This window comes from Photobacterium sp. (assembly GCF_033720175.1).
Classification (GTDB): domain Bacteria; phylum Pseudomonadota; class Gammaproteobacteria; order Enterobacterales; family Vibrionaceae; genus Photobacterium.
The window spans coordinates 1-100,289 of record NZ_JAWWDA010000016.1; the positions used below are offsets into that span (position 1 = coordinate 1).

92 protein-coding genes, 2 tRNA genes and 3 riboswitches are annotated in these 100,289 nt (G+C 49.3%); of the genes, 63 read left to right on the forward strand and 31 right to left on the reverse strand.

Going from position 1 to position 100,289, the window contains the following annotated elements; all coding sequences use genetic code 11:
* Window positions 1-64 precede the first annotated feature (64 nt).
* From R3289_RS16425 to thiH, 9 genes are all read left to right on the forward strand, one after another.
* Window positions 65-141: transfer RNA gene (locus R3289_RS16425), tRNA-Asp, on the forward strand.
* A gap of 37 nt (window positions 142-178) precedes the next feature.
* Window positions 179-255 (forward strand) — tRNA-Trp (locus tag R3289_RS16430).
* A gap of 156 nt (window positions 256-411) precedes the next feature.
* Window positions 412-476, forward strand: a riboswitch (Fluoride riboswitch).
* Between the two features lie 74 nt (window positions 477-550).
* Window positions 551-1,921, forward strand: a complete 1,371-nt coding sequence (locus R3289_RS16435; protein ID WP_318926774.1) for a voltage-gated chloride channel family protein — start codon at window positions 551-553, stop codon at window positions 1,919-1,921.
* A gap of 103 nt (window positions 1,922-2,024) precedes the next feature.
* Window positions 2,025-2,122: riboswitch (TPP riboswitch) on the forward strand.
* Window positions 2,123-2,263: 141 nt separating this feature from the next.
* Window positions 2,264-4,186, forward strand: a complete 1,923-nt coding sequence (gene thiC, locus R3289_RS16440; RefSeq protein WP_318926775.1) for a phosphomethylpyrimidine synthase ThiC — start codon at window positions 2,264-2,266, stop codon at window positions 4,184-4,186.
* Entirely contained in the window at window positions 4,186-5,433 is a 1,248-nt protein-coding gene (thiE, locus tag R3289_RS16445) for a thiamine phosphate synthase (RefSeq protein WP_318926776.1), read from the forward strand. The genes thiC and thiE overlap by 1 nt, the downstream gene beginning before the upstream one ends.
* Complete coding sequence (locus R3289_RS16450; RefSeq protein WP_318926859.1) at window positions 5,423-6,217, forward strand: HesA/MoeB/ThiF family protein; 795 nt, start codon at window positions 5,423-5,425, stop codon at window positions 6,215-6,217. Before thiE ends, R3289_RS16450 begins: the two co-directional genes overlap by 11 nt.
* Window positions 6,204-6,440, forward strand: a complete 237-nt coding sequence (thiS, locus tag R3289_RS16455; RefSeq protein ID WP_318926777.1) for a sulfur carrier protein ThiS — start codon at window positions 6,204-6,206, stop codon at window positions 6,438-6,440. The genes R3289_RS16450 and thiS overlap by 14 nt, the downstream gene beginning before the upstream one ends.
* Window positions 6,441-7,211, forward strand: a complete 771-nt coding sequence (locus R3289_RS16460; protein WP_318926778.1) for a thiazole synthase — start codon at window positions 6,441-6,443, stop codon at window positions 7,209-7,211.
* Window positions 7,212-7,221: 10 nt separating this feature from the next.
* Window positions 7,222-8,334, forward strand: a complete 1,113-nt coding sequence (gene thiH / locus R3289_RS16465; RefSeq protein WP_318926779.1) for a 2-iminoacetate synthase ThiH — start codon at window positions 7,222-7,224, stop codon at window positions 8,332-8,334.
* A gap of 106 nt (window positions 8,335-8,440) precedes the next feature.
* On the opposite strand, the gene R3289_RS16470 is transcribed toward thiH, so the two are convergent.
* Together R3289_RS16470 and R3289_RS16475 are read right to left on the reverse strand one after the other, a co-directional pair.
* The gene (locus tag R3289_RS16470; protein WP_318926780.1) at window positions 8,441-10,228 is read right to left on the reverse strand and encodes an aminopeptidase P family protein; all 1,788 of its coding nucleotides are present in this window, start codon (window positions 10,226-10,228) and stop codon (window positions 8,441-8,443) included.
* A 156-nt stretch (window positions 10,229-10,384) separates the two neighbouring features.
* Window positions 10,385-11,332, reverse strand: a complete 948-nt coding sequence (locus R3289_RS16475) for a LysR substrate-binding domain-containing protein (protein WP_318926781.1) — start codon at window positions 11,330-11,332, stop codon at window positions 10,385-10,387.
* Between the two features lie 116 nt (window positions 11,333-11,448).
* Between R3289_RS16475 and R3289_RS16480 the strand changes: the two genes are divergently transcribed.
* Window positions 11,449-12,672, forward strand: coding sequence for a multidrug effflux MFS transporter (locus R3289_RS16480; protein WP_318926782.1), 1,224 nt, complete (start codon window positions 11,449-11,451; stop codon window positions 12,670-12,672).
* A 159-nt stretch (window positions 12,673-12,831) separates the two neighbouring features.
* Here R3289_RS16480 and R3289_RS16485 read toward each other — a convergent pair whose 3' ends face one another.
* Complete coding sequence (locus tag R3289_RS16485; RefSeq protein ID WP_318926783.1) at window positions 12,832-13,731, reverse strand: DMT family transporter; 900 nt, start codon at window positions 13,729-13,731, stop codon at window positions 12,832-12,834.
* Window positions 13,732-14,040: 309 nt separating this feature from the next.
* Between R3289_RS16485 and rmuC the strand changes: the two genes are divergently transcribed.
* The 9 genes from rmuC to hemB all read left to right on the forward strand — a co-directional run bounded on the left by rmuC (window position 14,041) and on the right by hemB (window position 22,172).
* Complete coding sequence (rmuC, locus tag R3289_RS16490) at window positions 14,041-15,576, forward strand: DNA recombination protein RmuC (protein ID WP_318926860.1); 1,536 nt, start codon at window positions 14,041-14,043, stop codon at window positions 15,574-15,576.
* Window positions 15,577-15,648: 72 nt separating this feature from the next.
* A complete protein-coding gene (gene ubiE / locus R3289_RS16495) occupies window positions 15,649-16,404 on the forward strand; it encodes a bifunctional demethylmenaquinone methyltransferase/2-methoxy-6-polyprenyl-1,4-benzoquinol methylase UbiE (protein WP_318926784.1) in 756 nt (251 codons plus the stop codon).
* 7 nt (window positions 16,405-16,411) lie between these two features.
* Entirely contained in the window at window positions 16,412-17,014 is a 603-nt protein-coding gene (locus R3289_RS16500) for an SCP2 domain-containing protein (protein WP_318926785.1), read from the forward strand.
* Between the two features lie 6 nt (window positions 17,015-17,020).
* Entirely contained in the window at window positions 17,021-18,658 is a 1,638-nt protein-coding gene (gene ubiB, locus R3289_RS16505; protein ID WP_318926786.1) for a ubiquinone biosynthesis regulatory protein kinase UbiB, read from the forward strand.
* 86 nt (window positions 18,659-18,744) lie between these two features.
* Window positions 18,745-18,996, forward strand: a complete 252-nt coding sequence (gene tatA / locus R3289_RS16510; RefSeq protein ID WP_318926787.1) for a Sec-independent protein translocase subunit TatA — start codon at window positions 18,745-18,747, stop codon at window positions 18,994-18,996.
* 3 nt (window positions 18,997-18,999) lie between these two features.
* Window positions 19,000-19,338, forward strand: coding sequence for a Sec-independent protein translocase protein TatB (tatB, locus tag R3289_RS16515; protein WP_318926788.1), 339 nt, complete (start codon window positions 19,000-19,002; stop codon window positions 19,336-19,338).
* Between the two features lie 11 nt (window positions 19,339-19,349).
* A complete protein-coding gene (tatC, locus tag R3289_RS16520) occupies window positions 19,350-20,102 on the forward strand; it encodes a Sec-independent protein translocase subunit TatC (RefSeq protein ID WP_318926789.1) in 753 nt (250 codons plus the stop codon).
* A gap of 167 nt (window positions 20,103-20,269) precedes the next feature.
* Window positions 20,270-21,067, forward strand: a complete 798-nt coding sequence (gene tatD, locus R3289_RS16525; RefSeq protein ID WP_318926790.1) for a 3'-5' ssDNA/RNA exonuclease TatD — start codon at window positions 20,270-20,272, stop codon at window positions 21,065-21,067.
* A gap of 55 nt (window positions 21,068-21,122) precedes the next feature.
* Window positions 21,123-22,172, forward strand: coding sequence for a porphobilinogen synthase (hemB, locus tag R3289_RS16530; RefSeq protein WP_318926791.1), 1,050 nt, complete (start codon window positions 21,123-21,125; stop codon window positions 22,170-22,172).
* Between the two features lie 54 nt (window positions 22,173-22,226).
* Here hemB and asnC read toward each other — a convergent pair whose 3' ends face one another.
* Window positions 22,227-22,688, reverse strand: coding sequence for a transcriptional regulator AsnC (asnC, locus tag R3289_RS16535; RefSeq protein WP_318926792.1), 462 nt, complete (start codon window positions 22,686-22,688; stop codon window positions 22,227-22,229).
* Between the two features lie 155 nt (window positions 22,689-22,843).
* Here asnC and R3289_RS16540 point away from each other — a divergent pair, with 155 nt between their 5' ends.
* The 3 genes from R3289_RS16540 to R3289_RS16550 all read left to right on the forward strand — a co-directional run bounded on the left by R3289_RS16540 (window position 22,844) and on the right by R3289_RS16550 (window position 26,571).
* On the forward strand, window positions 22,844-25,237 hold the full coding sequence (locus R3289_RS16540; protein ID WP_318926793.1) for a putative bifunctional diguanylate cyclase/phosphodiesterase: 2,394 nt from the start codon (window positions 22,844-22,846) through the stop codon (window positions 25,235-25,237).
* 90 nt (window positions 25,238-25,327) lie between these two features.
* A complete protein-coding gene (locus tag R3289_RS16545; protein ID WP_318926794.1) occupies window positions 25,328-26,113 on the forward strand; it encodes a class I SAM-dependent methyltransferase in 786 nt (261 codons plus the stop codon).
* A gap of 47 nt (window positions 26,114-26,160) precedes the next feature.
* Entirely contained in the window at window positions 26,161-26,571 is a 411-nt protein-coding gene (locus tag R3289_RS16550; RefSeq protein WP_318926795.1) for a hypothetical protein, read from the forward strand.
* A 335-nt stretch (window positions 26,572-26,906) separates the two neighbouring features.
* Here R3289_RS16550 and R3289_RS16555 read toward each other — a convergent pair whose 3' ends face one another.
* From R3289_RS16555 to hemC, 4 genes are read right to left on the reverse strand one after another with little or no spacing between them, the layout of a single operon-like run.
* A complete protein-coding gene (locus tag R3289_RS16555) occupies window positions 26,907-28,094 on the reverse strand; it encodes a heme biosynthesis HemY N-terminal domain-containing protein (protein ID WP_318926796.1) in 1,188 nt (395 codons plus the stop codon).
* Entirely contained in the window at window positions 28,091-29,329 is a 1,239-nt protein-coding gene (hemX, locus tag R3289_RS16560; protein WP_318926797.1) for a uroporphyrinogen-III C-methyltransferase, read from the reverse strand. Before hemX ends, R3289_RS16555 begins: the two co-directional genes overlap by 4 nt.
* A gap of 4 nt (window positions 29,330-29,333) precedes the next feature.
* Window positions 29,334-30,089, reverse strand: a complete 756-nt coding sequence (locus R3289_RS16565; protein ID WP_318926798.1) for a uroporphyrinogen-III synthase — start codon at window positions 30,087-30,089, stop codon at window positions 29,334-29,336.
* Window positions 30,089-31,021 (reverse strand): hydroxymethylbilane synthase, encoded by a 933-nt coding sequence (gene hemC, locus R3289_RS16570; RefSeq protein WP_318926799.1) that lies wholly within the window; start codon window positions 31,019-31,021, stop codon window positions 30,089-30,091. The genes R3289_RS16565 and hemC overlap by 1 nt, the downstream gene beginning before the upstream one ends.
* Before the next feature lie 393 nt (window positions 31,022-31,414).
* Here hemC and R3289_RS16575 point away from each other — a divergent pair, with 393 nt between their 5' ends.
* Window positions 31,415-33,979, forward strand: coding sequence for a class I adenylate cyclase (locus R3289_RS16575; RefSeq protein WP_318926800.1), 2,565 nt, complete (start codon window positions 31,415-31,417; stop codon window positions 33,977-33,979).
* 66 nt (window positions 33,980-34,045) lie between these two features.
* Here R3289_RS16575 and cyaY read toward each other — a convergent pair whose 3' ends face one another.
* Window positions 34,046-34,357, reverse strand: coding sequence for an iron donor protein CyaY (gene cyaY / locus R3289_RS16580; protein ID WP_318926801.1), 312 nt, complete (start codon window positions 34,355-34,357; stop codon window positions 34,046-34,048).
* A 77-nt stretch (window positions 34,358-34,434) separates the two neighbouring features.
* On the opposite strand from cyaY, the gene lptM reads away from it, so the two are divergent.
* The 6 genes from lptM to yigB all read left to right on the forward strand — a co-directional run bounded on the left by lptM (window position 34,435) and on the right by yigB (window position 39,129).
* Window positions 34,435-34,551: an LPS translocon maturation chaperone LptM gene (gene lptM, locus R3289_RS16585; RefSeq protein WP_318926802.1), complete on the forward strand. Its 117-nt coding sequence runs from the start codon at window positions 34,435-34,437 to the stop codon at window positions 34,549-34,551.
* A 121-nt stretch (window positions 34,552-34,672) separates the two neighbouring features.
* A complete protein-coding gene (gene lysA / locus R3289_RS16590) occupies window positions 34,673-35,923 on the forward strand; it encodes a diaminopimelate decarboxylase (protein WP_318926803.1) in 1,251 nt (416 codons plus the stop codon).
* 34 nt (window positions 35,924-35,957) lie between these two features.
* Entirely contained in the window at window positions 35,958-36,788 is an 831-nt protein-coding gene (gene dapF, locus R3289_RS16595; RefSeq protein ID WP_318926804.1) for a diaminopimelate epimerase, read from the forward strand.
* A complete protein-coding gene (locus R3289_RS16600; RefSeq protein ID WP_318926805.1) occupies window positions 36,785-37,486 on the forward strand; it encodes a DUF484 family protein in 702 nt (233 codons plus the stop codon). Before dapF ends, R3289_RS16600 begins: the two co-directional genes overlap by 4 nt.
* A complete protein-coding gene (gene xerC, locus R3289_RS16605; RefSeq protein WP_318926806.1) occupies window positions 37,483-38,397 on the forward strand; it encodes a tyrosine recombinase XerC in 915 nt (304 codons plus the stop codon). The genes R3289_RS16600 and xerC overlap by 4 nt, the downstream gene beginning before the upstream one ends.
* A 15-nt stretch (window positions 38,398-38,412) precedes the next feature.
* The gene (gene yigB, locus R3289_RS16610) at window positions 38,413-39,129 is read left to right on the forward strand and encodes a 5-amino-6-(5-phospho-D-ribitylamino)uracil phosphatase YigB (RefSeq protein ID WP_318926807.1); all 717 of its coding nucleotides are present in this window, start codon (window positions 38,413-38,415) and stop codon (window positions 39,127-39,129) included.
* A 101-nt stretch (window positions 39,130-39,230) separates the two neighbouring features.
* Here the strand turns inward: yigB and R3289_RS16615 are convergent, their stop codons facing one another.
* The 4 genes from R3289_RS16615 to R3289_RS16630 are packed head-to-tail and all read right to left on the reverse strand — an operon-like array spanning window position 39,231 to window position 41,605.
* Entirely contained in the window at window positions 39,231-39,671 is a 441-nt protein-coding gene (locus tag R3289_RS16615; protein WP_318926808.1) for a DoxX family protein, read from the reverse strand.
* Complete coding sequence (locus R3289_RS16620; protein ID WP_318926809.1) at window positions 39,671-40,504, reverse strand: DNA-binding domain-containing protein; 834 nt, start codon at window positions 40,502-40,504, stop codon at window positions 39,671-39,673. Before R3289_RS16620 ends, R3289_RS16615 begins: the two co-directional genes overlap by 1 nt.
* Window positions 40,482-41,342: a DUF692 domain-containing protein gene (locus R3289_RS16625; protein WP_318926810.1), complete on the reverse strand. Its 861-nt coding sequence runs from the start codon at window positions 41,340-41,342 to the stop codon at window positions 40,482-40,484. The genes R3289_RS16620 and R3289_RS16625 overlap by 23 nt, the downstream gene beginning before the upstream one ends.
* Window positions 41,342-41,605 (reverse strand): DUF2282 domain-containing protein, encoded by a 264-nt coding sequence (locus R3289_RS16630; RefSeq protein WP_318926811.1) that lies wholly within the window; start codon window positions 41,603-41,605, stop codon window positions 41,342-41,344. The genes R3289_RS16625 and R3289_RS16630 overlap by 1 nt, the downstream gene beginning before the upstream one ends.
* A 334-nt stretch (window positions 41,606-41,939) precedes the next feature.
* Here R3289_RS16630 and uvrD point away from each other — a divergent pair, with 334 nt between their 5' ends.
* Window positions 41,940-44,111 carry a DNA helicase II gene (gene uvrD, locus R3289_RS16635; RefSeq protein ID WP_318926812.1) on the forward strand — a complete coding sequence of 724 codons (2,172 nt, stop codon included), beginning with the start codon at window positions 41,940-41,942 and terminating at the stop codon, window positions 44,109-44,111.
* A 104-nt stretch (window positions 44,112-44,215) separates the two neighbouring features.
* Here the strand turns inward: uvrD and R3289_RS16640 are convergent, their stop codons facing one another.
* From R3289_RS16640 to rarD, 3 genes are all read right to left on the reverse strand, one after another.
* On the reverse strand, window positions 44,216-44,872 hold the full coding sequence (locus R3289_RS16640; protein WP_318926813.1) for a LysE family translocator: 657 nt from the start codon (window positions 44,870-44,872) through the stop codon (window positions 44,216-44,218).
* A gap of 128 nt (window positions 44,873-45,000) precedes the next feature.
* Window positions 45,001-45,795, reverse strand: coding sequence for an AraC family transcriptional regulator (locus R3289_RS16645; RefSeq protein ID WP_318926814.1), 795 nt, complete (start codon window positions 45,793-45,795; stop codon window positions 45,001-45,003).
* A gap of 106 nt (window positions 45,796-45,901) precedes the next feature.
* Window positions 45,902-46,813, reverse strand: a complete 912-nt coding sequence (gene rarD, locus R3289_RS16650; RefSeq protein ID WP_318926815.1) for an EamA family transporter RarD — start codon at window positions 46,811-46,813, stop codon at window positions 45,902-45,904.
* A 260-nt stretch (window positions 46,814-47,073) separates the two neighbouring features.
* On the opposite strand from rarD, the gene recQ reads away from it, so the two are divergent.
* The 3 genes from recQ (at window position 47,074) to R3289_RS16665 (ending at window position 50,117) form a co-directional block, all read left to right on the forward strand.
* A complete protein-coding gene (gene recQ / locus R3289_RS16655) occupies window positions 47,074-48,921 on the forward strand; it encodes an ATP-dependent DNA helicase RecQ (protein ID WP_318926816.1) in 1,848 nt (615 codons plus the stop codon).
* Window positions 48,922-48,956: 35 nt separating this feature from the next.
* Window positions 48,957-49,268 carry a DUF3630 family protein gene (locus R3289_RS16660; protein WP_318926817.1) on the forward strand — a complete coding sequence of 104 codons (312 nt, stop codon included), beginning with the start codon at window positions 48,957-48,959 and terminating at the stop codon, window positions 49,266-49,268.
* A 153-nt stretch (window positions 49,269-49,421) separates the two neighbouring features.
* On the forward strand, window positions 49,422-50,117 hold the full coding sequence (locus R3289_RS16665; protein WP_318926818.1) for a 7-cyano-7-deazaguanine/7-aminomethyl-7-deazaguanine transporter: 696 nt from the start codon (window positions 49,422-49,424) through the stop codon (window positions 50,115-50,117).
* A gap of 284 nt (window positions 50,118-50,401) precedes the next feature.
* Here the strand turns inward: R3289_RS16665 and elbB are convergent, their stop codons facing one another.
* Window positions 50,402-51,052, reverse strand: coding sequence for an isoprenoid biosynthesis glyoxalase ElbB (gene elbB / locus R3289_RS16670; protein ID WP_318926819.1), 651 nt, complete (start codon window positions 51,050-51,052; stop codon window positions 50,402-50,404).
* A 389-nt stretch (window positions 51,053-51,441) separates the two neighbouring features.
* Between elbB and polA the strand changes: the two genes are divergently transcribed.
* Complete coding sequence (polA, locus tag R3289_RS16675) at window positions 51,442-54,213, forward strand: DNA polymerase I (protein WP_318926820.1); 2,772 nt, start codon at window positions 51,442-51,444, stop codon at window positions 54,211-54,213.
* 998 nt (window positions 54,214-55,211) lie between these two features.
* Here the strand turns inward: polA and yihA are convergent.
* Window positions 55,212-55,895 (reverse strand): ribosome biogenesis GTP-binding protein YihA/YsxC, encoded by a 684-nt coding sequence (gene yihA / locus R3289_RS16680; RefSeq protein ID WP_318926821.1) that lies wholly within the window; start codon window positions 55,893-55,895, stop codon window positions 55,212-55,214.
* Between the two features lie 157 nt (window positions 55,896-56,052).
* Between yihA and R3289_RS16685 the strand changes: the two genes are divergently transcribed.
* From R3289_RS16685 to hemN, 5 genes are all read left to right on the forward strand, one after another.
* A complete protein-coding gene (locus tag R3289_RS16685) occupies window positions 56,053-56,670 on the forward strand; it encodes a c-type cytochrome (RefSeq protein ID WP_318926822.1) in 618 nt (205 codons plus the stop codon).
* A 739-nt stretch (window positions 56,671-57,409) separates the two neighbouring features.
* Window positions 57,410-58,051: a class I SAM-dependent methyltransferase gene (locus R3289_RS16690; protein ID WP_318926861.1), complete on the forward strand. Its 642-nt coding sequence runs from the start codon at window positions 57,410-57,412 to the stop codon at window positions 58,049-58,051.
* Window positions 58,051-58,593 carry a Der GTPase-activating protein YihI gene (gene yihI, locus R3289_RS16695; protein ID WP_318926823.1) on the forward strand — a complete coding sequence of 181 codons (543 nt, stop codon included), beginning with the start codon at window positions 58,051-58,053 and terminating at the stop codon, window positions 58,591-58,593. The genes R3289_RS16690 and yihI overlap by 1 nt, the downstream gene beginning before the upstream one ends.
* A gap of 3 nt (window positions 58,594-58,596) precedes the next feature.
* On the forward strand, window positions 58,597-59,091 hold the full coding sequence (locus tag R3289_RS16700; RefSeq protein ID WP_318926824.1) for a DUF2489 domain-containing protein: 495 nt from the start codon (window positions 58,597-58,599) through the stop codon (window positions 59,089-59,091).
* 154 nt (window positions 59,092-59,245) lie between these two features.
* Window positions 59,246-60,619, forward strand: a complete 1,374-nt coding sequence (gene hemN / locus R3289_RS16705) for an oxygen-independent coproporphyrinogen III oxidase (protein ID WP_318926825.1) — start codon at window positions 59,246-59,248, stop codon at window positions 60,617-60,619.
* Window positions 60,620-60,727: 108 nt separating this feature from the next.
* Here hemN and add read toward each other — a convergent pair whose 3' ends face one another.
* From add to glnA, 5 genes are all read right to left on the reverse strand, one after another.
* Complete coding sequence (gene add / locus R3289_RS16710) at window positions 60,728-61,729, reverse strand: adenosine deaminase (protein WP_318926826.1); 1,002 nt, start codon at window positions 61,727-61,729, stop codon at window positions 60,728-60,730.
* Between the two features lie 225 nt (window positions 61,730-61,954).
* Entirely contained in the window at window positions 61,955-63,370 is a 1,416-nt protein-coding gene (gene glnG / locus R3289_RS16715; protein ID WP_318926827.1) for a nitrogen regulation protein NR(I), read from the reverse strand.
* 59 nt (window positions 63,371-63,429) lie between these two features.
* On the reverse strand, window positions 63,430-64,488 hold the full coding sequence (glnL, locus tag R3289_RS16720; RefSeq protein WP_413466714.1) for a nitrogen regulation protein NR(II): 1,059 nt from the start codon (window positions 64,486-64,488) through the stop codon (window positions 63,430-63,432).
* 137 nt (window positions 64,489-64,625) lie between these two features.
* Window positions 64,626-65,180 (reverse strand): DUF4124 domain-containing protein, encoded by a 555-nt coding sequence (locus R3289_RS16725; protein WP_318926829.1) that lies wholly within the window; start codon window positions 65,178-65,180, stop codon window positions 64,626-64,628.
* A gap of 111 nt (window positions 65,181-65,291) precedes the next feature.
* Window positions 65,292-66,701 carry a glutamate--ammonia ligase gene (glnA, locus tag R3289_RS16730; protein WP_318926830.1) on the reverse strand — a complete coding sequence of 470 codons (1,410 nt, stop codon included), beginning with the start codon at window positions 66,699-66,701 and terminating at the stop codon, window positions 65,292-65,294.
* 574 nt (window positions 66,702-67,275) lie between these two features.
* On the opposite strand from glnA, the gene typA reads away from it, so the two are divergent.
* Entirely contained in the window at window positions 67,276-69,105 is a 1,830-nt protein-coding gene (gene typA, locus R3289_RS16735) for a translational GTPase TypA (protein WP_318926831.1), read from the forward strand.
* A gap of 121 nt (window positions 69,106-69,226) precedes the next feature.
* Window positions 69,227-69,760, forward strand: coding sequence for an AAA family ATPase (locus R3289_RS16740; RefSeq protein ID WP_318926832.1), 534 nt, complete (start codon window positions 69,227-69,229; stop codon window positions 69,758-69,760).
* A gap of 4 nt (window positions 69,761-69,764) precedes the next feature.
* Here the strand turns inward: R3289_RS16740 and R3289_RS16745 are convergent, their stop codons facing one another.
* The gene (locus R3289_RS16745) at window positions 69,765-70,406 is read right to left on the reverse strand and encodes a DUF2959 domain-containing protein (RefSeq protein WP_318926833.1); all 642 of its coding nucleotides are present in this window, start codon (window positions 70,404-70,406) and stop codon (window positions 69,765-69,767) included.
* A gap of 110 nt (window positions 70,407-70,516) precedes the next feature.
* On the opposite strand from R3289_RS16745, the gene R3289_RS16750 reads away from it, so the two are divergent.
* The 3 genes from R3289_RS16750 (at window position 70,517) to R3289_RS16760 (ending at window position 72,959) form a co-directional block, all read left to right on the forward strand.
* Window positions 70,517-71,482 (forward strand): virulence factor BrkB family protein, encoded by a 966-nt coding sequence (locus R3289_RS16750; RefSeq protein ID WP_318926834.1) that lies wholly within the window; start codon window positions 70,517-70,519, stop codon window positions 71,480-71,482.
* The gene (gene dtd / locus R3289_RS16755) at window positions 71,479-71,916 is read left to right on the forward strand and encodes a D-aminoacyl-tRNA deacylase (protein WP_318926835.1); all 438 of its coding nucleotides are present in this window, start codon (window positions 71,479-71,481) and stop codon (window positions 71,914-71,916) included. Before R3289_RS16750 ends, dtd begins: the two co-directional genes overlap by 4 nt.
* A 122-nt stretch (window positions 71,917-72,038) precedes the next feature.
* The gene (locus R3289_RS16760; RefSeq protein ID WP_318926836.1) at window positions 72,039-72,959 is read left to right on the forward strand and encodes a bifunctional GNAT family N-acetyltransferase/hotdog fold thioesterase; all 921 of its coding nucleotides are present in this window, start codon (window positions 72,039-72,041) and stop codon (window positions 72,957-72,959) included.
* On the opposite strand, the gene R3289_RS16765 is transcribed toward R3289_RS16760, so the two are convergent.
* The 4 genes from R3289_RS16765 to hslR form a co-directional block, all read right to left on the reverse strand.
* Window positions 72,914-74,959: an AsmA family protein gene (locus R3289_RS16765; protein ID WP_318926837.1), complete on the reverse strand. Its 2,046-nt coding sequence runs from the start codon at window positions 74,957-74,959 to the stop codon at window positions 72,914-72,916. The genes R3289_RS16760 and R3289_RS16765 overlap by 46 nt on opposite strands.
* 257 nt (window positions 74,960-75,216) lie before the next feature.
* Window positions 75,217-76,848: a phosphoenolpyruvate carboxykinase (ATP) gene (gene pckA, locus R3289_RS16770; RefSeq protein WP_318926838.1), complete on the reverse strand. Its 1,632-nt coding sequence runs from the start codon at window positions 76,846-76,848 to the stop codon at window positions 75,217-75,219.
* 320 nt (window positions 76,849-77,168) lie between these two features.
* Window positions 77,169-78,047, reverse strand: coding sequence for an Hsp33 family molecular chaperone HslO (hslO, locus tag R3289_RS16775; RefSeq protein WP_318926839.1), 879 nt, complete (start codon window positions 78,045-78,047; stop codon window positions 77,169-77,171).
* A 20-nt stretch (window positions 78,048-78,067) separates the two neighbouring features.
* Entirely contained in the window at window positions 78,068-78,475 is a 408-nt protein-coding gene (gene hslR, locus R3289_RS16780) for a ribosome-associated heat shock protein Hsp15 (RefSeq protein ID WP_318926840.1), read from the reverse strand.
* A gap of 295 nt (window positions 78,476-78,770) precedes the next feature.
* Between hslR and gspC the strand changes: the two genes are divergently transcribed.
* The 14 genes from gspC (at window position 78,771) to cysQ (ending at window position 91,535) form a co-directional block, all read left to right on the forward strand.
* Complete coding sequence (gene gspC / locus R3289_RS16785) at window positions 78,771-79,664, forward strand: type II secretion system protein GspC (RefSeq protein WP_318926841.1); 894 nt, start codon at window positions 78,771-78,773, stop codon at window positions 79,662-79,664.
* 41 nt (window positions 79,665-79,705) lie between these two features.
* Window positions 79,706-81,727 (forward strand): type II secretion system secretin GspD, encoded by a 2,022-nt coding sequence (gene gspD, locus R3289_RS16790; protein ID WP_413466715.1) that lies wholly within the window; start codon window positions 79,706-79,708, stop codon window positions 81,725-81,727.
* Window positions 81,727-83,229 (forward strand): type II secretion system ATPase GspE, encoded by a 1,503-nt coding sequence (gspE, locus tag R3289_RS16795; protein ID WP_318926842.1) that lies wholly within the window; start codon window positions 81,727-81,729, stop codon window positions 83,227-83,229. Before gspD ends, gspE begins: the two co-directional genes overlap by 1 nt.
* Complete coding sequence (gspF, locus tag R3289_RS16800) at window positions 83,229-84,449, forward strand: type II secretion system inner membrane protein GspF (protein WP_318926843.1); 1,221 nt, start codon at window positions 83,229-83,231, stop codon at window positions 84,447-84,449. Before gspE ends, gspF begins: the two co-directional genes overlap by 1 nt.
* A gap of 23 nt (window positions 84,450-84,472) precedes the next feature.
* Complete coding sequence (gene gspG, locus R3289_RS16805; protein ID WP_318926844.1) at window positions 84,473-84,907, forward strand: type II secretion system major pseudopilin GspG; 435 nt, start codon at window positions 84,473-84,475, stop codon at window positions 84,905-84,907.
* Window positions 84,908-84,925: 18 nt separating this feature from the next.
* Window positions 84,926-85,507 (forward strand): type II secretion system minor pseudopilin GspH, encoded by a 582-nt coding sequence (gene gspH / locus R3289_RS16810; RefSeq protein WP_318926845.1) that lies wholly within the window; start codon window positions 84,926-84,928, stop codon window positions 85,505-85,507.
* On the forward strand, window positions 85,504-85,863 hold the full coding sequence (gene gspI, locus R3289_RS16815) for a type II secretion system minor pseudopilin GspI (RefSeq protein ID WP_318926846.1): 360 nt from the start codon (window positions 85,504-85,506) through the stop codon (window positions 85,861-85,863). Before gspH ends, gspI begins: the two co-directional genes overlap by 4 nt.
* Window positions 85,850-86,524 carry a type II secretion system minor pseudopilin GspJ gene (gene gspJ, locus R3289_RS16820; RefSeq protein ID WP_318926847.1) on the forward strand — a complete coding sequence of 225 codons (675 nt, stop codon included), beginning with the start codon at window positions 85,850-85,852 and terminating at the stop codon, window positions 86,522-86,524. The genes gspI and gspJ overlap by 14 nt, the downstream gene beginning before the upstream one ends.
* Complete coding sequence (gspK, locus tag R3289_RS16825; protein ID WP_318926848.1) at window positions 86,524-87,531, forward strand: type II secretion system minor pseudopilin GspK; 1,008 nt, start codon at window positions 86,524-86,526, stop codon at window positions 87,529-87,531. The genes gspJ and gspK overlap by 1 nt, the downstream gene beginning before the upstream one ends.
* Complete coding sequence (gene gspL / locus R3289_RS16830; protein WP_318926849.1) at window positions 87,500-88,774, forward strand: type II secretion system protein GspL; 1,275 nt, start codon at window positions 87,500-87,502, stop codon at window positions 88,772-88,774. Before gspK ends, gspL begins: the two co-directional genes overlap by 32 nt.
* Window positions 88,771-89,247, forward strand: a complete 477-nt coding sequence (locus tag R3289_RS16835) for a type II secretion system protein M (protein WP_318926850.1) — start codon at window positions 88,771-88,773, stop codon at window positions 89,245-89,247. Before gspL ends, R3289_RS16835 begins: the two co-directional genes overlap by 4 nt.
* Before the next feature lie 2 nt (window positions 89,248-89,249).
* Window positions 89,250-90,008, forward strand: a complete 759-nt coding sequence (locus R3289_RS16840) for a type II secretion system protein N (protein ID WP_318926851.1) — start codon at window positions 89,250-89,252, stop codon at window positions 90,006-90,008.
* A 132-nt stretch (window positions 90,009-90,140) separates the two neighbouring features.
* Complete coding sequence (gene nudE, locus R3289_RS16845) at window positions 90,141-90,692, forward strand: ADP compounds hydrolase NudE (RefSeq protein WP_318926852.1); 552 nt, start codon at window positions 90,141-90,143, stop codon at window positions 90,690-90,692.
* Window positions 90,693-90,701: 9 nt separating this feature from the next.
* Window positions 90,702-91,535 (forward strand): 3'(2'),5'-bisphosphate nucleotidase CysQ, encoded by an 834-nt coding sequence (cysQ, locus tag R3289_RS16850; RefSeq protein WP_318926853.1) that lies wholly within the window; start codon window positions 90,702-90,704, stop codon window positions 91,533-91,535.
* A 92-nt stretch (window positions 91,536-91,627) separates the two neighbouring features.
* On the opposite strand, the gene sthA is transcribed toward cysQ, so the two are convergent.
* Window positions 91,628-93,037, reverse strand: coding sequence for a Si-specific NAD(P)(+) transhydrogenase (sthA, locus tag R3289_RS16855; protein ID WP_318926854.1), 1,410 nt, complete (start codon window positions 93,035-93,037; stop codon window positions 91,628-91,630).
* A gap of 345 nt (window positions 93,038-93,382) precedes the next feature.
* Here sthA and fabR point away from each other — a divergent pair, with 345 nt between their 5' ends.
* Window positions 93,383-94,015: an HTH-type transcriptional repressor FabR gene (fabR, locus tag R3289_RS16860; protein ID WP_107284686.1), complete on the forward strand. Its 633-nt coding sequence runs from the start codon at window positions 93,383-93,385 to the stop codon at window positions 94,013-94,015.
* A 22-nt stretch (window positions 94,016-94,037) separates the two neighbouring features.
* Window positions 94,038-94,412: a YijD family membrane protein gene (locus R3289_RS16865; RefSeq protein ID WP_318926855.1), complete on the forward strand. Its 375-nt coding sequence runs from the start codon at window positions 94,038-94,040 to the stop codon at window positions 94,410-94,412.
* Window positions 94,413-94,505: 93 nt separating this feature from the next.
* On the opposite strand, the gene trmA is transcribed toward R3289_RS16865, so the two are convergent.
* Window positions 94,506-95,612, reverse strand: coding sequence for a tRNA (uridine(54)-C5)-methyltransferase TrmA (trmA, locus tag R3289_RS16870; protein WP_318926856.1), 1,107 nt, complete (start codon window positions 95,610-95,612; stop codon window positions 94,506-94,508).
* 148 nt (window positions 95,613-95,760) lie between these two features.
* Window positions 95,761-95,988, forward strand: a riboswitch (cobalamin riboswitch).
* Between the two features lie 36 nt (window positions 95,989-96,024).
* Here trmA and btuB point away from each other — a divergent pair.
* From btuB to murI, 3 genes are all read left to right on the forward strand, one after another.
* On the forward strand, window positions 96,025-97,857 hold the full coding sequence (gene btuB / locus R3289_RS16875) for a TonB-dependent vitamin B12 receptor (protein WP_318926857.1): 1,833 nt from the start codon (window positions 96,025-96,027) through the stop codon (window positions 97,855-97,857).
* Between the two features lie 48 nt (window positions 97,858-97,905).
* Window positions 97,906-98,565: an ATPase gene (locus R3289_RS16880; RefSeq protein ID WP_318926858.1), complete on the forward strand. Its 660-nt coding sequence runs from the start codon at window positions 97,906-97,908 to the stop codon at window positions 98,563-98,565.
* Window positions 98,566-98,652: 87 nt separating this feature from the next.
* The gene (gene murI / locus R3289_RS16885) at window positions 98,653-99,444 is read left to right on the forward strand and encodes a glutamate racemase (protein WP_318926863.1); all 792 of its coding nucleotides are present in this window, start codon (window positions 98,653-98,655) and stop codon (window positions 99,442-99,444) included.
* Here the strand turns inward: murI and R3289_RS16890 are convergent.
* The gene (locus R3289_RS16890) at window positions 99,413-99,871 is read right to left on the reverse strand and encodes an RNA-binding protein (protein WP_318926864.1); all 459 of its coding nucleotides are present in this window, start codon (window positions 99,869-99,871) and stop codon (window positions 99,413-99,415) included. The genes murI and R3289_RS16890 overlap by 32 nt on opposite strands.
* Between the last annotated feature and the right edge of the window lie 418 nt (window positions 99,872-100,289).

Sequence of the window (100,289 nt, forward strand, 5' to 3'; positions counted from 1 at the left end):
GTCTCCCCATGTGAGAGTAGGTCATCGCCAGGCGCCCAATTGCTTTATGCTGAATAGACACTGCGGAGTGGTAGTTCAGTTGGTTAGAATACCGGCCTGTCACGCCGGGGGTCGCGGGTTCGAGTCCCGTCCACTCCGCCATTTATTTAGAGTCGTATGCTCTTTAAACTTATACGATAGGGGTGTAGCTCCAACTGGCAGAGCAGCGGATTCCAAATCCGCGTGTTGGGAGTTCGAATCTCTCCACCCCTGCCATTTTAGAAAGCCTCAGCAGAAATGCTGAGGCTTTTTTTGTATCTGATGTTTGGGGAAATTAACGGTTTTATGTCAACCCAAAGGCGAAAAGTGTATTTTGAACTTGTTGCTGTAGCTGATTACCGTTAGCATGCCTTTATTGTCACTGGTACCATGCTTGTGACGGGGGACGGAATTTCACCTTTAACCGCTCTTGTCGAGATGATGACTCCTGCTGTGGTTGGATTGCTCTCTATGGCAGGGCTATTGCTATGTTACCTATCCTAAGATATAAACCTGATATAGATAGGCTGGTATGGCTCATCCTCTAAGCGAAAATCCCAAAATTTTTGTCCATATTCTCAAGTGGACACTACTTATTATTCCTGTCGCAGTCATTGTTGGTTCACTCAATGCTTTCTTTCTCTGGATCTTGAGTTGGGCTACCACGACTCGAATCGACAATTCCTGGTTGATTTACTTATTACCCCTTGCCGGTATTGTGATTGTTTATTGTTATCGAAATTTTGGGAAAAACTCAGAAGGTGGTAATAACCTCATCATGGATGAAATCCATGAACCAGGAGCAGGTATTCCTACAAGAATGGGACCTCTGGTATTGATTACGACGGTGATCACTCATTTATTTGGGGGATCTGCGGGTCGGGAAGGTACGGCCGTTCAGATTGGCGGAGCAACAACGCATTGGCTGGCCCGAGTCTTTAAACTCAATGAATCTGACACTCGCTTGATCCTTATTGCAGGGGTGGCTGCAGGATTTGGTGCGGTATTCGGCACGCCATTAACCGGTGCAATCTTTGCGCTGGAAGTACTGGCTATCGGCCGCTTGAAGTTTGACGCGATTATTCCTGCCCTTTTTGCCGCTATTCTTGCCGATCTGGTGTGTAGTGCATGGGGAGCGCATCATACTCATTATCGGATTGACTTTTTAGAGACCATTACCTTGTTTGAGCAAGCGGTAAAAGTGGATATCTTTCTGATCGGAAAAATCATTTTAGCTTCGATAGCATTTGGTTTGGCTGGATACCTGTTTGGTGAGTTGACCCATGCCTTTAAAGATATCTTTAAAGCAACCCTGAAAAATCCATATCTTATTGTGGTGGTTGGGGGGCTGATCGTTATCGGTACTGTTCAGTTGATTGGCCATTATGATTATATCGGTCTCGGGGTCTATTCGAACCGAGAGGGTGGCGTCAGTATTCTCAGCGCATTCAATGAGGGTGGTGCTGAATGGTACAGCTGGTTGCTTAAGCTGTTACTGACAGCCATTACTTTGGCTGCTGGCTATAAAGGTGGGGAGGTGACTCCACTGTTCTTTGTTGGTGCCACATTAGGAAACACCATGGCCTGGGTAATGGGTGCGCCAGTTGATCTATTTGCCGCACTTGGCTTTTTGGCTGTATTTGCTGCGGCAACCAATACCCCGCTTGCCTGTACCATTATGGGCGTCGAGTTGTTTGGTGCAGACTATATGTTGTACTTTGCGATTGCCTGTTTTACAGCTTACTATTTTAGTGGTCATACTGGCATTTATTCCTCTCAACGGGTTGCTGTACCTAAGTTATTTGACTTAAAAGGTGCACCAAAAATCACCCATAAGTTAGGTGAGTTGCGTGAAACGCATTCATCTCTGCTAAAAGCAATAGTTAAAAAACACTCCGAATAATCGTAAGGCCGTACCATTGTGCGGCCTTAATTATTTTCACATGAGTTCGTCATTTTTTTTGTTTTGCCCTTGCTGTGATTTATTCCCTTCCCTATACTCTTTTCGAAACTTGTCGGAGTGCCAAATGGCTGAGACCGTATTACGGGATCCGTTGAACCTGATCAGGCTAATACCTGCGAAGGGAACAAGAGAATTCTTCTGCCTAGCTGCATTGATAGATACAACACATATTAATGCACAACTAGCGCACCGGATGATGCTGCACAGCCTTTGTGTACGCCTCTTGTTTACGCGCCAATCCGCCAAGCAATTTCCCCTATATCGATATTTTAGGAATTTGCTATGTCGAATCGCAAACAAGCGAGACTGGAAGCTAAACAATTTATAGATTCACTTACTGCTCAACCTTTTCCTAATTCCCGGAAGATTTATGTGCAAGGTAGCCGAGCTGATATTCAGGTGCCCATGCGCGAGATTGCTCTGTCTGCCAGCCTGGTTGGTGGAACGAAGAAAGATCCTATTCTTGAGCCCAACGAACCTATCCGTGTCTATGACACCTCCGGTTTTTATACCGATCCCAAGCAGCCTGTAAATATTTACGTTGGCTTAAATAAAATTCGTTCAGGCTGGATAGATGAGCGTGGTGACACTGAACAGTTAGGTGAGTTAAGTTCGAAATATACCAAAGAACGCTTATCTGACGATACACTGGACGATCTTCGTTTTTCCCAGCAAATACCCCCTCGTCGTGCCAAGCAAGGGCTATGTGTCACCCAGTTGCACTATGCACGAAAAGGCATTGTGACACCTGAGATGGAATACATTGCCATTCGTGAAAATATGGGGCGTGTCGAGTATCAAGATGGAGTGCTGAACCAACAGCACCCCGGCATTAGTTTTGGTGCCAACCTGCCTGCTGAAATTACGCCTGAGTTTGTGCGCCAGGAAGTGGCTGAAGGTCGTGCCATTATTCCTGCCAACATTAACCATCCTGAATCTGAACCGATGATCATTGGTCGTAACTTTCTGGTGAAAGTGAATGCCAATATTGGCAACTCCGCCGTCAGCTCTTCCATTGAAGAAGAAGTTGAAAAGCTAGTGTGGTCAACCCGCTGGGGCGGCGATACCGTGATGGATCTCTCTACCGGTCGTAATATTCATGAAACCCGTGAGTGGATCATCCGTAACAGTCCTGTGCCAATTGGTACGGTACCTATGTATCAGGCATTGGAAAAAGTGAATGGTATTGCTGAGAACCTGAACTGGGAAGTCTTCCGCGATACCTTGTTGGAACAAGCCGAGCAAGGGGTTGATTACTTCACAATTCATGCTGGTGTGTTGCTTCGTTATGTGCCGATGACGGCTAAACGAGTGACCGGCATTGTGTCACGTGGTGGCTCGATCATGGCGAAATGGTGTTTAGCACATCATGAAGAAAGCTTCCTCTATGTCCACTTCCGTGAAATCTGTGAAATCTGTGCGCAATACGATATTGCCCTTTCTTTAGGTGATGGCTTGCGTCCGGGCTCTGTTGCCGATGCGAATGATGAAGCGCAGTTTAGTGAGCTACGTACACTGGGTGAACTGACGAAAATTGCCTGGGAATATGATGTCCAGGTGATGATTGAAGGCCCGGGCCATGTCCCAATGCATATGATCAAAGAAAACATGGAAGAGCAGCTGAAGCATTGCCATGAAGCCCCTTTTTATACATTGGGTCCGCTCACGACAGATATCGCACCAGGTTATGATCATATTACCTCGGGAATTGGTGCTGCGGTCATTGGTTGGTATGGTTGCGCTATGCTGTGTTATGTCACTCCGAAAGAACACCTTGGTTTACCGAATAAAGACGACGTAAAAGTGGGTCTGATCACGTACAAGTTATGTGCGCATGCGGCAGACTTGGCTAAAGGCCATCCTGGTGCACAAGTCCGAGACAACGCTTTGTCAAAAGCGCGTTTTGAATTCCGCTGGGAAGATCAATTTAACCTGGGTTTAGATCCTGATACTGCTCGTGCATATCATGACGAAACCCTGCCTCAGGAATCGGGAAAAGTTGCGCATTTTTGCTCTATGTGCGGGCCTAAATTCTGTTCGATGAAGATCTCTCAGGAAGTACGTGATTACGCCAAAGGTCTTGAACAGGATGACGAGTTAGCGATCAAATTATTGAATGATCCATTGGCAGGCATGCAGCAAAAATCCGATGAGTTCCGTTCCCGAGGTAGTGAGTTATACCACCCTGCCCAAGAGGATAGTTAATGAGCTCTTTATGTTTACCCGATAGTTTAACACCGTTGCTAATGCATGTAGAACCGCTGCTGGCCACTGCTGATCAGTATCAGCTGGGTGAGTCTGTCAGTGTCAAGTTGAGCGATTCGGGTGCTGTAGAGATTCAAATGGAAGGGCGTCAGTTCAGTCTGGTATTTAATCAGGCTGATGCTGCTGTCGATGGCTACAGAGTGCTGGATCAGTGGTTAGCCCCTTATCCGACGTTGAGTGAGATGCAGCATAAGGTTGAGCTCGACCCGTCATTAGTGGTGTGTGACTTCCCTACGGATAAGGGCTGCGTTGATATCTGGCATCATAACGGTGAAGCTCGTGCGCTCTATTGTCACCATGCCGGCGCCAGTGATCCTCAGCGTGCAATGTTACTAACCGCCCTGGCGCTCGATTATCCGTTGGAAGATGCAGTGACTTTGGCGCGCGCGCATGCTCGAGGTTATCAGGAATCGAATCCCGATGGTTATGGTGAGATTAGCTGGCCAATGCGCCGTGAGTTGTTTCCCCGTCCATTAACGGCTAATCATCCGGAAATCGCCGAGTTAGGCTGGCGCAGCAAAGAAGTGGCGGTTGCTCCTTTTGCCGCGACGGATCCAAGTCAGTTGGCACTGTATCCGGTTGTCGATTCGGCAGAATGGGTAGAACGCTTACTCAAGTTGGATGTGAAAACCACCCAGCTGCGAATTAAAGATTCGCAATCGTCTGAGCTTGAAGATCAAATCCAGCGAATTGTTACCTTGGGCAATACTTATCATGCTCAGGTTTTTGTTAATGACTACTGGCAGTTGGCAATTAAGCATCACGCTTATGGCGTTCACCTTGGCCAGGAAGATTTAGATACTGCCGATCTGAGCGCGATTCAGCAGGCAGGCTTGCGACTTGGTATATCGACTCATGGCTATTTTGAGATCCTGCGAGCCGTGGAGTTTTCGCCGAGTTATATCGCACTGGGTCATATTTATCCTACCACGACCAAAGAGATGCCATCCAAGCCGCAAGGCCTGAATCGTCTGGCGCTGTATCAAAAATTGCTTGGCGATGCGTTCCCGACTGTGGCGATTGGCGGCATTGATTTATCTCGTGCGGAAAAAGTATGGCGTACCGGGGTCAGTAGTGTGGCTGTGGTCCGCGCAGTGACTCAGGCCGATGATAAAAAAGCGGCGATTGAGGCATTTAATCAATTATTGATCCGCCATGCTACAGGGGAACCGCTGGATGCTGAGTGAGCGGGAATTTGTACGCTACAGCCGTCAGATTATGTTGCCGGAAATCGGTGAACAAGGTCAGCAGTTATTGGCTCGTTCTCAGATTTTGTTAGTGGGAGCCGGAGGGCTGGGCTCTTCGGCGGCACTGTATCTGGCGGGAGCTGGCGTGGGAAATATGGTGATCGCCGATGACGACGAAGTCGACAGCTCAAACCTGCAGCGTCAGGTGATTTATCGCGATGCCCATCAAGGACAAAGCAAAGCCAAAATAGCGGCAGAGCAGATCCTGGCGCTTAACCCGCATATACGGGTGCGTGCAGTACAAGCCCGGTTAGCCAGTCAGCGTCTGGCGATGGAAGTGGATCTGGCTGACGTTATTTTAGATTGCAGCGACAACCTGCCTACTCGATATGCGGTGAATCGGGCCTGTTTTTCTGCGGGTAAGCCTCTGATCTCAGGCGCAGCCATTCGCTGGCAAGGGCAGTTGATGGCATTTGATTTCAGGCACAAACAAGGGCCGTGTTATCACTGCCTGTTCCCTGCGCAATCCGATGCACCACCAGAGCCACAGAATTGCAGCCATTCAGGTATTGCCGGTCCGATTGTCGGCATGATGGGAACGATGCAGGCACTGGAAACGATTAAGTGTATTACCGGGGCGGGACAAGTCGCCTTTGCTTCGTTGCAGCAATTTGACGGTCTGACAATGGCCTGGCAACGATTTAACCTTACCCGGGATAAGCAGTGTCCTGTTTGTCGTCCGGGTAGTGATAAAAGAGAGCAGGATTCTAATGACAACCAATAACCCGATACTGAATGACGTGAAGATCCCGATCTGGGTGAATGATAAGCCGGTAGATTGCTCATCAGAGCAAAGTCTTACAGCGTTGCTGACGACTCTGGAAATGCCACTGAAAGCCACTGCACTCGCTTTAAACGACGAGATCGTTGCACGCAGTGAATGGGACAGCACACGATTAAGTGCTGGTGATCGAATTGCTTTGTTTCAAGCCATTGCCGGAGGTTAAATGCTAACTATTGCGGATAAAACATTTGCTTCACGTCTTTTTACCGGCACCGGTAAATATGCCAATAGTCAGACAATGGCTGATTCTATCATTATCTCTGAATCTGAGTTAGTGACGATGGCGCTGAAGCGGGTCGACATTGATAACCGTGACGATGATATTCTGGCTCCGTTGATCAAAGCGGGCGTGAATTTACTGCCGAACACCTCAGGAGCAAAAAATGCCCAAGAGGCCATTTTTGCCGCCAAGCTTGCCCGTGAAGCGCTGGGAACCAATTGGCTGAAACTGGAGATTCATCCGGACCCCAAGTATTTAATGCCGGATCCGATTGAAACACTGATAGCGGCAGAGCAACTGGTACGAGATGGCTTTATCGTTCTGCCATATTGCCATGCCGATCCGGTGTTATGTAAGCGCCTGGAAGAAGTGGGTTGTGCCGCGGTGATGCCGTTAGGTGCACCGATTGGTTCCAACAAAGGGCTGGTTTCGCGTGATTTTCTTGAAATTATCATCGATCAGGCCCGGGTGCCGGTGATTGTTGATGCGGGGATCGGTGCTCCCTCCCATGCAGCCGAAGCGATGGAGATGGGTGCTGATGCGGTTCTGGTGAATACCGCAATTGCTGCCGCTGCCGATCCGGTTGCGATGGGCAAAGCCTTCAAGCTTGCCGTTGAAAGTGGGCGGTTGGCTTATGAAGCGGGCTTGGCGGGTACGGTTAATCATGCGATAGCTTCAAGCCCTTTAACGGCTTTCTTAGATCAAAGCGCATAAGGGGAGCCGCATGAGCTATGTTGATGTCTGGAAGCAGCTTGATTGGGATGATGTGCGCTTATCTATCTACAGTAAAACGGCGGCAGATGTAGAGCGAGCGTTACGTAAATCTAAACGTGATCTGGACGATTTCAAAGCACTTATTTCACCGGCGGCCGAACCGTACCTCGAGCAGATGGCACAACAATCGGCGGCATTAACGCGGAAGCGTTTCGGTCATACAATATCGTTTTATGTCCCGCTGTATTTGTCGAATTTGTGTGCGAATGCCTGTACCTATTGCGGCTTTTCGATGGAGAATCGGATCAAGCGGCGTACCTTGGCTATCGAAGAGATCGAGCTTGAGTGCCAGGCAATCAAGGCAATGAACTTTGACAGTGTGCTGTTGGTAACGGGTGAGCATGAGCGCAAAGTGGGAATGGAATACTTCCGTAAAACGGTACCGACGATAAAACAGCAGTTCAGTTATTTGGCGATGGAAGTACAGCCGCTGGAACAACATGAATATGCCGAGCTGAAAACCTTAGGCTTAGATGCGGTGATGGTGTATCAGGAAACCTACAGCGCCCCAACCTATGTCAAGCACCATTTGCGTGGTAATAAGATGGATTTTGAATATCGGCTGGCCACCCCAGATCGCCTGGCAAAAGCGGGGATAGATAAAATCGGTATTGGGGCTTTGATTGGTTTGGAAGAATGGAGGACTGATTGTTTCTTTGCGGCCAGCCATCTCGATTATCTTGAGCGTACGTATTGGCAAACGCGTTACTCGATTTCTTTTCCGCGCTTACGGCCCTGTGAAGGCGGTTTACAACCGAAATCGGTAATGAGTGATCGCCAATTGGTTCAGCTGATTTGTGCTTATCGGATGTTTAATCCGCACGTGGAGTTATCACTGTCGACCCGGGAATCCCCCGAATTTCGAGATAATGTGCTGCCTTTAGGCGTGACCAGCATGTCGGCCGGGTCGAAAACACAACCTGGCGGATATGCCAGTGATGAGCCGGAGCTAGAGCAGTTCTCTATCAGTGATGATCGTTCGGTGGCAGACGTTGCGGCGGCAGTGAAGCAACACGGATTTGAAGTGGTGTGGAAGGACTGGCACCATGCCTATTCCGGCTGAAAAGTGACTATTTGGGTTGAAATAAAAACTCCCGCGCTCGAGAAGAGGGCGGGAGTTTTATGTTTTAGGTACCTGACGCATTGAAGTCAGGTCGTCATTTCTGGTGTTAGCGTTTAAGTGGTGCTGTTGCCTGCGCTAACCACGCCAAATCATCTCCTTCCAGTGACGGGCTGATCACGGTGAAGACGGTGCGGTGATAATTGTTGAGCCATGCCAGTTCAATATCGTCAAGCAGGCTAAGGTCAATCAGGCGACGATCGATCGGAGCACGGGTCAGGGATTCAAAGCCCATCACGGTCATATCACCTTGCGTTGCCACTTCTACTACCAGCTCCAGGTTTTCGATACGGATCCCGAAGGCGTCAGCACGGTAGTAACCCGGCTCATTAGACAGCACCATGCCCGGAAGCAGTGCGGTTGGGTTGTATACTTTCGCAATGCGTTGCGGACCTTCATGCACGCTCAAGAAATGCCCCACCCCGTGACCGGTGCCATGGTCGTAGTCGAAGCCATGCGCCCACAGGTGCTGGCGAGCAAGTGCATCAAGTTGTGAGCCGGTTGTACCTTTCGGAAAACGTGCCGAAGCAAGAGCAATATGCCCCTTCAGTACCAGTGTAAACGCCTGTTTTACTTCATCGCCGGGCTGACCGATGGCAATGGTGCGGGTGATATCCGTTGTGCCGTCCGGATACTGGCCGCCTGAATCGACCAGATAGACATTATCCATTTCCAGCGTGCTCGGCTCTGGCTGGTTTAAGTGATTGTAGTGGCACATTGCCGCATTGCCGCCGGCAGCAGAAATGGTATCAAAACTCACATCACTGCAGCTGGTATCCTGGACGCGGAACTGCCATAACGTGTCAGATAGTGTGCCTTCATCGAGTAAATTACCCGCTGCTACCTGCGAATCAACCCATGCCAGGAACTTAGACACAGCCACACCATCACGGATGTGACACGCTTTCATCCCGGCAACTTCGGTTGGATTTTTGGCGGCTTTCGGTAGTGAGCAAGGATCAGCGGCTTCGATAATATTGGCTCCCGCAGCACGTAAGACCTGATCAGCCCAAGCGTTACTCGTTGCCGGATCAACCAGAACGTGCTTGCCGCTCAGTGCTTGTAAACCGGCTTCTAAGACATCTGGCTGATGGGTACGGACACCTTCGCCCACATGCCCTGAAAATTCAGCTGGCAGACGAGCAGGGTCGATATAAAAATCGACGCTGGCATCGGCATGGATAATAGCGGTCGAGAGCAATACCGGCAGGCTTGGTACGTCACTGCCACGGATATTCAGTAACCAGGCAATACTGTCTACCTGAGTCAGTAATGCCGCTTCGGCTTTCTGTTTTATCAGCTCTGCGGCAATTTTATTGCGCTTGTCATGGCTGCTCTGGCCGACAAAGTCCAGGCCCATCAATTTGGCATCAGACAGTGTCGCCGCCGGGCGGTCATGCCATAGCGTATCGATTGGATTCGCATCAATACAGACCAGCTCTAATACTCCGGCAAGGCTTTCTGTTGTGCGTGTTAGCCATGCGCCGCTGTGCAGGCGGGCATCAACGGCCACTTTGCTGCCAACGGCAAGGTTATCCAGGGTCCACTGAACCGGTGGCTCTTCAATCAGATGGCGATATTCAAAGACTTCCCCCGGGACTTGTTTACGAACCTGCACCACATAGCGGCCATCAACAAAGACAGCGGCGTTGTCGCGGGTGATCACCGCCATACCGGCAGAGCCGGTAAAGCCTGTCGCCCAGAGCAGACGTTCGTTGTGAGCGGGGATGTACTCGCCCAGATATTCATCTTCATGAGGAATGAGCAATGCGTCGAGCTGATTGTCAGTCAGCCATTGGCGAATTTGCTCAACACGTTGTGAGATAACTGCTTGCATGTTTTGAGGTTCCTTGTGTATGCCACCGTCCGTGTGACGGAATGAATGCCAACCTGAATAAGTCAAGACAAGGTCGGTATCACCGAGACTTATTGCCATGCACTGAGTTGTTCAGGCTGATCACATTACGGTATCGCTTTTGCTGGCTGGCTGCAATTAAGAGGCGGATAAATCACCACAGCGGCTGATTATTATTTGACGTAACCAGCTATGTCCCGGATCTTTTTCCTGGTGCTGATGCCAGAATAACGTATAAGCCATAGCAGGCAGCTCGAACGGTAAAGGCACGACCACCAAGTCGAGCTGGGCGGCAATATAGTTGGCAAAATGACTGGGAGCGGTAAACACCAGATCGGTGTGGGTACAGAGGCTGGCCGCACTATTGAAGTCTGGCACATATATCGCGATGTCTCTTTTCAGGCCGAGATCCGCCAGCTTGTAATCGAGTAACCAGCGATCACTACCGTCACAGCGCACCTGTATATGGCGCTGGCGCAGGTAATTATCCTGATCCCATCGCTGGTCTAAGAGCGGATGATCCTTACGTACAATGCAGCGCTGGGTATCCCGGTGGAGTTCCTGCCACACGATATCTTTGGGCGGCATTAAGGTGAGCATGGCATCTTTGGGATTGAGATCTTTGCCGGTCACGCCGAAATCAACTTCCCCGCGTTGCAGTTTGCTGAAGGTACTGGGATCCCAAGACTGGGTATCTAAAATGATATTAGGGCCTTTAGTGAAAACTTCGCTGAGAAATTGCGGCAGTAATAGCGGGTAAGCACTTTCCACTAAAGCCATTTTGAAATGGCGATCACTGCTTTGTGGCATAAATTCGATCGGTGCCGCCAGTTGTTCGATATCCCGCAGCAGTTGTTCTAAGAGCGGTAACAGGGCTTGTGCCCGTGGTGTCGGCTTGAGGCCGTGGGATGAGCGGAGAAACAGGGGATCATGAAACTGTTCACGCAGACGCGTCAGGCTTTTGCTGACCGCCGACTGGCTCAGATGCAACCGCTTGGCGGCGAGGGTGACACTGCATTCTTCTAGCAGTACATGAAGACAAACCAGTAGATTGAGATCAAGCCGGGCAAGCTTTTCAAATGACACGGTGCACCTCTGCTAACAGTGATATTCCAAAGTGGAAATTCTGGTTTGAATATAAACCATTTCTATTCATATCACTAAAGCCTTAGACTGCCGCTGTCATTTAATAGGAAAGTCACATGCAACCAGAAACATCAGCAGTCAGTCAGCAGACTGCCGCAACAGGAACAAGATTAGTCGCCTTAATGGTGGTCCTTGTTTTATTCAGCCCGCTTGCTATCGATATTTATCTGCCAGCGCTTCCTGCGATGGCGGAGACATTTGCGGTCGATATAACCCGGGTGCAAGATACCGTTACCTGGTTCATGTTCAGTCTTGGCTTGGGCCAGCTGCTAGCCGGCCCGCTGGCAGATCGTTTGGGCCGACGTCCGATTGCTTTGGGTGGTGTAACCATTTATGCCCTGAGTGCAGCGATGGCGTACTGGGCAAAAACATTGGATTTATTGCTGGTGGCGCGTCTGCTGCAGGGCTTGGGTGCCTGTGCAACGTCGGTCGCCGCCTTTGCTGCTGTGCGTGACAGTTTCGGTCCGGAACGCAGCGGCCGTATGATCAGCTACCTCAATGGTGCAATTTGCTTTATCCCGGCCTTGGCTCCGATCTTAGGTTCATGGTTAACCTATGAGTTTGGCTGGCGGTCTAATTTCAGTTTCATGGCAGGTTTTGCGCTGGTCGCGGGTAGCTTCATTGCTCTTTGTTTTAAAGAAACCCGACCGGCAGACACCAATACTGATGGTGCAATGATCAGCCTGGATCGTTACATGTCAGTGCTGCGTGAGCCGACATTTTTGTTCCACGCCACGCTTTGCATGCTGTCAATGGCGGTGGTCCTGGCTTTTGTCACATCAGCGCCGGTCTGGCTGATGATCGAGTTGGGTCTGGATATGGGGCAGTTTACCCTATGGTTCGGAGTCAATGCGACATTGAACATCCTGGCTTGTATGATCGCACCAAAATACATGGATAAATTCGGTACCCGCCAAACATTGAGCACTGGCTTGATTTTACTCGTTATCTCCGGTGCTGCGATGCTGGCATTCAGCAGTATTTCGCAAGCCTGGGCCTTTATGGTTCCCATTTTCATGTGCTCATTTGGCTTTGCATTTGTACTGGGCTCATCGGCGGGTAAGGCGCTGGCACCTTTCGGTGACCGTGCCGGGACTGCCGCAGCCTTGCTTGGCCTGTTTCAGATGAGCGGGGCCGGCATGATGGTAAGTCTGACTCAGCGGTTGGATCTTACCCCGCCCATGCTGCTGACCTTCCAGATGTGGTTACTGATCCCAGGACTGTTGATTCTATGGTCGAAGCTGGGTCATCGGTGGCATGGCGCAGTGCCTGCCCGTTAACAAAATTTATAACTAGACGCCTTTTATCCCTAGAGGCGCTGGGTCTCGACAACCCTGCTATTCGTTTAGCCTGTCACATCAGTGACAGGCTTTTTTTATAACCATTCATCGGATTGCTCATTAACGAAATAGCGGCAAGCGGAACAGTTATAAAAGGAGCTAAGCGACAGGGCTACTTTTTGTCATTTTACCTTTCCATTGCTGGATTAGCAGGCCGCAGACGATCAGGACTAAACCCACTAACGTTGAGGGGTGGATCTCTTCGCCAATAATTGTGGCCAGCAGCAGCAGGGAAATGAACGGCGAGATAAAAATGAGATTACTGATGCGTGCAGTATTGTTAGTCAGGCGCAGCGCATTCAGCCACAGCACGAAAGTGATCCCCATTTCGAACAGACCGACATAGCTTACGGCTAACCAGCCTTGCCATGGCACGGAGTCCCAGCTACCGGAATAAAAGCTCAGGCCGATGGAGAATGGCAGCGAAAGCAAAAAGCCCAGCAAGACACCTAACACCGGATCGGCTTGGTTCTTCGTATTTAAGATCCAGTACATCGCCCATAGCAGGGTCGAAAACAGTGCCAGTGCGACGCCCAGAGGGTTGTCAAACTGCAACGCCACCACATCCCCTTTCGTCGCGATAATGACCACCCCCAGGTAGCCGCATGCGCAGGCAATCCAGTCCTGTCGACGGATTTTCTGACCTAAGAAAATCGCGGCCATCAAGGTCAGCGTGATGGCCCAGCTGTAATTAAGTGGCTGAGCCTGAGAGGCCGGCAGCAGCTCATAGGCTTTAAACAACACCAGGTAATAGGCAAATGGGTTAATGAGGCCAAGCGCCAGGTAATAGAGCGGGCGAGCCGCAAACGTACGACCTAACAGATGCAGTTTACCTTGCCAGAAAGCGATAAGGGTTAGCATGACAGCCGACACAATACTGGCGGCGACCATCATCTGGATGGGAGTGAAATAGTCCAGGGTGATCTTAAAGGCGGTCGCTACCGTCGACCAAAGCAGAACTGCAGCTAATCCATACCCAAGCGCATGACGTTCGTTCATTGTTTACCCATTAATAAGCCGTGAAGCCTCCCGCTCACCACGAGTCGGGCCGCAACAACAGCATGTAAAAAGAAGTCAGATATTCATCATAAAGAGCGCTAGTCTATTCGATTGTTTTTCGCACGACCAGCGCACAGGAGGCGATGCTGTGACGATCAGCCCAATCATGATGGACAATTCTGCCGGCGGGTTATCAAGGGCTCCTGATGGGTCGATAATCACTGGACATTCATCCAGTATCCACTTAGCCTTTGAACTCGTAATTTCTACTTTTTCCGGTTTAAAAATATTTCAGGTTTAACAATAATGATGACTGAATGGCTTAGCGGTGGTGCTTTGGTTGCATTCGCCACCCTTTCAGGAGCAACGATTGCCAGTGTGATCACTGGATTGTGGATGAGAGGGCGTTTGCAGCAGCAAGCCCAATTATTTCAGCAGCAGATTGAGTCCGATAGGCGGTTGGCGCAAAGCCGTGAACAACAATTGCAAGAGGTCCTGGCGGAACGTAACCAGGATCTTGATGGCCTGGATATCGAGCGTGACCGTCTGACCGGTGAACTGCGCCAGATGCATGCGCGTCTGGCTGCCGCATTAGAGAAAATGCGTTATTTTGAAACGCTGAAGACAGAAAAACAGTACCTGACCGAGCAACTGGAAAACGCCCGTTCAGCTAATGCCGGGTTAGAAGCCGACTTACGCGAACAGCATGCTCGCCATGTTGAAGAGCAAAAAGCGGGGGAAGAAAAAATAGCGCTGCTGGAAAACGCAGAGGAACGCTTACGGGTGCAGTTTGAAAGCTTAGCCAACCGTCTGTTTGAACAGAAGACCCGAACCGTGGATGAACAGAACAAATTGAGTCTGGAAAGCTTGCTAAACCCGTTGAAGGAACAGCTTGACGGGTTCAAAAAACAAGTTACCGACAGTTTCAGCCAGGAAGCCCGCGAACGGCATACTCTGGTGCATGAAATTAATAACCTTAAGCAGCTCAATGAACAGATGGCACTGGAAGCGGTCAACCTGACCCAGGCACTCAAGGGCGATAATAAAGCACAGGGTAACTGGGGAGAGGTGGTGTTGGCCCGGGTGCTGAGCGAATCAGGGTTGCGCGAAGGCCATGAATATCAGACTCAGGTGAATCTGGACAATGGCGCCGGGAAGCGTTATCAGCCTGATGTGGTAGTGCATTTACCGCAAGAAAAAGACGTGGTGGTTGACGCCAAAATGTCACTGGTGGCTTATGAGCGTTTCTTTAATGCCGAGACGGCGGCCGAGCGTGATCTGGCGATGGGGGATCATGTCGCCTCTGTCCGTGCTCATCTTCGCGGCTTAAGTCGCAAAGATTACCATCAGCTGCATGGGGTACAGAGTCTTGACTATGTCCTGATGTTTATTCCGGTTGAGCCGGCCTTTCAGGCAGCAATAGCCGCTGACCCGAGCCTGATCCGCGATGCCATGGATCTCAATATCATGCTGGTCAGCCCGACCACCTTGCTGGTTGCCCTAAGGACGATCAATAACCTATGGCGTAATGAAAAACAAAACCAGAACGCCAAGGAGATCGCAGATCGGGCCAGCAAGCTGTATGACAAATTACGCTTGTTTGTTGCTGACATGGAAGCGGTGGGGGGCTCCTTGGAAAAAGCCAGCCAGAGCTATCAGGGCGCTATGAATAAGCTCAGTACCGGACGGGGAAATATGATCCGCCAGGCTGAGGGTTTTAAGCTGCTAGGAGTGGAAGTCAAGCGCGATATCAGTCCGGGGCTGGTTGAAAAAGCCGAGGCCGTGCTGAGCGAACGAAAGGACGTTGAGCGTCAGGAGTGCGTTGCCGCAAATGATTTGCCGTAGTGCTTTGAGCAAACCGTGACCATCAAGTACACTAAGCAAGTTGTTTACACATATAAACATGACGGATATAGCATGACGGATATCACACAAGATACGACCCATTTTGGCTATCGTACCGTAGCCAAGGAAGATAAAGCGAACCTGGTCGCGGAAGTTTTTCATTCTGTAGCCGCGAAATACGACATCATGAACGACATGATGTCGCTGGGCATTCACCGGGTATGGAAGCGCTTTACCATTGATTGCAGTGGGGTTCGCAGTGGTCAGCGCGTGCTTGATTTGGGCGGCGGTACGGGTGATTTAACCGCGAAGTTTTCTCGTATTGTGGGTGAGGATGGCCAGGTCGTTCTGGCTGATATTAACAATTCGATGCTGAAAGTGGGCCGTAGCAAGCTTCGTGATAGCGGCATTGTCGGGAATGTCGCCTACGTGCAGGCTAATGCCGAAGAGTTGCCTTTCCCCGATGATTACTTTGATTGCATTACGATCAGCTTCTGTCTACGTAACGTTACCGATAAAGATAAAGCGCTGCGTTCGATGTTCCGGGTCTTAAAACCGGGCGGCCGGCTGTTAGTGCTAGAGTTTTCAAAGCCGATTCTGGAGCCGTTATCCAAATTGTATGATGCCTACTCTTTCCACTTGCTGCCAAAAATGGGCGAAATCATTGCCAACGATGGTGACAGTTATCGCTATCTGGCTGAGTCTATCCGCATGCACCCGGATCAGGAAACGCTGAAAGGGATGATGGAAGACGTAGGCTTCGAGCAAACCACTTACCACAACCTGACGGGTGGTATTGTGGCGTTGCACCGCGGTTTTAAGTTCTGAGGACGCTATGTCATTTGATGCCTTTGTCACTGGCGCGGTCGAAACCTCGCTGAATAAACTGTTAAAAGACGATCCAGACAGCCTGCGTCGTCTTGCTCGCTTGCGCGGTAAAGTGATCAGCGTAACCATCAATGAATTTGGCAAAAAGCTGATTTTCATTTTCAGTCAGCAGATCGATGTACTGGCCGCTTATGAAGGCGATGTGGATTGTCAGTTAGCGCTGAATCTGAGTGTGCTGCCTGAGCTACGCCGGAAAGCCAACCTTACCCGGTTAATTAAAGCCGATAAACTGGCGGTGGAGGGTGATATTCAACTGGCACAACAGTTTTCCACTTTACTCAGTGGCTTGAAGCCTGATTTCGAAGAAAAACTGTCGCATTACACCGGTGATATTGTTGCTCACACTGTCGTGGACGGGGCTAAATCCGGGATACGTTTTATTCAGCGCGGGGTCGAGCGTTGCCAGCGTGATTTGGCAGAAGTGATCACCGAGGAATGGAAATTGGTACCCCAGGCATTAGAAGTCGCCTATTTTGCCGATCAAGTCGACGACTTGAAATCTGATTGTGCGCGTCTTGAAGCACGATTTAATCAGCTGCTAGAGCAATAACCGGCCATGATAACTCTCTCTGATTGTAAACGTCTGTATCAAATCACCGAAGTCCAGCTTCGCTACGGTCTTGATGATTTATTGCCTGACGACCCCCGGATTAAAGTGCCGAAGATGGCACGCAAATCGTTGTTCTGGATTAAAAACCAGCATTCAGAAAAGCCATTGGGCGAGCGCCTGCGTCTGGCGCTGCAGGAGCTCGGGCCGGTCTGGATAAAGTTTGGTCAGATGATGTCGACCCGGCGGGATCTGTTTCCACCACATATCGCCGATCAGCTTGCCTTGCTTCAGGATCAGGTTGCTCCCTTTGACGGTAAGCTGGCCAAAACACACATGGAGCAGGCACTTGGAGGCTCGCTGGAAACCTGGTTTGATCATTTTGATGAAACCCCGCTGGCGTCGGCATCGATTGCCCAGGTACATACGGCAACGTTAAAAGAAAACGGCCGTGAAATTGTCCTGAAAGTGATCCGTCCTGATATCTTGCCGGTGATTAAGGCCGATATCAGGCTGATGTACCGCATGGCCCGCACCGTATCGCGCTTTTTGCCGGAGGCGCGTCGGTTACGCCCGGTTGAAGTGGTGCGTGAATATGAAAAAACGCTGCTCGATGAGCTGGATATGATGCGAGAGGCGGCGAATAGCATTCAGCTGAGGCGCAACTTTGAAGACAGCGATATGCTTTATGTGCCTGAGATGTTTACCGATTACAGCAGCAAAAACCTGCTGGTAATGGAACGCATTTATGGTATTCCTGTTTCTGATGTGGAAACGCTGAAAGCGAACGGCACTGACATGAAATTATTGTCAGAAAATGCGGTCACCGTTTTCTTTACCCAGGTGTTCCGTGATAGCTTCTTTCATGCAGATATGCACCCGGGGAATATTTTTGTTTCTTATGATAATCCGGCCAGCCCGCAGTGGATCGCTTTGGACTGTGGTATTGTCGGCACCCTGAACCGGGAAGACAAGCGCTACCTGGCTGAAAACCTGCTGGCATTCTTTCACCGCGACTACCGTAAAGTGGCTGAATTGCACGTCGATTCAGGCTGGGTACCGCAAGATACCAATGTCGACGAGTTTGAAGTTGCCATACGTACCGTCTGTGAGCCTATTTTTGAGAAGCCGCTGTGCGAGATATCTTTCGGTCACGTACTGCTGAATTTGTTTAATACCGCCCGCCGCTTCAATATGGAAGTGCAGCCACAGTTGGTATTGCTGCAGAAAACGCTACTGTACGTTGAAGGGCTGGGTCGTCAGCTGTATCCGCAGCTCGATCTGTGGGATACCGCGAAGCCATTCCTGGAGGACTGGATGTCGCGCCAGGTCGGGCCACAAGCTATCGTGGAAGCGATAAAGAATAAGACCCCGTACTGGGCAGAAAAGTTACCTGAATTACCCGAATTACTGTACGACAGTTTGCGCCAGGGCAAGGCAATGAACCAACGTATCGATAAACTTTATGATAATTTCATGGAGAGTCGGCGTTACCAGGGCCTTGCAAGGTTCTATTTAGGTATTGGCGCGACTCTGGTGGTATGTTCTGCCATACTTTTTAGTAATCACATTGACACTATCCCGGCGGTCTCTGCCGTTACAGGGGTCACGTTTTGGTTACTCGGGTGGCGTGCTTGTCGCAAATAGCGGTTAAGGTATACTCCTGAACATTATTTATTTGTTATTAACTAAATTATTAGTCAATAACCACAAAGAGCTGAGGTAAAACAAGCATGGGTGGTATCAGTATCTGGCAATTGCTAATTATTGCACTGATCATTGTTCTTTTGTTCGGAACTAAGAAACTTCGTAGCCTGGGTGGTGATCTGGGCTCGGCGGTGAAAGGGTTTAAAAAAGCGATAGGCGATGACGAGACGGCTGCAAAAAAAGACAGTACCGACGCTGACTTCGATCAGAAGACACTGTCTGATGAGCAGAAAGGCGATCCGGTTCAGAAGAACCAAAAAGACAAAGAGCAGGTTTAACGCGTGTTTGATATCGGGTTCTGGGAGTTAATACTGATCTCGGTGGTGGGATTAGTAGTACTGGGGCCGGAGCGTCTTCCCGTCGCGATCCGTACGGTTTCGCAATGGGTCGGCGCTGCTCGTAACATGGCAAACTCGGTGAAGGATGAATTGTCGCAGGAACTGAAAATTCAGGAGCTGCAAGACAACCTGAAAAAAGCCGAGCAAATGGGGATGAAGGATTTATCACCTGAACTGCGTGATTCTGTGGCAGAGCTGAAAAAAGCCGCCGCAGATGTGCAGCGTCCCTATGCTGAGAAAAGCGAGCAAACCTCAGCAACAACTTCTCAAAAGCAGGAATAAAATACATCACTATGTCGACAGTCGAAGATACGCAACCGCTATTTAGCCATTTGATTGAGCTGCGGAACCGGTTATTGCGTTCTATTTTGAGTGTAATCGTGGTTTTTCTTGGTTTGGTTTGGTTTGCGAATGACATTTATGTTTTCTTGTCTGCGCCTTTGGTAGAACGTCTACCGGAAGGGGCAACCATGATTGCAACCGATGTGGCATCACCTTTCTTTACGCCAATAAAACTTACCCTGGTTACCTCGGTGTTTGTTGCTGTACCAATGATTTTGTATCAGGTCTGGGGCTTTATTGCGCCGGGGCTCTACAAGCATGAGCGTAAGCTGATCATGCCACTGCTGTTTTCCAGCTCTTTGCTGTTTTACGGCGGTGTGTCATTTGCGTATTTTGTCGTATTTCCTTTGGTGTTTGGTTTTTTTACCAATATCGCGCCGGAAGGTGTGCAGGTCGCGACAGATATTGCCAGTTATCTCGACTTCGTGCTGGCGCTGTTTATGGCGTTTGGCATTGCCTTTGAGATCCCTGTCGCCATCATCTTGTTATGCTGGACGGGGGCAACTGACCCGGAAAGCCTAAGACAAAAGCGTCCTTACATTGTGGTGGCTGCTTTTGTGGTGGGGATGATGCTGACACCGCCTGACATTATCTCGCAGACGTTGCTGGCGATACCAATGTGCCTATTGTTTGAAGTGGGCCTGTTCTTCTCGCGGTTTTATGTTCGCAGCGAAGAAGAGCACGCCGATCAGCATGAAGAATAATGGCCTGCCAGAGCAGTGATATCTTGTGATAAAAAAACCGGCCGAGAGCCGGTTTTTGTTTATAAAGCTGCTATCCATATGTCGGCTCTTGACCGAAACTGCGGTGAGTTGAATCGCGATGAATGGTAAGGCGTTGCAGAGTAATCTGAAAAAACGGATGAAGTAAGATGATTGATATTGGCGTTAACCTGACCAACAGCCGATTTGATAAAGACCGTGCCGAGGTCATCTCGCGTGCTCAGGCCGCAGGCGTCAAAGGGTTGGTCCTGACCGGGACCAGCATTGAAGAAAGCCTGCAGGCACAGGTGATGGCGCAGCAGTGGCCACGGTATTGCTACAGTACGGCAGGGGTTCACCCCCATGATGCGAAAACGGTCTCGGATTTATCTCTGCCGCCGATCCGGGCGTTAGCATTAACCCCGCAAGTGGTCGCAATCGGTGAGTGCGGGCTGGATTTTAATCGTGATTTTTCCCCTCGGCTGCAGCAGGAAGCCGTATTTGAAGCGCAGCTGGCGCTAGCTGCAGAATTGAAGATGCCGATCTTTATGCATTGCCGTGATGCTCATGAACGTTTTATGGCGATATTAAAGCCGTGGCGAGACAAGTTACCTGCCGCGGTACTGCACTGCTTCACCGGTAGCGAACAAGAGCTGAAAGAGTGCCTGGCGCTGGATCTGCATATTGGGATCACGGGCTGGGTATGTGATGAGCGCCGTGGCACCGAGCTCCGTGACATTATCCGCCTCATCCCCGATGACCGCCTGATGATTGAAACGGATTGTCCTTATTTATTGCCTCGTGACTATCGGCCTAAGCCGAAATCAAGCCGCAATGAGCCTCGGTATCTGCCTCATATTGCCCGCGTAATTGCACAGTGCCGGGGGCAGGAAGCCTCTGATGTAATGCTAAATTCTTGTGCTACATCGCAGGCATTTTTTGGAATTGGATCACCCGAACCACAGTGACGGTGGTATTATCGAATCATTGAAAAAGTGAATTAACTCATACAAGGAGTATGCAGTGTCTGTATCTATCCAGGGCGCGTTTCCGGCACGCCGTATGCGTCGTATGCGTAAGCATGACTTTAGCCGCCGTTTAATGGCAGAGAACCAGATTTCTGTTAATGATCTGATTTATCCGATGTTTATTCTGATGGGTAAAAACCGTCGTGAAACCGTTGAATCCATGCCGGGTATCGAGCGCCTGTCTATCGACCTGATGCTGCAGGAAGCACAATACCTGTCCAAGCTCGGTGTACCGGCGATTGCCCTGTTCCCGGTGGTTTCCCAAGATGCCAAGAGTATCGGTGCCGATGAAGCCTACAACCCCGAAGGTCTGGTACAGCGTGCTGTACGTTTGCTGAAAGAGAATGTGCCGCAAATAGGGGTGATCACCGATGTAGCGTTAGACCCGTTCACCATTCATGGTCAGGACGGCATTATTGATGAAAGCGGTTATGTCATAAATGACGTCACGACCGAGGTATTGATTAAGCAGGCATTGTCACATGCCGAAGCAGGGGCTGATGTGGTGGCACCCTCTGACATGATGGATGGCCGGATCGGTGCGATCCGTGAAGCACTGGAAGAGGCGGGTTACATTCACACCCAGATCATGGCGTATTCGGCGAAATATGCCTCGAATTACTATGGCCCGTTCCGTGATGCGGTCGGATCGGCAGGCAACCTGAAGGGAGGGGATAAGAAAACCTACCAGATGGATCCGGCTAACAGTGATGAAGCATTGCACGAAGTGGCGATGGACGTCAGTGAGGGGGCGGATATGGTGATGGTGAAACCAGGAATGCCCTATCTAGATGTCGTACGCAGGGTGAAGACAGAACTTCAAGTCCCGACTTTTGCGTATCAGGTTTCCGGTGAGTATGCGATGCATATGGCCGCGATTCAGAACGGCTGGCTGAAAGAGCGCGAGACCGTGATGGAATCGCTGATGTGCTTTAAGCGTGCCGGTGCAGACGGCATTCTGACTTATTTTGCAAAATCAGTTGCCCAGTGGCTGGCCGAAGATGCGGCTGCCCGTAAGGCTGACGCCGACGCTTGTACTGAATAAATTGGTACTCGCCGGCTGAGCCATCACAGAGGCGGGAATAATCATTCTCGCCTTCTATGGCTTTACATTGCGGTTGATCGGATTTTGCAATGAAATCAGGGTTTCCGTTGATTGTACTTCATCAATCGCCTGCAGTTTGTCGATCAGTACATATTGCAACTCTTCAATAGAATGGCACATCAGTTTCACAAAAATATTGTAAGCCCCGGTGGTGTAATAGGCTTCGACCACCTCGTCCAGTTCATTCAGTTTGGCGAGGGCAGAGTGGTAGTCACGGGCGGCGTTAAGGTTAATGCCGATAAAGCAGCAAACGTCGTAACCAAGCAGTTTAGGATTCACAACCACCTCTGTGCCGGTGATGATTTTTGATGCGCGCATTTTTTCGACCCGGACATGCACTGTGGCCGGGCTGACATTGAAACGTTTGGCCATTTCCGCATAAGGGATCCGGGCGTCATTCATTAGGGCGTTGAGAATATCGCGGTCTAAGTCATCAATGCGTGGTGGCTGGGTCATGGTTTTGCTTAATCCATTGTTTATACATAACTGCTCATATCTTATACTGAGCACGATTTGTAAAGATAACAAAAAAGTAGACTTGTTAGCACTGTTAACCTTGATAGGTTCAAGTTATTTCAAAATCCTAATAAACAGGACACGCTGAACGTTTTATGCGATTTATATTTTTATTGCTATTAGGATTGTTCGTTACGCCATCTTTCGCCTTTCCTCAAAACTCCTTAATTACTCATCGCGGAGAAGATTACGACAATGTGATTGCCGCGAGCGACGATCATGCTTTGTGGCAAGTGGAACAGCCTGCTGGCCAGATCGGTGATACCCCGGTGACCATTGGTGGCACGAATGATGACAAGGCCAAGAGCTGGATGGAGCGCAACCACCAAGAATTTCGTGCGCTCAGTGTGGCGATTATTGTCATGGGAACCATTATCATCTTGCTGGTGTTAATGATCCGCCGGCAACGCAAAAGTGAGCAGCAACTACAACAAAGTCAGGCTCTGTTTGAAGGAGTGTTCGATCAGAGCTTTCAGTACATCGGTATTTTAGATGGCAACGGGGTGCTGGTTTCCGGAAACCTGGCGCTGCAGAGCCTGTTAGGGCGCAATATCATTAAGTATGATCGGCCATTGTGGCATTGGCGTTGCTGGGGGAAGGATGTCGCCGTTCGGCTTAACCAGGCTTTTCTGTCGGCCCAGCAAGGTCAGATTGTTCGTTTTGAAGCCCAGGTCCACAGTACTGATGACGGTAAGCGGATGCTTGATCTGTCGATAAAGAGCATGCCTGCCACAATCGGGGACAGCGGGCAGATGTTGCTGGAGGCCAGGGATGTCACTTCCCGCCAGCTGATGGCAGAGAAGCTGCGTGAACGAGAAGTGAGTTACAGCTTACTGTATGAGCAGCAGCCCGTCATTCTGCTGGCCATTGACAGCCAGGCGCGGATCCAGTCGGTCAACCAGTTTGCGGCGGATCTGCTGGGTTACCCCAAGCGCGACTTATTAGGCCATAAAGTCACTGACTTTTATCTCGATGCTGAACCGCTGCCACAACAGTTTATTGCTAGCGCCCAGGCCTGTGATGATCAGATGGTCTGGCGTCGCCAGCTGCGCTATAAGTGTGCCGATGGAGAGTCGGTCTGGATCCGTGAAACGATTCGCCACACCCAGTCAAAAGTGCAATTACTGCTGGTGGGAGAAGATATTACCTCAACGAGAGAGCTTGAGGCGAAGCTCAAGTATCAGGCTTGTCATGACTACCTGACCGATCTGTTTAACCGCAATTATTTCGAAACGGAGCTGGAAGAAGGATTGACGGAGGTGCGGGACAGCGGTGTGCGCCACGCAATGTTCTACATCGATCTCGATCAGTTCAAGGTGATTAATGATACCGCGGGCCATGAGGCGGGCGATGAAGCGTTGAAGCAAGTGGCATTATTGCTTCAGGGCATTACGCCAGAGAAAGCCACTTTAGCCCGCTTAGGCGGTGATGAGTTTGCCATTATTCTCCGCCACTGCAGTCCCGATGAAGCCGTTAAATTTGGCTATGATATCCTCCTCCTACTCGAAGAGGCTGAGTTTTTCTGGCAAAACACCCGATTCAGCTTGAGTTGCTCGCTGGGGATCCGCTTGATTGATGAGACGGCAGGATCACCGCAGCAGGTACATGCCCAGGCTGATACGGCTTGTTATGCGGCGAAAGACGAAGGACGAAACCGCCTTCACCTTTATCACCCTGATGATAAAGAGTTAAAGCGCCGCGAGCTGGAGATGCAATATGTCAATCATATTCACAAGGCGTTAGCGGAAAAACGTTTTGAACTTTATGCCCAGCAGATTGCGCCTATGGCGAGTGGTTCGAAAAAGCAGCATTATGAGATCCTGGTCAGAATGCGTAACAGTGATGGCTCTATGGTCTCTCCGGGCCTGTTCATACCCGCCGCTGAGCGTTATAACCTGGCGCATTTAATTGATCGTTATGTGGTACAGGAAGTGATTGCGTGGCTGAGGGCGAATCCTGATGCGGTCGCGCAGCTCGAACTGTGTGCGATAAACCTTTCCGGGCAGTCGATGGGCAACCGTGATTTTGTGAACTTCCTGATTGAAAAGATCCGCACATCGGGCCTGCCAACCGAGAAACTGTGTCTGGAAATAACCGAAACAGCGGCAATTGGTAATATGAGCGAAGCGATCCAGCTCTTTACCCAATTGAAAGCACTCGGATGCCAGATCTCTCTGGACGACTTTGGATCGGGCTTATCCTCGTTTGGTTATCTTAAGCGCATGCCGGTCGATATCATTAAAATTGATGGTATGTTTGTCCGTGATATCGCTGACGATGAAATGGATTTTGCCATGGTGAAAGCGATAAATGAGCTGGCAAAAAAAATGGGTAAAAAGACGGTCGCGGAGTTTGTTGAAAACGAAGCGATTTTAACCCGGCTTCAGAGCCTGGGGGTCGATTATGCGCAGGGATACTATTTTGGCAAACCGAAGCCGCTGGCGGAACTGGTAGCGGAATTGAGCCAAGCCGAGCTGACGGTGGTATAATCGCGCGCCTCATATTCAAGGGCATCGTTATCGGGCTGTTAGTGATGTTGATATGGGGAGGAGTTTGTCTTTTTTGAACCGGAGAGTGCTGTGCAAATAGCCTTAATTTGTGAAGTCCCAGAACGTCAACATGAACTGGATGCATTAGCGCACCGCTGGGGGCTGGCTCATGACGAAAACAGTATTTTTGCGTTGGTTTTGACCGAGCAGCATTTAGAGCTACGCAAACGTGATGAACCTAAATTGGGGGCTGTCTATGTTGATCTGGCTGGTGGAGCTGTGGCTCACCGACGTAAGTTTGGTGGCGGACGCGGTCAGGCAATTGCCAAAGCTATAGGGTTAAAAGGCGGGGTGATGCCAAGAGTGCTGGATGCAACGGCAGGCTTAGGCAGAGATGCGTTTGTCCTGGCTTCATTAGGGTGCAAGGTGCAAATGGTCGAACGCCATCCGGTTGTGGCGGCACTGCTGGATGATGGCCTTGCCCGGGCCAAAAATGATCCGGAAATTGGTGGTTGGATTGGTGAGCGGATGGCCTTGATCCATGCGTCAAGCCATGATGCATTGCTCAAGCTGGCACAAGACCCTGATTTTATTGCTCCGGATGTGGTATATCTCGATCCCATGTATCCGCACAAGAAAAAATCGGCACTGGTGAAAAAAGAAATGCGGGTGTTTCAGACTCTGGTGGGCGCTGATGATGATGCCGATAGCCTGTTCGCCCCCGCAATGGCGCTGGCAACAAAACGTGTGGTGGTGAAACGTCCCGATTATGCGGGCTTTCTCGCTCAGGTGAAGCCGTCGACGGCGATTGAAACCAAGAAAAATCGCTTCGATGTCTATGTTAAAGCGGCAATGAAGTCATCCCTGTCGGGATAAATTAACCATAATAAGAATGATGAGCTTGATGACTGCGGGGAGCATAAATGGCGAAGTCGTTATGTAAATATCGTCGGGTTGAAATTGCCGCCCAAATCGCTGCCATCACACGTATTGTCAGTGACCCGGAGTATATCTGTAGTAGCTGTGCTCGTGCGGCCAGTGATAAAGCATATCTCTGTAAACCCAGTGCTATATCCGTAAATAGGGGGCAACCGGCGAACGTGACCTCAGTCAAAAACGCGGCAGAGGCCGATCCGATCCTACCGATTCAATCACTGGTGCCAGTGAAGCCGAATGCCGTTGAGGGGCAAGAGCTGGATCATAAAAAGACCAGGAAGCTGAAGAAATTAGCGAAGAAAAAAGCCAAAAAGCTCAAGCAAGCCGCGAAGGCACTAAAGCGTTATCAGACCGCGCTGGAAAAAGCCGGTGTTGAGTTGAGTCTAAAAGATGGCTGAATAAAAACGCCTCCGCGAACGGAGGCGTTTTAACATCTCGGGCATTAAGATTCTTTGATAAGAACCGCTGTCATCAGACAAGTGATCACAGATACAACAATGCCAGAAACGATTAACCAAGGAAGCATATCCATAACAAGTTTTCCAACGGTTAGCGATTAGAAAGACCATTGAATAACTTTTATATCCTGCTGGCAATGGGATGGATATAAGTTGAAATGGCTGTTAACTGTTTGAAACAAATTAACGGTTTTTGCTACATAAAGTATTATTTAATGGGATAAAAAAACGCCCGGACGGGCGTTTTTATTGCAGTAGGGAATATTACTAGAAGGCTATATTTTAGCTGGAAGCGCTAAGGTTAATGCCTGACGTGAAACATCTGCCGCAGCTTGGTTATCATGGAGCTTGTCCAGCACCTCAACCAGGCGGGCGTAGTCGGAGACATTTTGATCCAGTTCGATAGCTTGCTCTAAATGTGTTTTCGCCTCTTCCCACTTTTGCTCGCGGATGAATAGCTGGCCCAGCGCGCTGTGAGTCGCAGCATTTTTGCTGTCATAGCGTAGCAGATCTTGCAGGCGGACAATGGCAGGGTGGTAATCCGGCAGATCCAGCTCCGGTACTAACCGGATTAAGCGTTCATCACTCTGCTTTTTCAGTGCGTCACGCAGTACGGTATAGGCTTCGGTGTCGGCGTTGCGGTTGATCATTTGCTTGATAAAGCAGGTAATCAGTTCAGGGCGTTGTTTCGCTTTACGGTTCAGGCTATTCCAGTGAGCCATTAAGCCATCGCTGCCGCTATGCTGGCCAATATGGGCCATCAGGCCGCATTCCGCTTGCAGGCTCAATTCTGCGGCTTCCTGACCGGTAAGTACCCCCGACTTTTCCAGTTGCGGAAGTAGTGCCAGCAAGGGTTGCCAGTCTTCCAGTTTCAGGTAGCAATCTTTTAGTAGCGCAAGCAGAATAGGATTACGGCCGTTTTCACGCTTGATGTCTTGCAGGGTTGCCACTGCTTGCTCGTACTGTTGCTGGCGATATTGCAGTTTGGCACGTGTCAGGGCAACGGCCAGACTCTGATCATCGAGTTCTGCGGCTTGCTGAAGGTATTCGTCGCGCAGTGTTGTATTCCCCTGGCCTTGAGCGGCTTCTGCCGCCGCCAGGTAATTCAGTAGCGGTGTCTCGCTGTGCTTAATGGCTTTAACAACCAGTTTCTCTGCCTGTTTCCAGTCACCTTCAATGACTTTCATTAAGCCACTAGAGGTTTGTGCCCGAGCTTTACGGGCTTTGCGGCCACGGAACCAGCCACGGGTTGAGCTGCTGACGGACAAGACCCGCTTGATGACCGTTTCAAGCAGGAAGAATCCCCCAAACAGTACCAGGACTAATAAAAACAAGGTGGTCAAGCTCATTTCCAGTGTCTGATTGGCAACGGAAATCAACACGTAGCCCTGGTTTCCTGCCAACATGGGGCCGGCAACAATCCCGGCAATTAGAGCGGCAACCAGCAATAAGAGTTTGATCATGCCGGATCCTCCTCGGTGCTAAGCGGTTTTACCTGGCTGCGCAGGCGTTCACTGATCACGTCGGTGATAAGGATTTGTGATTTCAGCTTGTCCGGGTAGCTGGCTTCAATATTTTCTTTGGCCAGCAGATCCAGTACGTTAATGAAGCTCTGGGTTGCTGGCTCGTCAAGGTTGTAGAACTGCTCGGCCCACTCTTTCGCCATCAACAGTGATTTGCTGTATAGCTCGCCTTGCTCGCGGTAAACCGAGCGGATTGCCGTTTCCAGCTTAGATTTGATGTTTTCCTGCAGATAAAAATCTTGTTTCGGCGATAGCAGCGGGATCACACTACCGTCACGGTGGCGGTAAGTGATGAAGTGATCGCTGAAATTTTTAAGCGACGTCATCAGGTTATCTTTCCAGTCATCCACGGATGTGGATACCGTCTCTTCTTTGACCGCTTCAGCTTCCGGTATAATGGCGTTCGCAAGAGGCAGGTTGGCGACTTGTTCCTGCAGGCTGGCCAGGCGTAGTACCAGACCGTCGCGGTCAATACGGGCAATCGCCTTCAGCGCGGTGATGTCGTCATTCATGGCCTGGCGTACGGAGGTCAGGCTCGGATCATTCAGCTCTGCGATACGGTGATCGGCAGACTCCAGTAAAATCGTGGCGCTGACAGCATCGTGTTCTAGCCACAATTTACGCCCGGCCATTTTAATCAGGTAGTCGGCTTCGGCTAACAGCCAGTCGTTAGGTCGACGGCCTTTCATTTCAGCTAATGCCAGTTGCAGACCCGTGATTGATTTGTCTTGCTGGGCAATGGTCACTTGGGTACGCTGCAGGCTTTGGTCAACCTGTTCCAGCGTTTTTTTCTGGTTTTCGCTCAGGCGAGTCTGGATACCTGTCAGCTGCTCTTGTAGCGCGATAATTCTCGCTTCCTGCGCCACACTTTGCTGATGGCCGTGGTAATAAAGGCCCGCTCCCAGAGCAATCACTAGCGCAATGGCAATGGCGCCGGTCTTGCTGCCGTTTTTCTTTTCTGCCGCTGGTTTTGGTGGCGTTGCGGTTGAAGTGCTCGCCTTTGAAGAAGCTGTTGAGGTGGTTTTTTTCGCCTCAGTTTTAGCCGCTTCTTTCGGGGCTGAAGAGTCAGGTGATTGTGCTTTCGCACTTGAACGACCTGGTTCGTTTGTGTTGTTTGACGCTGCTGATAGGTTGTTATCCGCAGCGTTTTCATTATTGGTTTTTTTGTCAGTCATCCGATTATCCCATCGTGCCTATCTTACTCAGGAACGTGAATAGTGCGGTATTAGCGGCACTGCCCACGGTGGAAATTTTCTCAAAACCAAGCTCTTTAGCTTGATCGGCGATACGTTGGCTTGGTACGAAAAGGTGGCATTGAAGAAACCAAGCCAAGTCTTGCTCTGGTATCAGGCCTGATAACTGCGTCAGTTGTTCACCACTGGTAACGACCAGGGCTGATACTTGCAGCGCTTGCCATGTTTGGCACAGGCTTTCTCCTTCTAACGCCAGCCAACAACGCTGGTAGGTTTCACAATAACTTACTGTTGCGTTGCGCTGGACCAGCGTCTGGTAGATCAGATCACGTCCGCCATTGCCCCGTAAAATCACGATCTGACGACCGCTGACCTGCTTGAGTTCCGGCAGTGCGAGCAGACCTTCACTATCACAACGCGTCGGTGGCGTGATCACCCTCTGACGGGTTGCAGTCGCCAGCGCAGCGGCGGTTTTATGCCCAACAGCCATATAATGCACGTTTTTTGGCCAGCTGGCACCTTGTGACATCAAGTAATTGTGGGCCAAATTAACGGCATGATCACTGACGGCAATCAGAAAATCATCAGTTTTCAGCATATTTAGCTGAGAAATGAGGACAGGAAGCTCTCTTCCTGCCTCGATTGTGAGTAGGGGCTGGGCAATAGCATTGATCCCCGCGGCATTTAGCTGTCGGGTAAGCTCATGGCATTCTGGTGCCGGGCGGGTGATCAATATGGTCATTAAGCGTTGCCGTAAAGTTTATCCAGGATCTCTTTGGCACCATCAGCAAGCAGTTTGTCAGCCAGTTGAGTCCCTAGTTTTTCTGCATCCGCTGCCGGCCCCGTGACTTCACCGCAAACAATCTTGCTGCCGTCAGGCTCCCCGACCAGCGCACGTAACCAGATCTGATCGCCCTGCAGCTCAGAGTAACTGCCGATGGGCACCTGGCATCCCCCTTGCAAGCGATTGTTCATTGCGCGCTCGCAGAGTACCCGGGTGGCGGTGTCACTATGGTTGAGTGAATCAAGCAGGCTACGAACACGTTGATCGTCAAGACGGCACTCAATACCCACGGCCCCCTGGCCTACTGCGGGCAGGCTGACTTCCGGGGCAATGGCTGCGCGAATGCGATCTTCCATTTTTAAACGCATCAGCCCGGCGCAGGCAAGGATAATGGCGTCATACTCGCCGTCATCCAGCTTACGCAGGCGAGTATTTACGTTGCCGCGCAGATCTTTAATCACCAGATCTGGGCGCTGGGCACGTAACTGGCACTGGCGACGGAGGCTGGATGTACCGACAATGGCACCGGCCGGTAATTCATCAATGCTGTGGTAATGGTTCGACACAAAGGCATCACGCGGGTCTTCCCGTTCGCAGATGGTGACCAGTCCCAGACCTTCAGGAAAATCAACCGGCACATCTTTCATTGAATGCACGGCGATATCGGCGCGACCTTCGAGCATTGCCACTTCCAGCTCTTTTACAAACAGACCTTTGCCGCCAACTTTGGCCAGGGGAGTATCCAGGATCACGTCACCTTTGGTGACCATGGGCACCAGTTCAACGACTAAGCCGGGATGTGCCTGTTCCAGCGCCTCTTGTACAAATTCAGCTTGCCACATGGCCAGCGGGCTTTTGCGGGTCGCAATGCGGATCGGTTTATCGGTCATAGAATAAGGTCCATAAATAAGCTTTCTTTTTGTTAATCCTACCACTCCTGCGCTGCGATGATAATTCACTTGTTATCGTCAGTGCGGTGAAGCGGTATTGTCTTGAATTGTAATGTAATTAATGTGATACTTCTCACATTAGTTTTATGTGATAGAGTTGTTGCAATATCGTAACTGGCGGTTTGACCAGATTGTACTAGCTTGAGGGTAGGACTAGGGAAGGACCTCAGCAGTAGAACTGCTATTCATCACCCGTCATAAATCCGCATGAACTTTACGGGCAATGCAAGAAGTGTTACATTGATCACGTTTTTGCTCCCGTGTAGAACAATAACTACACTGATAATGATAGGTTTGGGCCGCTTTGACGCTGGCTGCTCTTGGAAGAGTAATTTGCATAATTATATCAAGACGCTAAAAAATAGACTGGATGCACATAATCAGCTTCGTATTGATCGTGCTCTCGCTGCAATGAATACGCAGTCTGGTCAGGTGTTTGAGCTGGCTTCTGTCTTACTTCATTACAATCATCCGGCGATACCTGGCTACCTTGATCAAGAGGTCCCTCAGGGAATTGCGGCATTTGCCATTTCGGATCAGCAGCAGCAGTTTATCGACAGCTGCGGGCTAACGGCACAATGCACTATCACCCAACCGCAATGGACTGACTCCCAGTGCCCGATAACGGGCCTTTATGCCATGGGCAGCACCTCATCATTAGGGCAAAGCCTGACCAGCGATCTCGATATCTGGGTCTGTATCCGTACCGATCTTTCTGCCGAAGACCGTGAGGCGCTGGAGAGTAAATGTTCGTTAGTCTCCGAATGGGCGATGGCTCAGGGTGTTGAAGCAAACTTTTTCCTGATCGATGAAAATCGCTTCCGCGATAACTTTTCTGACGCCATGACCGGTGATAACTGTGGTTCAAGTCAGCACTTGCTGCTGCTTGACGAGTTTTACCGTTCTGCAGTGCACTTAGCCGGTCAGCGATTGCTGTGGTTTATGGTGCCGCCGGAAATGGAAGAGTGTTACGACGAATATGTTGAATTTCTGGATTCGGCCGGACATATTCGTCGTGATGAGTGGATCGATTTCGGCGGCTTAACCCGTATTCCTGCTGAAGAGTATTTCGGTTCCAGTTTATGGCAGCTGTATAAAAGTATCGATTCGCCGTATAAATCGGTGCTCAAGGCGATCTTGCTGGAAGCCTATTCGTGGGAATACCCGCATACCCAATTGTTGAGTATAGATGGTAAACGCCGTTTCTTCTCGGAAGAGCAGACTGAGTATTCCATGGATGCTTATTACCTGATGCTGGAAAAGGTGACCCGTTACCTGGAGCGAATTAACGATCACCGCCGGCTGGATTTGGTGCGTCGTTGTTTCTATCTCAAAACCCATGAAAAGCTGACCCGTGCACCGTCATCGGGTTCCGTGCCATGGCGTCGGCGGGTGCTCGAGCAGCTAACGACCGAGTGGCAGTGGTCGCCGGAAGTCTTGTCTGAGCTGGATAATCGCCGTAACTGGAAAGTGGGGCAGGTAAAACGGGCGCACAACGAACTGCTTGATGCGTTGATGCTGAGTTACCGTAACCTGATCCGCTTTGCCCGCCGTAATAACATCACCTCTGCGATTAGCCCGGAAGATATCAGTATTCTGGCCCGTAAGTTATATGCCGCGTTTGAGGTGTTGCCGGGTAAGGTGACGTTGCTCAATCCGCAGATTTCCCCGGATTTGCATGAACCTGATTTGACCCTGATCCGGGTGCCGGCCGGACGTACCAATACCGCCGGCTGGTATCTTTATAAACAACCGCTCGATCCGTATGCCATTTTGGGCCAGCGCCCGCTGGAGCATAACCGCTACCTAAGTAAGCTGGTGGCCTGGTCGTATTTCAATGGGTTGTTGACGGAATCGACCTGTCTGCACAATGTCGTGCGTGATACGGATATGGATATTGATAAGCTGTACCAACTGGTGAGCGATATTCGCAATACCTTCCCTATCCGTCGTCCGCAACCTGGCCTGCAAGCCTTATCCAGCCCGTGTGAAATTCGTCAGCTGGGTCTTTTTATTAACCTGGAAAGTGATCCGACCACGGAACTAAAGAACCGCTCGGTGCGGTTTGACTTCAAAAATACCGATATTTTCAGCTATGGCCCTGATCAGAAATGTTTGGTTGGCAGTGTCGATTTGGTTTACCGCAACTCGTGGAATGAAGTACGTACCCTGAACTTCAGTGGCGAAAGTGCGATGCTTGATGCCCTGAAAACCGTATTGGGTAAAATGCACCAGGATGCTATCTCGCCGGAGTCGGTGGATGTCTTCTGTTACAGCAAGCACATGCGCGGTTTGATCCGTAATCTGGTGTATCAGCTGGTGGCCGAGTGTATCGAGATGCGTCTGAAGCCGGTAGAGCAAGAGAAACGCCGTCGTTTTAAAGCGATCCGTATTGGCGAGCAGACACATGGTTTGTTTTTTGAGCGTCGTGGCGTATCTGTGCAGAAGCTGGAAAACTCGGTGGATTTTTATAGCTGTATCTCGACGAATAAGTTAACGGGTACGCCAAATCTGGTGATGGGTAAGACAGATGAGCCGCATCCGCCGGAAATTGTTGACTCCTATGCCAGTGAGGGCCTGATCCAGTTTTTCTTTGAAGACAGCGATCAGGGGTACAATATTTATATTCTCGATGAAACCAACCGGATCGAAGTATATCGCCAGTGTAACGGTGATAAAGACGAAATGGTGCATGAGGTGAACCGTTTTTACACCTCGGCGCAGGATCGTTTCAGCTACAGTGCCCACTTTATCAATTTTAACTTGCCGCAGTTTTACGACATTGTGCGTACCAAGACCGGCGGTTTACAGGTGATCCCATTTAAGAGCGGTCAGCAGACCCAGTGCCGTCCGGCGGCAGATATGCCGTTAAACATGCTGCCGTTGTCACCGCGATAAACGATAAAAGAGACGAGTAATCAGATTCTCATTACTCGTCTCTCGGATCTATTGCTCTATTTTTTCTTACCAATCGACCTGTTCGCCAGCGTGCACCGAACACTCTCGTTTAACCAACGCAAAAAACTCTTCGCCACTGCGCGTGCAGCGCCACTCATCATTCTGATATTTGAAGTGATAGCCGCCTGATTTCGAGGCCAGCCAAAGTTCATGCAGGGGCTCCTGACGGTTAATGACGATTTGGCTGCGGTTTTCAAATTCCAGGGTCAATACGTTACCCGTGGTTTCATATTCAATATCAGCACCGGATTCATCAATGCCTTCTTCGATGATCATTAGTGCCTGATCGACTAACTTATGAAATTCAGTGTCATTCATCCCATTACGTCCTATTGCTTTTCCTATTGTTGGTGCGATTATAGAGGGCATTGAAATGATAATCACTGGCTATCAAGATGCGTAAAGGTTTATTAGCAATTTTTGTACTGAGTATATTAGCCTTAGCCGGCTGTGGTCAGAGTGGCGGACTCTATATGCCGGACGACTCACAACAGCAAGAGCAGCAACCGTAGTCGCCGCAGCAATGGCAACTGATGGCATTTACACGCCATTTACCAACAGTGAATGCTGCAGCAACAGTAACTATAATAGCAACAGCAATACCAACAGCGACCGGACAGGGAAGAGACAACATTGGATTATTTTAATTATCAGCCAAACGGCCAACTATGGGCAGAAAATATCGCACTGACTGAGCTTGCTGAACGCTACGGAACGCCTCTGTATGTGTATTCACGGGCGACGCTGGAGCGTCACTGGAAAGCGTTTGATCAGGCTGTCACCACCCATCCTCATTTAATTTGTTATGCGGTTAAAGCCAACTCAAACCTTGGCGTACTGAATGTTCTGGCTCGTTTAGGTTCAGGCTTTGATATTGTCTCGCAAGGTGAGCTGGAACGCGTTATTGCCGCTGGCGGTGATCCGGCGAAGGTGGTGTTTTCCGGTGTCGGTAAAACGGCAGTCGAAATGAAACGGGCGCTGGAGGTTGGCATTAAATGTTTTAATGTTGAATCCGAACCTGAACTGGCGCGTTTAAACCAGGTGGCGGCTGAGCTTGATGTTGTTGCCCCGATTTCACTGCGTATTAACCCGGATGTGGATGCAAAAACGCACCCGTATATTTCAACCGGTTTGCGAGACAATAAATTCGGTATCGTGTTTGAGCGGGCGATCGACGTCTATCGCCTGGCGCATAGCCTCCCGCACCTGAAAGTGGTCGGGATGGATTGCCATATCGGTTCTCAGCTGACCGATATTGAGCCGTTTATTGACGCCACTGATCGTCTGCTGGCACTGATCGATACCCTGAAGGCCGATGGTATTGAGATCGCGCACCTGGATGTCGGCGGTGGTTTGGGGGTCACTTACAACGAAGAGCAGCCGCCGTTGCCGTCGGAGTACGCGACTGCGTTGTTATCCCGTTTAGCCGATCACCAGTATCTGGAGCTGATTTTTGAGCCGGGTCGTGCTATCGCGGCCAATGCCGGGGTATTGCTGACCAGAGTCGAATATCTCAAGCATACCGAGCATAAGAATTTCGCCATCGTTGATGCGGCAATGAATGATTTGATCCGTCCGACCTTGTATCAGGCGTGGCAGGATATCGTGCCGGTCGTCCCGCGCGATGGTGAACTCACCGAATATGACTGCGTGGGTCCCATCTGCGAGACGGGCGACTACATCGGTAAAGAACGTTTGCTCAATCTTGAGCAGGGGGATCTTCTGGCGGTTCGCTCTGCCGGTGCTTATGGCTTTGTGATGTCTTCAAACTACAACACCCGTACACGCGCTGCAGAGATCATGGTTGATGGCCATACCGCCCATGTGGTGCGCGAGCGTGAAAAACTGGCAGAACTGTGGCAGTCTGAGCACCTGTTGCCGTAGCGGTACTGAATAAATCATAACGATAAGGAACATCATGCAGATTAATTTTTCAAAAATGCATGGGCTGGGCAATGACTTTATGGTGGTGGATTGCGTCACGCAGAATGTGTTTTTTTCGCCTGATGCTATCCGGCGACTAGCGGATCGCCACCGCGGGATAGGGTTTGACCAGCTATTGGTGGTTGAGCCACCTTATGATCCTGAAACCGACTTTCATTATCGAATTTTCAATGCCGATGGCAGCGAAGTCGAGCAGTGCGGCAATGGTGCGCGCTGTTTTGCCCGTTTTGTGTGGATGAAGGGACTGACCAACAAATACCATGTTGCGGTGAGTACCAAAGCCGGCAAGATGCTGTTAAAGCTGGAAAATGATAATCAGGTGACGGTCAATATGGGCGTGCCGGTGTTTGAGCCCGGTAAGATCCCGTTTCGGGCTAAACAGTTTGAAAAGACATATATTTTGCGTGCCGGAGACAGCACCCTGTTTTGTGGTGCGGTCAGTATGGGCAATCCGCATTGTGTGACGGTGGTTGACGATGTTGATACCGCGGATGTGGAAACCTTAGGTCCGCTGGTTGAATCCCATGAGCGCTTTCCCGAGCGGGTGAATGCCGGTTTCATGCAGGTGATTTCACCCAACGAAGTGAAACTGCGGGTCTATGAGCGCGGTGCCGGAGAAACTCAGGCCTGTGGCAGTGGGGCTTGTGCCGCTGTGGCCATTGGCCGAGTACAGGGATTACTCGATGAAAATGTCAAAGTGTGTTTGCCTGGCGGTGATTTACACATTCGCTGGGCCGGAGAAGGCCAACCTCTGTATATGACCGGCCCTGTTGCCCACGTCTTTGATGGACAAATAGTACTATGACTGATGTATCACAACGGGATGAATTACCCGTCGCGACAGATCTTCCGTTGAATGATGACGTGGTGGCTGAGTACTTGCTCAGCAACCCTGATTTTTTTGCCCGCCAGCCTGATTTGCTGACGCAGTTACGTATTCCACACAGTGAACGCGGTGCCGTTTCGCTGGTCGAGGTGCAACTCGACAGACTGCGCCACCGGGTTCATGATTTAGAAGGCAATATTGCGAGTTTAGTGTCACTGGCAACGACAAACAGTGAGCTGTTTACGGTCTTTTCAAAAGCCCAGCAGCAGCTTTTTCAGACTCATAATATTTATCAGGCACTGGGCGTACTGGGTGAACTGAGTGAGAAACTGCAGCTTGATTTCAGTCTGCGCTTGTTTGACAGTCAGGATAAGCAGCTGTTTTTAGACCGGAAAATGTTTGATAGCTTTCGTTTGTCCCGTCTATCGCACCGTTCGGTCTACCTGGGCCGCCTGCGAAAATCTGAAAGTGAACTGTTGTTCGAACAGCCGCCACAGCTGGGTTCTTTTGTGGTGTTGCCTTTGGGGGAGAATTATCAAATTGGGGTGCTGAGCTTTGCCTGTCCGGATGGCGGCCATTTTCAGCCGGATATGGATACCTTGTTTGTTGAACAGTTGGGCTTGATCCTGACGCGTTTAATTCACCACTGGGAATACAGCCGAGAGGTGATTAATTGAATCACTTACCCGCCAGTTTAGAAAAACCGTTGCAGCGTTTTTATGAATACTTGCGCAGCGAACGTGAGCTGAGTTTACATACCCAGAAGAACTACAAGCGTCAGCTCACTACAATTGCGGAGCAACTGGTTGAGCTGGGTGTTAGCGACTGGCAAACCGTCGATGCGGGATGGGTGCGCCAGGTAGCCAGTAAAGGCATGCGTGACGGCCTGAAAGCCAGTAGCTTGTCGATGCGATTATCTTCCCTCCGCAGTTTTTTTGATTACCTGGTTCGCCAGAAAGTATTGAAAGCAAATCCGGCCAAAGGGGTGGCGGCACCACGTAAAGCCCGTCCGCTGCCGAAGAACCTTGATGTCGACGAGATGGATCAGCTGCTCAGCGTGAATGAAGATGATCCGCTGTCGATCCGCGATCGGGCAATGATGGAGCTGATGTACGGTGCCGGGCTACGTCTGGCTGAGCTGGTTAATCTTGATATCCGTAATATCAGTCTGAGCAAAGGTGATATTCGCGTTATCGGTAAAGGGGATAAAGAGCGTATTGTCCCGTTTGCGGGCTTAGCCCGGGAATGGGTGGCTAATTGGCTCAAAGTGCGTGGCAGCCTGGCGGCAGCGAATGAGCCCGGCCTGTTTGTGTCTAAGCTGGGTAGCCGAATTTCTGCCCGTAACGTACAGAAGCGGATGGCGGAGTGGGGGCAAAAGCAGGCGGTTTCCAGTCATATTAATCCGCATAAACTGCGCCACAGTTTTGCCACCCATATGCTTGAGTCCAGTGGTGATTTACGTGCGGTGCAGGAGTTGCTGGGCCACGCCAACCTGACAACCACCCAAATTTATACCCACCTCGATTTTCAGCACTTAGCAAAAGTGTATGATGAGGCACATCCACGTGCGAAACGCGGCAAGCGTTAGTGACAGAGGAAGCTGATGCAGTTCTACCGAAACCTCCAGCCAGTGAAAGCACTGACGTTTGATTTAGATGACACCTTATATGATAACGGTCCGGTGATCCGGCGTGCCGAGCAGGCAATGCATGACTGGCTGGCGGAGTACCACCCCTGCAGCCATAGTGTCAGCAAGCAAGACTGGACAGCGCTCAAGCATCGCTTGGCACAAGCCGATCCTATGCTGAAACATAATGTCACCTTATGGCGTCATCAGCTGCTGAAAATCGGGTTGATGCAGTTAGGGTATCTTGAACGCCGGGCTGAGCAGGCCGCACAGCATGGTATTGACGTGGTGCTGACCGTTCGTAATCAGATTGACGTTCCAGAGGAAACCCATCGGGTACTGACCCGGCTGGCAGATCAAGTTCCTTTGCTGGCGATCACCAATGGCAATGTCGATGCAGATAAAATTGGCTTAGGTCAGTATTTTTCTCGGGTGCTAGTGGCGGGGCGTGACGGTTTAGCCAAGCCGGAGCCGGATATGTTTGCTCAGGCTTCTGCATGGCTCGGATTATCACCACCGCAGATCTTGCACGTGGGCGATCACTTGGTCACCGATGTTGGTGGCGCGAAGCAAAATGGCTTTCAGGCTTGCTGGTACAACGATCAGGGGCGTAAACTAAATAACGAACCCAAAATCCGTTGCCTGCCGGATGTTGAAATTTGTCAGTTGAAGCGTCTGCTTGATTTGATCTGACGGCTCCTGCACACATTGATCTCACATTGAATATCCAGAAAAAGCGTTGAATCTCGCCTCTTGAGTGGGGGGGGAGCAATCACTGGGTATATGTTACTGGTTCAGGCTGGACTTCGGCTCGCGAGCCGATCGACCGAGAACAGCCCGGCTCCCCAGCACACATTAACCAGGATCATCATGCCCCACAGCTGATGGTCATAGAAGCCTTTTTCCCACAGCAACGGGTAAGAGGCCACGGCGATAATGTTGAATACAAACAGCACCAGTGCCATCGGACGGGTAAACAAACCTAAGGCGAGAAAGACCGGTAAGATCAGCTCTGCCGCCGTGCCCATATACGCGGCAACCTTCCAGGGCAGCAGCGGAACCTGATATTCATACTCAAATAAATATAAGGTGCTGTCCCAGCTGGAATATTTCACCATGCCGGATTTAAAGAATACCCAGGCCACCCATAAACGGATAAAGAACAGTAAAAATGGAATCAAAGGCTCCGCGAGACGCTGGCCGATATCGTCGATTTGTTTAATCAAATTCAGCATTATTCTTCTCCCTGTGGCGCATGATCCCGACCGGTACTAGTAAAAGCGGTACTGTTTTCATCAGTACTGTCCGGCTTGATATTCACGTCTGAAAAAATTTGCCGCTGCACCAGTTCTCCTAACATCAATAGCATCGCATCACTGGCTGCACTGAGGCTCTGTTGATGCTGGCTCAGGGCGATTAATGCGGTCGCAGCCTGATTGGTCTTCATTACCAGGATCTGATCCGGACGGTGCTGGATCACTGCCGATTCTGGCTGGTTGATATCGAAATCTGCAAAATTATCATCGGCGATCATCTGCCACAGGGTGACGACGGCGAAGTCTGAATCGACACTCAGGGTCGGTTGCGGCACGGTAAACTGTAACGCCGGGAAATCCGCTTCCGCCAAGCCCTGCAGTTTATGCAAAGGAAACCCAGGTTCAATCACCGGCTGGCAGGCGACGCGATCAACACACCATTCAAGCCGGGCCAAATCAGCCAGATAAGGCACGGCCTGGCTTAGTTTGGCGGTATCGTTGATAGTGTCGGCTAACCCCTCGCCATAATGGCTGACATCCCCCTGTCGCAGAGGGTGAGACAGGACATGCTGGCGTGCCAGCTGGCCGAAGCATTCATCGCCCACCACGGCTTTCACTCCGGGATAGGTTGCCTCTAAGACTTCCGACAGGCCGATAATAAAATTATTGCGATAGATCTGGATCAATTGCTCAGCCTTAAACGGTCCGCGGGCAATCTGCTCGCTGATGTCACTCGGCTGATAATGGAGCGCCTCGGCAAACGCGTGTTGCAGTTGATGCAGAGGACTATTAGGGGAGGGCAATGTGGCCATGCGGTGTCTCCTGCATCAGAATCGTGTTGGCCTTATCCGCTTCTGCCAATAACACCGCCAGTTCGGGAATATCTACATCCCATTCAATCAGGGTGGGCACGGCTCCGTGCTGTTGCACCCATTGGCGATACAGTTGCCAGACCGGCGGGCTGACGGGCTGACTGTGAGTATCTATCCAGAGCTCTCCGTCAGTACATTGCTTGACGGTGAAGCCGGCCAGGTGGATTTCTTTCACCGCTGACGGATCGAGAGCGGCGAGATAGTGGTGACAGTCAAAGCCATGATTAAAGGCACTGACATAAATATTGTTGAGATCTAACAGCAATCCGCACTCGGTGCGTTGTTGTACCTGATGTAAAAACTCCCATTCCGGCATCGCTGAAGGTTGAAAGCTGAGATAGCTGGAAGGGTTCTCTACCAGAAACTGGCGACCGAGAAAATGCTGTACCTGATCGACTTTGTGGCAAAAATTATCCAGCGCCTCTTCGGTATAGGGCAGAGGCAGCAGATCGTTAAAAAACTGGCCGTCGACAGAACTCCAGCTGAGGTGATCAGAAACCGCAATCGGATTAATTTCATCCACCAGGTGCTTTAGCTGCAACAGGTGCTCGCGATTTAGCGGATCGGCCGAGCCTAAAGAGAGTCCGATACCATGGCAGCTGATCGGGTAGTGGTCGGCAACCTGACGTAACTGCTGCCGGGCGAGCGATGCCGGCGAGAAGTAGTTTTCACTGTGAATTTCGAGCCACCCGATATCAGGCCGCTGCGCGATGACTTGAGATACGTGGGGAGAGCGTAAGCCCACCCCAACCATCTGCTGCTGAGTCAGCAAGCTCATTATTCGGACTCTGTTGAACCGCCCGCCAAACGGTCACACAGCCCTTTTGGCACCATGAGGAAGGCATCTTTCTGGGCATCAGATTTAGCCGTGCCGGCACATGAGCCGGTTTTCGTTGCACAATCGTTTTTACCGGCTTTTGCAACCCCGTAGCACTTCTCTTTTTCTTCTGCCGCGACGGCTGTAGTCGTGGTTAAAGCCGTACCGGCTAGTGTTAGTAGGCCGGTGAAAGCAGTGGCTACGGCAATGTTAGTCTTTTTCATCATGATTCCTCGTTAATACGCTGACGATTGCTGTGTTTAGCAACGTTTCCTTTCGTTTTGGATAGCACTTGATAAGTGTTCTCGGAACATAAGAAAGGTTAAGAAGATAATTAATTTCACTTTTCTTTAACTTTTTCTCGCATCACTTAACAATGTGGCTCGATCAAGCATAGAACAAAAAGAAAAACGGCAAGGCAGAGAGTCGCGGTAACGTTCTCGAAGCATTGTGAAAATGAGCGGGTATCTCGCCAAACCGCCTCAATATGCAGAGTTTCGCATCTTGAGGTGATTTGGGTATAATCATCACCATTGTATAAATAACCAGTAGATAGCGATGGACGTTTCACTCCTGTTAGATGGCCTCAATGACAAACAAAGAGAAGCGGTGGCCGCGCCGCTGGGTAACCACCTCGTGCTGGCGGGTGCTGGCAGTGGCAAAACCCGTGTGCTCGTCCATCGCATTGCATGGTTAATGCAGATTGAGCAGGCATCGCCTTATTCAATCATGTCGGTGACGTTCACCAACAAAGCGGCTGCTGAAATGCGTGGGCGCATCAATGAATTGATGCAGGGCTCTTCAGCCGGCATGTGGAACGGCACCTTCCACGGTCTGTGTCACCGCATGCTGCGGGCTCATTATCTGGATGCCCGGCTGCCGGACGATTTCAATATTCTCGACTCGGACGATCAGATGCGCTTGCTGCGCCGTTTGATCAAGGCGCAGAACCTGGATGAAAAGCACTGGCCGGCGCGTCAGGCAGCCTGGTACATCAATGGCAAAAAAGATGAAGGGCTGCGCCCGGCCAACATCGAGACGTTTAGCGATCCGGTGGAAAAAACCTGGCTGCGAGTGTATACCGCGTATCAGGAAGCGTGTGATCGTGCCGGGCTGGTTGATTTTGCCGAGCTGCTGTTGCGTGCCTTTGAGTTAGTACGCGATAACAAGCACATTCGTGAGCATTATCAGGCGCGCTTTAAACATATACTGGTCGATGAATTTCAGGATACCAACAACATTCAGTTTGCCTGGCTGCGCCTGATGGCGGGGCCTGATTGCAGTGTCATGATCGTGGGCGATGATGATCAGTCGATTTACGGCTGGCGGGGCGCTCAGGTCGAGAACATCCAGCGTTTTCTGCGTGATTTCACCAACGCCTCTTCGATCTTCCTGGAACAGAACTACCGCTCGACGGGCAACATCCTAAATGCGGCCAATGAGCTTATTGCCAACAACAACGAGCGAATGGGCAAGAACTTATGGACGGAAGGTGCAGAAGGTGAGCTGATTTCACTTTATTCGGCATTCAATGAGCTGGATGAAGCCCGCTTTGCCGTCGGTAAAATTAAAGAGTGGCGCGAGAAAGGCGGTATGTTGAATGAAACGGCCTTTTTATACCGGAGCAATGCCCAGTCACGCGTACTGGAAGAAGCGTTAATTCAAGCGGGGTTGCCGTACCGAATTTATGGCGGCATGCGTTTCTTCGAACGTCAGGAAATCAAAGATTCACTGGCTTACTTACGTTTGACGGCGAATCGTAATGACGATGCCTCGTTTGAGCGGGTGGTGAATACCCCAACCCGTGGTTTGGGCGATCGTACATTGGAAACTATTCGCCTGGCCGCGCGTGATCGCGGGGCGACGATGTGGCAGGCGAGTATTGCCCTGCTCGAAGAGCAGGTGCTGGCGGGGCGGGCTGCAAACTCACTCCGTCGCTTTATCGAGCTGATCAATGCGCTGGAAGACGACACGTGTGAATTGCCGTTATTTCAGCAAACAGATGCCGTGATCCGCAATTCGGGTCTGCGGGCGCTGTATGAACAAGAAAAAGGTGAAAAAGCCCAGGCGCGTATTGAAAACCTGGAAGAGCTGGTAACGGCTACGCGTCAGTTTGAAGTGCCGGAAGAAGCCGAAGAGATGAGTCCGCTGTCGGCGTTCCTGTCACATGCGGCATTAGAAGCCGGTGAAGGTCAGGCTGATGACTTTGAAGATGCCGTCCAGTTGATGACTATGCACAGTGCCAAAGGACTGGAGTTCCCGGTTGTCTTCATGGTCGGTGTGGAAGAGGGGATGTTCCCGAGTTCGCGTACCACCGAAGAAGTGGGCCGTTTGGAAGAGGAGCGCCGTCTGTGTTACGTGGGCATGACCCGCGCAATGCAGAAACTCTACATCACCTATGCGGAAATGCGCCGTCTGTACGGTAAAGATAACTTCCATAAGCCGTCGCGTTTTATTCGTGAAATTCCGACGGAGTATGTTGAAGAGGTGCGGATGAAAGCGCAGGTATCGCGTCCTGCCAGCAGCGGCCGGTTCAGCCAGACCCAGGTCAATGACAATTTCAACCAGACCGGATTCAGCTTAGGCCAGCGGGTACAGCATACCAAGTTTGGTGAAGGTACCATCATTAACTTTGAAGGTAGCGGTGCCCAGAGCCGGGTACAGGTCGCCTTTAACGGTGAAGGGATCAAATGGCTGGTCACTCAGTACGCCAAGCTACAGCCGATGTAACAAGCACGGCGCAGTAAGCCCGAAAAGTCACTGCTCTAAACAGCCCCTCCCGTACTGCCAGTCAGTAGTATGAGAGGGGCTTTGTTTTTTTGATTCGTGGGTATTTACAGTTGCTGGATTAGATTGAACAGGATCATACTGCCGATAGTGACAAACAGCACGCCGCAGATCCCGTCGATGCAGGGGGTCCAGCTCTGGATTTTTTTCTGCAGGCGTTTGCCTGTCAGTAGCCATGCCAGCATGGCGAACCATGAAAATGACGTGATCCACAAAATCGCAATGGCCGTGACTTTACCGCCGAACGACATATCAACCGGGACCAGGGTCGAGAGCAGGCTGAGGAAAAATACCAGCGCTTTCGGGTTGAGAATGTTGGTGGTAAAGCCCTTGGCCAATGCTTGTTTGCGGTTGGCAATCACCCGCTGTGGTGTTGCCGTTTTCGGGTGGCCGGAAGCCGGACGCAATATCGGTAGCAGTACGCCTTTGACCGCCCCCATCCCTAACCACAGCAAGTAGCATCCGCCTGCGGCTTGCAGGGTCGCAAACAGCATCGGTTGCTGGTGGATCAACAGGCTGGCACCGGTCAGGCTTAAAATGGAATGGAGCAAAATCCCCAACGATAACCCAAGGGCGATGGAAATACCGGTTTGCCGGCCATAGCGACCGGCATTTTGCACCACTAAGGCGAAATCCGGTCCCGGACTCATTAAGGCTATAACATGGACAGTAAACAGGGTTAGTAGTGTCGTGACTTCGTTCATAGTGACTCGCTGTACTTAATTTTCTCTGGTGTAACGGCAGGTATGGCTTTATGTCATGTAGCATGACGGATGCGGGAAGTGGTGGATTGTAAAAAAATGACAGGGAGCGAAATATCTCATGGCGTGCGCTATTTGATTTGCGATGGTGCCAGGCCGAAGGTGTGTTTGAAGGTATTGGCAAAGTGAGCCTGATCGTAGAAGCCGACATGATAGGCAACCTCGGTGCTGCTAAAGCCGGCTTTAAGCAGTGCCATGGCATGTTCTAAACGCAACCTGGCTAACCATGCATAGGGTGTAATGCCTGTGGCTTTCTTAAATTGACGCAATAGTTGCGATGGACTGAGATTGCACAAGGCCGCCAGGTTATCGAGGCTGACTTTCTGGTCGAGATGCGCCATAAAATAATCACGTAGCTGGCGTAAATCTTTGCTCCCCAGCTTCGTGACGGGTTGCTCCCTGACTTTGCCGTAGTGGGTCAGCAAGTGCGAGAAATACTCGATCGGCAGACTGTCTTTTGCAAGTTGAGAGGCTAAAGGGTTATCTAACTGGCAGTGAAGGAGAGTCAGCTGCTGGAATAGCGTGTGATCGGCAATATTGTGCTGTGGAAAACAAAATTGGCTTTCCCCTGAGACGTCTTGAGTATGCTGAGCAAGCCAGTCTGGCGTAATACTGAAGATCTTTACCTGATAGCCCGTTATTTCTTTCGGCTGCCCATCATGGATTTCATCCGGTGGCATGATCACTATTTGCCCGGCACCTGCAACATGCTTGGCGCCGTTATAGAAATACTGTTGTTGACCATGGGTGATCAAACCGAAATGGTAATCGAGGTGGTAGTGGCGTTTGAAAGAAAAGCTCTGGTAATGGGCATCAATCAGGTTGATGTCATCAATGCTGCTTTTTCGATGACTGACTTTATTCATACTGATACCCAGCGGGACTGAACGGTGGTGGGTTGTCTCTTAAGATCAGTACACCATAAACCAAGGTGATGCGGCTTGTAAAAAATTCACAGGCCGCATGGTATGCTCAGGTTGATAGCAAGGCTTTTCGGCTCCGGCGATGGGTCTTAATACCATCAAAGCTGAACAGTACCAATGCTGCCCAGATAAAGACAAAGGTCATGCCGTTATCTAAGGTAAAAGGTTCGTCGTAGATCAACACCGCCAGTAAAAACATCAGACTTGGGCCGATGTATTGGAAAAAGCCTAAGGTGGACAGTTTCAGCTTGGTCGCCGCACCGGTAAAACAGAGCAGTGGTAAGGTGGTGACAATGCCTGCGGCTATGAGTAGTAGGTTCAGGTTTAGCGGGTTGTCGGCAAAGTTGGCGGTCGGGCTGTCGGTGAGCAGCAGAATGTAAATGGCCGCCAGCGGTAACAAGACAGAGGTTTCGAGAAACAACCCGGTCTGGGCATCCAGATTAATCTTCTTACGCAGCAAGCCATAACAGCCGAAACTAACGGCTAGCGCCAGGGCAATCCAAGGCAGTGAGCCAAATTGGATCAGTTGGACGGCAACGCCACAGGCGGCCAGAGCCACCGCAACCCATTGCAATGAGCGCAGGCGTTCGCCTAAAAACAGCATCCCTAGAATGACATTGAATAAGGGATTAATGAAGTACCCTAAGCTGGCATCCAGCATGTAGTTGTTATTGACCGCCCAGATGAAGATCAGCCAGTTGGTCCCCACTAACAATGCGGTAACCGTCAGCATGATGAGGGTTTTCGGCTGACGGAAGATCGCGCGTATCTTGCCCCAGCCTTTGCTGAGGTAAATCAAACCCGCCAGAAAGAAAAAAGACCAAATGACCCGGTGGCTGAGAATTTCTAGCGCACTGACCTGCTGTAACGCCTTAAAATATATCGGAGCGATCCCCCACATGGTGTAGGCGGCTAGGGCAAGGATCACCCCGCGTTGGGTTTTTTGGGCTTGTTCTTCCATGATTATCCAGTTGGTTATTTTATAAATTCAGGTTGATTGGCGTATCTTGGCCAAAATGAATGCGTAAGCAGTATAAAGGGGGGAGGTCAAAAATGACTACTTCTTTTCGCGGCGGTTTGATGGTTGTCCCCCCCTCGCTAATGACGCCAATGGCAAGGGCGCTTATGGGGCTGACAGTATGTTGAGTCGCTCACTGAAGATCGCATCTTGGGGTGGTTTGGGTATAGAATAGCTCGCCCCGATATCAAAAGAGTCGTTCTATGTCATCTAGCAGCACCGCGGTTTGTCAGTCAGCACCGTTATTATCCAGTGAGCAGATCTTGCAGGATGTCTTTGGCTATCAGTCATTCCGGGTTGGCCAGCAGGAAGTCATAGAGGCGGTTGTTGATGGTCAGGATTGTTTGGTGATCATGCCAACCGGCGGAGGCAAGTCACTGTGCTATCAGATCCCTGCACTGATGCTGCCAGGCATCACCCTGGTGATCTCGCCGTTGATTTCGCTGATGAAAGACCAGGTCGATCAGCTCAATGCCAACGGGGTGGCAGCAGCATATCTGAACTCTACGATGTCGCGAGAGGCGATGATGGAGACCTTCCTCGCCATGCGTGAAGGGGAACTGAAGCTGGTTTATGTCTCGCCGGAACGGGTGTTAATGCGGGATTTTATCGACCGTCTGTATGAGATGCCATTGAGCATGGTCGCGGTGGACGAGGCGCATTGTATTTCCCAGTGGGGGCATGATTTCCGCCCAGAGTATGCGGCATTGGGTACGCTGAAGCAGCATTTTGCCAACTTGCCGATCATGGCGCTGACCGCTACCGCTGACGACACGACCCGCAGCGATATTATCAGCCGCCTTGGTTTAGCTCATCCCCATGCTTACCTTGGCAGCTTTGACCGTCCGAATATCCGCTATACCTTGTTGGAAAAACACAAGCCACTGACCCAGCTTACTCGTTATCTGGGTGGGGTACGCGGTCAGTGTGGCATCGTCTACTGCAATAGCCGGAAACGGGTCGAGCAAATTACTGAAAAGTTATGTGACAACGGTATTCGTGCGGCGGCGTATCATGCCGGTCTGGATCATGAAGAGCGGGGCCGGGTGCAGGAAAGTTTTCAGCGGGATGATATTCATATCGTCGTTGCGACGGTCGCTTTCGGGATGGGTATTAATAAACCCAATGTCCGCTTTGTCGTGCATTACGATATCCCGCGCAATATTGAATCCTACTATCAGGAAACAGGCCGGGCCGGACGGGATGGGCTGCCAGCTGAAGCGGTCATGTTCTACAACCCGTCGGATCTGGCCTGGTTGCGCCGTTGTCTGGATGAAAAAGAAGAAGGGCCGCAAAAGCAGGTCGAAAGTCATAAGCTTAACGCTATGGGCGCATTTGCCGAAGCGCAGACCTGTCGTCGTCAGGTGTTGCTGAACTATTTTGGCGAATATCGCGAAGAGCCTTGCGGTAACTGCGATATTTGTCTTGATCCGCCAAAGCGGTTTGATGCCGTTGAAGTGGCGCAAAAAGCGCTGTCGTGTGTTTATCGCGTCAATCAGAGCTTTGGTATTGGTTATGTGGTGGAAGTCCTGCGCGGAATGCAAAACCAGCGTATTCGCGAACATGGCCATGACAAACTGACCACTTATGGTATCGGCCGCGAGCACAGCCACGAGTACTGGGTCAGTATTTTACGGCAGCTGATCCACCGCGGTTTCCTCAACCAGAATATGTTGCGCAGTTCGACGCTGCAACTGACCGAAAAAGCCCGTTCAGTGTTGAGAGCAGAAATTGAACTTGAATTGGCGGTTCCGCGTCTGGATGTCGCCGCGCGCAGTGCCAAAAGCGATAAGATGGCAAATCGTCACTATGATAAGGCGTTGTTTGCCAAGTTGCGAAAATTACGAAAAGCTATCGCCGATGAAGATGATCTGCCACCGTATGTGGTGTTCAATGATGCCAGCCTGATGGAGATGGCGGAAATGCTGCCGACATCTCAGGGAGAGATGCTGGCAGTTAATGGTGTCGGCCATCGCAAGCTGGAAAAATACGGTAGCGCCTTCCTCAACGTGATCGAAGCGCACCTGATGGCAGCACTCAACGACCGATAACCTATGAATAATGCGTTGCAGAAGGAATGATAATAATGGCGTCACAATCTGCCTCCGGCGAACTTTTCTTTACTCGCGAATTAGATTTGGTTCATAGCCGCCTGCTGTTAGCGGGCCCTGAATTTGATTTTGATAGCTTTCCTGAGATGGCCGCGCTGTTGTTAACACGTATTGATGCCGGTCTGATTGAGCGGGAGCTGAATGCGGACTTGCATCTGTGGCTGATCGATTTTGAAGGGAGCCGACTGATGCTGAAAGGGGAACACTACTCTGGCGGATTATGGCTAGAAGCCTTGTCACCGGCCGATAACGATATCCTCTCTTTTATTGCCAGCCTGCTGCCGTAAGATGGGTTGAAAGTTGCGGCAGATGTTTAGCTACTGGTCGTCGTCAAAAAGAGGGTATATAATCGCCGCCTTCGGTCACTGCGGTATGGTATGAGAGCCAGACAGTGGTGGTATTTTGGGTTCCCTCTCCCCCAATGACAAAAAGGTCTGATTATGACTCGATCTCAATTTTCTCCGGTACAACAATTTACTTCAGTACAACAGCGTAAAGCCCTTTTTTTTCTGGTTCTGTTTCACCTGCTGATCATTGCCTCCAGTAATTATCTGGTGCAGCTGCCGTTTACGATTTTTGGCTTTCATACCACCTGGGGGGCGTTTACCTTCCCGTTTATTTTCCTGGCAACAGACTTAACCGTACGTATTTTTGGTGCTGTTATGGCGCGTAAGATCATCTTCCGGGTGATGGCACCATCACTGGCGATCTCATACGGTTTATCTGTGCTGTTCTATCAGGGGGAGTACCAGGGACTCGCCCACCTTGGCGAGTTCAATCTGTTTGTGGCGCGCATTGCGATAGCCAGTTTCATGGCTTACTTGCTGGGTCAGATCCTTGATGTCTCGGTCTTTAACCGCTTGCGCCAGATGAAGCAGTGGTGGATAGCCCCAACCTGCTCGACAATGTTCGGTAATGCACTTGATACGATCGCGTTCTTTGCGATTGCGTTCTATAACAGCCCTGATCCGTTCATGGCGGCAAACTGGACCGAAATCGCGCTGGTGGACTACACCTTTAAGCTGATCATTAGTCTCGGCTTGTTCGTACCTGTCTATGGTGTGTTGCTGAACTACTTAATAAAACGCTTAACAACGATCAAACCGAAGCCTGAGATCCGTCAAGAGGTGCTCTGACAAGATAGTGTTAAGGCGCGTCGTCTGTAATTAAAGATGGAAATGAGAGTCATTATCAAAAAGTGCTTGCAACTTAAATGAGAATGGTTATTATTAACTTGCTTTCGGGCAAGAGGGGAAAGACAATCCCGCTTGTTTTGAAGGCACGACATTGCTCACATTGCTTCCAGTGTACTTCAGCAACGGTTGATTGTTTTTAGTGTAGGGCTGAAAACAAAAACACCACTTCTGCTGAGCGGCGCTTGCTTAATGATTCCTCAGAACGTAAGCAGCGCCGCCTTTTCTTATGCTAACCGTATCAGTTCTTTTACCAGTTTATTGATCCCGCTTGCCGCTTCAGAAAGATTGTTTGCGAGCATATAGGCCGGGGTTGTCAGTAACCGACGTTTCTGATCAAGGACAAAGTCATTAACCGGACAGTTGATATGCTGTCCCCCCATTTCATTAAATGTCTTGGCTATCTCAGCATCATTGCCGATGGTCCCTTTTGCCCCCGAACCGTAAATGGCTGGAATTAAGGCTGGGGATATACACAAGTAACCCGCCGGTTTTTCTTCCAGCGCAAAAGCCTGACAGGCCTTTTTGACATCAGGATTGATCTCACAATCTGCCCCCTTGAAGGCAAAGTCAGACAGGTTTTTTGCCGCACCAAAGCCTCCGGGAATCAGTAATGCGTCAAAATCACGTGGATTTAAATTGGCGACATCTTCAATGTTGCCACGGGCGATCCGTGCGGCTTCGACAAGCACATTACGGGTTTCTTTGGTCGGCTCTCCCGTTAAATGGTTGATGACATGGTATTGATCAATGTTGGGCGCGAAGCAGTGCCAACTGGCTCCTTCTTGTTCAATCGCCAGTAGAGACAATACGGCTTCATGGATTTCAGTTCCGTCAAAAACGCCAGAACCGCTTAAAATTACCGCAATTTTCTTCATTTTGGCCTCCTTCCTAGTCATTTTTGTCGTGTATTGCTCTCAGATATTCTTATTTCAGATCGGTCTGTTAACTTTTTCCACAATTAATGATCATTTTAGGATCGAGGATCATTTTTTGCTTGTAAATATAAGTGTATGATATTTATTGCTTTATTTTTCATTTTTCATTTTTGTTTATTGTTGATCAATTCAGTAAAATTAAATACTAACAAAGTTATCCACAGATGGTCTGAGGTGGGTGGAAAACATCAGTTAACACTTGCAGGCTCTCATGGCATTCTAGTAGCTCATTGACAAATTTTGCTATTTTCAGCGTTGAATGAAGCAAAATCTGTGTGATGAATTATTTCTACTTAACTCTTTCATCCCCCGGATATAAGAATACCTTTATGGCAACTATCCCAGAAAATCCACTGATCCTGATTGATGGATCGTCTTATCTTTATCGTGCTTATCATGCTGCTCCCAACTTTACTAATTCTGACGGAGAGCCAACAGGTGCGGTCTATGGTGTTGTTAATATGCTGCGTAGTATGTTACGCCAGTTTTCCACCGAGCATGTGGCGGTGATCTTTGACGCCAAAGGCAAGACTTTTCGTGACGATATGTACCCGGAATATAAGGCGCATCGCCCACCAATGCCGGATGATCTCAGAAGTCAGATAGAACCTCTGCATGCTGTGATCAAGGCTATGGGGTTGCCACTGATCTCGGTATCCGGGGTAGAAGCCGATGATGTGATTGGAACGTTAGCAGGCCAGGCATCAAAGGCCGGCATGCCAGTACTGATCAGTACCGGCGATAAAGATATGGCGCAGTTGGTTGACGAGCATGTCACATTGATCAATACCATGACTGATGTTGTGATGGATCCTGCCGGGGTTGTGGAAAAATTCGGGATCGGTCCGGAGCTGATCATCGATTATCTCGCGCTGGTGGGGGATAAGGTCGATAACATTCCGGGCGTACCGGGAGTCGGAGAGAAAACCGCGAAGGCCCTATTAACCGGTATTGGGAGTATTGAGGATCTTTACGCCAACTTAGATGCGATTTCGGCGTTAGGCTTCCGTGGGTCGAAAACCATGGCAAAGAAGTTGGAAGACAATAAAGAAGCCGCTTACATGTCTTATCAGCTGGCAACGATAAAACTGGATGTTGAGCTAGATACAGCGCCGCAAGATCTGCGCAAAGGCGAGCCTGATACCGATGCGCTAACAAGTTTATTCGGTAAGTTACAGTTTCGCCGTTGGTTAGAAGAAATGCTGGATGGCGGTGATGGCAAAATTGTTGCCAACGAAAAATCAGCAAAGTCGGCGGCAGAGAAAAAAGTCGTGGCCCCAACGATTGATCGCAGTGGCTATGAAACCGTATTAGATGAAGCCGGTTTCAACGCTTGGCTTGAAAAACTCCAAGCAGCAGAGATCGTTGCTTTTGATACCGAAACCGATGGCCTGGATTACATGACCGCGAATCTGGTGGGTGTGTCGTTTGCTGTTGAAGAAGGCAAGGCGGCATATGTACCGGTCGCTCATGACTATTTAGATGCCCCCGAGCAGCTGGATCGCGACTGGGTTTTGGCTCAGCTTAAGCCATTGCTAGAAGATCCTGAGCAGGCGAAAGTCGGCCAGAACCTGAAATTTGATGCCAGTATTCTCGCGCGTTACGACATTGAGATGCAGGGGATTAAATATGACACCATGCTGGAGTCATACGTGTTCAACAGCGTGGTCGGGCGCCATGATATGGACAGCCTGGCCCTGCGCTATCTAGAGCACAAAAATATCAGCTTTGAAGATATTGCCGGCAAAGGTAAAAAGCAGCTGACGTTTAACCAAATCGATTTGGAAGAAGCGGGTCCGTACGCGGCGGAAGATGCCGATATTACCCTGCGTCTGCACAACTATCTGATTGCCAAAGTCGAAGCTGACCCAAAACTGAAGTCGGTCTTCGAAGACATCGAAATGCCGCTGGTGCCTGTATTGTCACGTATTGAACGTACAGGGGTCTTGATTGACAGTATGCTGTTGAGCGCGCAATCGTCCGAAATTGCGGTGCGTCTGGATGAGCTGGAAAAGCAAGCGTATGAGATTGCCGGACAAGAATTTAATCTGGGCTCCCCCAAACAGCTACAAGCGATACTGTTTGAAAAAATGGGCCTGCCTGTTTTGAAGAAAACCCCGTCAGGCGCCGCTTCAACCAATGAAGAGGTGTTGCAAGAATTAGCCTTGGACTACCCGTTACCGAAATTGCTTTTGGAATATCGTGGGTTAGCAAAACTGAAGTCGACCTACACCGATAAACTGCCGAAGATGGAAAACCCAGCAACAGGGCGGGTGCATACATCTTACCATCAGGCGGTCACGGCAACGGGCCGCTTGTCATCGAGCGATCCAAACCTGCAGAACATTCCGGTACGTAACGAAGAAGGACGGCGTATTCGCCAGGCCTTCATTGCACCGACAGGGTATAAAATTCTGGCCGTCGATTACTCTCAAATTGAACTGCGGATCATGGCGCACCTATCAGGTGATAAAGCCCTGCTGGACGCCTTTAACCAGGGTAAAGACATTCACGCGGCCACCGCGGCTGAAATATTGAACCTGCCAATCGAATCAGTGAGCACTGAACAGCGTCGTCGTGCCAAAGCGATCAACTTCGGTCTGATCTATGGTATGAGTGCGTTTGGCCTGGCGAAGCAGCTGGGGATGGGGCGCAACGAAGCGCAGGACTACATGAATGTGTATTTCGAGCGTTACCCGGGGGTACTGGAATATATGGAAAGCACCCGCACGACAGCAAGTGAGCAAGGTTTTGTTGAAACCTTATTCGGTCGTCGCTTATATCTGCCAGACATTAAGTCACGCAATGGCCTGCGCCGCAAAGCCGCAGAGCGTGCAGCCATCAATGCGCCAATGCAGGGCACGGCTGCCGATATTATTAAACGCGCGATGATATTGGTGGATCAGTGGATTTTGCAACAGAATACGGGTCGTGTGCGGATGTTAATGCAAGTACATGACGAACTTGTCTTTGAAGTACAGGAGTCTGAACTGGAAGCTGTCTCGCTGGAGGTGCGCCGCCTGATGGAATCTGCCGCTGAACTGGCGGTGCCGCTGATTGCAGATGCGGGGTTCGGTGACAACTGGGATGAGGCCCATTAAGGGTTTCAAGTCTTCTCTCTCGCACTGAAAAAGTGAAAGCCGACATTGAGTCGGCTTTTTTTTTGCATTAAATAAACGCTCACTAAATTACCTTCTGTAAAACTTAGTTACGAGTGAGTGAAAAAAAACTACAATTTTTGCTTTTATTATCTGCTCAATTGATATACAGTTATCTGCGTAGGGTACAGAGGTAAGATGTTCTATCTTTCAGACCTTTTGTTTCACGTTATTGGATTTGGCTGATTCAGCCGCCCTGGTCGTTTGACCAGGGCGTTTTTTATTTCAGCGCCCCAAAAATCCCCTGTCTGTTTTATTTCTTCTTTTTCAATCAATTTGGCTGCTGATGTGGCGGATCATCGACACCCCAATCTTGACCATTGTTTTCATTTCTGCCATCGGATTGGTTGTTTTACGACCTTAATGCTGCTTTTCAGCCTGATTGATGCTGGGTTTCCAACCGATGAAGGGAGTGCGAGAGCTAGCCTATTGAGTATCTGCTTTTTTATTTCTTTGAATTTAGAGTAATTACTTTAAATTTAAGCTGGAGGGGTTATACTGTATTGGCTTCTTGTTCATATTTGTTATTGGCCGCGGATTCATAGAGCGGCTAGCCTGCAAATAATTGAAATAGCCATCCATTTTGTTGAGGGTGGCTTTTTTTTGTCTGCGAGATAGTGATGTAATTAAATTCCATAAGTGTCGGTGGTTGACGGTGGAAAAGACGCTTATTTTCCATCGCAAAATAATCAACTGAAAATTAGTGGGTAAACCATTAAAAGGTGGATTTAAGTAGGGATATTGCGGAGAAAGCGCGATTATTAGCGGTGAAATAACCAACAAAAACGGTATAAAGCACTTGCGTTGGGTGGGAAAATCATTGATGCTTTCTGGACAAAAATAAAAAAATCTCCTATTTCTCTCCCGTTGCCCCACCTGGAAGGTGGGGAATTTTTATGGCCCTGTCCTTAGTGCCATAATCAACTGAACAGCGTTAATGATTATTCATTATTATCACTTACCGCCGTATCTGTTTCGGTATTACCGTGCTCTGCTGCTGCGAGCATTTGCTGTCGTTCAAGTTCAGGTGCAAACCATGAATCCAGCTTGCGGCGTACCTGATCAAGTCCAATTCCCTTGAGTGAAGAGAACAACTCGATTTGCACATCACCACCAAAAGACTTTGCGGATTCGCGTACTTTTAGTAATTGTGATTTACGTGCACCACTTTTCATTTTGTCCGCTTTAGTTAACAGCACTAAAACGGGAAGGCGGCTTTCGATCGCCCAGAAAATCATTTGCTGGTCGAGGTCCTTCATGGGATGGCGGATATCCATTAGTACCACCAGGCCTTGCAGGCATTCACGTTTCTGCAGATATTCACCCAGCGCTTTTTGCCATTTAATCTTCATTTCTAATGGCACTTGAGCAAACCCGTAGCCCGGTAAATCGATTAGATTACACCCTTGAGTTACCTCAAACATGTTAATCAATTGTGTCCGTCCTGGGGTTTTTGAGGTGCGCGCTAAGCCTTTCTGATCGGTAATGCGGTTCAGTGCGCTTGACTTTCCTGCGTTGGAGCGGCCAGCAAATGCGATCTCAACGCCTGTGTCTTGGGGCAAGTGGCGAATGTCGGGTGCACTTGTGATGAAGCCGGTATTTCTGTAGTTGAGAGGTTGATTCACTGTTAACTCCGTCAAGTCTTCATGTAGTCGACTGATTACTTTTATGTGAAATTGTGTAAAATGTAGCAAACCGTGCTCGGTTTGTGGTCGCATTGTATACCATGTTACTGAGCATTACTTGTGGTACTGGAAGCTCTATAATTATATACGGAATGTCATGAAGAAATTAGTACTGATATTGACCCTTCTTGCCAGTTGCTCAGCCTGGGCCCAGGGAGATGCAGAAGCTGGAAAAGCGAAAGCTGTGGTATGTGCCGCTTGTCACGGCGCCGATGGTAATAGCATGATTGCGCAATATCCTAAAATTGCTGGTCAGCACTCAGGTTACCTTGAAAAGCAGCTCAAGGAATTCAAGCTAGCGATGACTACAGGTGGCAAGGAAGGTCGTAACGATCCGGTGATGGGGGGGATGGCAATGCCATTGTCTGAGCAGGACATGGCGGATTTAGCCGCTTATTTTTCAACATTACCCATCTCGGATAACACCACACCTGAATCATCAGTAGCCGTTGGCCAGCAGCTTTATCGGTTTGGTGATCCGGAGCGTGGCATCGCAGCCTGTACAGCCTGCCATGGCCCTCGCGGTAATGGCACCAGCCTGTCGGGCTTCCCGAAAATATCGGGTCAGCACGCTGAATACGTGAAAATTCAACTCGAGAAGTTCCGTTCCGCTCAGCGTAATAATGATATGAACCAGATGATGCGATCGGTCGCGGCAAAACTGTCAGATGATGAAATCACCGCTCTATCCCAATATGTTGGTGGTCTACACTAAGCGCTTAGATTGGAGTGTTGGCATTTAAAAGGCAGCTTTTTGCTGCCTTTTTGCTGCTTGTCCCGCGGCAAAGCGAGGCGAAAGGATCTGTTTTATGATTAGGCGCAGTGGTAGATAGAGCTAAATGCAAGTGAGTCATAAAAAAGGCCTGAACAAAGAGTGCGAAATCGACAAATGCTCAGCCGTATATAAGAGATCTGCCACTGGTGATGTCGGATGTTGATGAAAGATCATCAGGATTTGGTTATCAATGTTCGATGGATCAGCGGCTTAGCCATATTGAAATAATATTTCAGGAAAACGGCGTATCTCAGCTACCTTGTATGCCAGCTGAATCAAGATAGAGTATACCTTGTCGACAGGGAGAGCGGCAGGGGATAGGAAAGCGCCAGGATGGCATGGGCATGACGCCTGAAATAGCGCACGGATGGTGATTTCAGTTATCAGGATGATAGCGTGCTTAATGGATAAGCCGGTAAGGATAAACCGCATTAACATGGAGTGTGGCACGGAAGACTAAAATTCATCAGGGAGATGAAGAACGCGAAGTCTTGCAAGGAAAGCACGAATAACAAAGGGATTGTTGTCAAACCGGGATGTTTATTCACTGGTCAGGGACTGACCAGGCAGAATTTCAAGCCAATCGATGGCTACCCATAGAGCGACAGGTGGCTACCTGTCGCTTTTTTCTTTATTGGCTTTCTGTTATGTTTCGGCTTCATTTTCCGGAGGCAGTACGATGCAGACATGCCCGCTATGCAATGGCCATTCGGCCAGTGATTTTTCTCAAGATAAACGTCGTGCATATTTTCGCTGTGGCGATTGCGCATTTATCTTTGCAGATCCCGCATCTCGACTGCCACCTGAAGAAGAAAAAACCGTTTATGATCAACATGAAAATAATCCGAAAGATGAGGGTTACCGCCGTTTCCTCAATCGTCTTGCCGCGCCGTTAGCCCTGCGGGTCGGTAATAAACCGGGTGAGGGACTGGATTTCGGGAGTGGCCCCGGCCCGACATTATCCCTAATGTTGACAGAGATGGGGTATAATATGGCGATATACGACCCATATTTTGCTCATACTCCTTCGGTATTAGAAAAACAGTATGATTTTGTGACTTGTACCGAGGCTATTGAACATTTTTACACGCCTGCGAAGGAATGGGGGCGACTACTTAGCATGGTAAAACCTGGCGGATGGCTGGGGATCATGACGAAGTTAGTGATTAATACCGATGCCTTTGCGCAATGGTATTACAAAAACGACCCAACCCATGTGAGCTTCTTCAGCCAGGAAACGTTCCGTTATCTAGCGGAACGTGACGGTCTGGAAGTCGAGTTTGTTGGAACAGATGTAATTTTGCTGAGGAAACCCCAGTAATGACCCGTAAGAAAAGAAGTCGCACCGTAGGATCTGAAGGTCCTGCTGTATACCGCGAAAAATCGACCTCACAAATTGATATTGAAGCGCGTAAAAGCCAGAAAGAGAAGAAGCGTAAAGGCTTGAAATCAGGAAGCCGCCATTCGGCTGGCCTGGATTCAGCGAATCGCGCAAATGGTCAGAAGAAAGATCCGCGCCTAGGCAGTAAAAAGCCGGTACCACTAGTCGTTGATGCGAAACCAACAACCAAGAAAGAGCGACGCCTGAGCGCCGAGCAAGAACTGGCGATGTTGGAAAATGATGCACAATTGATGGTGCTGCTTGACCGTATCGATGCCGGTGAAAAACTTGGCTCAGGCTTGCAGAAGCAAGTTGATCAGAAGTTAGACCGTATCGAACACCTGATGGGACGCTTAGGCCTGCTTGAAGAAGATACGCCAGACGCTACCGAAGAAGCACCGGTACGCAAGGGTGCAAAAACTGATGAAGACTTACTTGATCAGTTTGAAAATATGGATTTAGACTCATTCGATAAGGAGTAACCGTTGCAGGATATGACGCTTTGGTTAGGTTTGGCCGGTACTGTTATTGCCGGGCTAGCCTTTTATGCGGGATCTTTGTTGTTTAAGCTGTATCAGCAACATCAACGGCAGAGCGCATTTCTGGCGCGAGCGAAGCTTCAACAGGCGGAGAAAATACAACAACGCAATGCCCGTATTATGGACAGCGTGTTTATTATTGCCAACGCGGGTAAGCAAGAGCAGTGTGATATGTCAGAAATCACCATTCGGCTATATAAGCTGATGGAAGTCTTGCAGGCTGACCAACCTATTGACTTTGCGTGTAAATATCCTGCGATGTTTGAGCTTTATCAGGTGGTGAGAGAGATGCCGCGTGGTGATGAGCGTCAGACAATACAGAAAAAAGAGCGCATGAAGCTCGATCTGCAGCGGATGAAAGCGGAAGCTCGCCTGAAAGAAACCATTAAGCTTGAGCTGGAAGATATCCTGTCAATGAAAGCTGAACAACCAGAGGCATAGCCTCAGGTTATAAACGACTGCCTGGGTCGACCCGATCCAGGTGGCATTTTTGTCATCATTAATGAGTAAGTAGTCTACATCTTTATTAAGCTGTGGCACACTTGACGATCGTTTTATCTCTCCCGACCACAACTACAAATAGCGGAAGTATGTCATGTCAAATGAGCAGATTATTTGGGATCAGGCACTGATAGAAAAATATAACTATTCAGGCCCCCGTTATACCTCATATCCGACAGCCCTTGAGTTTCATGAGGCATTTACGCCGGCGGAATTTGATATGGCTTGTGCGCAGTATCCTGAGCGCAAACTTTCACTGTATGTGCATATCCCGTTCTGCCACAAGCTTTGCTATTACTGCGGCTGTAATAAAATTATTACTCGCCATCAGCATAAAGCGGATCAGTACCTGGATGTGCTGGAACAGGAAATTCGTCAGCGTGCTACGCTGCTTGGCAATCGGCAGGTCAGTCAGCTTCACTGGGGCGGCGGTACACCCACTTTCCTGACTAAGCCACAAATCAGTCGTTTGATGAGGTTGCTGCGGGATCAGTTCAATTTTGACCCTGATGCAGAAATTAGCATTGAAGTCGATCCGCGTGAAATAGAATTGGATGTGCTGGATCTTCTTCGCGCTGAAGGCTTTAACCGCCTCAGTATCGGAGTGCAGGACTTTAATAAAGAAGTGCAGAAACTGGTGAACCGTGAGCAAGATGAAGAGTTCATTTTTGCCATGGTACAGCGTGCCAAAGAATTAGGTTTCCGTTCAACTAATCTCGATTTGATTTATGGCCTGCCAACGCAGAACCGTGAGCGGTTTGCTAAAACCTTAGAGCAGGTACTGACGATGAAGCCGGGCCGTTTGTCTGTCTTTAATTATGCCCATATGCCAGCCCTTTTTTCTGCCCAGCGTAAGCTTAAAGATGAGCTGCTGCCGAGTGCAAATGAAAAACTGGGGATCTTGCAAGACACCATCAGTACCTTAACCGAAGCCGGTTACCAGTTTATCGGAATGGACCATTTTGCCTTACCGGATGATGAATTAGCCGTTGCCCAACGCAACGGTATTTTGCACCGTAATTTCCAGGGCTATACCACCCAGGGTGACTGTGATTTACTGGGGATGGGTGTTTCTGCTATTTCGATGATTGGTGATTGCTACGCGCAGAACCAGAAAGAGCTGAAGGCTTACTATGCGGATGTGAACAATAAACATCAGGCACTGTGGAAAGGGGTGTCGCTTGATGCGGATGATTTGTTACGCCGGGAAGTGATCAAAGCCCTGATTTGTAACTTCCAGCTTGATATGACCGTGATTGAAGAGCATTTTGATCTGAACTTTAAACAATACTTTGCTGAAGATCTGAAATTATTGCAAACGTTCATCAATGATGGGTTAGTGACGGTCGATGAGCGGGTTATTCAGGTTGAATTAAAAGGCCGTTTGCTGATCCGTAATATCTGTATGTGCTTCGATAAATACCTCCGTGATCGTGCCCGTCAGCAGCAGTTCTCGCGGGTGATTTGAGTACCGCCTTCAATCTGAAATCGCAAAAAGCCGCTTGATTCAATCAGCGGCTTTTTATTGGGTACTGATAGTGAATAAATCAGCTCACATGGTTTGGATTACCTTGATCTAGCGATTGGCTGCTTTCAGTTTAAGGGCCTGCTTTTCAGCATCAGACAGGAACGCCAGCTCAAGGCCATTGATTTGCGCCTGGCGAATCTGCTCCTGGCTCAGGCCCACTTTCGGTGCCGCCACTTCATATTCATACGGTAATTCAATCCCTTCTACAGCCGGATCATCGGTGTTCAGACATGCCAGAATACCATGGTCGAGGAATTGCTTAATTGGATGAGATTCGAAAGACTCAACGGTACTGGTCTGGATATTAGACGTCAGGCATGACTCGATACCAATTTTATGTTCGGCCAGGTAGTCCATCAGTTTAGGATCGTGAACCGCTTTCACGCCATGGCCGATACGTACAGCACCAAGTTCCCAGATGGCCTGCCACATGCTTTCCGGCCCTGCGGCTTCACCCGCATGAACGGTGACGCGCAGATCAGCATCTCGTACTTGTTTGAAATGGCTGATAAAGCGATCGCCTGGCTGGCCTAGCTCATCACCGGCAAGATCGATAGCAACCAGTTTATCTTTCTGGCTGAGCAGCGCATCCAGCTCTTGCTGGCAGGCTTGCTGGCCAAACGTGCGGCTCATGATACCAATCAGGTTGGCTTTGACATCAAAGTCACGACAGCCGGCAGCCACCCCGTCGACGACAGCCTCAACCACGCCAGCGACGGGCAGGTTGTGCTTCATCGCCATGTAGTAGGGGGAAAAGCGCAGTTCTGCATAGTCAATCTGGGCATTCAGTGCGTCTTCGACATTTTCATAGGCGACGCGGCGGCACGCATCGAGATCACCCAGTACCGCAACCCCCCAATCAAGCTTCGACAGGAAAGCCATTAAGCTCGGCTCAGCTTCGACGATCTGAACATGCGGGCGCAGCCCTTCAATATCGGTCGCTGGCAGTGCCATACCGAATTTCTGACCAAGTTCTAAAATAGTCTGAATGCGGATATTGCCATCAAGATGACGGTGAAGATCGGTTAAAGGAAGGTGCTTAGTGATCATAATTATTGGTGCCCCTATAGAAACTGGTGCGTCAGTATACGCAAAGAACAAATTACAATCATTATAGTCCGGGTGGATATTCTTCGATGGCGGCAGAAACTGAGCTGATGTTTACTGGATCTGTTGACCCTTTGCTTAATGGTTCTGGGCGGGCATAAAAAGACCCTTGCGCAAAACCGAACATGCATTGAACGGTTTTGGGGTGATCTTAATGACAGATAGTGACTAATCCAGTGTCATATTCAGCTCTTTGAGTTTGCGAGTCAGGGTGTTTCTTCCCCAGCCTAATAGCTTGGCGGCTTCTTGTTTGTGGCCACGAGTATACTCCAGGGCGGTTTCCAATAAAATTTTCTCAAACTCCGGTAAGGCTTCGCCCAGTAGGTTCTGGTTACCTTGCTGAAGTTCGCTTCGGGCCCAGCTCTGTAAAGCCTGATGCCAGTGTGAGAGAGTCGGGTCACCTGCTGGCTGAGCGTTGATTGTCAGAAGTTCCGGCGGCAGATCAGAAGGTAAAACTTCATTACCGCTGGCCATAACGGTCAACCAGCGGCAGGTGTTCTCTAACTGTCTGACATTGCCCGGCCAGTCAAGACCGGTAATGAGTTCGACAGTGCTCGGATGCAAGGTTTTGACCTCGACCCCCAGTTCATCGGAGGCCCTCTGAAGAAAGTGGCGTGTCAGCTGTGGAATATCCTGACGGCGATCTTTCAGCGCCGGAATATGGACGCGTATCACATTCAGACGGTGGAACAAATCTTCTCGGAAATCACCGTTGGTAACCAGCAGCTCCAGGTTCTGGTGAGTGGCGGCAATGATCCGGACATCAACATTAACGGGTGAGTGCCCGCCAACCCGATAAAACTGGCCATCAGCCAGTACGCGTAATAAGCGGGTCTGAATATCTAATGGCATGTCACCGATTTCATCAAGAAACAAAGTGCCGCCGTTCGCTTGTTCAAAGCGCCCCTGACGCACGCTGTTAGCGCCGGTGAAAGCGCCTTTTTCATGGCCAAACAGTTCAGACTCAATTAAGTCTTTCGGAATGGCTGCCATATTCAGGGCAATAAAGGCTTTCTTGCTACGCGGACTATGGCGATGCAGGGCATGGGCAACCAGCTCTTTACCGGTGCCTGATTCACCGTTGATCAATACCGAGATGGAAGAGCGGGATAAACGGCCAATGGCGCGAAAGACTTCCTGCATGGCCGGCGCTTCACCGATGATCTCAGGTACCGCTTTCAGGGTCTGTTCTGGCTGCTGCTGACGTTTCTGTTCCTGGCTGTGGGTGACAGCCCGCTCCACCAAACTAACCGCTTCGTCAATATCAAACGGCTTCGGCAGATATTCAAAGGCTCCTTCCTTATAGGCGTTAACGGCGGCATCTAAGTCGGAATGTGCCGTCATGATGATAACCGGTAAGGAGGGGTGATCCTGTTGCAGTGATTTAAGCAATGTCAGCCCATCGGTACCCGGCATGCGAAGATCAGACACCAATACATCGGGTACACTGCATTCGAGTGCTTCAATAACACTGTCGGCATCGGCAAAGGTTTCACATTTTAATCCGGCGGCATTGAGGGTGCGCTCTAATACCCAGCGAATAGAACTGTCGTCGTCAACAACCCATATCAATCCTTTGCTCATATTGTCGGTCCCCTTGAGTTATAAAAATCGGGTGAATACACTGATGCGTGACTATCCGGTTAGGTTATGGGTAAGTAAATCGTAAATTTAGTATGTCCAGGCCAACTGACGACTTCAATTTTACCCTGGTGCTGATCGATCAGGTTGCGGGCGATAGATAAGCCCAGCCCGGTTCCGCCGTCTCTTCCGGTGACCATGGGATAAAACAAGGTATCCTGGATCTCTCTCGGAATACCCGGACCATCATCGATGATGTCGATTTTTGCGGCAATTCGATGGCGCTGACCGTGAATCAAGGTTTGATGTGCGGTACGGGTTTTCAGGGTGATATTACCGCCGTTGACCTGTTGCAGCGCTAATGCGGCATTACTGACAATATTGAGAATAGCCTGCTCCAGCTGTTCCGGATCCATGATGAAGTCGGGCAGGCTGGGATCATAGTCGCGGTGGATCTGAATGCTTTCGCCACCGTCTAGGCTAACAAGCTGGCGTACTTTCTCTAACACCACATGAATATTATCCACCTGCCGCTCTCCCGGACGTTGTGGTCCGAGCAGGCGGTCGACTAAATTACGTAGTCGATCGGCTTGTTTAATGATCATCTGGGTGTACTCGGTATAACTCGGGTCCGGCAGGGCTTTTTCTAATAACTGTGCCGCGCCACGTAAGCCGCCCAACGGGTTTTTAATTTCATGGGCCAGGCCGCGTACCAGTTCTTTGGCGGCCTGTTGCTGAGCGTGCTGACTGAGCTCCTGGCTGATACGACGCTGCTGGTCGATAGGCTTGAGCTCCAGCAGGATCAGCAGTTCTTTTTGCCAGGAAATCGGGCTGGCATTGAGCTCTAAGGCATGGTGTTTACCATCTATGACAAAGGTGACATCGCTATCAGCCAGTCCCTGGCCGCTCTGCAGCGTGGCTTGCACCAAGCCGAGATCCAGGGATGAGTGTTGTAATAAATCGGGGAAACAGGTGTTCAGTAAACGGCGTTTACTGAAAGACAGCAACTGTTCTGCTGCCGGATTGACGTAACAAATGGTTAACTTCTCGTCGAGCAACAGTACCGCTGTGACTAAATTATCCAGAATTATAGGGGTAAAATTAGCTGTCACGATTATCATCCTTGTTGATATCAATGCGTATCACTTTGCGATCAATGAGCGTTATCGTGACGTGAATTGATATTGTGCACCATGTTGGTGCAATCAAGTGTAGCCTGTCTGCCTACGATAGTGCACCAAAAATCAGTATTGGGTGATTATTTGGTTTTTATTGCTGGTGATTTACGCTGGATCACGGAAGCCCGGTGTAGGTAAACGGTAATATTATTTGATGATGCAATAACCTTGCCGTATTTAAGAAGCTGTACTTGCAGCTGATGGCTGCCTCTATCGATATTGATTAAACGCCAGCTGAGGCTGGCTTGCGGGCGGCCGTAAGCTTTGCCATCGAGCAATAACTGTACATTGTGGCCTTGGTCCATTTTTCGGTTCGCGATGGCAGAGACGGTGATGATCCCTTCGTTCTCGCGCAAGGTCTGTTCATGCATCGGTGACAGCAGACGAATGCTGGCCGGAGGTGCGGCATCAGGCATATTGCCGGATTCAGGGGGGATGGGTTCTGAGGTGGTGGGGCCCGCTGCGGATACGGTACTCGGCAGGGAGTCGAATTGATAGAGTGTCGCCTTCTCGGTGGGCTGATCAGAGAAGTGAACAATCCCCTCGCTATCAGTCCAGGTGTAGATGGTCGTGGCGTGCAGAGCCGGCGAGATCAGCAGGCTCAATAACGTTATCAAGATAAATGGTATATGCATTTCGGTCTCCCAAATTTGTTAGTTTTTCAGCTTGGGAAGAGACCGCAAGATCAAAAAGGCCTGCTTGTGAAGCAGGCCTAAGTCTTAGCTGTCGAGTAATGTATTTATTACTTATACAGAATAGTAAAGATTAAACTCAAGCGGGTGTATCGCCATGTTGATCTTCTCAACATCTTCAGACTTCAGTTTGATGTAAGAATCAATGAAATCATCAGAGAAGACACCGCCTGCAGTGAGGAACTCGCGGTCTTCGTTCAGGCACTTGAGTGCGTCTTGAAGCGATTCTGCAACCGTCGGGATTTCCGCTGCTTCTTCAGCCGGCAGATCGTAAAGGTCTTTATCCATCGCTTCACCCGGGTGGATCTTGTTCAGGATACCGTCAAGACCAGCCATCAGCATTGCTGAATATGCCAGGTACGGGTTCGCGGCCGGATCACCGAAGCGAATCTCAATACGGCGTGCTTTCGGATTTGACACCACCGGGATACGGATAGAAGCTGAACGGTTACGGGCAGAATATGCCAGCATAACCGGTGCTTCGAAACCAGGAACCAGACGCTTGTACGAGTTAGTTGCCGGGTTTGCAAAGGCGTTGATTGCACGAGCGTGTTTAATGATACCGCCGATGTAGTAGATCGCGATATCAGAAAGGCCGCCGTACTTATCGCCGGCAAACAGGTTTACACCGTCTTTAGCCAGTGACTGGTGTACGTGCATGCCGGAACCGTTATCACCGGCAAGTGGCTTAGGCATGAAAGTGGCTGTTTTACCAAATGCATGAGCAACGTTATGGACAACGTACTTATAGATTTGGGTTTCATCCGCTTTCGCTGTCAGGGTGTTGAAACGCGTCGCGATTTCGTTCTGACCGGCCGTCGCAACTTCGTGGTGGTGGGCTTCAACAACCAGACCCATTTCTTCCATGATAAGGCACATGGCAGAACGGATATCTTGTGAGGAATCGACCGGTGCAACCGGGAAGTAACCGCCTTTCACGCCAGGACGGTGACCTTTGTTACCACCTTCGAAGTCAGAACCCGTGTTCCAGGCCGCTTCTACGTCATCAATCTTAAAGAAAGAACCCGACATGTCGGTACTGAACTTAACATCATCAAACAGGAAGAACTCCGGCTCAGGACCAACCAGCACCGTGTCTGCGATGCCCGTCGAGCGCATGAACTCCTCAGAACGCTTGGCGATTGAGCGAGGGTCGCGATCGTAGCCTTGCATGGTGGCAGGCTCAAGAATGTCGCAACGAATGTTTAGCGTTGCGTCTTCTGTGAACGGGTCCAGCACTGCGCTTGTAGCATCAGGCATCATTACCATGTCTGATTCATTGATACCTTTCCAGCCAGCAACAGACGAGCCGTCGAACATTTTGCCTTCTTCAAAGAAATCAGCGTCGATTTGATGAGAAGGAATAGAAATGTGCTGTTCTTTACCTTTGGTATCGGTAAAGCGTAGGTCAATAAATTTAACTTCATTTTCCTGGATCAGTGCTAGTACATTTTCTACTGACATCTTGAGTAACCTCCGGTGTTAAGATTGGGCAACTGGCCGCAAAAATTTTCATTGCTCTGTGCAGAGCGACTCTAAATAAGATACTGCGAAAAGTGTGCCAATTTTTTAAAGCCCCAGAATCGCCCACTTACGGCGCATCGGGGGCTAAGGGAATCCATTTCTGCACTATAATGGTGAGTTTTTGCACCATTATGGTGCGGTTGTACTGGTATTCACGATGATGGTGCGCCTCTACTATTCGCTTATGTCATTATATTGTCAATCTGGCACTGCATAATCACGCTCGTTTTTGGATTAATCCGAAATCTCAAAGATCGCGATGATATATTGCTGGCGCGTGATAACGACTGCTTTCGAGGGGTGCTGAGCGACTGTAGGCACTGTCTTTTATCGGCTGTAAGTATGCATAAACAGCGGGGGAGAGGGGGGCTTATACAAGGGCTAAAAAAAAACCGGTGATATAAATCACATATTACGTGGGTTTTAGCGTAAAATCTGTTAGATTATGAGCCGTTTTTTTAATCAAGTAGCACCTACCGTTGGTCGCTGCATGTTCTGAGTGAATGTGAAATCCATGTCTAATCAACAGATCGATAACTTAAGAAATATCGCAATTATTGCTCACGTTGACCACGGTAAAACTACCCTGGTTGATAAACTACTACAGCAATCTGGCACGCTAGAGGGTCGCGGCGAAGCCGAAGAGCGTGTTATGGATTCTAACGATATCGAGAAAGAGCGTGGCATCACCATTCTTGCTAAGAACACAGCAATTAACTGGCATGACTACCGCATTAACATCGTAGATACCCCGGGACACGCTGATTTCGGTGGTGAAGTTGAGCGTATCATGTCAATGGTTGACTCAGTATTGCTTATCGTTGATGCCGTTGATGGCCCAATGCCTCAAACTCGCTTTGTTACACAAAAAGCGTTCTCATACGGCCTTAAGCCAATCGTTGTTATTAACAAGATTGACCGTCCTGGCGCACGTCCTGAGTGGGTGATGGATCAAATCTTTGATCTGTTTGATAACCTGGGCGCGACTGATGAGCAACTAGATTTTACAACTGTTTATGCATCAGCATTAAACGGTTGGGCAACAATGGAAGAAGGTGTTGTTGGCGACGATATGGAACCATTGTTCCAAGCGGTTGTTGACAATGTTGCACCGCCAAGTGTTGACGTTGACGGCGCACTGCAGATGCAGGTTTCTCAGCTAGATTACAGCTCTTATGTTGGCGTTATCGGTGTTGCCCGTATTGCTCGCGGTTCTGTTAAGCCAAACCAGCAAGTGACTATCATCAATGCTGAAGGCAAGAAGCGTAACGGTAAAGTCGGTACCGTTCTTGGTTACCTTGGCCTTGAGCGTCACGAAGTGGAAGAAGCTAAAGCCGGCGATATTATTGCTATCACCGGTCTAGGTGAGCTGAAGATTTCAGACACAATCTGTGATGTTAATACCGTTGAAGCACTTCCTGCTCTTTCTGTTGATGAACCAACAGTTACCATGACTTTCCAGGTCAACACATCTCCGTTTGCAGGTAAAGAAGGCAAGTACGTTACTTCACGTAACATCCTTGAGCGTCTGGAAAAAGAACTTGTTCATAACGTAGCATTACGTGTTGAAGAAACTGACGATCCAGATAAATTCCGTGTTTCAGGCCGTGGTGAACTTCATCTGTCTATCCTGATCGAAAACATGCGTCGTGAAGGCTTTGAGCTAGCAGTATCTCGTCCAGAAGTTATCATCAAAGAAGAAAATGGCCAGCTAATGGAACCGTTTGAAACTGTGACTATCGACGTGATGGAAGAGCATCAGGGCGGTATCATGGAAAATATCGGTCTGCGTAAAGGTGAACTGACGGATATGGCACCAGATGGTAAAGGCCGTGTTCGCATGGACTTCATGATGCCTTCTCGTGGTCTTATCGGTTTCCAGACTGAATTTATGACCCTAACGTCTGGTTCAGGTCTGATTTACCACTCATTTGATCACTACGGTCCTCACAAGGGCGGTACTATCGGTCAGCGTAACAACGGTGTTCTGATTTCGAACGCAACGGGTAAGGCACTGACTTACGCACTATTCAACCTTCAGGAGCGCGGTCGTCTGTTTGCTGAACACGCTGACGAAGTGTATGAAGGTCAGATCATCGGTATTCACAACCGTGCTAACGATCTAACGGTTAACTGTCTTAAAGGTAAGCAGCTAACTAACGTTCGTGCATCTGGTACAGATGAAGCGCAGACGCTATCTCCTGCCATCAAGTACACACTTGAGCAAGCGCTGGAGTTCATTGATAACGATGAGCTGGTAGAAGTCACACCGGTAAGTATTCGTATCCGTAAGAAGCTTCTTACTGAAAACGATCGTAAGCGTGCGAGCCGTTCACCGAAGTAATCGGCCACGAATCGTAAGCTAAAAGATCCCGCCATTGGCTCAGCCCTGGCGGGATTTTTGTATCTGGCCCCATTAGATCCTGGTATATACTGGTTGCTTAATGCACGATGAGCGAAGCAGTATGCAGCCAATTATTATTACCGGCGGCCCGGGCGCGGGCAAAACGACCTTACTCAATGCGCTGGGAAGCAAAGGTTATTTAGTCTTTCCTGAAGTCTCTCGCACCTTAATCCAGCAACAATCTGCTCTGACGAATGGTGTGTTACCCTGGACCAATCTGCCGGCCTTCGCCGAACTGTGTCTGGAGATGATGGCAGAGCAACGTCGGTTTGCGGAAAATGGCACCATGCCGGCCTTTGTTGATCGGGCTGTCCCGGATATTTGCGCTTACCTGGCTATTGGCGGAGAGCCTGTCAGCCAGCATTATATTGACGCCTCATCGGGTTATGCCAAGCGGGTGTTCTTTTGTGCGCCACATGAGACGATTTATTGTCAGGATGAAGAGCGTCCTCATAGCTTTGCTGAAGCGCAGGCGATCCATGAGCAGCTGATCAGGACCTATGAAAGCCTGGGCTATGAGTTGATGACGGTGCCGTGGGGAAGTATTGAAGTGCGGGCCAGCTGGGTGCTGGCTCGCATGTCGCTGAAGGCTTAAGGTATTAGGTGTTTTTCAACTTGGCAATAAAGCGCTCAGATTCATCAATGGCAGCTTGCATATCGACAATGGCTCGCTGAATATCATTTTGCAGTGAGGTAAACTCACCTTGCAAAGAGCCAATGGCGGCAGCATTGAGGTTATGTTTCAGATACAGGGTGTTATCTCGCAGCGTATTGAGTACCGGCGTCATTTTTTTCTTGGCCCGGAGCATTGCCGTTAACATTTTCTGGTAGGACGCCTGGGTGGCTTTGAGTTTCTTTTCACTGTCACGCTTCAGGTTGGCGCTGGTGTATAGCGACAGCTCATCTTGCCACTCATCAAACAGGGCATCGGCGACATCTTCGATAGCGGCAATACGCTCGCTCACTTTTTCGGCGGCATCAGCGCTGGCTTCATACTGATCATTTATTCGGTCGTAGGTTGCCTCCAGTTCTCCGCCGTCAAACTGGTTAAGGGCTTTTAAGGCATCGAGGGCACTGGTAAATTGGTCTTGAGCATCTTGTTGAGCTTCGGTGGCATCTTCAACCCGATCCACCATAATTTCACGTTTATGGACGCCGACTTGTTCCATGGCGGAATAGTAGGCACTCTGGCAGCCTGATAACAGGGTGGTACTTAATAAGATGGCAAGCAGGTAAGGCATATCGGGTTCCTTGTCGGGGGGTAAATGAGTCTGTCACGGGGATAGGATTCCTCACCGTACCGAGTAATCCGTATTAGACTTTGAAATATATACCAATAGATTAAATGAATATGGCTGACAATAAAATAACTGACAAGATCCAATTATCCCGGCAGGCCAAGGTTGGCTTGGCCTACTTTACCTATCTGCACCGGCGTATTGGCCACGATCGGCTAACCGTCACTGCGGGTTCGATGGCGTATGTGACGTTGCTTTCACTGGTTCCTCTGATCACCGTCGTGCTGGCGGCGCTGTCTGCGTTTCCGGTTTTTGCCGGTTTGGGAGACTTATTGCAAAATTTTGTCATTGAAAATTTTGTGCCGGCCGCCGGTGAGGTGGTGAAAACATATCTCAATGAATTTGTCGCCAATGCCGGCAAGATGACGGCGGTCGGTGTGGGGGCCCTGTTTGTCGTCGCCATGATGCTGATGTCATCGATTGATCAATCGCTTAATTATATCTGGCGAGTTCATGAGAAACGTCGTCCGGTGATTTCGTTCTCAATATATTGGATGGTGTTAACCTTAGGCCCCATTCTGGTCGGCTCCAGTATTGCGGTCAGCTCTTACTTCGGGTCGCTTACATTGCTTGACAGCGAAGCGGTCAACGGCCTGTTCCAACAGATGCTGCGCGGGCTGCCGGCAATTATGTCAAGCTGTGCGTTTCTGGGGCTGTACTTGCTGGTGCCCAATATCAAGGTGAAGTTGAGCCATGCCCTGATTGGCGCTTTGACGGCCAGTGTACTATTTGAGTTGAGTAAAAAGGGCTTTGCCCTCTATATCACCAACTTTCCCTCTTATCAGGTGATCTATGGTGCGTTGGCCGTGATCCCAATCCTGTTTGTCTGGGTCTATTTATGCTGGTGTATTGTGCTGCTGGGGGCGGAAATTACCGCCAGTTTAGGTGAGCGGACACACTGGCTGGTTGCGGGCGATACAAATTCTGATGACTCTGACAAAGAGGGTGCAGAAGATAAAAAACGTTCTGAAGTAACAAGCTATTCTGAAACAAAAAGCGATAAGGAACAAAGTGAATGATTGCGCTAATTCAACGTGTAAGCGAAGCCAGCGTGGCCGTCGATGGCCAGGTTACCGGCACCATCGGAAAAGGTCTGCTGGTGTTACTGGGGGTAGAGAAAGGGGACAATGAAGCCAAAGCGCAGCGTTTACGGGATAAGGTTTTGGGTTACCGCGTGTTTGAAGATGACGCCGGGAAAATGAATCTGAATGTCCAGCAAGCCGGTGGCAGCGTTTTAGTGGTGTCGCAATTTACTCTGGCTGCCGACACCAATAGCGGTATGCGGCCGAGCTTTTCAGCCGGTGCCGCCCCCGCGGATGCAGAACGCTGGTACGACTATTTTGTCGAACGTTGTAGGGATAAAGATATTCAGACTGAAACCGGTATTTTTGCTGCTGATATGAAAGTGGCTTTATTGAATGACGGCCCTGTGACATTTTGGCTTCAGGTTTAATACCAATCGGCTTGATAAAGATTTGCGCTTAATGGTAGCCGCAATCTATCATTTATTCGCCGGGCTGGTCTGTTTCGCGAAGGATAACGATAACCTACCGGGCAATGGAAGAGAGGGATGGCATGTTTCGATTGATCACACCACAAACGGATACTGAGTTAGCGAATTACTATCATTTTCGCTGGCGCATGTTGCGTGAGCCATGGCGCATGCCGGTTGGCTCTGAGCGGGATGCTTACGACGAGCTGAGCTGCCATCGTATGATTGTGGACGATAAAGGAGAAACCATTGCTGTCGGCCGGTTGTATATGACCCCGGATAATGATGGGCAGATCCGCTTTATGGCGGTGCATCCGGAGTATCGGCATAAGGGCATGGGGGCGTTAGTCCTGATGGCCTTAGAGTCGCTGGCTCGTCAGGAGGGTGCGAAGCGTCTGGTCTGTAATGCCCGGGAAGACGCGATCCCGTTTTATCTGAAAAACAGCTTTGCCAGCCAGGGAGAGCTGAGAGATGAACGCGGCCCGGTGCGCCACCAGCAAATGCTGAAGTATCTTGATCCGCTAACAGATGTCGTGCGCCACCCGGAATGGTGCCAGGAGTTACAGACGTTATGGCACAATCAAATCCCGATCAGTGACAAGATGGGGGTTAAAATCAGTCAGTATACCGGGTATCGTTTTGAAGTCAGTGCCTTGATCAATGCTAATCTCAACCCGAGTGAATTTATGTTTGCCGGCAGTATTTTTACCATGGCGACATTAGCGGGCTGGGGTTTTATCTGGATGCTGCTTAAAGAACGCAAGCTGCAGGCTGATATTGTACTGGTGGATAGCAACATCCGTTATGTCGCACCGGTCAAAGAGCGTCCTCGTGCTGAGGCCAGTGTCGAGAGCTTGAGCGGTGATTTTGAGCGCCTGGCAAGTGGCCGCAAAGATCGGGTGACGGTCGAAGTGAGTGTTTATAGTGGCGAGCAACGGGCTTCCACATTTACCGGTACTTATATGTTGTTTCCGTCGCAGGAAGATAGTGACAGCTGTTGTTGATCACCTCGCCACTCGCGGATGAGCTGCTGGCAGCCTTGCTTTGCCTTCAGCGTCATGGTTTGTTCTGCTGTATTGGCCAGATCCCATTTCCCCTCAAAATTGGCTTCAATCCCGTTGCCGCTCAGCGTCATAGGCGCTATCACTAAGCGCCCGCGATCGGCGGTAATATGCACTGGCGTTGCCGTAAGCGGCTGAACCGGCGCGGACGCATCGGTCGTGCTTTTTGCTCCGTTATTGGCTAAGTGTTTTGATGAATAGCCTAGGCTGTTGCGGGTGTGCTGATCAAGATTAGCCTGCTCTTTGCCGGACTGACTCCAGAGTTGCCAGATCTGAGCTGTCGTCAGTTCAAGCGGTTGTAATTGGCGGAATCCGGCCGTTAACTCTCCGCTAAGACTGTAAGCCAGACTGGTCTGATGCTGTGCCAGTCCTGTGGCTGATAATGTGAGATCCATTGCGCCGCTCAACGGCAGAGGGAGCTGTAACCAATAAGGTAAAGTGCTGGCTGGCATACTGTCGGCGTGCATAAATAACTGCCAGGGTTGGCCTGGCTGATCAAGCTCGATTCCCCCGCTAGCCTCCAGCAAGCCGTTTTTGAAGGGGACGATAGCTTCAGCCAGCTGCCAGTTGCCGGCCTGGCTCTGCATCATAAGATATGGTTCAATCATCGTGACCCGGTTGACACTGACAAAGCCTGCACTGACGCTCAGCTCGCCCTGCCATAATCCCAACTGCCCTTTACGTTTGAGGATCAGATCTTCGCCATTGATATTCAGCCCGGTTACCTGGATAGGGAAGGATGGATTGTTATCCGTCAGCTGGGCGTAGCCCACATCCAGTTTGGTGATGCTGATATCATCAAACGCCCGGTTCAGCGTGGCGGCGGATTGCCGCCATTGTTCGGGGCGCAGCCATCTAATGCCATTGATTGATACTTGATTGAGTGCCAGCAGATCCGGCGTTAATGCGCCATCGGTCTGGATAAAACCATCAAAGACTTTGCTCGACAAGCCATCGATGGTGATTTGTTGCGGGGCAAAAAACAGTTCAACCAGAGGTTCCTCAAACACGGTCTTCTGCCATTGGATGCTGCTGGCACTGAGTGACAGGTGGGCGTTTTGTTGCTGCCAGCCAGTCGCTGGCCAGTGCCAGTCTTGGAGCGATAAGTTCAGCGAGTTGAAGCCATAGTCAGGCATTTCCATGCTGCTTTCCAGAATATCAAGGCGTTTGATATTTACGGTGATATCGGTGGCTTTTAATTGTGTCAGCTGCGTCTTGAATTGCTCAAGCTGCGTCGGATCCTGTAATTGCAACCCGGTCAGAGTGAGCTGGTGCAGAATGAGAGCGTCGGGCTGCGCCTCGGAATCTACGTATTCGGCCTGGCCGTTAAGGCTGGCGTGTTGCCAGTCAAAAGAGAAACCATACAATTTCCATTTTTGGTCATAGTGGTCACCATCAATGAGGACATTATCCAGTTCGATATTCTGCCAGCTGAGCCGGGAAGCGGAAAGTTGGTAGTCACCACTGAATTGCCCCCAGGGTTGAGCCTGGCTATTCCAGTTGTCTATCTGCAAGCGAGCATTTTGCAGCTTGATGGCTGGCGAAGTGATATTGAGGTGATTGAGTGCCAGGCGCGCAATATAAAGGGTGGGCAGAGTTTTAAGATCAATGGACTGGAGGCGTTCCGTACCATCTATTAATACGCTGTCGAAATACCAGCCTTGCTTAAATAGTTGCCGGGGAGCCAGCCATAATTGCAACAGGTCTGCTTCTAACACGGGAACCTGGCGATAGTTTAGTTGAAGCTGCTCTAGTTCAAGGTGCCAGGGATCGCGGATGTGGTAGGCAATGTTATCGGCCTTGAGTTGGTAGTCAGAGAAGGTATTAATGGTACGGGTGATGATTGCGGTGGCGTACTGGGTGTGGAGCAATGCCAGCATAATGGTACTGGTTAATAGCAGTAGCACCACGATGGTTGCGAAAATTTTCCCCACAGTACGCATTGATACCTTCCTTCTGTTATACCAAGCTGCTGACAAAACGCTGTATGGATCAGGATCTTAGTCTGTTTAGTGTTACTCAGAGTGGCGTAAAATCGGGTGAGCTGCAAGGAAATACACGGTTTTTCATAGTGGCGATCGACTATCATGGGGGTGAACCGTTTTCATTCGATGTTTGGTTTTATCGGTATTGCATAAACAGAAACAGAAACAGAAAAAGAAAGCCCCTCAAAAGAGGGGCTTGGAGTACCGTCGTGAAGTTAGTCTAACTGCGGACCTGCCGCGACCAGCTCGGCCCCTTCTGAAGTATCAGTATACTTATCGAAGTTATTAATGAAGCGCTCAGCCAGATCGATTGCTTTGCTCTCCCACTGCAGAGGATCAACGTAAGTATCACGCGGATCCAGAATGGCAGGATCAACGCCAGGTAGCGAGGTTGGTATCTCCAGGTTAAAAATTGGGATATGTTTGGTTTCAGCCTGGTCGATAGACCCATCAAGAATGGCATCAATAATACCGCGGGTATCCTGAATTGAAATACGCTTGCCTGTGCCGTTCCAACCGGTATTCACCAGATACGCTTCTGCTCCTGCTGCTTCCATACGTTTAACCAGCACTTCAGCATATTGGGTAGGGTGCAGGGTCAGGAACGCATTACCGAAACACGCAGAGAAAGTCGGTGTTGGCTCGGTGATGCCTCGTTCAGTACCGGCAAGTTTTGCGGTAAAGCCCGACAGGAAGTGGTACTTAGTTTGTTCTGGTGTCAGTTTTGATACTGGAGGAAGCACCCCGAATGCGTCAGCTGACAAGAAGATCACTTTGTTGGCATGGCCACCTTTCGACACTGGCTTAACAATGTTTTCAATGTGGTAGATAGGGTAAGAAACACGGGTGTTTTCCGTTTTCGAGTTGTCGTCGAAATCAATGGCACCATCACCGCGAACGGTCACGTTTTCTAGCAGCGCATCACGACGGATGGCGTTGTAGATATCAGGTTCCGCTTCTTTAGACAGGTTGATTGTTTTCGCGTAGCAGCCGCCTTCAAAGTTGAAGACACCGTTGTCATCCCAACCATGCTCATCATCACCAATAAGGGCACGTTTAGGATCGGTCGACAGGGTTGTTTTACCTGTACCGGATAGCCCGAAGAATACTGCTACATCACCGTTCTCGCCCATGTTGGCAGAGCAGTGCATTGATGCAATGTCTTTAAGCGGCAGGAAGTAGTTCATCATCGCGAACATACCTTTCTTCATCTCACCGCCGTACCAAGTACCGCCGATAAGCTGCATTTTTTCCGTCAGGTTAAAGACGGTGAAGTTTTCAGAGTTCAGACCATGCTCTTCCCACTTCTTATTGGTGCACTTCGCACCGTTCATGACGACAAAATCAGGTTCAAAGCTGTCCAGCTCATCTTCTGTCGGACGGATGAACATATTTTTCACGAAGTGAGCCTGCCATGCGACTTCCGTGATCACACGAATGCACAGGCGGGTATCTGGGTTGGTACCACAGTAGCCGTCAACCACAAACAGGCGTTTGCCGGAAAGCTGGTTAGTGACCAGTGATTTCAGCTCATTCCAAACGTTCTGATCAATTGCCTTGTTGTCGTTCTTGCCTTGGTCTGCCCACCATAGGGTATCGCGGGTAGTGTCATCTTTAACGATGAACTTATCTTTAGGCGAACGACCGGTAAAAATACCGGTATCAACAGACACTGCACCAAGCTCAGTGACAATACCTTTTTCATATCCTTCTAAGCCAGGCTTGGTTTCTTCTTCGAATAAAACTTCGTACGAAGGGTTACGGACAATCGCTGTAACATTATTGATACCGTATTCAGACAGATCCACGTTTTTTGCAACCTTTTTCTCGACGTTGATGACAGTCATAGGTGCTCCTTGGGTAAGATGATGTTTAACTGTTGACCATGCTAGCAACCCTAAGAGGCTAATTCAGGGAGGCTTATCAAAAAATAACCATTAAAATGTTAAACTTAAGTAAAAGCGCAGGGTCTATGTAGTCGGTAGTTTACAGCGATGTAAAACGATTGCGCTAGTGGCTGAGATTAATATTTTTCTTAAAAAAAGCCGGGAAATAAAAGGAAAGGTACTGTGATGATGGGAGTAAAACGTGCTTCAGGTAAAAAAACAGCCGCAATTAATTCGGCTGTTTTTATGATCTTCAGATGTTTTTACGAAGTGAGAATTAACTAGTGTACTTGGTTGTTACCGCTTTCAGGTGCACTCTCTAGTAGCGCAGCTACATCAATGCTATCAAAGTCATAGCTGGTGCCACAGTAGTCGCAGTGCAGCGAGACTTTCCCTTTGTCGGCCAGAATATGCTCGATTTCAGCGCGGTCAAGCGAGCAAATGGCAGAGCCACTGCGCTCACGTGAACAACCGCAATGGAATTCAACCGGTTGAGGCTCGAATAATTGTACTTCTTCCTGATGGTACAGGCGGAAAAGCACATCTTGTGCTTCAAGACCAAACAATTCTTCGTCTTTTACGGTGTCGGTGAGCTGCTCAAGGTGTTCAAAATCACCGGAGGTGCCTTGGCCGTCAGGCAAGACCTGAAGCAGCATACCCGCTGCCGTTGCTTGATTGCCAAATTCTCCCGTTCGCAACCAGATACGGGTTTTCAGTTGTTCTGAGTTTTTGAAGTAACCTTCCAGGCTGTGTGCCAGGCTGCCGCCTTCCAAACCGACAACGCCCTGGTAGCGTTCACCGTTCGTTGGGGTTATCGTGATCACCAGGTAGCCTTTGCCCATTAGATCATGGATATTGCCTTCAGCAGGCACCTCACCTTCCCAACGAGCCACACCACGTAGTTTCTGATCATGATCACCGTTAATGACGGCGAGTTTCACCGGGCCGTCGCCTTGCAGCTGTACCGTGATCGAGCCTTCAAACTTCAGCGTTGCTGTCAGCAAGCTGGTTGCGACAAGCAGTTCGCCTAATAGCTTCTGCACTGGCGCCGGGTATTCCTTGCTGGAAATGATGTGTTGATATGTGTCGCCTAACTGGACGAGCTCACCACGTACAGATACACCTTCAAACAGGTAACGGTACAGATTATCGTTTGTCATTAGCTTGTCTTCTCCAGCAATTAGTTACTGCTCTTAAATTTAATTATATCGCGTCGCTGTTTTTTATCAGGGCGCTTATCAGGACTCGGGCTGCCAAAAGCATTAATCTTGCGCATTTGTGCATGTTGCTCACGCTGCTTAAGGCTGTCTGCCGTTTCTTTATATAAGGTTTGTGCTTCCGGTGCTCCCCGGCGTGCACTTGACAGCTTTTCAATAATGACCGTTTTTTCTTCGTTGCCCTGTCTTATGCGGACTTCGGCGCCGACTTCGACAATTTTACTTGGCTTGGAGCGCTGGCCGTTGTAGTGCACTTTGCCTCCATCGGTCATATTTCGGGCAATTGAGCGAGTTTTATAAAAACGCGCTGCCCATAGCCATTTGTCAAGACGGACCTCAAGCGGGTCTGAATTCGATGATTGACGACTCACAACGGGCTCCTTACCAAAATTGGGCGCTAAAGTAGCACAATGCATTGACTGCGTCAGCAGCCGGTTAAGTCTAGTTAATGGTGTTATCGGGGAGACATTTCAACGTAAAAAAAGAGAATTTATTTCGAAATAGATCTAGTCTATTGATAGTAACTATGTTTTTTGCGTGATCTGGATTGCCGTATTGAATGATTCCAGCCGTTTTCGACTGCCTTAATACCTTCAGAAAGAGTATTATATATGATCAGGTTGGCTAATCGCAAAATATGCATTCTCAGGAATAATGGATTAAAGAATGGTTGCAACAAAGTGGTTTGAAACACTTTACTCAAAGCGTCCGCTGTCGTCCCAAACTGCGACAAGAATAATGACGTGGCTATTGGTCGTGATGTTGGCATGGCTGCTGGGGCGGTTGGCGTGGTCATTTGTTAAGCCCGCGACAGATGTGATTCCCTGGCAGGCGAAAGCGGTCTCAGCGTCTAATGGCCAAACATCGGCCTTTCCCCTCTCTGATGTACTGAGTATGAATTTATTTGGTCGCTACCAGCAAGATGCGCCGATCATAAAAAAAGGACCGGTTAAGCAAGATGCGCCGCAAACCCAGTTGAATTTAACCTTGGTTGGCGTGGTCGCGAGTTCCAGTCCTGAAACCAGCCTTGCGGTGATAACGAAGGGCGGCAAGCAGAATACTTATGGTCTTAACGAAGCCATTGAAGGCACGCGCGCAACCCTGCAGGCAGTTTATGTGGATCGGGTGATTATCCGTAACAGTGGTCGTGATGAAACGCTGATGCTTGATGGGGTGACGTTTTCTCAAGCTCAGGCTCAGTCTTCCAGCCGTCAAGTGGAACCAGAGCGTTCTTCTGAATCGCCGCCAGCCTCGGAACTGGCTAAAATTAAAGAGGAAATTCTCGACAAACCGCAAGCGTTGTTTAGCTATATTGGTTTGTCGCAAGTGAAGAGAGATGGCGAGTTAGTGGGTTACCGCGTTAACCCGGGCAAGGACCGTGTGTTATTCGATGCGGTTGGCCTTGTCGCGGATGATTTGGCTGTAAGCCTTAATGGCAATGATTTAACCGACCCTGCAGTAATGGCGAAACTGTGGACGGAATTATCCCAAGCCACAGACTTTACGCTAACGGTTGAACGAGATGGTCAATTACATGATATTTATATTGAATTGCAGTAGTGATTCGACAGCGAACAAGCGATTAGGGCAGGAGTTTTTTTGTGAAAAAATGGATGGGTAAGAGTGCCCTGTGGCTGTTAAGTAGCTTGCTATGCAGCTCAGTGATGGCGAGTGACTTTAGTGCCAGCTTCAAAGGAACTGATATTCAGGAATTCATCAATATCGTCGGGCGCAATCTGGAGAAAACGATCATTGTCGATCCCGCAGTGCGTGGTCAGGTGAATGTGCGCAGTTATGACTTACTGAACGATGAGCAATATTACCAGTTTTTCCTCAATGTTCTGGAAGTGTACGGCTTTGCCGTGGTCGAGATGGAAAACGGGGTACTGAAAGTTATTCGTGACAAAGATGCGAAAACCTCGGCTATTCCTGTCGTTGGTGATAACGACAAGGTGCAAGGCGATATCGTGGTTACCCGGGTGATTGCGGTTCGCAATGTGTCTGTTCGAGAGCTATCCCCCTTGTTACGCCAGCTGAATGATAACGCCGGCGCCGGTAATGTGGTTCACTATGATCCAGCCAATATCATTATGATCACCGGCCGGGCCGCAGTGGTCAATCGACTGGCTGAAATTATCGAGCGGGTGGATCGTGCGGGTGACAAAGAAGTGGCCATTATCGAGCTGAAGAATGCCTCGGCGGCAGAAATGGTGCGGATTGTGGACGCGCTCAACAAAACAACCGATGCCAAAAATATCCCAGAATTCCTGCAGCCTAAGCTGGTGGCCGATGAGCGTACCAATACGGTGTTATTGTCTGGCGATCCAAAAGTACGAGCCCGTCTGACCCGCCTGATCCGTCAGCTGGATAGAGAGATGGCGACATCGGGTAATAACCGGGTGGTGTATCTGAAATATGCCAATGCGGAAGAGATGGTCGACGTGCTTAAGGGCGTGTCTGAAAATTTGCAGGCTGAAAAACAAGGCGGCAGCAAACAGACAGCAGCCAGTAACGGCGCGGAAGTGATGATATCAGCGCATGCTGATACCAACGCACTGATCGTGACCGCCCCGCCTGATATTATGCGGGCGCTGGAAAATATTATAGCCCAGCTCGATATTCGCCGTGCTCAGGTGCTGATTGAAGCGATGATTGTCGAAATTGCCGAAGGTGACGGTGTCAATCTTGGTGTGCAGTGGGGATCACTGGACAGCGGGGTGGTGCAGTTTTCCAATTCCGGGATCCCGATATCCCAGTATGCGGTGGGCCTGAAACAAGCAGAAGATGTGCCTGGCTCCACAACCATTACCGGGGCTGGTGATAACCAGGTCACAACGACGACACCGGATCAACAAGGTGACTACGGTACCCTGGCCAGTGTTCTTGGCGGCGTCAATGGCGCCGCGTTGGGGCTGGTGCTGGGCGACTGGACCGCCTTAGTTAATGCGGTTGCCACCGATACCAACTCCAATATTCTTTCTTCACCCAGCATTACCGTGCTGGATAACGGCGAAGCCTCATTCATTGTCGGTGAAGAGGTTCCGGTGGTAACGGGGTCGACGTCAAGTGCCAGTAATGACAATCCATTTCAGACCGTTGAACGTAAAGAAGTGGGAATCAAGCTCAATGTTACCCCGCAGATTAATGAAGGCGATTCGGTACAGTTGAAAATTGAACAGGAAGTATCCAGTGTGATCGGGGCCAATGGCGCTGTGGATGTTCGTTTTTCCAAACGTCAGCTGAACACCTCCGTGCTGGTTCAGGATAGCCAGATGATCGTGCTGGGTGGCTTGATCGACACACAAACCAATGAGAGTGAATCGAAAATTCCGCTGTTAGGCGATATTCCGATATTGGGTCACCTGTTTAAGTCAACCAATACCACGACCCAGAAAAGAAATCTGATGGTGTTTATTAAGCCGACCATTATCCGCGACGGCGTGACGGCTGACGGTATTACTCAGCGTAAATATAATTACATTCGTGCTGAACAGCTTTATAAGGCCGATCAGGGGCTGAAATTAATGCCCAATACCATGCCACCGGTCTTGCCTAAATTCGGTGATAATATTGAGCTACCGGCTGAAGTGCGCGCCTTTGTTGCTCAGTTGGAGGATCTGTAATGGCTGCGGTTAACATGGAAGGCGATGTGCTCACCCTGTTCCGCTTGCCCTTTTCATTTGCCCGGCGCCACCGTGTTGTACTGGAAGCCGGCGAGCAAGGCTTGATACTGTTTTACTGTGGTCAGCTATCTGCGGTGGTGTTAGCGGAAGTGCGCCGTGTTGTCGGCAGGAGTTTTACCCCGGTAGAGCTGACAGAAAAAGCGTTTGAGCTGAAGTTAACCGAGGCTTATCAGCGGGATTCATCTGAAGCCCGTCAGCTGATGGAAGATTTGGGATCAGACAGTGATGATTTCTTCTCGCTGGCAGAAGAGTTGCCGGAATCCGAGGATTTATTGGAATCCGAAGATGATGCGCCGATCATTAAATTGATCAATGCCATGCTGGCTGAGGCCATCAAAGAAGCGGCTTCTGATATCCACATTGAAACGTTTGAAAAGATACTGTCGATCCGCTTCCGGGTTGACGGTGTCTTGCGCGAAGTGTTGCAGCCGAGCCGTAAGCTGGCCCCCTTGCTGGTTTCGCGTATTAAGGTTATGGCCCGCCTCGACATTGCTGAAAAGCGTGTGCCGCAAGATGGCCGTATCTCACTGCGTATCGGTGGCCGGGCGGTGGATGTGCGTGTCTCGACTATGCCGTCGTCTCACGGTGAGCGTGTGGTACTGCGTCTGCTTGATAAAAATGCGACTCGACTCGATTTGCATAGCTTAGGGATGACACCAGAGAACCATAAAACCTTCTGTCATATTATTCAGCGTCCCCACGGTATTATCCTGGTGACCGGCCCGACCGGTTCAGGTAAATCGACCACCCTGTATGCAGGGTTGCAAGAGCTGAATAGCCAGGAAAGAAATATCTTAACGGTGGAGGATCCGATTGAGTTTGATATTAACGGAATTGGTCAAACTCAGGTTAACTCAAAAGTAGATATGACCTTCGCCCGGGGCCTGCGTGCTATCTTACGTCAGGACCCGGATGTTGTAATGGTCGGTGAAATTCGCGATCTGGAAACGGCTTCTATTGCGGTTCAGGCGTCGCTGACCGGCCACATGGTCATGTCGACCTTGCACACTAATACCGCGATCGGTGCGATCACCCGTTTACGCGATATGGGCATTGAACCTTTCCTTGTTTCTTCTTCTTTGCTTGGGGTGCTGGCGCAGCGTCTGGTGCGTACCTTATGCTCTGAATGCCGTCAGCCCTATGAAGCTGATGCCGAGCAGAAAAAGCTGTTCCACCTGGGTGAGAATGATCCACTCACTTTATACCGTGCGGTAGGTTGTGAGCATTGCAATAACAAAGGCTATCGTGGCCGTACCGGTATTCATGAGCTGTTATTGATCGATGACACAGTACAGGAGCTGATCCACGCCGAAGCCGGTGAGCAGGCAATTGAAAAAGTCATTCGAAAATACACACCAAGTATCCGTGACGATGGCTTACTTAAGGTCAAAAAAGGCATTACTACCCTTGAAGAAGTGATGCGAGTGACCAAGGAGAGCTAATGGCTGCATTCGAATACAAAGTGCTTGATGCTAAAGGGCGCCAGAAAAAGGGCGTACTGGAAGGGGATAATGCCCGTCAGGTACGTCAGCAACTGCGCGAGCAAGGTTTTGTGCCGGTAGAGGTAGTGCAAACTCAGGGTCGTGAGAAAAAGCAGAGCAGTACTGGTTTCCAGTTTCGTCGCGGTATTAGCGCAAGTGAACTGTCATTGATCACCCGACAGCTGGCAACGCTTGTTCAGGCGGGCATGCCTCTGGAAGAATGTATAAAAGCCGTCGCAGAGCAAAGTGAAAAGCAGCGATTGAAAAATATGCTGTTGGCAGTGCGTTCACGGGTGGTTGAAGGCTATACCCTGTCAGACAGCATGGCGGAATATTCCCATGTGTTTGATCGGCTATTTCGTGCCATGGTGGCAGCGGGTGAAAAATCCGGCCACTTAGATACTGTGCTGAATCGCCTGGCGGATTACACTGAAAACCGCCAACAGATGCGCAGCAAGCTGCAGCAGGCGATGATTTACCCGACCATGCTGACCCTGGTCGCGGTTTCGGTTGTCGCCTTTTTGCTGGCGACCGTGGTCCCTAAGATCGTCGATCAGTTTGTCCAGATGGGACAGCAATTACCGACGATTACTGAAATACTGCTGGTTGCCAGTGACTTTGTTCAGAACTGGGGTATTGTCGTGGTGGTGGTAATTGTTACGGCAATAGCACTGTTAAAAACAGCCTTGAAAAAGCCTGATTTTAGAATGAAATGGGATCGTTGGGTGTTGCGGGTACCGGTGATTGGTAAAGTGGCCCGTGGCCTGAACACCTCTCGCTTCGCCCGTACCTTGTCGATTTGTACATCAAGTGCCATTCCTTTGCTTGATGGTATGAAGGTCGCTTCAGATGTGATGACCAATACCTGGGTCAATAAGCAGATTTTAGAAGCCGCAGACAAAGTGCGCGAAGGGGCGAGCCTTCGTGTTTCTTTAGATAAAACAAAACTATTCCCACCGATGATGCTACACATGATAGCCAGTGGTGAGCGTAGTGGTGAGCTGGAACAGATGTTAACCCGGGCCGCTGATAACCAAGATCGGGATTTTGAATCTCAGGTTAATATGGCGCTGGGTGTTTTTGAACCACTATTGATTGTCTTTATGGCGGGCATTGTCATGTTTATCGTGATTGCCACCTTAATGCCAATCATTGAACTAAATAACATGGTTGGCATGTAGTTTTTCCTTTGGAGGTCTTTTCAATGCAACGCAAACAACACGGCTTTACGCTGTTAGAAGTCATGGTCGTTATTGTTATTTTAGGTGTACTGGCCAGCTTGGTGGTGCCGAACCTATTGGGTAACAAAGAAAAAGCGGATCAGCAAAAAGTCGTCACTGATATCAGTGCGCTTGAGCAGTCACTGGATATGTATAAGCTTGATAACAGCGTTTATCCGTCCACCGATCAGGGGCTGGAGGCATTGGTGTCTAAGCCTTCATCAACACCTGAGCCGCGTAATTACCGCGACGGCGGCTACATTAAACGGCTGCCTAAAGACCCTTGGGGTTATGAATATAATTATGTCATGCCAGGCGAGCATGGCGCGATTGATGTCTTTAGCCTGGGTGCGGATGGCCAGGAAGGCGGAGAAGGTAGCAATACGGATATAGGTAACTGGAACATGCTGGACTTTTAAGTCCAGAGTTCAATAACCATGAATAAACGTGCAGCAGGTTTTACTTTAATTGAGATATTGTTGGTACTGGTGCTGCTGGCAACCAGTGCCGTGGCCGTTATTATGACCCTGCCGGAAAGCAAAGAAGACAAGGTCAAAGAAGAGGCTGCACGTTTTCACCACCTGGTTCAGCTGCTGGGTGAAGATGCCTTGCTCAATGGGGTTGATTACGGGATCCGTATTGAGCGCCATCGTTATCAGTTTCTTGAGCTAACCAGTAAAGACTGGCAGCCGATCGCCGAGTCCCGTTTTTTCACTGCCATTGAAGTCGGCGACGATATCGACTTGAGAGTCGAGATGGGCGGCTATTCCTGGCAAGACAAAGATCGTTTATTCAACCCAGGCTCGCTATTCGATGAAGATTTGTTTGCTGAACAAACTGATAAAGACAAGATTAAACCGCCGCAAATTGTAGTAATGGCCAGCGGAGAATACACCCCGTTTACCCTGGCATTTGAAGTGGACGGGGAAAACCTGTTCTGGCGTATTCAGGCAGATGAACTGGGGCAGCTCTTTTTACTCCGCCCGGGTGACGAGCTGAGAACAGGGAAAACACGATGAAGCGTAATCGCGGGATGACCCTGTTAGAAGTATTGGTGGCTTTGGCGGTATTTGCCACGGCGGCGCTCAGTGTTATGAAAGCCGTGAGCCAGCATTTAAACACCCTGGGCTACTTAGAGCAGAAAACCTTTGCCGTCATGGTGGCAGATAACGAGTTGGCGAAGGTCCGCCTGTCGGGACAGATCCCGGCTACTGAGAAGCGCGGCAAGTCTGAGCTGGCCGGGCGCGAATGGTACTGGAGCATTAAAAATACGAAAACGGCAGACGGTTATTTAAGAGCGCTAGATGCCACGGTAGCAACGGATGCTGAGAGAAAACAAACGGTGGTCACGGTCAGAACTTATGTTGCGAATTAATTGCCGCCGCCCTTCAATCCGACGTCCTGGTATGCAGCAGCGGGGCTTTACCTTATTAGAAGTACTTGTGGCCATTGCGGTATTCGCGATGCTGAGTTTGTCGGCCTATCAGGTGCTTAGTAACGTACAGTTAAGTGATCAGCAGTCTCGTGAACATAATGAACGACTGAAATCGATTCAGCGAGCCATGGTCATGATGGATAACGATTTCCGTCAGATAGTTGCGCGACGCGTACGCAATCAGGGTGAAAAACCGTCAGAGAAGCTATTGCTGTCAGGTGAGTATCTGCTTGATTCGGAAGATCAGGGCATCATCTTTACCCGCGCCGGCTGGCAGAACCCGCAGCAAATGTTTCCGCGGGGTGAAAATGTCCGGGTCGGCTACCGGATCATAGAAGATAAACTCGAGCGTGTGTGGTTCCGCTATCCTGATACGGTAGTGGGAACAGAGCCTTTAATACGCGAAACCTTAGCGGATGTTACCAAGCTCTCTTTCCGTTATTACAGCGAAAAAAAATGGGTCGATGAGTGGTCTAAAGAGACAGCTTTGCCGGAAGGCATTATGGTAAAAATGACCCTGGCAGATTTCGGCGACATAGAGCGCATTTACCTGCTGCCGGTATCAGGGCTCAGTGCGATTGGGCAGGAGGATAACAGTTAATGAAACAGCAAAAAGGCGTTGCGCTGATCGTTGTCCTGTTGCTGTTAGCCCTGATGACTCTGCTGGCCGTGCAAATGACCGAACGATTACATATCAACTTCTACCGGGTTGAGAACCAGATACTGAATCAGCAAGCATACTGGTATGCCCAGGGATTGGAAGAACTGGCAAAGGTGGCCATTAAGCAAGGTGTCGATGACAGTGATACCGTTAACCTGAGCCAGGCATGGGCAACCAAAGGCCAGCGTTACCCGTTAGACAATGGTGAAGCGATTGGCAATATTATTGATCGCCAGGCTTGTTTTAACCTCAATGCATTAAGTCGCGTCAAACCGGAGGCGGATCAAACGAAGAAGCCTTTTTTAGTGAGCTATCTGCAATCACTGCTGGAAGAAGTGGGGGTAGAGAGCTATGAAGCTGAAGTCGTTGCAGATTCCAGCTGGGAATTTGTGGATCCGGATGATGCCGTACAGTCATCGTTCGGTGCCGAAGACAGTACTTATGAAGGTTTTCTTCCGCCTTATTTACCCCCCAATGACTGGCTGGCAGATGTCAGTGAGTTTCGTGCCATTAATGGTGTTACCGGCCAGGTTTACAATAAAGCCAAGCATCTGCTTTGTGCACTGCCAAGTGACAAGATGGTGCTGAACGTGAATACCATTGATGAGCAGCAGGCCGCCCTGCTGGCGGGTTTATTCACCCCGGCGTTATCATTGTCAGATGCCCAGACGTTAATTGCCTCCCGTCCCTATGATGGCTGGCAAAGTGTGGATGATTTTAAGAACGAGCCGACGATCAGCGGGATTGATGCTGCAATCCTGACGCGTGCTGAAAAACACCTGGCGGTGAGCAGCGATTATTTTCAACTGGATACAGAAGTGTTGGTCGATCGAGCCCGACTTAGATTAGTTGCATTACTGAAACGTGATGCTCAAAAAGAGGTGACAGTGATTCGTCGCCGTTATGGAGGGATCAGTGAGCGAATTTCTGACAATAAGGCTAAGTAGCCGGCCTGAACAGCCGGTGCAATGGCTGGTCTGGTCGCCACAGCAAAACGAAGTTATTGCATCAGGCCAGTTGGCTGATATGACGCAATTGAATGAATTGGCTGAGTATGCGGCGCAGCGTCCGGTGATTGCGCTTGTTCCTGCCAGTGAGTTGCTGTTAACTCAGGTTGCGATTCCTGCCGGTAGCGGACGCCAGTTGGCGGCAGTTTTACCCTACCTGTTAGAAGAAGAACTGGCACAGGATGTTGATTCACTGCATGTGCACCTGATAAAGCGTCAAGGTGATATCGCTAATGTGGCCATTATCGAACACAGCAAAATTGAACACTGGCTGAATGAGTTTGTCAAAGCCGACATAGAAGTGAAAAAACTGGTACCCGACTGTTTGTGTCTGCCACTCTACGATGATGGTTATAGCGCCGCGGAACTTGGGCGGCAATGGCTGGTACGTCAATCTGAAGCTTTGGGGGTCTGTGCGGAGCCGTCATGGCTGGGTAGCTGGTTGCTGGCACAAAAAGCGCCGATTGCTACCGTTGTCGTTGAAAGCGAAGAGCCGGAAACCGAAGAAGAACCAGAAGCCGAAACCGCAGACGGCTTACCGGTATTAACCATCCATCACTTTACGCCGGCACCAGAGCATATGCCGGGTAACTGGCAACCGGAAACCCCTGAACTGGTCATGCAGCTGCTTGCAGAAGGTGCTGAAAGCAGCAAAGTAAACTTGTTATCCGGGCCATATAAGCCCCAGTCGGTGTGGCGAAAGCACCTGAAGCCATGGCGCAAGGTCGCGATTGCTGCGGGGTTGGTATTGACGACGGTTGTTGTTGAACACTTTGTGTCGGTGCAGAGGATGGAACTGCAGGCGCAGGCTTACCGGGCCGAAAGCGAGCGTATTTTCCGTCAGGTGTTACCTGAATTTAAACGTATTCCTTCACAAAGTTACCTTAAAAATCAGATGAACAGTGCGATCACCCGGCTGGGCGGTGATGGCAGTGATCAGGGGTTACTACCGTGGCTGCTGCAACTTAAACCGATGTTGAGTAACGTGCCGCAAATGACAATTCTGAATATGAAGTATGATCAGAATCGTGGTGAGTTACGTCTTCAGGCAAGTGCGGCAGAGTTTCAGCATTTCGAGCAATTGCGCACCTTATTGGCGAAAGATTTTGAGGTAGAGCAAGGCCAGTTGAATAAAGATGGAAATCAGGTTAATGGTGCCGTGGTCTTAAGGAGAAAATCATGAAAGGGCGGTGGAAAGCCTTAAGCCTGCGCGAGCAACGCCTGGTGCTGGGTGGTGCCGGGGCATTAGCCCTTGCGGTGCTTTACTGGGGATTGTGGCAGCCATTGTCGAACCGGGCAGAAATTGCACAAACACGCATTCAGGCTGAGCGTCAGTTACTTAGCTGGGTGGAAGCAAAAGCGGAAGAGATAACTCGCCTGAAAGGTGCATCCGGCTCGGCTGTGAAAATTAGCGATAAAGGTCTGAACCAGATCGTAAATGAAACCACCAGTCGTTTTCGTATTGAGCTCATTCGTATGCAGCCTCGCAGTGAGGCAGTACAAGTGTGGGTTAAACCAATACCATTTAATACATTAGTCAACTGGCTCTCTTTTTTACGCGATGAGTATGGTATCGAAGCGCAGTTTCTGGATATTTCTAAAACAGATGTAAATGGTATGGTCGAAGTGAACCGCCTACAGCTGGGGCGAGGATAAACGTGAAGTTTAAATCAGTATTAGGTACCACCTTTGGTGCCGTCTTAATCGGTAGCTTAATGGCCCATGTTCCAGCCAGTTGGTTATGGCAGCAGTTGCCCGCCGTCAAAGGCCTAAAGGTTGCGGGGATCAGCGGTACGCCCTGGAGAGGAATGGCGTCACAAGTCAGATGGCAACAGCAGAATCTGGGGCGAGTGCAGTGGAATATGAGCCTGACTGCTCTACTGGCAGGCAAAGCTTCATTTGCCGTGCGTTTCGGAAATGGCAGCGATCTGGCGTTCGATGGGCGGGGGACGCTGGGTTACGGTATATCTGGTCCATTTGCGGAAAATTTACTGGTATCGGTACCGGCTCAGAATTTCCTGAAATATACTCGTGCGCCTATTCCGGCAACAGTTGAAGGTAACCTTGAGCTGACCATCCGTGATTATCAATATCAGGCGCCATATTGCTCTGCGTTAGATGGCTCACTGGCGTGGACGTCCGCCAATATTAGTTCTCCTCTGGGAGGGATCAATCCCGGCCCTGTTATTGCCGATTTGAGCTGCAAGCAAGGTCAGCTGACTGCGCAGGCAAGCCAATCTTCAGTTGATATATCCAGCGATTGGCAAGCAGTGTTAGCGGCCAACCAAAGCTACAGCTTAAATGGCTGGTTTAAGCCCGGCGCGGAATTTCCGCCTCAATTAGGCGAGCAATTAAAGTGGTTAGGTAACCCTGATAGTAAAGGGCGTTACAAAATAACCTATAGCGGACGCTTATAATAAGCGTACCAAGATCGGCTGACATTGTAGCAAGCTTATAGGTTTCCAAAAAAATAGGTTTCCAAAAAATTACTTTATTTCACCCGGCTATTGCCCTTAAATAGCCATATTATGGTGATACAGGAAAACGGCATGGCGGCTGAAAAAAACAAACCTGAAATTTTATCGACCGAAGTTGTGGCCCAGTCACAACTGTTTAAAATCGAGTCTCTTGGCCTGCGTTTTTCCAATGGGGTTGAACGTACTTATGAACGGATGAAACCCAGCAATCGTCACGCTGTATTGATTGTACCAATTACGGCTGACGGTGATTTGTTGCTGATCAGAGAATATGCTGCCGGTACCGATAGGTATGAGCTTGGCTTCCCTAAAGGCCTGATTGATGCAGGAGAGAGCGCAGAGCAGGCCGCCAATCGAGAGCTGAAAGAAGAAATTGGCTTTGGGGCGAAACAATTACAGATTCTTAAGGAAGTGGTGCTGGCACCATCTTACTTCTCCAGCCGGATGACCTTGTTCCTAGCGCAAGATTTGTATTCGGAGCAGCTCGAAGGCGATGAACCGGAGCCGTTAGAAGTTGTTCGCTGGCCTGTCAATCAGGGCGAAGAGCTGATCAATCATCTCGATTTCGCTGAAGCTCGAAGTATTACGGCACTTTTCCTTGCATTAAAGCAGCTTTCAAATTAGGAGCGAGTCATGGAATTATCGAATCTTTTACCATCGGTGATTGATATTGCTCGTGAGTCTGGGCGAGTGATCCTCGATATTTATCAGTGCGGCCAGTTTGAAAAGGAAATTAAACAAGATAACACGCCTGTGACCAGTGCCGATTTGGCGGCGCATAAACTGGTGATGGAACGACTAACTGAACTGACGCCTGATATTCCGGTGTTATCAGAAGAAGATGCAGAAGTCCCCCTGTCGGAGCGCAGTCAATGGCAGCGTTACTGGCTGGTGGATCCGCTGGATGGAACCCAGGAATTTATTGCCGGTAGCGGTGATTTTGCGACGATCATTGCTTTAGTCGAAGATAACACGCCTATTATGGGCGTCGTATATGCGCCTGTTTCTGACGTGGTTTATTATGCTTACCGCAGTAAAGGAGCCTGGAAGATCACAGCCGAAGGCGACACGGTGCGTATTGCGACACATACACATCAATTGCCAACACAGTCGATAGCGGTTGCGATTAGCCGGCGTCAGGATATTCGGACGATTACGGAGCGTCTTGATCCTTCATTGAATTATGAGCTGGTTCCATTGGGTTCGGCAGCGTTGAAGTCGTGCTTGGTTGCAGAAGGCGCAGTAGACTGCTATCTACGCTTAGGCCCAACCGGGGAGTGGGATACTGCGGCGACGCAATGTATTGTTGAAGAAGCGGGCGGCCGTATTCTCAATACGCACCTTGATCCCCTGTCATACAATGAGCGTGATACGCTAGAAAACCCTAATTTTATTACCTTAGGGGACTTGTCGCTTCCTTGGGCGGCGATTTTGACGCCAGATAATCGCTTGCTGGATGGTAAGTGATGATTTAGCTAAGTGTTAAGCCATGATTGAACGACAACGGAGCCTGCTGGCTCCGTTTATATTTGGCTAAAAACCAATATACCCCAGTAACCTTAAAACAAGCGGTTTAACCCATTCAGTGCCGCAACACGATAGGCTTCTGCCATGGTCGGATAGTTAAAGGTGGTATTGACGAAGTAATCGATCGTATTGCCTTCCCCTTTTTGCTCCATGATCGCCTGGCCGATATGGATGATCTCCGCGGCACGTTCGCCAAAGCAGTGGATCCCTAAGATCTCTTTGGTTTCACGGTGGAACAGGATCTTCAGGCTTCCCACTTCGGTACCGGCGATCTGAGCTCGGGCCAGGTGTTTGAACTGTGAACGGCCGACTTCGTAAGGGACTTTTGCTGCCGTTAGCTGTTGCTCGGTTTTACCGACCGAGCTGATTTCTGGGATGGTATAAATACCGGTTGGAATATGATCGATAAGGCTGCCCTGCGCCTCTCCGTTGGTAATGGCCTGTGCGACAAAACGTCCCTGATCATAGGCCGCGCTCGCAAGGCTTGGATAACCAATCACATCACCAACCGCATAGATATGATCAACCTCGGTGCAGTAGTTTTGATTGACCGCAAGCTGGCCTCGGGAATCGGGAGTCAGACCGACGGTAGCCAGGTTCAGCTTATCGGTGTTTCCGGTTCGGCCATTGGCATACAGGAGGCAGTCAGCGCGCATTTTTTTACCCGATTCCAGCTGCAGTATGACCCCCTCTTCAGTGCCTTCAATGGTCTTGAAAGTCTCTCCGTTACGGATCATCGCACCGTTGTTCCACAAGTGGTATGACAGTGAATCGGAAATTTCGTTATCTAAAAACTCCAACAAGCGATGACGGGTATTGATGAGATCGACTTTAACCCCTAAGCCACGGAAAATAGAAGCATACTCACTGCCAATAACACCTGCGCCATAAATAATAATATGGCGCGGATCATGCTTGAGCTGCAAGATGGAATCACTGTCGTAAATTCGCGGATGATTGAAATTCACACCGTCAGGGCGATATGGTCGAGAGCCGGTTGCAATGACGAATTTATCGGCACTGTAAGTCTCGCTGCTGCCGTCACGATTTTTGACTCCTACCGTGTGGCTATCAATAAAATGGGCCTCACCAAAGATGATGCTGCACTGATTGCGGTCGTAAAATCCTTGGCGCATTCGGGTTTGTTTGTTTATCACATCCTGGGCATGCCCTAAGATTTGGCTAAACGTACTGTGTAGGCTGGAGTTATTTTTGCAATACAGCGGGTTCTGGTTGTATTCAATGATACGGCTGACAGCATGACGTAATGCTTTGGATGGAATTGTGCCCCAGTGGGTACATCCACCGCCAACACTTTCCTCCCGTTCGATAATCGCGACATTCAATCCGGCTTTGGTAAGCCCCATGGCCGCCCCCTCTCCCCCTGGCCCGCTGCCAATAATGATGGCGTCAAAGTGGAGTGATTTTTTATTCTTCGTCATTGTTGGCCTTTTATTATCATCAGTGCAACATTGCCATAGCTACAGTTTAACTTTTTCCCGAGTTTGGTAGAATCAGAGGGACGCGATAGGTCGGTGATGATCACGTTGTTCGCTGGAAATTGAGTGAAACTTCGATCCTGACAGGCTTATGACGTGGTTTAAGGCTGTAATTCTGTGGCGAGTGACTTTGTGAGCTGGTAGTTAAAATTCACAATTACTGCTTTGATTCAGCTTCTATCAGGATTTACTATGCTCTGATGGAAATGAAAAATGCCGATTCACGCTGAAGCGATAGATAAAACAGCGTATAGTTGCAAAAAAAGATTATAGAGAAGCAGTAGGTTCATGGGAATCAGGGCTCAACAAAAAGAAAAAACCCGCCGCTCACTTATCGATGCTGCATTTAGTCAGTTAAGTGCAGATCGCAGTTTTTCCAGCCTCAGCTTACGCGAAGTTGCTCGTGAAGCTGGTATTGCACCGACATCTTTTTATCGCCATTTTAAAGATATGGACGAATTAGGGCTGACCATGGTGGATGAAGGTGGTTTGATCCTCCGTCAGCTCATGCGACAGGCGCGGCAGCGCATTGCTGAAGAAGGCAGTGTAATTCGTACTTCTGTCGAAACATTTATGGAATTCATTGAAAGCAGCCCGAATGTATTCAGGTTGTTATTGCGCGAACGTTCCGGTACATCGACGGCGTTTCGTGCCGCAGTTGCCCGTGAGATCCAGCACTTTGTTGCCGAGTTGAGCGAGTATCTGGAAGCCAAAACGGGTGTGACTCATGAAGAGGCCTACATTCAGGCTGAGGCATCAGTGACGCTAGTATTCAGTTCCGGAGCAGATGCACTGGATATTGACACTCATGCTCGAGCTGAGCATGCTGAAAGGCTGATATTGCAATTAAGAATGATTGCTAAAGGTGCCTATTGGTACCGTAAAGAGCGTGAGCGTCGTGAGCTCAGGCAGAAACTATAACCTTATTGTGTTGGTGAAGGATATGGACAAGGAACAAGTAAAATCGGAACGCAAGACATTAATTCTTTCTCTGTTAGCGGGCTTATGTGGTAATGCAACGTTAGCCGTATTTACGTCTAGCCATGTTGCATTCTCAGTCTTTCCGGTTATCGCATTTGGCATGGCAGTGTACTGCCTGTATCAAGAGTACCTGCGTAAGCCGCTGACTGAAGGGACACCGGCAATTGCATTTGCCTGTTTTCTGGTTGGTGGATTTGCTTATTCGGCCTTCCTACGGGCGCAACTGCCCGATATGGGGTCAAACTTCCTCCCCCTTATGATTGCGCTGGCGCTGTTGGTGTGGGTCGCTTATAAGATGGGTATTATGAATACTCCAGACAAGCCAAAAGAATCATAGAGTCTTGATTTTAAAATAAAAGGCGCCATTTGGCGCCTTTTTTGTTGCCGTGATTTACGGCTAAGTCAGCTTGAAGACAAACGGTGTCAGGTATTACTTACGTTCAAGAAACACACCGGCTTCCATATGGTGGGTATATGGGAACTGATCGAATAGCGCAAAGCGGGTAATACGGTGAGTCTGAGATAAAATCGCCAGATTTTCTTTTAATGTATCAGGATTACATGAGATATACATGATGCGCTCATATCCCTGTACCATACGACAAGTGCCTTCATCCATGCCAGATCGTGGCGGATCAACAAAGATAGTATTGCAATTATAGCTTTGCAGATCGACGTTCTGATCTTTCAGGCGGCGAAACTCACGTTTTCCTTCCATTGCATCGGTAAAGTCTTCTGCTGACATTCGGATAATCTGTACATTATCAATATCATTCACGGCGATATTGTACTGCGCCGAATCTACCGACGGTTTGGCAAGCTCTGTTGCCAGAACACGGTCGAAATTCTTAGCCAGTGCTAAAGAGAAGTTACCGTTGCCACAATAGAGTTCCAGCAAATCACCTTTACTGTCCTGAGTGCAATCAACCGCCCATTCGAGCATCTTCTGAGCAACTTCGCCATTTGGCTGGGTAAAGCTGTTTTCGACTTGCTTGTAGGTCAGGCTCTGATCAAAGACATTCAGCTTCTCAATCACAAAATCACGATCGATGATAATTTTCATCTTACGGGCGCGGCCAATGACATTGAGATTAAAGCCTTCATCATTAAGGCGCAGCTTCAGTGCTTTTGCTTCTGCTTCCCATGCTTCATCTAACTGGCGGTGATAAAGCAGCGACACCAGAATTTCACCGCTAAGCGTGGAGAGGAAATCCACCTGGAATAGTTTATGACGCAGAGTATGACTTGGCTTCAGTGCTTCAATAAGCAGTGGCATTAAGTCGTTGATCACACGACTTGCTGCAGGAAACTGATCTACACGATATTTTTCGCGTGTGTCCTGATTGAACATGACGTAGTAGAGATCTTCGCCTTCATGCCATACTCGAAATTCTGCGCGCATACGGTAATGTTCGGCAGGAGAGGCGAACACCTCAAGCTCGGGAGTTTCAAAATCGTCAAAGATGTTTTGAATACGCTCTGCTTTTTCATCCAGTTGCTGTTGATAATCAGCGGTGTTAATTGCGGTGGATGCCATTAGTGTGCCTCAAACTGCTCAAAATAAGAGCGCAGATTCTATTGTATTGGTGACTGATGTCCAGTGTTGTTCCTGATAAAAGTGTAGTCGGAGCCAATTATCGCTCAGCCTGCACAAACAAAAGCTAGACATTAAGCCTATAGATAACTAGCATTTGCGGTGCGCTGGTTTGCTAAATGAATAGCTAGGGAACACGGTGAGATTCCGTGACTGACGCGCAGCGGTAAATAGAGAACGAAAGCACACGGACGTATGTTCCAAACACTGCTTCTTAGGGTTGCGCAATGCAATCAACCGGAAGTGGGAAGTTGTGTCGTAGGTGGTTGTTCAACCATGCTCTTAAGTCCGAAGACCTGCCAGCGTATCAAGCAATAATTGCTGAGTAATAAACGCGACTTAAGGTATCCCCAAAATGAAAAAAACGCTTCTAGCAGTGGCATTAGCCCCGCTGTGCCTCCAATCCAATGCTTTTGCTGCAGAAACTTCGCCTGATGAAGTCATGGTTGTGACGGCAAACCGTTTCGAGCAGTCAATACACTCAACGCTAGCGGATGTTGAAGTTGTGACCCGTGAAGACATTGAACGAATTCAAGCTAAAACAATTCCTGATGTACTACGTCGGCTCACGGGTATTCAAATTACACAAAATGGTGGTCGAGGACAGCTTGCTTCAATGTTCGTTCGTGGAACGAGCTCAGATCAGGTTCTTGTGTTAATCGATGGCGTCCGTTTTGCTCGCGCAGCAAAAGGTGCCGTAGATTTCAATCAAATCCCGTTAACATATGTTGAGCGAATTGAGTATGTTCGAGGAGCTCGGGCTTCATTGTACGGCTCGGAGGCTATTGGCGGTGTAGTCAATATCATTACCGTCGCTCGCGCGGATCAAGTAGGCACTAAATTAAGTGCCGGGCTAGGAAGCTTAGATTATCAGGCACTGAGCATCGCATCGGGCATTTCTACTTCTGACAACGGTCAGTTAAACATTGCTGTCGGGCATGAGAGTGATAAAGGCTATAATGTGAAGCCGTCACCAGGCCTCAATGATGGCGATCGCCATGGTTTTGAGACGTTGAATGGCCTTGTCGGTTACACCCATAAACTCAATGAAGCCATTTCGCTGTTTGGAAATGTTCGAGGGTATGAAAATGTCAGCCAATATGACAATAGCTACATCTCTCGTGGTTACTATGAATCCGAGAAGGATGATTTATCGTTCTCTTTGGGTGGTAAATATCAAAAAGAAGCTTTCATGAGTCAATTGCAAGTAAGTTTGCAGAAGCAAGACGCTTGGAACTATGAGCAGTCAAAAGGAAAATATTCTGGAACACAAGATGAGCTTGAGCAAAGTAATGTGCAATGGAATAGCAGTTACCAACTAAACGATGTGGTTGCTATTGCTGGTGGGCTTGATTGGCGTGATGAATCATATGTCGATAAAAAGGCAAATAATACGTTTGAACGTTACAACACCGCTATTTATGCTCTAACGACGGCTCAGTTTTCTTCTGCAATAATAGAGGCAAGTGCTCGGTTAGATGAGAATGAAGAGTATGGCAGCGAGATCACCTATAACTTAGGTGCGGGATATCAGTTTGTACCTGAGTTCGGTGTAAAAGCCTCTTATGGAACCGCGTTTAAAGCTCCAAACCTATATCAGCAGTATGATCCAACTTATGGCGAGAAAGATCTTAAGCCAGAAGAATCTGATGCTATAGAGGTTAGTCTCAGTGGTGTAGTAAAAGATATTTATTGGTCGCTAACGGGCTATGACTACAAGATTACTAATCTAATTGATTACCATCCGATGACCTACAAATACCAGAATGTGGATGATGAAACTCATATACAAGGTGTCGAGTTAGTCGCTGAGTTTGATACTGGTATCGTACAGCACCAGGTGAGCGCTGATTATAAAGATGCAGAAGATAGTCATGGGCAACAACTGCAGCGTCGTGCAAAAGAAATGTACAAGTGGAATGCCATAGTTAGCTTTGATCAAGTTGACTGGTCAGTGAGCTACCTTTATGTCGGCAAGCGTCCAGATGAAGATTACAGCACGTGGCCTTCTACACGTGTGACATTACCGTCTTATTCATTGGTCGATACTGCAGTCAGTTATTATGCAAATGCATCAACAACGATCAGTGCTCGAATTGATAACTTATTTGATGAAGAATATGAAACGGCATTAGGTTATCCATCACCGGAACGTGCATATTATCTCAATATTATGTACCAGTTCTAATATCCAACCGCCTTCGGGCGGTTTTTTGTTTTTTAGGTTGTTAACTTGATGAAAAAGAAAGTCATCGTAAGCTGGTCTTCCGGCAAAGACTCCACACTTACCCTGATCAAGCTGCTCAACGACCCAGCCTACGAAGTGGTTGGTTTATATACCACTTATCTTGAAGATGAAGTGCCATTCCAGGCTACACCGATTGAGATGGTTAAGCAGCAAGCCCGGTTAACAGGATTACCGTTAATCACTATTGCGCTACCCGAGGTATTTCCCGCCAATGACGTTTACCAGTCGTTAGTTGTTGAAGGATTAAAAACCAGCGGGTTAGAGGTGGAAGCCGTCGCGTTTGGCGATATGTTCTGTAATGGCATTGCCGACTACCGTCGTAGTTATATTGAACCCGCAGGCTGGCAATGTGTATTTCCATTGCTTGGTCGAGACAGCAAAGAGCTGGCGCAAGAGATCATTGAGTGCGGGATCAAAACGCTGGTGACAACCGTTGATACCAGTCAGCTTAATGGCTGTTACTGTGGCAAGTGGTATACGGCCGAATTTATTGCCAGTTTACCTGATGGCGTTGATCCCTGTGGAGAAAAGGGGGAATTTCATACCCTGGTGGTGAAAGCACCATGCTTCTATTCGGAGCTGGCTATTAGCATAACGAACTGCGAAAGGCAGGAAAGATTCCATTATCAGAGATACCAGTTACTCTGATAATCACTTCATTATCAGGGGATATTTTTTATCTGGTGCAGAACGCAGTATGATAAGCGCCCTGATAATAACTTTGGTCTGTGGTGCATAGTGAAAAGAGTACTTGTTTTTGATTCTGGTGTTGGTGGATTATCGGTTTATCAGGAAGTACATGCTCTTCTACCACAGGTTCAATATATCTATGCTTTTGATAATGAAGCTTTTCCTTATGGTGAGTTAGCTGAGGATGTATTAATCCAACGTACTCATCATATCGTTTGCCTGTTAGTCGCCCGCCATAATATCGATTTAGTCGTGATTGCTTGTAATACTGCGAGCACTATCGTTCTACCTTCGCTACGTGGATCATTATCCATACCTGTTGTGGGTGTGGTGCCCGCGATAAAACCAGCTGCCGCAATCAGTAAAAAGAAAGTAATTGGTTTACTTGCTACGCCTGCAACCGTTAAGCGTGCTTATACTCATGATCTTATTCAGCAATTTGCCTGTGATTGTGAGGTTCTTATGATGGGTTCAACGCGATTAGTTGAAATGGCAGAAGAAAAGCTACGAGGTATCAGCGTGTCGTCAGATGAACTCGGTAAGATTTTACAACCCTGGCAAGGTAAGGTTGACTGTATCGTTTTGGGTTGCACACACTTTCCCCTTATAAAAGAAGATATAGCATTGGCCTTTAAGTCGGCGGTACAAATTGTGGATTCAGGGAAGGCAATTGCCAACCGAGTTAAATTGTTACTAGGTGAGTGTGTTGAGACAGGTGGGACGATTGAAAACCTTACATACAACAGTGCCGCGACAAAAGATGCCGCGGCACTGAATTACAGTTTAAGGAAAATGCAGTTAGGGATTATTCAATCTCTTCATCTTCCAAATTTTTAGGTTCATTGGCTTCACGAATTTTTAAAGTTCGCTGACCATACTCTTTATTATTGAGATTGCGGATAGCAGTATCTGCATCCTGACTATTCATAACAACAAAGCCAAATCCCCGACGTTTACCTGTACGCTTATCTTTCATCAAGCGTACAGCAAACACTTCACCATGTTCGGCAAAAAGGTTTTTCACATCATTTTCGTTTGCACGATAAGGCAGGTTGCCTACATAGATGGTTTTGCTGCTCTGAGATGAATCTATTGAATCTTGAGATGATGACTGTTGATCTGGCATAAAATGTATAGCCAGGCCTGTAATGATTACACCAATAGCAAATGCTACCGCTGGTGGAACAGATACGAAGTTAAAAACTAGAGTACCGATAATAGCAATGGCGATTACCGTCATTAGTGTTTGATTGGAAAATTTCATATTTAAAACTATATCGTCATAAAGGGTAAGAGAGAATGCGTGATTGGTCATTTTAACAACAAGGTCACATTGATATTACTTTCATTGACTTGTAATTACCAGTTAGTGAGTGTGACGATCCTCTAATGTTGTAATTACAAGCTATAAGTTCACATTAGATGAAATAATAATCAAGCGAAGTATTTTTTAAAAAAAACGCTTGTCAGAGTGATCTAAGTCTCTATAATGCGGCCTCACTGACACGGAGCACGGCGCTTAGCCAGCAACCTAGTCAGTATGTTCTTTAACAATTTGACCATGCAATCTGTGTGGGCACTCGTGAAAAAGTTAAGTCGAAAGATTTATCAATGAACTGAGTGACCGAACAGTATGATTCCTGCAGAGGAATGATATTGGCACAGTCAATTTATGCTTCAAC

Excerpts from the sequence above, each read along its gene's own strand:
- R3289_RS16435 (WP_318926774.1), top strand. The coding sequence starts at position 551 with ATGGCTCATCCTCTAAGCGAAAATCCCAAAATTTTTGTCCATATTCTC.
- thiC (WP_318926775.1), top strand. The coding sequence starts at position 2,264 with ATGTCGAATCGCAAACAAGCGAGACTGGAAGCTAAACAATTTATAGAT.
- thiE (WP_318926776.1), top strand. The coding sequence starts at position 4,186 with ATGAGCTCTTTATGTTTACCCGATAGTTTAACACCGTTGCTAATGCAT.
- R3289_RS16450 (WP_318926859.1), top strand. The coding sequence starts at position 5,423 with ATGCTGAGTGAGCGGGAATTTGTACGCTACAGCCGTCAGATTATGTTG.
- thiS (WP_318926777.1), top strand. The coding sequence starts at position 6,204 with ATGACAACCAATAACCCGATACTGAATGACGTGAAGATCCCGATCTGG.
- R3289_RS16460 (WP_318926778.1), top strand. The coding sequence starts at position 6,441 with ATGCTAACTATTGCGGATAAAACATTTGCTTCACGTCTTTTTACCGGC.
- thiH (WP_318926779.1), top strand. The coding sequence starts at position 7,222 with ATGAGCTATGTTGATGTCTGGAAGCAGCTTGATTGGGATGATGTGCGC.
- R3289_RS16470 (WP_318926780.1), bottom strand. The coding sequence starts at position 10,228 with ATGCAAGCAGTTATCTCACAACGTGTTGAGCAAATTCGCCAATGGCTG.
- R3289_RS16480 (WP_318926782.1), top strand. The coding sequence starts at position 11,449 with ATGCAACCAGAAACATCAGCAGTCAGTCAGCAGACTGCCGCAACAGGA.
- R3289_RS16485 (WP_318926783.1), bottom strand. The coding sequence starts at position 13,731 with ATGAACGAACGTCATGCGCTTGGGTATGGATTAGCTGCAGTTCTGCTT.
- rmuC (WP_318926860.1), top strand. The coding sequence starts at position 14,041 with ATGACTGAATGGCTTAGCGGTGGTGCTTTGGTTGCATTCGCCACCCTT.
- ubiE (WP_318926784.1), top strand. The coding sequence starts at position 15,649 with ATGACGGATATCACACAAGATACGACCCATTTTGGCTATCGTACCGTA.
- R3289_RS16500 (WP_318926785.1), top strand. The coding sequence starts at position 16,412 with ATGTCATTTGATGCCTTTGTCACTGGCGCGGTCGAAACCTCGCTGAAT.
- ubiB (WP_318926786.1), top strand. The coding sequence starts at position 17,021 with ATGATAACTCTCTCTGATTGTAAACGTCTGTATCAAATCACCGAAGTC.
- tatA (WP_318926787.1), top strand. The coding sequence starts at position 18,745 with ATGGGTGGTATCAGTATCTGGCAATTGCTAATTATTGCACTGATCATT.
- tatC (WP_318926789.1), top strand. The coding sequence starts at position 19,350 with ATGTCGACAGTCGAAGATACGCAACCGCTATTTAGCCATTTGATTGAG.
- tatD (WP_318926790.1), top strand. The coding sequence starts at position 20,270 with ATGATTGATATTGGCGTTAACCTGACCAACAGCCGATTTGATAAAGAC.
- asnC (WP_318926792.1), bottom strand. The coding sequence starts at position 22,688 with ATGACCCAGCCACCACGCATTGATGACTTAGACCGCGATATTCTCAAC.
- R3289_RS16540 (WP_318926793.1), top strand. The coding sequence starts at position 22,844 with ATGCGATTTATATTTTTATTGCTATTAGGATTGTTCGTTACGCCATCT.
- R3289_RS16550 (WP_318926795.1), top strand. The coding sequence starts at position 26,161 with ATGGCGAAGTCGTTATGTAAATATCGTCGGGTTGAAATTGCCGCCCAA.
- R3289_RS16555 (WP_318926796.1), bottom strand. The coding sequence starts at position 28,094 with ATGATCAAACTCTTATTGCTGGTTGCCGCTCTAATTGCCGGGATTGTT.
- hemX (WP_318926797.1), bottom strand. The coding sequence starts at position 29,329 with ATGACTGACAAAAAAACCAATAATGAAAACGCTGCGGATAACAACCTA.
- R3289_RS16565 (WP_318926798.1), bottom strand. The coding sequence starts at position 30,089 with ATGACCATATTGATCACCCGCCCGGCACCAGAATGCCATGAGCTTACC.
- hemC (WP_318926799.1), bottom strand. The coding sequence starts at position 31,021 with ATGACCGATAAACCGATCCGCATTGCGACCCGCAAAAGCCCGCTGGCC.
- cyaY (WP_318926801.1), bottom strand. The coding sequence starts at position 34,357 with ATGAATGACACTGAATTTCATAAGTTAGTCGATCAGGCACTAATGATC.
- lptM (WP_318926802.1), top strand. The coding sequence starts at position 34,435 with ATGCGTAAAGGTTTATTAGCAATTTTTGTACTGAGTATATTAGCCTTA.
- dapF (WP_318926804.1), top strand. The coding sequence starts at position 35,958 with ATGCAGATTAATTTTTCAAAAATGCATGGGCTGGGCAATGACTTTATG.
- R3289_RS16600 (WP_318926805.1), top strand. The coding sequence starts at position 36,785 with ATGACTGATGTATCACAACGGGATGAATTACCCGTCGCGACAGATCTT.
- yigB (WP_318926807.1), top strand. The coding sequence starts at position 38,413 with ATGCAGTTCTACCGAAACCTCCAGCCAGTGAAAGCACTGACGTTTGAT.
- R3289_RS16615 (WP_318926808.1), bottom strand. The coding sequence starts at position 39,671 with ATGCTGAATTTGATTAAACAAATCGACGATATCGGCCAGCGTCTCGCG.
- R3289_RS16620 (WP_318926809.1), bottom strand. The coding sequence starts at position 40,504 with ATGGCCACATTGCCCTCCCCTAATAGTCCTCTGCATCAACTGCAACAC.
- R3289_RS16625 (WP_318926810.1), bottom strand. The coding sequence starts at position 41,342 with ATGAGCTTGCTGACTCAGCAGCAGATGGTTGGGGTGGGCTTACGCTCT.
- R3289_RS16630 (WP_318926811.1), bottom strand. The coding sequence starts at position 41,605 with ATGAAAAAGACTAACATTGCCGTAGCCACTGCTTTCACCGGCCTACTA.
- uvrD (WP_318926812.1), top strand. The coding sequence starts at position 41,940 with ATGGACGTTTCACTCCTGTTAGATGGCCTCAATGACAAACAAAGAGAA.
- R3289_RS16640 (WP_318926813.1), bottom strand. The coding sequence starts at position 44,872 with ATGAACGAAGTCACGACACTACTAACCCTGTTTACTGTCCATGTTATA.
- R3289_RS16645 (WP_318926814.1), bottom strand. The coding sequence starts at position 45,795 with ATGAATAAAGTCAGTCATCGAAAAAGCAGCATTGATGACATCAACCTG.
- rarD (WP_318926815.1), bottom strand. The coding sequence starts at position 46,813 with ATGGAAGAACAAGCCCAAAAAACCCAACGCGGGGTGATCCTTGCCCTA.
- recQ (WP_318926816.1), top strand. The coding sequence starts at position 47,074 with ATGTCATCTAGCAGCACCGCGGTTTGTCAGTCAGCACCGTTATTATCC.
- R3289_RS16660 (WP_318926817.1), top strand. The coding sequence starts at position 48,957 with ATGGCGTCACAATCTGCCTCCGGCGAACTTTTCTTTACTCGCGAATTA.
- R3289_RS16665 (WP_318926818.1), top strand. The coding sequence starts at position 49,422 with ATGACTCGATCTCAATTTTCTCCGGTACAACAATTTACTTCAGTACAA.
- elbB (WP_318926819.1), bottom strand. The coding sequence starts at position 51,052 with ATGAAGAAAATTGCGGTAATTTTAAGCGGTTCTGGCGTTTTTGACGGA.
- polA (WP_318926820.1), top strand. The coding sequence starts at position 51,442 with ATGGCAACTATCCCAGAAAATCCACTGATCCTGATTGATGGATCGTCT.
- R3289_RS16685 (WP_318926822.1), top strand. The coding sequence starts at position 56,053 with ATGAAGAAATTAGTACTGATATTGACCCTTCTTGCCAGTTGCTCAGCC.
- R3289_RS16690 (WP_318926861.1), top strand. The coding sequence starts at position 57,410 with ATGCAGACATGCCCGCTATGCAATGGCCATTCGGCCAGTGATTTTTCT.
- yihI (WP_318926823.1), top strand. The coding sequence starts at position 58,051 with ATGACCCGTAAGAAAAGAAGTCGCACCGTAGGATCTGAAGGTCCTGCT.
- hemN (WP_318926825.1), top strand. The coding sequence starts at position 59,246 with ATGTCAAATGAGCAGATTATTTGGGATCAGGCACTGATAGAAAAATAT.
- add (WP_318926826.1), bottom strand. The coding sequence starts at position 61,729 with ATGATCACTAAGCACCTTCCTTTAACCGATCTTCACCGTCATCTTGAT.
- glnG (WP_318926827.1), bottom strand. The coding sequence starts at position 63,370 with ATGAGCAAAGGATTGATATGGGTTGTTGACGACGACAGTTCTATTCGC.
- glnL (WP_413466714.1), bottom strand. The coding sequence starts at position 64,488 with ATGATAATCGTGACAGCTAATTTTACCCCTATAATTCTGGATAATTTA.
- R3289_RS16725 (WP_318926829.1), bottom strand. The coding sequence starts at position 65,180 with ATGCATATACCATTTATCTTGATAACGTTATTGAGCCTGCTGATCTCG.
- glnA (WP_318926830.1), bottom strand. The coding sequence starts at position 66,701 with ATGTCAGTAGAAAATGTACTAGCACTGATCCAGGAAAATGAAGTTAAA.
- typA (WP_318926831.1), top strand. The coding sequence starts at position 67,276 with ATGTCTAATCAACAGATCGATAACTTAAGAAATATCGCAATTATTGCT.
- R3289_RS16740 (WP_318926832.1), top strand. The coding sequence starts at position 69,227 with ATGCAGCCAATTATTATTACCGGCGGCCCGGGCGCGGGCAAAACGACC.
- R3289_RS16745 (WP_318926833.1), bottom strand. The coding sequence starts at position 70,406 with ATGCCTTACCTGCTTGCCATCTTATTAAGTACCACCCTGTTATCAGGC.
- R3289_RS16750 (WP_318926834.1), top strand. The coding sequence starts at position 70,517 with ATGGCTGACAATAAAATAACTGACAAGATCCAATTATCCCGGCAGGCC.
- dtd (WP_318926835.1), top strand. The coding sequence starts at position 71,479 with ATGATTGCGCTAATTCAACGTGTAAGCGAAGCCAGCGTGGCCGTCGAT.
- R3289_RS16760 (WP_318926836.1), top strand. The coding sequence starts at position 72,039 with ATGTTTCGATTGATCACACCACAAACGGATACTGAGTTAGCGAATTAC.
- R3289_RS16765 (WP_318926837.1), bottom strand. The coding sequence starts at position 74,959 with ATGCGTACTGTGGGGAAAATTTTCGCAACCATCGTGGTGCTACTGCTA.
- pckA (WP_318926838.1), bottom strand. The coding sequence starts at position 76,848 with ATGACTGTCATCAACGTCGAGAAAAAGGTTGCAAAAAACGTGGATCTG.
- hslO (WP_318926839.1), bottom strand. The coding sequence starts at position 78,047 with ATGACAAACGATAATCTGTACCGTTACCTGTTTGAAGGTGTATCTGTA.
- gspC (WP_318926841.1), top strand. The coding sequence starts at position 78,771 with ATGGTTGCAACAAAGTGGTTTGAAACACTTTACTCAAAGCGTCCGCTG.
- gspE (WP_318926842.1), top strand. The coding sequence starts at position 81,727 with ATGGCTGCGGTTAACATGGAAGGCGATGTGCTCACCCTGTTCCGCTTG.
- gspF (WP_318926843.1), top strand. The coding sequence starts at position 83,229 with ATGGCTGCATTCGAATACAAAGTGCTTGATGCTAAAGGGCGCCAGAAA.
- gspG (WP_318926844.1), top strand. The coding sequence starts at position 84,473 with ATGCAACGCAAACAACACGGCTTTACGCTGTTAGAAGTCATGGTCGTT.
- gspH (WP_318926845.1), top strand. The coding sequence starts at position 84,926 with ATGAATAAACGTGCAGCAGGTTTTACTTTAATTGAGATATTGTTGGTA.
- gspI (WP_318926846.1), top strand. The coding sequence starts at position 85,504 with ATGAAGCGTAATCGCGGGATGACCCTGTTAGAAGTATTGGTGGCTTTG.
- gspJ (WP_318926847.1), top strand. The coding sequence starts at position 85,850 with ATGTTGCGAATTAATTGCCGCCGCCCTTCAATCCGACGTCCTGGTATG.
- gspK (WP_318926848.1), top strand. The coding sequence starts at position 86,524 with ATGAAACAGCAAAAAGGCGTTGCGCTGATCGTTGTCCTGTTGCTGTTA.
- R3289_RS16835 (WP_318926850.1), top strand. The coding sequence starts at position 88,771 with ATGAAAGGGCGGTGGAAAGCCTTAAGCCTGCGCGAGCAACGCCTGGTG.
- nudE (WP_318926852.1), top strand. The coding sequence starts at position 90,141 with ATGGCGGCTGAAAAAAACAAACCTGAAATTTTATCGACCGAAGTTGTG.
- cysQ (WP_318926853.1), top strand. The coding sequence starts at position 90,702 with ATGGAATTATCGAATCTTTTACCATCGGTGATTGATATTGCTCGTGAG.
- sthA (WP_318926854.1), bottom strand. The coding sequence starts at position 93,037 with ATGACGAAGAATAAAAAATCACTCCACTTTGACGCCATCATTATTGGC.
- fabR (WP_107284686.1), top strand. The coding sequence starts at position 93,383 with ATGGGAATCAGGGCTCAACAAAAAGAAAAAACCCGCCGCTCACTTATC.
- R3289_RS16865 (WP_318926855.1), top strand. The coding sequence starts at position 94,038 with ATGGACAAGGAACAAGTAAAATCGGAACGCAAGACATTAATTCTTTCT.
- trmA (WP_318926856.1), bottom strand. The coding sequence starts at position 95,612 with ATGGCATCCACCGCAATTAACACCGCTGATTATCAACAGCAACTGGAT.
- btuB (WP_318926857.1), top strand. The coding sequence starts at position 96,025 with ATGAAAAAAACGCTTCTAGCAGTGGCATTAGCCCCGCTGTGCCTCCAA.
- R3289_RS16880 (WP_318926858.1), top strand. The coding sequence starts at position 97,906 with ATGAAAAAGAAAGTCATCGTAAGCTGGTCTTCCGGCAAAGACTCCACA.
- R3289_RS16890 (WP_318926864.1), bottom strand. The coding sequence starts at position 99,871 with ATGAAATTTTCCAATCAAACACTAATGACGGTAATCGCCATTGCTATT.